Source organism: Streptomyces sp. NPDC001787, assembly GCF_040297465.1.
Taxonomy (GTDB): Bacteria; Actinomycetota; Actinomycetes; order Streptomycetales; family Streptomycetaceae; genus Streptomyces.
Map to the genome: position 1 here is coordinate 57,672 of NZ_JBEOZE010000014.1, position 114,668 is coordinate 172,339.

Genomic DNA, 114,668 nt, shown 5'->3' on the forward strand with positions numbered 1-114,668 from the left:
CCGGTTCACCACGCGGATGAACGCGTTGCGGACCTGGCCGAAGCTCTGGCCGCGGCTCTGGGCGTCATGGATCGACACCGGGAACACGATCTTCGCGACCTCGGCCGGCACCCCCGCCAGGTCGACATCGATGGACTCGTCGTCGCCCTCGCCCTCGCCCGTCAGATTGTCGCCGGTGTGACGGACCGAACCGTCCGGGCTGTTGAGGTTGTTGTAGAAGACGAAGTGCGCGTCGGAGAGGACCTTTCCGGCCTCGGAGCAGAGCAGGGCACTGGCGTCGAGGTCGTGATCGGCGCCAGTGGTGGTCCGTACGTCCCAGCCCAGTCCGACCGTCACGGCGGTCAGGCCGGGCGCCTCCTTCGACAGGGAGACGTTGCCGCCCTTCGCCAGGGTCACACCCATGGAATTCCTCCAGTGTCACGTCGATCCGCACGGCTCCGCCGTGCTGTACAGCCGTCGTTCCTGCGAACGTGCGGTGCGGTCCTCATGGTTCCCTGATTGCGCAAGTCATGAAGTGAAGATGGTGGACGAGAGCGCCGGGGGCTCACCGGGCCTCCTCCTCCTTCATGGCCCTGGTCTCGCTCCTGAGGATGCGCATCGACTTCCCCAGGGCGCGCGCCGTGTCCGGGAGCTTCTTCGATCCGAAAAGCACGATGAGCACGATGGCCACGATCAGCAGATGCCAGGGCTCCAGGCCGTTGCGCAACATTCTGGTCCCGCCCTTCTCTCCGTCCGCACGGCAACAGTTGCCGCATTGCGCAACTGTACAACCGTGGTGGTGGGTGGGGACGGCCGCCCCCTCACCCCGGCCGGCCGTCGGAGTCCGTGCTCCCGGATCGTCCGCGCTCGCTGCCGTCCGGCCGGCGGTCGTCCCGGTGGCGGTCGTCACGTCTGCGCGCCGCCGACAACCCTGCCGCGTACAGCCCCAGCACCGTGCCGAGCAGCAGGTAGTAGAGGGGCGGGAGGGCGGACATGCCCAGCAGCGGGCCCACCGGGGTCAGGGGCAGCAGCACTCCGACGGCGGCCAGTCCTGCCGCCGCCGTACGCAACGGTCCACCGGCGCGGCGCTCGGCGGTGGTCCGCCCGGTACGCAGCAGCACCATCACCAGGGCCTGGGTGAGCAGATTCTCGGTGAACCACCCGGCATGGAACGCGCTCTCGTCGTCCGGCGCCGACGGGTCGCCCAGGGCCAGCGCGAGCACGCCGAACGTCGCGAGGTCGGCGGCGGCGTTGAGCAGCCCGAAGCCCGTGATGAAGCGCAGGAAGTCACGGGGACGCAGCACGGTGGGCCGGCGCAGGACCGATGCCGCGGGCCGGTCGAACGCGAACGCCAGCTGCGCCGCGTCGAAGCAGAGGTTCTGTACGAGCACCTGCGCCGGGAGCATGGGGAGGAAGGGCAGCAGCAGCCCCGCGGTCAGCATGGCGATGACGTTGCCGAGGTTCGAGGAGAGCGTGACGCGCAGATAGGTGGCGATGTTCCCGCTGCTGCGGCGGCCCGCGACCACGGCCCGGTCGATGGCCGTGAGGTCCTTCTCGGCCAGGACGACGTCCGCCGCTTCCCGTGTCACGTCGACCGCGTTGCGGGGGCAGATGCCGACGTCCGCGGCGTGCAGTGCGGGGAGGTCGTTGACGCCGTCACCGAGGAATCCGGTGGTGTGCCCGCCCGCGCGCAGGGCCGCAACGATGCGGGCCTTGTGCTCAGGCGTGCACCGGGCGAACACGGTGGTACGGCCCGCCAGCCGCGCCAGTTCCTCGCCCGACAGCCCATCGATCCGGTCGGCCGTCACGACGTCGCCCGGTCGCAGACCCAGGTCGTGGCAGACGCGGGACGCGGTACCGGGATGGTCGCCGGTGAGTACCTTCACGGCCACGCCGCGCGCTGCCAGGACACCGAGTGCGCCGGCGGCGCTGGGAGCCGGGAGGTCCCTGAGGGTGACCAGGCCGAGGAACGTCAGCCCCCGCTCGTCGGCCGGTGTGCAGGCGCCGGTCCGGGCCGGACGGTCGGCCCGCGCCACGGCGAGCAGCCGCAGCCCGCGCTCCGCTTCCCGGGCGGCGAGGGCGAGCAGCCGTTCCCGTTCCCGTCCCTCCAGTGCGCAGCGGTCGAGTACGGCCTCGACCGCCCCCTTCGTGACCAGCGTGTGGATCCCGGGGCGGCCGGGCCGACGGACCACGGCGGTGGCGAGACGGCGTACCGGATCGAACGGCAACGCCGCCACTCCCTCGTACTCGGACAGCGGTGAACTGTCCTCACCCGCCTCCGCGTCGTCCTGCGCCGCGTCGAGAACCGCCTCGTCCAGTGCGTCGGGAGCCGGCAGTTCGGCGAGTTCCAGAGTCCACCGCGCGCCGACCGCGGCCCAGCGCAGCGCCTCGGGATCCGGCCGCCCCGTCCCGTCCACCGAACCCTCGACGACCGGCCGGTCCTCGGTCAGGGTGCCCGTCTTGTCCAGGCACAGGACATCGACCGCTCCGAGATCGTGCAGTGCGGGCAGTCGCTTCACGATGACGCCGCTCGTGCGGGCGAGCCGGGCGGCGCCCCGGGCCAGCGTCGTCGTGACGATGACGGGCAGCATCTCGGGGGTCAGGCCCACGGCCACGGCGACGGCGAACGGCAGGGTCTCCAAACCCCGGCCGCGCAGCGCCGCGTTGGCCATGAGCACCAGGGGCGGTGTCAGCAGCATGAAGCGGATCAGGGTCCAGGAGATCCCCTGCACCGACCGGTCGAAGGCACTGGTGGCCCGACGGCGGGCGCGACCGTCATGGGCGGCGGCGAACCGGGTGTCCCCGCCGGTCGCGACGACGACCGCCGTACCGCTGCCGGAGGTCACACTGCTGCCCTGGAAACAGAGGTGCGGCTGTGCGAACGGGCCGGAGGGGGACACGGGTGGTTCCGGGGCCTCGACCGGGTGCTTCGGCACCGGCGCGGACTCTCCGGTGAGCGCGGACTGATGCACGGTGAGGCCACTCGCGCGCAACAGCCGGACATCGGCGGGCACGAGATCTCCCGGACCGAGCCGGATCACGTCGCCCGGCACCAGATCGGCCACCGGAACCTCACGGGCACGGGGCACGGCATCGGCCGACGTACGGCGCAACACGGTCGCGGTGGTCGCGACCAGCTCCCTCAGCGCGGCCGTCGAGCGGTCGGCGCGGTGTTCCTCGCCGGAGCGCAGCAGACAGCTGACGAGGACGAGGACGAGGATGACGCAGGCCGTTCCCCACGCCGTCACGAGAGCCGACACCAGCCCCAGACAGAGCAGCACCGAGGTGAACGGGTCCCGGAGGCTGCCCAGGAAGCGCCGGGGCCAGGAGATCGGACGCCAGGCGGGAAGGACGTTCTCACCGAGCCGTGCCAGGCGCTCCTCGGCCCGGGTCTCCAGCAGCCCGCGCGGTCCGCTGTCCAGCGAGCGCAGCACCTGGAGCGGGGTGAGCACGTCTCCGGCAGCGCCGGTGCCGTCGTCCGTGACATCGAGGGGCCCGCCCCTCACGGGACCGCGGTAGCCGGTAGCGGAGCCCGCACCGTGGCGGTGGGCCGTCGTCAGGGGAATCACCGTGGCCGAGGCCTCGTTCAGGCCCGCGTGGCCCGATCCAGCGGCTGAGGTGCTGTCAGGCACCGAGCTCACGCAGGCGGACAGGCCGCGCTGCCGGGTGTCCGGCCTTTTCCGCCAGCTGGCCGACCATCAGCAGTACCACGCTCACGACCCCGGGGTCGTCGACCAGGTAGACCTGGCGGCGCCCCTCGCGGCGCGAGCGTACGAGTCCGGCCAATTTCAACTTCGTCAGATGCTGGCTCACCGAGGGCAGTGTGCCGCCCACCCGCTCGGCGAGCCCGGTCACATCGCTCTCGCCCTGGGACAGTGCCCACACGATGTGCAGCCGGGCGGGCGACGCCAGGAGCCCGAACGCGGCAGCCGCCTCGGCCAGCACTTCCGCGGGCGGGTCATCGAAACCGCCGCCGGAACCTGTCGACACGCTTGACCTCTCCGTCCACGGGCCGCCCGCGCGTGTCCATCCCGCACGCGTTCCCTGTACTGACAGGGTCAGTCACCCGAAACGGCCAGTGTAGAGGGCGCGGCCTGCCTGCTCATTGGCCGATCCGGCACTCTTCCGAAGCAAAAGAGGACCCGATATAGGCAAGGAATGCTCATCGCTCGATCGCATCAAGGCAAACATGGCCCAAAAGTGATCACTCTGAACTCGGCCATGACCATCGCCGTCCACTCGGGCCGCGTCGGCATCCCGGGGAAGCAGGCCCCGGTGAGCTGCGGCTCGCCGGCCCCGGCGAGCGCACTCAGTCCGCCACTGCGGCCATGGCGAGCACCTTGTCCACACGGACACGCACGATCAGCTCACCGGGCACGCCATTGCGCCTCCCGAATTCCTCGGCCTTCTCCTCGCCCATGTACCGGGCCGCGATGCGCGTCGCCCAGTGCCTGAGCCGATCGGGGTCCTCGCTCAGTTCGGCGCGCCCATGAAGCACGGCGAAAGCGAAGGGAGGCCGGTCGTCGTCGACGCACACGGCCACGCGGGCGTCACGCGCGAGATTGCGGCCCTTCACGGTCTCCTTGCCGGTGCTGAACACCAGCTCGTCGCCGTCGAGCAGGAACCAGACGGGGGCGATGTGCGGACTGCCGTCTGCCCGGACGGTCGACACCTTGGCGGTACGGGTGCCCTCGGAGAGGAAGGCCCGCCGCTCTTCATCGGTCATGTGGTGTGCCATGGCCCCATCCTCGGACGAACTCGCGCGTGGCGCGAAGCGACGCCCCGGGGAAGGGGACGCTTGCCCGTACGGGAGCGGTACGCAAGGCTTACGCGCGAGCGGGGAACGGGGAACGTATGAGCGGGGAGGACGAGCACATGGCGCTGGACCGGGGACTTGACTGGCTCCTTGACGATCTCACCAGCAGGGTGGAACACATACGGCACGCACTGGTGCTGTCGAACGACGGTCTGGTGACCGGGGCGAGCACCGGACTGGCGCGCGAGGACGCGGAGCATCTGGCGGCGGTCTCCTCCGGCCTGCACAGCCTGGCCCGCGGATCGGGACGGCACTTCAGGGCCGGCCGGGCCCGGCAGACGATGGTCGAATTCGATGAGGCGCTGCTCTTCGTGACGGCCGCGGGGGACGGCAGCTGTCTGTGCGTGCTCACCGCGGCCGAGGCGGATGTCGGCCAGGTCGCCTACGAGATGACGTTGCTCGTCAATCGCGTCGGCGAACACCTCGGTGTCGCGGTCCGTCAGGGCGGCGACACCGATAACAACCACCCCTGACCTGCCTTTTCCACCGCGTCTCGGGAGTTGTCCACAGGCCTCGCGGCAGCAGCCTCCTCCGGGCTACCGTGATTACGGAGAGTATTCGAACCTCACGGGGGAGGACTGGGCATGACCGTTACGGACGTCACCCGCACGCACGAAGAGGAAGCGCGCGACCAGGAGCGCGATGACCCCGCGGTCACGGTGGCCGCGGGCCGGGCCGCCCAGGAACTGGGCGTGAAGCGCGGGGAGTTCGAGCTCGCGGTGCATCTGGGGCTGATCGTCATGACCACCGGACGGGGTGGCGGGCGCCCACGGGTCGGCAAGGACGAGATCGAGCGGCTGCGGGCGCAGCCGGGATTCCCCGACGCCCTCGGGGAGCGCGTACGCACGGTGGGCACCGCGGAAGGGGCGGCGCTGCTCGCCATCGGCCCGGCCCGGTTCACCAGGCTGGCACGGGCGGGCTGTTTCGCCCCGGTCACGTTCTATCTGAACCGCTACCGGGCGGTGGTCTGGCTCTACCTGGCCGACGAACTCGCCGAGTTCGCCACCCGCGAGCCCGCGCTGCTCGCCGGCACGAGCCCGGCGGGAATGCGGACGATGCTGGAGGCCGGAGCCGACTGGCGCGCCCGGAACTGGCGATCGCAGCGGATCGACAGGCTGCTCGACCGCACGGAGGACGCATGGGCGAGGGCCGCCGTGCAGGCGTCCGCGTTGGATCCCGTCCAGCTCGCCGAGGTGGTGGACGATCCCTACGAGCGGGCCTACCTGGCCAGGGTCCGGCCGGAGCCCGTGTTCGGGCGGCCGGGATCGGTGTCCGCCAGGGAGGCCATGGGGGAGCTGATGCTGGCGGACGATCCCGACGAGATCCTGTGGCGGCGGATCGGGCTCGGCCTGGAGCTGGACCGGGCCCGCGAGTACCGGGCCGCGCCGCGCCCCGGTGAGGAGCGGGGTCTGCGGGCGGCCCTGCCGGACGGGCCGTCGTCCGGGCGGGGCGGGCATGCGACTCCCGAGGGGGCCGTGGTCCTGCCGTGGCGGCCCGTGGGGGATGCCGGTCGGTCCACGTCGGCCCCCCGGTTCGGGCCGGTAACCCGCCCCGCGCCCGAACCGGTGTCTCCCTCCGGGGCCGATTCCTGTTCCGCGCCCGCACCGGGCTTCGTGCGTCCGGCCGCCGCCGAGGACTCCTTGCGACGGTGCGAGGGCGCGGCCGAAGATCCGCCCGGGGGCTCCTTCGGCGTATCCGGTGGTGATCTCCCCGGAGCCGTATCCGTTGCCGCGCATCCCTCCCTCACCCGACGCGCCCCCGCGCGGGGGCTCCTCGCCCGGCTGGGATGGCGACGGCGGGGGCCCGATAAGCGGTGGCGGGCGGCAGCCCCGCACAGGCATCCTGTGCCGCATGTTGATCAGGGAAGCAACCGCTGAGGACTGGCCCGCCATCTGGCCCTTCTTCCACACCATCGTCGCCGCCGGTGAGACGCTCACCTACCCGCTCCAGCTCGGCGAGGACGACGCGAAGGACTGGTGGTTCCTCGCAGCGCCCAACCGCACGGTCGTGGCGGTCGACGGCACCGGGACGGTGCTGGGCACGGCGAAGATGAACCGGAACCACATGGGCAACGGTTCACATATCGCCAGTGGCACCTACATGGTCGACCCCGCGCACTCCGGCCGGGGTGTGGGACGGGCTCTGTGCGAGTACTCGGTGCAGTGGGCCCGCGCCTCGGGCTTCCGGGCCATGCAGTTCAACGCGGTGGTCGAGACGAACACACATGCCGTCAAGCTGTACCGATCGCTCGGCTTCGAGGTGCTGGGAACGCTGCCGGAGGGCTTCAACCATCCGACCGAGGGGTACGTCGGGCTGCACATCATGCACAAGGCGCTCTGACAGCGTTCGCGCGTACGGATCAGCGTCGACGCGTGCAGGGCGGCGGCCCGACGAGTACCGCCCACTCTCCCATCGCGCCACCGCGGCCTGGTGTTCTTCCGAGGTTCATGTCCGCCATATGGCAAGTAGCGGAGGTTTGAGGTCAGTTGATCCATCCCGTGATACGCGGGGTGGGCGCGTCGCCCGGTGCCCATGGCAGTACTGTGCGCCCCACCGCCATTCGGGCGATGAGAAGTTCATCTGGAGGAAGAATCCATGACCATACCCAGGAGATCGTGGCGTGGCGCGGGAGTACTCGTGGCCGCTGCGGTCGTCGGTCTGACCGGCGGGGTCATCTCCGCAGGTCCGGCCGCAGCTCACACCCCCACCTGGGTCGTGACCTGTTCCGACGTGAGCGTCGACCTCACCAACTACACGAGCGGTGTCGCCAATACGGTGACGGTGACGGTGGACGACAAGGAACTGCTCCCGACGGAGACGTTCGGGCGGGAGTTCCACAAGAAGCTCACGCTGCCCGCGCACGACAAGGAGGTGACCGTCCGGCTGATCGTCAAGGACGGTGGCGAGGGCGGTACGTACTCGCGCGACCTCACCGAGACGGCCCCGGTGTGCGAGGACGAGACGCCGAAGCCCACACCCAGTGAGACGAAGCCGGCCAAGCCCCCGGTCACGTCGACTCCCGAGCCGAGCTCCACGCCGAGCGAGAAGCCCTCGGAGTCCGCGCCCGCCGTGCCCGCACCGAGCCCCAGCTCGCCGGACCTGGCCGAGACCGGCTCGTCGTCCGCCACACCGGTCATCGGTGGCGCCGCGGTCGCGGTTCTGCTCGCCGGCGGCGGCATCCTGTGGGCCGTCCGCAAGCGCCGCACCCCCCAGAACTGACGCTGTCCGTCCGGCACGCGGGGCCCACGGGCCGCACCCCGTGATCTGTGGGACCGAGCCGTTGAGCGTGTGAGGACGGTCTGCCGGGGGCGTGTCGCACCACTTCCGGTGGTGCGACACGCTCCTCACCCGCCTACCGGTGCCGGCGAGGCAGCTCTCAGCGCGTTCCGGAGCGCGCCTCGCCCGTGGACGGGGGCGCTGCGGCGGGCCCGGGATCCGGGCCGATCTCGCACCAGACGGCCTTTCCCTCGCCGCGGGGTTCGATACCCCAGCGGGTCGCGACCGCGTCGAGCAGGAGCAGTCCGCGGCCCGATGTCGATGTTTCCCCCGGGGTCCGCCGCCGGGGCCACACGCTCGACCGGTCCTGGACCGACAGCCGTACGCGCCGTACCGGCTCGGGCAGCACCTCCAGGGTGAGTACGGCTCCGCCCTCCGTGTGGAGGAGCACGTTCACCAGCAGTTCACCGGTGACCAGTTCGGCATCGTCCGCCAGCTCGGCCATGCCCCAGTCGGCCAGCGCCTGGCGGACGATGGCACGGGCGTCCGAGAGCCCCTCCGGGTCCGCCTGGTGGATGTACTGATGCAGCCGGGGCGCGAGCGACGACCCCACATCGGGGCTTCGGCGCAGCACCAGCAACGCCACATCGTCCCCCGAACCCCACCGTTCCCACAGCCTGTCCGAGAGATGGTCCGCCAGTGCCTCGGCGCCCGCCGGTCCGGCGCTGAGTTCGTGCGAGAGCGTCGACACACCCGCGTCGATGTCGTTCCCGGGCTCCTCCACCAGCCCATCGGTGAAAAGGACCAGGGCTTCACCGGGCAGCAGATCGAGCCGGGTCTCGGGGAACTCCTCGTCCTGGAACTCCGTGGAGATTCCCAGGGGCAGGCCACCGCGTACCTGGGGACTGCCGACCCGGCCGTCCGTGTGCCGGATCAGCGGGCCGAAGTGCCCGGCGCGGACCACCCGCACCGACCCCGAGGCCAGATCGACCTGGGCGTAGGTGCAGGTGGCGAAGCGGTCGGTGTCCAGCTCGGCGAGAAAGCGGGAGGCGCGTGCCAGCACGGTCGCCGGCGCGTGCCCCTCGCCCGCGTACGCGCGCAGGGCGATGCGCAACTGCCCCATGATGGCGGCCGCGTGCGTGTCGTGGCCCTGGACGTCGCCCACGACGATGCCGAAGCGGTTGTTGGGCAGGGCGATCACGTCGTACCAGTCGCCGCCGACCTGCCGTCCGCTCCACGCCGCGTGGTAGCGCACCGCGATCTCCCCGCCCTCGATGTCCTGGATGCGCCGCGGGAGCATGGCCGCCTGCAGGTCGGTGGCGAACTCGCGTTCCTCGTCGAACAGGATCGCCCGCTGGAGCGACTGGGCCACGATCGCGGCGAGCCCCAGGCACAGGATCCGTTCGTCCTGGTTGAAGACCGTGCGCTCCCGGTAGAACAGTGCGAGCCCGCCGATCGGGCGGGCCTGGGCCACCAGCGGCAGATAGGCGGCGGCACGAAACCTCAGTCTTCCGATGCGCGGCTCCAGCACGGGATACCGCCTGGCCAGGGAGGCCAGGGAGGTGATGAAGCGGGGCTGACCGCTGAGAACGGTGTCCGCCAGCGGCAGCTCACGGCTGAGATCGCCGGAGCCGAGATCGTCGAGTACCTCCAAGGACTCACCGGTCAGCGCGATGATGTTGAGCGAGGAATTCTCCACCAGCCCGAGCGCCAGTCCGTCGGCGCCGACCCTGGCCAGGCCGCCCGGTCCGGTCAGCGCGGCTGTCACATCGTCCACGGTCACGGCACGCGACATGGCACTCGTTGTGCGTTCAACGATATTGGTCTGGCGCTGGCGCTGCTTTTCCAGGTCGAGTACGAAGGCCGAATGGGCGACCTCGGCCGTCGCGTCCCGCACGATCCCCACGAGCCGGTGTGCCTTTCTGTCCGACGACCGCAGGATCCGGGCCTGGAAATGGGTCCACTGACTGCTGCCGTCGTCGAGCGGGACCCGGAAATGGATACTGCAGGAGTTGCCCTTACCGCTGATCGCCTCGTCGATCGCGTCGTTCAGACGGTCCCGTTCCGCCGGTTCGAGCCGGTCCATCACCATGCGCGCGTCCGCGTCGAACGTGGCGGGATCGATGCCGAAGACCATCAGCCCCGCATCGTCGATGTCCAGCGTGCGGGCGTCCAGATCCCATTCGAAGCTGCCGGTCCGGTTCAGGGCCAGGCGTTCCGCCGGCCCGAGCTCGCCGTTGTGCCGCCGGTCGATCCGGCTGAGCGGCCGGGTGCCGGCGTCTTGTCGCTGCTCGTGGTCGGTCATACCCCCTCCGGAGGTCGTCCGGCCGGGGCTGCTGGACGGCGCGGCCCTCAGGACTCAATTGTCGAGCCGGTCCGGCAGGACTGCCACAGCGGATCACCCGGCCGGGCCCCGGCCCCGCCTCCACCGTGTTCCGTCCAAGCCCCGGAGACCTGCCGACCCCCTCTCCCGTCTCGTCACCGGCCCGTCGCACAATGGGCAGGGGAATGATCGTCCATGAACGACGGGCGGTCCGCCCACAGGCCCACATTGCCCACAGGCCCACCGACCGGGAGCGCACACATGAACGATGACGGCCCCGTCCTGCTGCACACCCAGGGCCACGCCCTGTACATCACGCTGAACCGGCCACGGGCGCTCAACGCGCTGAACCACACCATGGTCCGGTCCATCGATGCGGCGCTCGCCGGTGCCGAGTGTGCGGACGAGATCACCTCGGTGGTGATCGGCGGGGCGGGGGAGCGCGGTCTGTGCGCGGGCGGTGACATCCGCACCCTTCATGACGACGCACGCGCCGGGGGCCGGTCCTCCTTGGAGTTCTGGCGCGACGAGTACCGGCTCAACGCCCGCATCGCCCGATTCCGCAAGCCGTACGTCGCGCTCATGGACGGCATCGTGATGGGCGGCGGCGTGGGCGTATCGGCTCATGGCAGCATCCGCGTCGTCACGGAACGCTCACGGGTCGCCATGCCGGAGACCGGCATCGGATTCATGCCCGACGTCGGGGGTACGCACCTCCTGGCCGCCGCTCCCGGGGAACTGGGCACACATCTGGCGCTGACCGGCCGGAGTGTCGGCGCCGCCGACGCACTGCTCTGCGGCCTCGCCGACCACTTCGTACGGTCGGAGCACCTGCCGGAACTCACCGCGGCCCTCGCCACGAGCGCCACGCCCGGCGAGGTCGCACGGACGGTGCTCCGGCACACGTCCGAAGCGCCCGGCGGCGAGCTCGCGTCCGCGCGTCATTGGATCGATGCCTGCTACGCCGCGGAAACGGTCGAGGACATCCTCGAACGGCTGCACGGCAGCGGCCTGCCGGAGGCGCGGGAGACCGCCGCGACGCTCCTCACGAAGTCGCCCACCGCACTCAAGGTCACCCTCGCAGCCGTACGCCGGGCACGTGCGCTCGACAGCCTGGAGGCGGCTCTCGACCAGGAGTTCCGGGTCTCCAGCCGGGCTTTCGAGCAGCCCGACTTCGTGGAGGGGGTACGCGCCCAGATCATCGACAAGGACCGGAATCCGCAGTGGAAACCGGCCGGCCTCGCCGAGGTCTCCGACCGCGACGTCGCACGCTTCTTCGCGCCGCTCGGCCCGGACGAGCAGGAACTCGGACTCGCCGTGGACACGGGTACGGACGGCGCCTGACGCGCCGGCCGGCGGTCCCTGACGTGCGCGCCGTCCGGGCCCCGGCGCGAGGCCGACGCGCCGGTCAGCGACCGTCGCCGGACAGGTTCGGCCGCAGGGCCTGTACGAGAGCGAAGAGCCTGTCCTCGTTGCCGGACAGCCCCGCGCCGCTCAGCGCCCGGTCCGCCTCCTCCATCGGAGACGTGAGCAACGGCAGGTAGACAGGCATGTCGTCCGGGTCCGAGAGAGCGGCCCGGGTGGCTTCCAGTAACCTGACATACGCCTGGGCGGCGGCGATTTCGTCTTTGTCCATCACAGCATCTCCTGGTCAGAGGTGTCGTCCGGGCAAGCATCCCCCATGGGTCTGACAACGCCCCGCGGACCGCCCCCGCTCCCGGCCGGCCGGTGTCAGGCGCCTCTCGTGCGCAAAGCGTCGGCGGGCGGCTCCACTTCCAGGAACCTGCGTCGCCGGGGCCCCCGGTAGAGCAGCACCGTCCAGCCGAGGCGTCGCAGTGCGGCGGCGCACCGGGGCAGCGCGTCCTCCTCCTCGTGAGCGGCCCCGCTTCCGGGGGGACCGGCCCACTCCACCCGTACCGTGCCCGGGGATTCGCCCTCCAGCACGCGATACCCGGCCGCCGTGCGCCGGCCGGAGGCGTCCAGGGCGGAGGGGGCCGCTCCGGAGGCCTCCAGGGCCAGTGCGACGGCCCGAACCGGCCGATGGAGCTCCCATGGCGCGGGCACTCCCTCCGGGTCGGCCCGCCCGGTGTTGGTCAGCCTCCGGATCTGGAGCAGCCCCTCGAAGGCGGTCCGCACCGAAGCGGCCCGCACCTCCACCGCCCGCCGGGAACCGCCGGCCCCGTCGTCCGCCCCGGTGAGCGGCGGACCGTCCCCGGTGGCCGGTTCGAACCCGGTCTCCTCCTCGGCGCTCATCCAATTCCCCTTCTCCGGTACCGCACTGCGCTCCAGTGTGCGCCGGACCACTGACAACGCCGAAGCCGTGACCGGGGGAGCGGGCCGGCCGCTGTCACGCGCGACGGGCCGTCACGCCGGGCGGAACTCCCGTGTCACACCGGGGTGAAGCCCCGCAGATAGTGCTCACGCAGGACGCCGCGGTGCCGGGCGTCGGAGAGCTGCTCGGTCACCCACAGGAAGAAGTCGTCCGCCAGGGTGTCCGTCCAGTCGTACGCCGGGTCGAACGGCCCCCGGTCCGGGGCGGGCACCTCCGCCTCCCACGGTGCCGCGCCGGGGCCGGTGACCGTGAGCAGCCGGGTTCCGCCCGGTCGCGGATCGCATCGGACGCGGACCTCGTCGCCGTTCCACCGGTGGCTGCCGTACTGGAGCCAGAGCGCCGAGGACTCGGCGTACAGGGCGGCACAGCCGCCGGTGCCGTGCGACAGGACATGGACGAAGCCGTGACACAGCCGCTCACCGGCAGGTTGCGCGAAGGCGTCGGCAGGGCCGGGGGAGAGACGCCCGGAAGGGGGGTCCAGGACCCAGAGCCCGCCGTGACGGTCGTAGTCCTGAAGCACGGCGGGAGACATCAGTGCCGCGGCTCCAGCCCCAGCTCCTGGTCGACAGCGGCGTTGCTGCGGGTCGCCGCGTCGATGACCTTGGCCCAGCTGCCGTACCTGGCGAACTGCTGATCAGCCGTCGGGCCCAGCGGATTGCCGTACTTGGCGATGTTGCGCGCCTCCAGCATGGCGACCGCCTCGGGCGACATCCCGGCCCGCGTGATGTCCTTGGCCTCATTGCGCATGTCGACCAGGACCCGGGCGATCTCCTCGTCGGAACGGCCCTCGGCGCGCATCTGCCGCTCCACCGCCTCCATCCGGTCCAGCAGTTGGTGGTACCGCACACGGACCTCGCGGGCCTGCGCCTTCTCCTGAGGCGTCATCTCCCGGATCGCACAGACGACCGGATCGCCGCTGGTGCACGGGGCCTCCGGAACGGCCGCGCGGGAGGCGGCGAACGACGGACCGGCCGCACGGGCCGGATCGAGCGACGGGCCCGCGGCACGCGAGAGCGAGGGACCCGCCGCGGGGGCCGCGACCGCGCCGCCGGGTGCGACCAGGGCGCTGCCCATGACGGTCAGCAGGGGGAGCAGCAGGGATACGACCAGCCTGCGCGCGAGCGGACGGCGGATCCCACCGCGATCGGCGGCCGGGCCGGCGGACTCCGGGGCAGTCAGAAGACGTACATGCATGAAGGAAGGCTCTTTCGCCTGGGAAACAGGGCGAGACGGGACGTTACGACGGGCCGCGCGGCGGCAACCGATCATGGGCGCGGCGCGTCCGGGTGATATCTCGCTAAACTCGGCCCCCTCGCACTTCAGAACAGAGGAACCGCACCCCGTGTCCGACAACGATCCGAGCGCCGCACCCGATAGCGAACGGGCCGCTCTGCGCGCGGACTGCGCGAACTGTTTCGGGCTGTGCTGCGTCGCGCTGACCCTGACCGCATCGTCGGACTTCGCGATCAGCAAGGACGCCGGAGAGCCCTGTCCCAATCTTCAGGATGACTTCCGCTGCGGCATCCACACCGCGCTGCGGCCCAAGGGCTTCTCCGGCTGCACGGTGTACGACTGTTTCGGCGCGGGCCAGAAGGTCTCCCAGGAGACGTACGGCGGCCAGGACTGGCGGTCGGCCCCGGACACCGCTCAGCAGATGTTCCAGGTGTTCCCGGTGGTGCGCCAGTTGCAGGAACTGCTCTGGTACCTCACCGAGGCGCTCGCCCTGCCCGCCGCCGGGCCCCTGCGCGCCGAGATCGCGCGTGCCCTGGAAACGACGGAACGTCATACCCGCCGGCCCGCCGCGGAGCTGGCCGTACTGGACGTGGCGGCCCACCGGGACGGCGTCGCCGACCTGCTCCGGCGTGTCAGCACACGCGTGCGGGCCACCGCGCCCCGCCGCAAGAAGCGCAGCCACCGGGGAGCCGACCTCATGGGCGCCCGGCTCAAGGGCGCCGACCTCCGGGGCGCCGACCTGCGCGGGGCCTACCTCATCGCGGCCGATCTCACCGGCGCGGACCTGCGCCTCGCCGATGTCATCGGCGCCGATTTCCGGGACGCCGACCTCTCCGGTGCCGATCTCACCGGCAGCCTGTTCCTCACCCAGACCCAGCTCAACGCGGCCAGGGGCAACGCGGCGACCGGCCTTCCGGGCCATCTGACCCGCCCCGCGCACTGGGGGTGACCCGAGGGTGGGGCCCGCCGTCAGACAGCCCCGCCCGACTCCAGCGCCGACTTGAGGCGTGCCAGCGTGGTACGGATGTTGCGGCGCTGGAACTCCGCGAACGTGTGCCCCCGTGTCGCGATCCGGTCGAAGCCGTTGGCCAGGAAGTCGGGCCACGCGCGCCGGTCGTCGGTCCAGGTCTCGGTGACCCGGGTGGACCCGCCCACCGCTTCGAAGCGGTACTCCCAGGTGGCGATCGAGCCCGGGAGCAGCGGCCGGCGGGCACCTATCGCATGGACCCGGAAGGCGAAGCGCTCACCCGGGTCCGCGGCCGTCACCGTGCACCGCGTCGTCCAGCGCACCGCACCGCGTTTGTTCCGGCCGTCGAAGACCATGCCGACATACGCCCCACGCCGGTCCCCGCGCACCGTGGCCCCCTGGTTCTCCGGGCTCCAGCGCCCCATCGCGGTGGGATCGCTGAGCTGCTCGTACACCACCGCGGGCGGGGCGGCGACGACGATGCTGTCCGACACGGACATGGTGCGGGGCATACGGCGACTCCTCGTCCACGGCCGTCCCGGTCCACCGCCGGGAGCCGGACGGACCGTGGTGCCGGAGTCCCGGGGCGCCACACCTTACCCGCGGGTAGTTCCGTCCGGTCCACGGGCGGCGCCGCGCGATGGCGCACGAGCGGGGTGCGAACGGTTGGCGGCCCCGGTTCGTTGGAGAGTGTGGCGTACACGCAACAGCGTCCAGTGGACCGCACCCGAGGAGCCCCGCACATGCCCAGCCCTACCGAAACCGGCGGCACCGATACGACCCGTACCGGCCCCACCGGCTCCGGCCGTACGCGTCTGGTGGAACAGCTCATGGAACGGTTCCCCCACGTGCCGCGGGAAGCGGTGATCAAGGAGGATCTGCTCCGCGGCGGCGTCGCCTTCGACGAGTCCGCGCTCAGCGACAACGAGCATGGCGACGTCAAGCCGAAGTCGTACTTCATCTTCTCCTTCGACCACGGCACACTGCCCGAGCTCGGCGCCGCCGCGCTGCGCCGTCCCCCCGAGGAGATCGTGCTCACCGGCGGTCCGTACGGGCTGCGGCGCACCGTGGTGTCCGTACGGGTCAACCCGGCTTCCCCGTACCGGGTGGCGGCCGGCCGGGACGGAGTGCTGGGGCTCTACCTGGACGGCAGGCGCATCTCCGATGTCGGTCTGCCCCCGATGCCCGACTACTACCGCCACACCCTGGAGAACGGCAAGTCCGTGATGGAGGTGGCGCCCACCATCCAGTGGGGCTACCTGATCTACCTCACCGTCTTCCGGGTCTGCCAGTACTTCGGCGCCAAGGAGGAGTGCCAGTACTGCGACATCAACCACAACTGGCGCCAGCACAAGGCGGCGGGACGCCCCTATACCGGGGTGAAGGACGTCGAGGAGGTCCTGGAGGCCCTCGCCATCATCGACCGGTACGACACGGCGAAGACCTCCACCGCCTACACGCTCACCGGCGGCGCGATCACCTCGCACCTCGGCGGACGCGACGAGGCCGACTTCTACGGGCAGTACGCCAAGGCCATCGAGGAGCGCTTCCCCGGCCGGTGGATCGGCAAGGTCGTCGCCCAGGCCCTGCCCAAGGCCGATGTGCAGCGCTTCCACGACTACGGAGTACGGATCTACCACCCCAACTACGAGGTGTGGGACCGCCGCCTGTTCGAGCTGTACTGCCCCGGAAAGGAGCGTTACGTCGGGCGCGACGAATGGCACCGCCGCATCCTCGACTCCGCCGAGATCTTCGGCCCGCGCAACGTCATCCCGAACTTCGTCGCCGGTGTGGAGATGGCCGCGCCCTCCGGCTTCACGACGGTCGACGAGGCCATCGGCTCCACGACCGAGGGTCTGCGCTTCTTCATGTCGCACGGCATCACACCGCGCTTCACCACCTGGTGCCCCGAGCCCACCACTCCGCTCGGCAGAACCAACCCGGACGGGGCGCCGCTCGAATACCACATCAGGCTGCTGGACGCCTACCGGTCGACCATGGAGGAGTACGGCCTGTCCTCACCGCCCGGATACGGCCCCGCCGGGGCCGGCCGCGCGGTGTTCTCGGTGAGTTCCTTCATGGACAGCCTGGCCCCGGACCAGGCGGCTCCGGAGGACGGTGCGGCCGGCTGACCCCCGGCACCGTGCCCGCTCCGGTCCCGCCCGTGTCCCGGGGCCGGGCGCCGCCGGGGCGCGGCACGGCTCCCCGCAGTGACGGGGTCAGGCACGCCACTGCGAGGTGCGCTCCGGGGAAGCCTCGGCCAGTTCCTTCACGATGACGTCGGCATCGCCGCGGCTCCCGTAGACGGGGGTTCCGGGCTGCTGCCGCCACGACTCGTCCAGGCCGCCCGCGTCCACGGTGTCGAAGCCGAGCTCGTCGATGAGGTCGCGTACGGCCTGCTTCGCCGCGGCGTCGTCGCCGGCGACCGGCAGTGCCTGACGGCCTGCGGCGCCCTGCGGGCGGCCCCGGTCCAGGATGTCCTGGGCGTACGTCCCGTTGAAGGCCTTGATCACCGGGTGCCCGATCTGCTGCTCGGTCCAGCGGCTCTCGGGCAGACCGTCCTCGATGGCCGCGATCCTGCCGTCGCGCTCCTGCGGGTAGTAGTTGCCGGTGTCGATGACCACGGCGCCCGGCGCAGCGCCGTCGAGGACACCGGAGGGCAGGGCGGGCACCGCCTTGAGAGGAATGGTCACCACGACGATCCGGGCGTCCTTCGCCGCCTCGGTCACGTCGACCGGGGTGGCGCCGGTCTCCTCGGCGAGCGCCGTGAGCGTCTGCGGGCCACGGGAATTGGCGACGGACACCTCATGTCCGAGCGCGGTGAGCCGCCGGGTCAGGTTGCCGCCGATGTTGCCCGCCCCGATGATGCCGATCTTCATGGTCCGACCTTCCGCTGCCGACTGCCTGATGAGAAGTGGTCTCGTCGCATCACCAACTGCACACCGGCGTGCGCTATTCCGTCTCCGGCCGAACGGATTCCCCGTCGGTGCCGAGGGTGGAACAGGATCGCGGCGGGCACATACCAGGACAAGAACCGGAACCATGGAGCCCCACTTGGAGGCAGTGCCCATGCTGCACGGCGTCGACATCAGCGCGTATCAGCCGTCCTTCGACACCGACGGCCTCGACTTCGTGTTCATCAAGGCCACCGAGGGCCGTTCGTATGTCAATCCGGCTCTGGGCGCACAGGTCAAGCGGGCGCGGGACGCCGAATGCGTCGTCGGCTTCTACCACTTCCTGTGGCCGGGGAACGTGGCGGACCAGGCGGCGTACTTCCTGAGCAAGGCACCGGAGAAGGCCGGTGATCTGCTGGCTGTCGACTGGGAGGAAACCGGGGAGGGCACCCGGGCGAGCAATGCGGAGAAGGACCGCTTCATTCGTGAGGTGAAGCGCCTGCGGCCCGGTCACCGCGTCCTTCTGTACTGCAACCGCTCCTTCTGGCTGAATCACGACACGACCTCGTACGCCGGCGACGGACTGTGGATCGCCGACTACGTCACGGCAGGCAAGCCCCGTATCGAGGCGTCGTGGCGGATCCACCAGTACACCGACCACCCGCTGGACAAGGACGTGGCCGACTTCTCCTCCCTGCGGGCGATGCGCGACTGGGCTGCCGGATAGCCGGAAGACCGCCGCGCCGGGCACGTACGTTCACCCATGGGAAGACAGGCCCCCGGGCACTCGGGAAGCGAACCCCTGGCGATCGAAATAGTCTGGCCTGAGGCCTTTGTTCACCCTGCCTCAGGATGCCCGCGTCCCCGACGCGTCTCCCGTGCCTGAGCGAAGCGGAGGAGTGTCCCCATGAAAGCCGCCGTTGTCCGCAGTTTCGCCGAACCGCTCGTGATCGAGGACCGGCCGGTTCCCACCCCGGCCGGCCACCAGGTCCTGGTGCGGATGGAGACATCCGGGCTCTGCCACACCGACATCCACGCGGCCCGGGGGGACTGGCCCGTCAAGCCGAGCCCGCCGTTCGTACCGGGTCATGAGGGCATCGGGATCGTGGAGGCGGCCGGGGACCAGGTGGGCCATCTCGCGGTGGGGGACCGGGTGGCGATTCCCTGGCTCGGTGAGGCGTGCGGGCACTGCGACCACTGTGTCTCCGGCTGGGAGACGCTCTGCCTCCAGCAGCGGAACAGCGGCTACTCGGTCGACGGCAGCCATACCGAGTACGCCCTCGCACACGGCACTTATGCGGTTCCCGTCCCCGACGGCATCGATCCGCTCGACGCCGCGCCCCTGACCTGTGCCGGTGTCACCACCTACAAGGCGGTGAAGCTGTCCGGAGCCCGCCCCGGCACGCGCGCCCTGGTCTCCGGGATCGGCGGGCTCGGGCACCTGGCCCTCCAGTACGCGCGGATCTTCGGTGCCGAGACCATCGCGGTCGATGTCACCGACGAGAAGCTGGCGCTCGCCCGGGAACTGGGCGCCGACCATGTCATCGACGCCCGCGTCCAGGACGTGGCCGAGGAGACCCGCAGGCTCGGCGGCGCGGACGCGGCGATCTCGCTGGCCGTGAGCAATGAATCCTTCGGGGCGGCGTACGGTGCGCTGCGCCGCGGCGGCACCCTGGTGCTGGTGGCGCTTCCGGCCGAGGGAAAACTCGAACTCCCCGTGTTCGACACGGTGCTGAACGGCACGAAGGTCGTCGGCTCCATCGTCGGCACCCGCGAGGACCTCGCCGAGGTGTTCCAGCTCCATCGCCTCGGCCGTACGAGAGTTGTCCGGGAAACCCGCGCCCTCGGCGACATCAACACCTCGATCGACGAGGTCCTGAGCGGCAAGGTCTCCGGACGGCTCGTCTTCGACCTGCGCTGAGGATTCACCGGGCGGGCCGGCCCCGAGCGGGCGTCCCTGCCCGATGGGCCATTTGAGTGTCCTTGGCGGGCGCTCGCGCAGCGCCCGGAGAGATGTCCCACCGAGCCGATCTCCGCGGGTCCATTCTGGTCGCCGAGTCCGCAACGGGCCGTCGACCGAAGGAGCGTCGCAGTGACGACGAGGGACACCTCACAACCGGTGGAAGCCGATGCCGCCTACCAGAATGAATTGCCGGTACGGCGCGAGGAACCGGGAAACGTCGTCATCAAGTGGCTGACCACCACCGACCACAAGACGATCGGCACGCTCTACCTGGTCACGTCGTTCGCCTTCTTCTGTATCGGCGGAGTGATGGCGCTCTTCATGCGCGCCGAACTGGCCCGCCCCGGCACGCAGATCATTTCCAATGAGCAGTTCAACCAGGCGTTCACGATGCACGGCACCGTCATGCTGCTGATGTTCGCGACGCCGCTGTTCGCCGGATTCGCGAACTGGATCATGCCGCTCCAGATCGGTGCGCCCGACGTGGCGTTCCCGCGGCTGAACATGTTCGCGTACTGGTTGTACCTCTTCGGCTCGGCCATCGCGGTGGCCGGCTTCCTCACCCCGCAGGGTGCCGCGGACTTCGGCTGGTTCGCCTACTCCCCGCTCACCGACGAGGTCCGCTCGCCGGGCATCGGCGCCGACATGTGGATCATGGGTCTGGCCTTCTCCGGCTTCGGCACGATCCTCGGTTCGGTCAACTTCATCACCACGATCATCTGCATGCGCGCACCCGGCATGACGATGTTCCGCATGCCGATCTTCGTCTGGAACGTCCTGCTGACCGGTGTGCTCGTCCTGCTGGCCTTCCCGGTCCTGGCCGCCGCGCTGCTGGCACTGGAGGCGGACCGCAAGTTCGGTGCGCACGTCTTCGACGCGGCCAATGGCGGCGCACTGCTCTGGCAGCACCTCTTCTGGTTCTTCGGCCATCCGGAGGTGTACATCATCGCCCTGCCGTTCTTCGGGATCGTCAGCGAGATCATTCCGGTGTTCAGCCGTAAACCGATCTTCGGATACATCGGTCTGATTTCCGCGACGATCGCCATCGCGGGGCTTTCCGCGACCGTGTGGGCACACCACATGTTCGTCACCGGCGCTGTGCTGCTGCCGTTCTTCTCCTTCATGACCTTCCTGATCGCGGTGCCGACCGGGGTGAAGTTCTTCAACTGGATCGGCACCATGTGGAAGGGTTCGCTGTCTCTTGAGACACCGATGCTCTGGTCCATCGGGTTTCTCGTGACGTTCCTCTTCGGCGGTCTGACCGGCGTCATCCTGGCCTCGCCGCCGATGGACTTCCATGTCTCCGACTCGTATTTCGTCGTCGCGCACTTCCACTACGTGGTGTTCGGCACCGTGGTCTTCGCGATGTTCGCCGGATTCCACTTCTGGTGGCCGAAGTTCACGGGCAAGATGCTGGACGAACAGCTCGGCAGGATCACGTTCTGGACGCTGTTCGTGGGCTTCCACGGCACGTTCCTGGTGCAGCACTGGCTGGGTGCCGAGGGCATGCCGCGTCGTTACGCGGACTACCTCGCCGCCGACGGCTTCACCGCGCTGAACACCATCTCGACGATCTCCTCGTTCCTGCTCGGCCTGTCGATGCTGCCGTTCTTCTACAACGTGTGGAAGACCGCCAAGTACGGCAGGAGGATCGAGGTCGACGACCCGTGGGGCTACGGCCGCTCGCTGGAGTGGGCGACCTCCTGCCCGCCGCCGCGGCACAACTTCCTCACCCTGCCGCGGATCCGTTCCGAATCCCCGGCGTTCGACCTGCACCACCCCGTCGTACGCGCCCTGGACGAGGCCGCCAACAGCCCCGCCGACTCCGCGACGGTGGCTCCGGGGGACAAGCAGGTGTGAGGGCGACAGCCCTGGACCAGGACGGCCCGACGACAGGAGGACTGGTGAAACCACACGAGGACAGTGCCCGAGGCCTGGCCCAGTTGGAGGGCTATCTGCTGTGGAACGCCGAGATCGAGGAGGCCCGCAGACAGGCCCGCCGCCTGACCGGACAACTGCCCTGGCTCACCACGGCGCAGCGCGAGGACGTGGAGCGCGTCTACCTGATGGAGCGGATGGCCGGCTGCCGGGAGTCGCTCACCCGGATCACCGGCCGGGCCGCCGAGCTGCGCGGTGAGTACACCGAGCGCTATGTGCAGCTCCGGGCGCGCTGTGTGGCGGCTTCCGTGGTGGCGGTGAGCGCCATGGGCGGCGCCTGCACCGCGCTCACCGTTCTCACCCGGTGAACCGGCGCGCGCCTGTCACCATCCTGTCCACGGCTCGGGGAGCGGTCGTCCATGTGAACGGCCGGCCGGGGCGGCTCATCCGGCGGCGCCGAAGTTCTGGGTCCACACCGGCCCGCTCCCGGTGCTCCGCATCCCCACACCGATCTCCTTGAACGAACAGTTGAGGATGTTGGCCCGGTGCCCGGGGCTGTTCATCCACGAACTCATCACATCCGCCGGGGTACGCTGGCCCTTCGCGATGTTCTCCCCGTACGTGCTCCAGCGATAGCCGGCCGCGGTGAGGCGATCGCCGGGATCGGTGCCGTCGGGCGAGGTGTGCGCGAAGTAGTCCCGGGACGCCATGTCGGCGGAATGCCGCTGCGCCGCCGTGGACATCAGGCCGTTTCCGCGTACCGGACCGCATCCTTGCTTCGCACGCTCGGCGTTGACGAGATCGGTGACCTGCTGCGACACGGAGGGCGGGGCGGGCGGCGCCGGAGTGGCGGGCCGGGGAGAGGGCGCCGGGGTGCCCGGTGCGGGCCGTGCGCTCCTGCTCGCGGTGGCCCCGGCGGTGGGAGAAGGCGTCCGCGACGGTGAGGCGGTGGGCGAGGACGGCGCCGGCGACGCCGGCCGCGGCGGGGTCGCCGCGGGCGCCGAGGACCGGGCGGTGGCATCGGGCGCGCTTGCCGTGACCGCCGCCTCGTCCCGGTCGGAGTCCGAGTCGTCCGTGTAGAGATGTACGGCGCCGCCACCGGTGCCGAGCGCCGCGACGGCGACCAGGGCGGCCACGACCGTATTGCGCCGTCGCCGCCGGAGGTCACGCCGGCGCTCCGCGCGTCCGGGTCGGGACGGACGGACGGCGGTGGTGGCGGACCCGGCCGCGTGACGGGCGGCGGGACCTCCGGCGGCCGTGGTGAGCAGGTCCGGGACGGCTCCCGGGAGGGACGGCGCCAGCGGTACCAGGGCCAGTCCGACGAGCAGGCCCTCCGCGGGGACGAGTTGCGAGCCGAGACCCGAGCAGACGGTGCAGCCACGGGCATGACGGGCCAGACGCTTGCGCCAGAGGGCCGACGGCACCCCGTCCCATTCGGCGACGATCTCCGCCAGCAGGACGCAGCGGGGGATGGACCCCAGCGCGCCCACCACCACCCTGGCCGCCTCCAGCTGGGCCTTCATCCGCTGGACCCGGACCGCCGTGTGCTGCGGGGTGAGTTCCAGAGCGTCGGCGACCTCGGCCCGGGAGACCTGTCCGGCGGTCTCCAGCCACCACAGCGACAGCAGGGCCCGGTCGTCCTCGTCCAGCCACCGCGTCGCCTCCGCCACCTGGCGGCGCTGCCCCGTCAGACCGAGCCGGAGGATGGTCGCGTCGACGAAATCGGCACCCGGGTCGGGCCTGTCGTGAGCGTCGTCCAGACGGTCGGCGGGCATGGCCCCGGACCGTTGCTCCCGCCAGTGCTCGCGTATCTCGTTCATGGCTATGGCCACCAGCCAGGAGCGGAAGCGCCCGGGATCACGCAGCCCGGGAAGACCCCGCAGCATGCGCAGCACGGTCTCCTGCACGACGTCATCGACGTCCGCGTGCCCGTTCAGCGCGCGGCCCACGATGTTGTAGAGCAGCGGCAGATACGACGCGACGAGCCGGTCCTGCGCCTGCTGGTCACCGCTCCGCGCCGCGGTGATCAACGCCGTGCCGTGTTCCTCGCCCATGCTGTGCTCACTCTTCCGGGGTCCTGTTCTGTCTCTTCCCACACCCGGGAGACGCGGTGCGGGCGGGACAATAACAAGAATCCGCCGGACCACCCGAAGTTTCTGCCCTCGGGGGCGGTGGCCGCGCCGGCCGGCGCGGTGAAGCCGTTCGCGAGCACGACCGGTGGCGCACGGTCAGCGCCGGGGCGGCCCGTCCTGGTCGCGGTCGGTGCCGAGCTGCTGCTTGAGCTTGTCCTGCGCGGTGTCGACGTGGCCGCTGTACTTGCCCTTCGTCCGGTCGTCGACCATGTCACCGGCCTTGTCGACGGCCTTGCCCGCCTGGGCCTCGTGCCCCTTGAGCATCCTCTTGAGCTTGTCCAGTGCGGACATGGCTGAGCCTCCTTGCCTCTGCCCCCCACCCATCCAGGGTCACCGCACGGCGCCCGGCCCGCATCCGGGGGCGTATGCCGGGCTGTGGCGCCGTCGTGGCGCCGGAAGGTTGAAGACCGGCTGCGTGGGCAGATACCGGTTGACCAGCAGGAGGTGGTGGCAATGGGCCGCATCAGGATCGTCCGTCGTCCGCCGCCGCCGTCCGGGCCGCCCCCGCTCGATCTGCGGACCCCGTCCGGGCGGCCGCTGCCGTACTGAGCGGATCCGCTGCGACCGGCGGGATCTCACGCGGTGAAGGGCGGTCCCCTGTCCGGGCCGTGGCCCCCGCCGCCGTCGTCGCGCCGCTGAGGCGGAGCTCCCGACAGCGGCGCGAACTGCTCCACCAGCGTCCGCAGCTCCTCGACGGCGTGCTCCGTCCTGAGGCGGATGTTGGTGTGTTCGGCCACGATCGCGGCCAGCAACAGCGCGGTGAGCGCCACACAGCCGTTGAGCAGGGACAGGTTCACCATGATCTCCACCAGGCTGTGGTTCTCGAACGGTCCCACGCCGTCGGTTCCGGCGACGATCGCCAGCACGGACACCAGCAGGGCGCAGGGCGCGCTCCCCGGCAGCTGAAAGCGCAGCGCCGCCCAGATGAGCACCGGAAACACCAGATAGATCATCGACAGCGAGCTTCTCGTCGCCAGCAGGCCGACCGACACAGTCACGACTGCCAGCGCCGAAGCCTCCACCCAGCGATCGGTCATCCGCGGCAGCCTCGCCCTCCGCAGGACCAGCACGAGCGGGGTGACCACCAGCACCCCCATGGCATCGCCCGCCCACCAGGACGACCAGACCAGCCAGAAGCTGCTCGCCGGAAGTTTGCCGCTGAGCAGCAGTTGCACGCTGCCCACCGTCGCACTGATGAGCATTCCCACGAACGCGCCGAGGAGGACGAGCATGATGCCGTCCCGCAGACGCGCCAGATCGACCCGGAAGTCCGCTCTGCGCAGTATGAGATACGCGCACAGCGGTGCCACCGTATTGCCCGCAACGATGCCGAGACCGGAGAAGGTGACGGAGCCTCCGGTCGCGGTGATCGTCAGGAGCGCCCCGAGGGCGATGCCCGGCCAGATCCTCGTTCCCAGAATCAGCAACGCGCCCAGAGCGACCCCCGTGGGCGGCCAGAGCGGAGTGACGATGGACCCGTGGACCACCACTTCCCTGAGCAGGCCGAGCCGTCCCGACCCGTAGTAGACGGCGGCGACGCCCAGCATCTGCGCGACGGCCACGGCCCGATGTCTGGCTTCCTTGCTGCGGATCACACCTGTCATCAGACACCGACCTCATGGGGAGGCGGCTGTGACACGCTCGGCGGGCGCGGTCCGCGCGGTGTCACCGCGGCCGGCGGGCGGCCTCGTGCCGCAGGACGAGCACCGCAGCGTCGTCCTCGTGGCCGGTGAACTCCGCGGCCTCCAGTACCTCGTCGGCCAGTTCCTCGGCGCTCGCCCCGGAATGGGCACCGACCAGCCGGCGCACCCGGTCCAGGCCGTCCTCGATCAGCAACGACGGGCCCTCGACCACGCCGTCGGTGAGGAGCACGAGGGTTCCGGCGGTGTCGAGCGTGCGCCGGGTGACGGGATAGTGCTCCCCGGCCACGATGCCCAGAGGCAGGCCGCCGGGGTCCTCGGTGATGCCGGACAGCCCGTCCACGGTCCCCCATACGCACGCCACATGACCGGCCCGGGCACTGTGCAGCTCCCAGGTGCGCGGGTCGAGCCGGAGGAACGTACAGGTCGCGAACAGCGCGGAGTCCACGGACAGCAGCAGATCGTTCGTACGCGCCATGACGTCGCCGGGATCGGAGGCCGTGGCCGCGATCGCGCGCATGGCGATGCGTATCTGCCCCATGAAGGCCGCCGCCTCCACGTCGTGGCCCTGCACATCTCCGATCGCGAAGCCGAGCGCCCCGTCGGGCAGCGGAAAACCGTCGTACCAGTCGCCCCCGATGTCCAGCCCGTGGCGGGCGGGGGCGTAGCGGGCGGCGCTCTGCAGTCCCGGCAGCGCCGGCAGCGACGCGGGCAGCATCTCGCGCTGGAGGGCCTGCGCCAGCTCGACGCGCGCCTGGTGCAGTTCCACTTCCTGCCGAGCGCGGGCGGTGAGACTCTGCAGTGTGTCGAGCAGTTCCTCGGCGCTTCCTGAGCGGGGAGTCCGACGCGGGTTCATGGGCCGCTCCGCGGTGCGTTAGTTCCTGCATCATATTTCGGGCGTCTGTGCGGGGCGACTTCGGACGGCGGCCGGGCAGGACGGGCGCCGCAGCGGCGGTCCGCCACCGGCTCGCGGAAGCCGGACACCGCCGGATGCCGGATGGCCCGACGCGACGCGCCGTTGTCAGTGCCCGGTGGGATGCTGCCCGCATGGACGAGCTCATGAGGCAGCGCCGGGTGTACGGCACCGACCACGACGACCCGCACCCCGGACCGAAGGCCGGCCACGAGTACCGCGAGCTGGTGGGCGGTCCGCTGGACGGACTGCTCCTGGACGTCACGGGCTGGAGCGACGCGGCGCTGCGCGACGGTGCGGGGCTGATCACGGAGATAGGGGCCTACGGTCCGGGCGGGCGGGCGGAGTACGGGCCGCGTGCCGGTGATGTGGACCGGTGGGACTGGCGGGGCGACGTGCGGTAGACGCGCAGACCGTGCGGACGGCGGCGGGACACCTCCGTGCCGGGGCGTGCTCGTCTCACCGGGGGAGCCGTAGCCACCCGGGCGCCCGTAGATCCAGATGCGGGCGCCCTGTTCCGGCGCGAGGATCGGATTACGGGCGGTGGTCCGGCCGCGCCCTGGCCCTCTCGGGTCAGTTCTCCCTTCCGGGTGCTTCCGGTCCGCCTCCCGGCCGCGTCGTGAGCCGTGTACCGGTCCTGCGTACCGGGCCGCCGAACCTGTCGGTGCGAACCCTGCCCTGTTGAGCTGGAGTGTTTCGCCGCGCGCCTGTTCGATAGGTTGGCGCGTCATGAGGGCATTGAGCGCTGTTGGGTACCGTCGGCTGGGCGCAATCGGATCCGTGGCGGTCGCCGTGGGGGGCTGGGGAGCGGGATCGCTCCCCGCCCGTGACCCGTGGGGGATCTGGCCGGCCTACGGTCCCGGAGTGACCGCGGCGGCAGCCGTGCTCGCCTATGCCGGGCTGACGCTGCTCGTCGTGGCGTGGTGGCAGTACGGCAGGGCCGGGGCCGGTGTGCGCGACACACTCGTCACCCTCGTCTGGTGGGCGGCCCCGCTCGTGCTGACACCGCCCCTGTACAGCGCCGACGTGTACAGCTACATCGCCCAGGGCGCGATGGTCATCGAGGGGCACGACGTCTACAGCGCCGGACCGTCGGTCCTCGACCCCGCCGGGCTCGGCGGTGACGCCGCCGCGAGCGTCGGGAGGAACTGGACCGACACGCCCGCACCGTACGGCCCGTTCTTCCTGATCCTCGCGCGACTGGTGACCTGGGCGACGGGCGGGACGATCGTTCCCGCCGTGCTGGGCATGCGGCTCATCGCCCTGGGCGCACTGGTCCTGATCGTGTGGGCGCTGAGGCGTCTCGCGCGCGAATACGGCAGGAGCGAGAGCGGCGCCCTGTGGCTCGGCGCGCTCAATCCGCTGCTCCTCATCCACGTGGTCGGCGGGATACACAACGACGGGCTGATGATCGGGCTCATGCTCGCGGGCACGGTGCTCGCCACCCGCGGTCGGTGGGTGGCGGGGAGCGCGCTCGTCGGGCTCGCCATGATGGTCAAGTCCCCGGCGGCGCTGGCGCTGCTGTTCATCGGCGTACTCGTGGGCAGGGCGGCGACCGGGCCCCTGGTGCGACGCGTGGCCAAGGGGCTGCTGGCGCCCGGTCTGGTCGCGGGGGCGGTCGCCGTGGCGGCGGCCCTGCTCGGCGGAACGGGCTTCGGCTGGCTCCGCAGCCAGGGCGTCGCGGGTTCCATACACACGGCACTGTCGGTCACCAGCGACCTCGGCCTCGTACTCGGCGAACTGCTGCACCTGCTCATCGGATCCGACGTCGAGCCGGTCAAGAGCGCGGTGCAGACCCTGGGCCTGGCGGCGGCGTTCGGCCTCATCCTGCACTTCGCCTGGCGGGCGGCGAACGGGCGCCTCACGGCGGTGCACGCCCTGGGACTGTCCCTGGTGGTCCTGGTCGTCCTCTCGCCGATGGTGCAGCCCTGGTACCTCCTGTGGGGCGTGACCGTGATCGCCGCCACCGAATGGCGAGGGCGCACGGGGCGGGTACTGGCCGTGCTGTCGGCGGCGCTCGTGTACGAGACCCATCCCTCGGGGAGCACACCGGCGTACGGATTCGTCCTGGTGGGCGTGGTCTGCGTCGTCGGCGCACGTCTCGTGCGCCGCGAGCGGGCCGTACCGGACGGGCCCCGGATACCGGAGCGCCGTACCGAGGGCGACCTCCACGCACGCCTTCACCACTGAGCCGGCCCCGCGTCGGAGTCAGGGGCTTGCCACCGGCGCGGGCCGTGGAGGTATGCTGTCGGGGTCCCATTGTCTCCGATAGAGGTGGACGTTGCGCATCTGAGGTTCGCGATCATCACGCGGTACGGCACCGTCCGTACACCTGTCACGCCGTCGGCACTCCAGCCGCCCGTGACCCCGCGTGGATGCGACCTCGGTGCATGAGCCGTCCCTGACTTCTCGGAAGGCCGCACTCCCTCTTTTCCCGGCCTGGTCGCCGTGTGGTGCTCGCATACGAAGCCCCTGTACACCGCGCTTGCGACTGCGAGGATCTCCATGGCCAACCCCACCCTGCCCAGCGCCTCCGTGACCTGTTCGGGCCTGTCCTTCAGCTGGCCGGACGGCACTCCCCTCTTCGACGGGTTCTCCATCAGCATCGGCCGGGGACGCACCGGCCTCGTCGGTGCCAACGGCACGGGGAAGTCCACTCTGCTGCGCCTCCTGGCGGGCCTGCTCCGTCCCTCCCGGGGGTCGGTGACGGTCGGCGGAACACTCGCCCACCTGCCGCAGGACATCACCCTCGACACGACACTCCGTGTCGATCAGGCCCTGGGTATCGCCGAGCGGCGGGCCGCGCTGAGCGCCATCGAGGGGGGAGACGTGGACGAGGCGCACTTCGCGGTCATCGGCGACGACTGGGACGTGGAGGAGCGGGCACGGGCGACCCTGGACTCACTCGGCCTCGACGGTGTCGACCTGGACCGGACCGTGGGCGAGATGTCCGGCGGCGAGACCGTACTCCTGCGCCTGGCCGCGCTGTTGCTGGAGCGCCCCGACGTTCTGCTGCTCGACGAACCGACCAACAACCTCGACCTGTTCGCACGGCGCCGGCTGTACGAGGCGGTCGACTCCTGGCGCTCCGGTGTGCTGGTCGTCGTCAGCCACGACCGCGAGCTGCTGGAGCGCGTGGACCGCATCGCCGAACTGCGATCGGGATCCGTGAACTGGTACGGGGGCGGCTGGTCCGCGTACGAACAGGCCCTGGCCACCCAGCAGGAGGCCGCCGAACGCGTGCTGAGGGCCGCCGACGCGGACGTACGGCGGCAGAAACGCGAACTGGAGGAGTCCCACATCAAACTGGCCCGCCGTGAGCGACAGGGCCGGAAGGTGGAGGCCGAGCGGCGGCTGCCGAAGATCCTCGCCGGTGCGCGCAAGCGGGCCGCGCAGGAGTCGGCGGGCAAGCTCCGCGGCCTGCACGAGGACCGCCTCCACGAGGCACGCGAGCGGAGGGAGGAGGCCGCGGACGCGATCCACGACGACGCGGAGATCAGGGTGAGCCTGCCCCGTACGGCCGTGCCCGCCGGACGCACCGTTCTGACCCTGGAAGGGCTCCGACCGCGGTACGGCAGACTGCTGGACGGCAACCTCCATGTGCACGGTCCCGAACGCATCGCCCTGGTCGGGCGCAACGGGGCCGGGAAGACGACACTGCTGCGCACCCTCACCGGGGAGCTGACGCCCCTGGCCGGCGAGGCCAGGACGTTCGTGCCGCTGCGATTCCTCCCGCAGCGCCTGGACGTGCTGGACGAGGAGCTGAGCGTCGCGGCGAACGTGGCGCGGATGGCGCCCGGTGTCGACGACAACCACATCCGCTCCCAGCTCGCACGGTTCCTGTTCAGGGGAGCGCGAGCCGAGCAGCCGGCGGGCACCCTCTCGGGCGGGGAGCGTTTCCGGGCCGCGCTCGCGGCGACGATGCTCGCCGCACCCGCCCCCCAACTCGTAGTGATGGATGAGCCGACCAACAACCTCGACCTGGCCAGCGTGCGGCAGCTGACGAGCGCGCTCGACCACTACGAGGGCGCACTCCTGGTCGCGGGCCACGATCTGCCCTTCCTCGAATCCCTCGGCATCACCCGCTGGCTGCTGGTCGAGGAGGAGCTGCGGGAGACCAGCGCCGAAGAGGTCCGCGGCCTGCTCGGAGCGCCGGACGCGGAATGACGGCGCCCGACGCGCCGTCACCTCACGCGTTCACCACCGACAGCTCCGGCCTGTTCGCGGCCACGGACTTCGGCACTCCGGCCGGCCGGCTGTCCGTGGGTCAGTTGCGCGAAGCGGTGGAGCGGTTCACCGGCCCTGCCGTCAGGGGCCCCATGACGGCACCCCGCGCGAACGCCGTCGGGACAGGGTGCTGGAACCGGTGGACGGGCGGCCGGTCCGCCCGGTGCGGCACGACGGACGGAGCGTACGCCGGGGTACGTGAGGTCCGTGCGGGGCAGCCCCGGGACAACCGGGGGCAACCGCTGCTCCCGCCGGACTCTGGCCCCGGCCCCCGGGTCGCTGCCACCATGACCGTATGACCCAACTCCAGCTGGCGGTAACTGCTTTGGCGAGCGCGACGGGTGTCTACACCGTCCTGGCCGTCCTCTGGGCGCTGCGCGCCAGGGCCGACCGGGCAGCCGCCGCCCAGCTGGGCGATGTGGACATCGATCCCTGTCACGCGGCGGCCACCGCGGGCGAGACACATGACGCCGTCGAGCACGCGGCCGCGGCGCTGCTGCTCCAGGGCCGGCTGCGGATCGACGGCGACGGGCGGATGGACGCGGCCGGTGACGGCGATACGGGCCATCCGATCTGCGACGCCCTGCTGGACGCGGTACGCAGCCGCGCCCCCGTCACCCTGCGCCGGCTTCGCCGGGACACCGGACTGCGCGTGCGGTGCGAGGCGTTCCTCCGTGAACAGGATGCCGCGGTGCCCCGCTGGGCAGGCCGCCGGAAGGACGGCCTGGGCGTCATCGCGTGCGCCACCGCGTTCGCGCTGTCCTTCTTCTACGCCGTCCAGCTGGCGTTCTGGCGCGAGCCGGTGGCCTCCGACCCGGCCGACGTGCTCTTCGCCCTGTTCCTCACCGTGACCACCGGCCTGATGATCGCCGTCCCCCTCGTCTGGCTCGCGCTGAGCGCCTGGCCGCAGCGTCATGACCCCTTCCGCGCCCATTGCGCCGCGCTCCCGCAACCGGTGATGACCGCCCTCGACGAGGAACACCGCAGGCGGCTGGGCGAGAGCCGCGTACACGTCGAGCCGTGGGAACGCGAGGACATCACATGGGTGGACAGCGGGGGAGCGTTCTGAGGGCTGCCCCGCAGATCCCGCGCCCGCCGGGGACCACGGCAGAGCCTTGGACGGGTCCCCAAAGCTCCGGAAGCGGAATCGGCCGGGGGCAGGCACGGTGGAAGGGCCGGTGACCGCGAGATTCGGAGGCACCATGGACCAGCAGGACACCGCGACGGGACTTCGCTGCCTGGTGACCGGTGCGACCGGCTACATCGGAGGGCGGCTCGTCCCCGAGCTGCTCGACGCCGGACATCGCGTACGGTGCCTGGCGCGGACTCCCGGGAAGCTGCGCGACCACCCCTGGACGGGCCGGACCGATGTCGTCCGCGGTGACGTCCTCGACCCGGAATCGCTCCGTATCGCCATGCGGGGGGTGGACGTCGCCTACTACCTGGTGCACGCGCTCGGCAGCGGCCGGGACTTCGAGGCCACGGACCGGGAAGCGGCCCGGAACTTCGCCGAACAGGCACGTGCCGCCGGGGTGTCCCGCCTCGTCTATCTGGGCGGCCTCACCCCCGTCGGCGTACCGCGGGACGAGCTGTCGCCGCACCTGCGCTCGCGTGCGGAGGTCGGCGACATCCTGCTGGGGTCCGGAGTGCCGACCACGGTGCTGCGCGCGGCCGTGATCATCGGCTCGGGCTCGGCCTCCTTCGAGATGCTGCGCTACCTCACCGAACGCCTGCCCGTCATGGTCACGCCGAGCTGGGTGTCGACCAGGATCCAGCCGATCGCCGTCCGCGACGTACTGAGGTACCTGGTGGGCAGCGCCGCCATGCCAGCCGAGGTGAACCGCACCTTCGACATCGGCGGCCCCGACATCGTGACGTACCGGGAGATGATGGAGGAGTACGCCGCCGTCGCCCGGCTGCGGCCCCGGCTGATCCTGCCCGTCCCGATGCTGACACCACGCCTGTCCAGCCACTGGATCGGACTCGTCACCCCGGTGCCCCGATCGATCGCCCGGCCGCTGGCGGAGTCGCTGAAGTACGAGGTCGTATGCGCCGAGGACGACATCCGGCGGTATGTGCCCGACGCCCCGGGGCAGCCCTTCACCTTCCGGCGGGCGCTCACCCTCGCACTGCAACGGGTGCGCGAGGCGAACGTGACCACGCGGTGGTCCTCGGCCTCGGTGCCCGGAGCACCCAGCGACCCGCTGCCCACCGACCCGGACTGGGCCGGTGGCAGCCTGTACACCGATGAGCGGGACACGGGCATCGACGCGTCCCGCGAGGCGCTGTGGCGTGTCATCGAAGGCATCGGAGGCGACAACGGCTGGTACTCCTTCCCGCTGGCCTGGGCCGTCCGCGGGTGGCTCGACCGGGTCGTGGGCGGTGTCGGCCTGCGGCGCGGACGCAGGGACGCCGGACGTCTCAGAGTGGGCGACGCACTGGACTTCTGGCGCGTCGAGGAGATCGAGCCGGGGCATCTGCTCCGGTTGCGCGCCGAGATGCGGCTGCCCGGCCTGGCCTGGCTGGAGCTGTACGCGGAGGAGGACGGGGAGGGCGGTGCCCGGTACAGACAGCGCGCGCTGTTCCATCCCCGGGGGCTGCTGGGCCACGCCTACTGGTGGAGCGTCTTCCCCTTCCACTCCGTCGTGTTCGGTGGCATGGCGCGGAACATCACGCGAGCCGCACTGAAGCCGACACGGTCGCAACAGGCCGAGGCGGCCGCGGCCCTCTGAAGCGGTGCGACCTCGGGGCAGGGGCCCCCGGCCTGTTGGCTGACTCATACACATACCGCACGGTCACGCCCTTGCTACGTTCTCCGGTGGAGAGTCGGCGGTATGCGAGCCCGAGGAGAACGTGCTGTGCGGATCTACATCAGCGTGGACATGGAAGGCATCACCGGACTGGTCGATGTCGAGGACGTCCAGCCCGGAGGCCGGGACTACGAGCGCGGGCGGCTGATGATGGCGGAGGACGTCAACGCCGCTGTCCGGGGTGCCGTCGCGGCCGGAGCCACCGACATCACCGTCAACGACGCGCACGGCCCCATGCGGAACTTGCTGCCGGAGACGCTCCACCCCGCGGTCCGCCTGATCCGGGGGAAGCCCAAGAACATGGGCATGCTCGAAGGGCTCGGCCCCGAGCACGACGCGGTGATCTGTGTCGGTTACCACGCGCGGGCCGGAGCGCTCGGAGTGCTCAGCCACAGCTTCCTGGGACACGAGATCGAGGACATGTGGCTGGACGGGTCGCCCGTGGGCGAGATCGGCCTGGCCCAGGCCGCGGCGGCGGCCATCGGCGTTCCCGTACTCGTCCTCACCGGGGACGACAGCGCCTGCGAGGAGATGGCGAAGTGGGACGGCTCCGTGACCACCGTGGCCGTGAAGTACGCGAAGGACCGCTTTGCCGCGGAGCTGCGCCGGGCGGACGAGGCGCGGGCGGCCATCGAGGAAGCGGTCGCCGCCCGTCTCGCCACGCCGCCGACCCGTCCGGCGGCATCGGACAGCCGGGCGACCCTCACCGTCCGCTGGCAGTCGGCCTCGATCGCCTCCATGCTCCAGGGCATCCCCGGGGTGACGGCGACGGACTCGCGGACCGTCCAGGCGCAGGGGTCGCTGCCCGTCCTGTACCGGCTCTTCGGGGTGTGGGCCCACCTCGCGTCCTCGCTGACCGGCCAGGCGCCCTACTGCTGACCGGCCGGGCGGCACGCCGCTCCTCGTCGAGGGGCGCGGCGTGTCTACGCCCGGCGCCGGAGACGTGCCGACAGATGGTGCTGCAGCGACTGGCCGACCGCCGCGAGGTCATGGGCGAACGTCAGCGTGCCGTCGTCGGCCAGCACATAGCGCCGACGGGTGGCGTTCACCTCCTTGGCCGTGGGGGTCAGGGCCACCTCGTGGGTGGTGAGGTCCACCGAGCCGTCGGCCGCGTGGCCGGCCGAGATCTCCGCGATGCCGGTGGGCTGAGTGATCAGTGCCTCCACCCGGCCGTCGGGCTGGAGTCGCCACCAGCCGCTCTCCCGGGCCGACGGGCGCAGGGGCGCGTCGTCGGCGTCGAGCAGCCACGCACGGGCCTCGTAGTGCAGGAAGGGCCGGCCGTCGTGGCTGAAGGTGACCTCCTGCGCGTAGGTGAAGTCCCCGGCGAGCGTGGGGTACTCGCCCTGCCCCCGGCCGTGCCAGCTGCCCAGGAGACCGAGCACGGGCGCGAGCAGTGCGTGTGGCGTGGGGGCTTCGTCCGGTCGGCGGCTGTCGGGGAACGGGTACTCCGGTACGGGGTCGAACACGGTGGTGCGCTCCTGAGGTCGGGGCCGGTGTCTGGCGGAAGCCTAAGGGGTGCGCGCCCGCCCTCGGCCCTCACCGCCCGGCGGCGGTGAGGGCACGGCTCAGCGCAGTGCCGCCGGGGACGACGCGCCGGCCACGGCGACCCGGGGCTTGCCGGTGCCGTCCGCCGGAACGGCCCAGACGTCACTCGACCGGGCGGACGCGCCCGGCAGCGCGTAGGCCACCGTGTCGTCGTCCAGCCAGGCCGCCTGGTCATCGACGCTGCGGGACTCGGCGAGCGGTGTCTCGCGCATGGTCCGCAGGTCGAGGACGTACAGCCGCCAGGGTGCTGCCGGGTCGTCGGACACCTTCTTCTTGAACGCGACCCGGGTGTTGTCGGGCGACAGGGAGGGGCACTCGGCGTTCTGCCGCAGCGCCTTCGCCGACCAGTCCTTCATGTTGCCCTCGACGAGATAGGTGCGGCCCTTGGTGGAGACGGTCGCGTAGAAGCGGTTGTCGTCGCGGGCGAACGTCACTCCCCAGTAGTTGACGTCGGGGGAGTGGTAGCGGGTCCCGTCGATCGTGAGGGGGATCTCCTCGATGGACTTGATGAGATAACCGGTACGCAGGTCGAGGACGGCCGTCCGGGTGGAGAAGGCGGTGGTGGCGTACGAGTCACCGGTGGCGAACACCGTCCAGGAGAGCATCGCCCCGGAGGCCGAGACACGCGCCCGGGTGGGAACACCCGGCACGGTGACGCGCCGCGTCTCGCGCAGTCGCCGGTCGAGGACGACGGCGTACGTCTTGGGCAGCACCCCGGGTTTGGCGCGCAGACAGAGCGCGTTGTCCCCGGCGGCGTAGAACCGGTCGCAGGCGGGGCCGCCGGTGGTGCGGGCCCCGGTGGTGCTGCGGACCCGGGTGGTGGTGCGGGTATCGGGGGCCGCGGCGAGCGGCTGGTGCGCCACGCGTCCCGTGGCCGAGTCCCGGAAGTACAGCGCGGGCCCTTCGAGCGTGAACGAGGCGTCGGCCTGCGCCTGTTGACCCTCCGTCCGGTTCTCGGCGTGCAGCGCGTACCCGAGGGAGCCACCCCCCAGGAGCAGCACCGCGGCCGCCACGACCGCGACACGGGAACGGGGGCCGAGCGGCCCGGCGGGTGTCGGGAACCTGAGTCTCATGCGGTCCGCCTCTCGGGGATCTGGGCTTCCGGCCCCTCGGGGGCCGGGGAACCGGACGGGTTGCGCGGCAGCAGGGCCCAGCCGCCCGCGAGCGCGGCGACCAGGACCGAGAGCGCCGCCCACAGCGCGGGGCGCGGCCCCCACAGGGTCCACGCGGCGCCGAAGCCGGCCGCGGCGACCATCCGGGCGAGCGCCTGGCCGGTCTGGAGCAGGGCGAGTCCGCCCGCCCTGCCGTCCGCGGGCAGCGAGGGCCCGGCGAGGGCCATCAGCACCCCGTCGGTGGTGGCGTAGAAGACACCGAGCAGGACCAGGACCGGGACGAGAAGGAGCGGCGCCGGGCCACCGGCCGGGGCGAGGAGTGTGGCGTACACGCCGAGCAGGGCGAGATGGCCGAACAGGAACGGCAGACGTCGGCCGACCCGGTCCGCGATACGGCCCGCCGGCACCGCGAGCAGCAGGTAGCACGCCGCCGCGCCCAGCGGCAGCAACGGGAACCAGCCGATGGGAAGGTCCAGGCCGCGCTGGAGCAGGAGATAGACGAAGGCGTCGCCCACTGTGGCGGCGCCGAGCAGGGCGGCTGCTGCGAGGATCCGGCGGAACGCGGCGTCGCGCAGCGCGGCGAACGCGTTCCGCTTGCGGGGGGCCGCCTTCGGAGCCGCCTTCGGTGCCGGTTCGAAGGACGGTGCCGCGGGCTGCCCCGGAACGTACAGCACGAGCAGCAGCACCCCGAGCAGGCCGACGCAGAAGCTGACGACGAACACCGCGTCGTAGGCGCCGGCGGTCGCCCAGAGCAGGGCGAACGCGGCGAGCGGACCGAGCAGGGCCCCGGTGGTGTCCATCGCCCGGTGCACGCCGAAGGACCGGCCGAGCGTCTCGGGCCTGCTGCTCAGGGTGATGAGCGCGTCGCGGGGTGCCGTACGGATCGCTTTGCCGACCCGGTCGGTGGCAAGGGCGGCGGCGATTCCGGCGGTCGCGCCCCCGGCGAGCAGCAGGCCGAGCCGTGAGCAGGCGGAGAGGGCGTAGCCGAGCCCCGCGACGCGCTTGTGCCGGTGGCCGCGGTCGGCGGCATGCCCGCCGAGCAGCCGGACGATGGAGGCGGCGCCGTTGAACAAGCCGTCCAGGAAGCCGAATTGGAGAGGTGAGAGACCAAGTCCGAGGACGAGGTAGAGCGGCAGCACCGCGGTGACCATCTCGGAGGAGATGTCCGTGACGAGGCTGACCGTGCCGAGTGCCAGGACGGTGCCGGGGACGCGCCGGCCCGCCCCGCCGGAGCGGGACGGTGCCGGTGTGTCCCGGCGGCCTGTGGTCGCCAGGTACATCAGTGGCAGGTGTACTTCGGGCTGGTGTCCTTGTTCTTCCCGTCGGTGCCGACGTAGTTCCAGCTGTAGCCGGAGTCGGTGAAGTCCAGCTTCAGGACACCGTATTCACCGCTGATCCGCTTCTGGCTGTTGGGCTGGACGTTCTCGATGGGGTAGGGCTCGGCGCCGCCCATCCCGCCGATGATCTCGGTGAGTCCGTCGGCCGTCGCCTTCCCGTCGGGGTTCTGGGGGGCGAACCGCTCGTAGTGGTGGTCGTGCCCGTTGAGCACGAGGTCGGCCTTCGCCCCGTACAGGATCTTCCACACCGGCCTGCTCACCGGGTCGTTGCCGTGACCGCCGGAGGAGTAGAGCGGGTGGTGGAAGAAGGTGGCGATGCACGCCTTGCTGTTCTTGGCGAGGTCGGCCTTGAGCCAGTCGATCTGGGCGCTCTGGTCGAAGGAGTTGGAGTCGAGGGCGATGAAGTGCCAGTTGCCCTCGTCGAAGCTGTAGTAGCTCTTGCCCTGGGGGTACGCGATCGCCCCGAAGTACGACTTGTAGCCGGCCAGGGGTCCGGCCGGGTCATAGGTCTCGTGGTTGCCCGGTACCGGTCGTGTCTTGTTCTTGAAGGCGCCCCAGGTCTTGTCGTAGTAGGCGCGGTAGTCGGAGATCCGGGCGTCGTCGTACTGGTTGTCGCCCATCGTCAGATAGAACTTCGGATTGATCTGCTGTGCCAGCGCGGCCGTTCTGGGGTGGGCGCAGTCGCTGTCGGAGGCGGTGCACTGGGCGGCGATGTCACCGGCGGCGACCACGGTGAACGCACCGGTTTCCGGGGGCGTTCCCTCGGAGGTGCCGTACACCTCGACCTCGTACAGCGAGTAGCCGTAGGCGGTGCCGCGTGCCGTGCCCTGGACGCGCACGTAGCGGCCCTTGCCGGACACACCGGGCCAGTCGTCGGTGCCGCCGTTCCCGGCCGTTTCCTCGGCCAGCCGGGTCCAGGTGGTGCCGTCGCCGGAGACCTCGATCCGGTACGCCTTGGCGTAGGCGTCCTCCCAGGTCAGGGCCACCCGCGTGATGTCGGCGGCCGCACCGAGATCGACACTGATCCATTGCGGATCCTTGCCCTCGGCGCTTGCCCAGCGGGTGGCGGGGTCGCCGTCGAACGCGTTCTGCGGGCCGAGCGCGGAGTCCTCGCTGGAGGACGCGCTGGCCGGCTTTCCGCGGGAGAGGAGGGGATCCGCGGCGGCGCCGGCCCGGTCGGGGTAGGCGAGCAACAGGCTGATGACGAGGAGCAGTACGGCGGCGATGACCATGCCCACCGTATGGCGTCGTGTCGGATGGGGCAGGACTGAGCGGTTCGGGTACATCCCTGGACTCCTGGCCTTGGGGGTGGCGAGAGCTGGGCGTTGGTACGTGACGTCGCGTCCCGGCCCGTGCGCGCGGGCGGGCAGCCGCGTCATGGCGGCCGGGCCAGAGCTCTCACTGAGCGCGTCATGCCCATGTGGCCGGGCACCGCGCCGAGCCGCCGCCCGGAATGCTAGCTGACAGTAAACTTTCCTACCAGTAGTCCAACTCTCTTTGCTGAGGCCTTCGTTCGGCACGCCGGAGCATTCCGGTGCGGCCTGCGCGCCCCACGCAACCGCCGGGCGCACCCCCGACAGACCGAGGGCGCCGTTGAGCTGCCCGCGCGGCACGCCGTCCGCCGGCGCACCGTCTGCCGCGCGGAGTGCTCCGGGGTGCGATGCCGCCTGCGTGAGCACCGGTGACCGGGCAGACGTGTTCGGCCTGGGGCCGAGGTGCGCAAGCAGCGATGCCGTGGTCGGTGCGGGTGTCCCGCTCTCCTATGATCGGACGGAAGTTGCCGGTGGAGGCGAGGGCGGTCGGTGGGATGGGACAAGGTCCTGACTGGTTCTGGGACGTCCTGGACGCGACCAGGCCACGCCTGTCCGCCCTGGAGGCATGGCTGCAGGCACAGCCACGACGGATTCTTGAGGAGTTCGCGCTGGCCTACCTGGATGCGGCGGAGTCACTGACCGACTTCTCGGAAGGCGTACGCGTCGACGGAGCGGACTGGTCCGAGGACAGCACCGAGGATCTGTGCCTGTGGGTGGTCGGCCAGGGCCACAGGTTCTGGTACGCGGTGATCACCGGTGAGTGGGAACTGGCAGAGGCCGCGCAGGTATACCTGGGACGCCCATCGCCGCTCAGCGGCGAGGTGATCCGGTGGGATCAAGTGGTCTCGGACCCGGAACACCGGGGTTATCAGTCCCCGGACGCCATCGTCCACGGCGTCTGCCGGACACGTTTTGCCGAGGACCTGCACGAACGGCTCTCGGGCGGATGACCTGGCGTCCATTCGCTCTCCGGACGACGCGGCGAAGCTCCTGGTGGATCAGTGGTCGCCGAGCCCAGCCGCCCACCGGGAGCCCACGCGCGGGATGCGGGAAAGAGGGGTGAGCGGCCGCGAGCGCCCCGCCCGCGAATCCACGCCCTACGGGCGCGACTCCCGAGCACACCAGATCAGCAGGCAGAGCCCCGAGCAGGGCGGCGTCCCGGACCATGTCCGGCACGCCGCCCGCGTCCTGTCCGATGTCCGTGACGCCCGCGGTCCCTTCGCCGCTGCCCGCGGCCCCGCGCCGATGGCCGGCTCAGCCGGGACATCCGCTCTCGAAGGCGTGGTGCCCGTCGGACAGACGCGTGACGGAGAGCGGTTCGAGGCCGGCGGCGGTGTGCAGCCGCCAGACGTCGTCGGCGGTCCGGAACCCGCGGACCTCCTTTCCGCCGAGCACCATCTGGTAGAGGGCATGGGCTCCGTCCGACTCCCGGTCGAGCAGGGGCTCCAGCACGATCAGCCTGGGCGGCGGTCCTGTGCGGGCCATGGTGCGCGCGGTGCGGGTCATGGCCCGCCGTACCGCGGTGAGGATGCGTGTTCCCTGCTCGGGAGACCAGTCGTGCAGCACGTTCTTGAGCAGGTAGAGCCCGCCGCCCTCGGGTACTTCCTCGAAGATGTCCGCCGGCTGGAAGCGGATCCGGTCGGCGAGCGCACGGTCCGTGGCCTTCGCCATGCGGGCCGCCGCCCGGGCGCAGACGCCCGGCCGGTCGACACAGGTCCCTTCGAGGCCCGGGTCGCGGGCCAGGAGCGACAGGAGCAGTGTGCCGTTCCCGCCGCCGACGTCGATCAGCCGTCCCGGTGAGGAGAAGGAGAAATGCTCGGCGAACGCCGCGGCCGTCGGCTGCGCCAGCTCCGCCATCGCGGCGTCGAAGACCTGCTCCCTCTCCGGTGTCCTGCCCAGGTACGGGTACAGCGGCATGCCGAAGACCTCCTCGAACCCGGAGCGCCCGGTCATGACCGTGCCGAGCAGCCCGGCGAAGGCGTCGTCGTAGGTCTCGGCCAGCAGGATGCAGTGGTGACGCAGGGACCGGGGATGGTCGCCGCGCAGAGCCGCGTGGCTCTCCGCGAGCCGGAACCGCCCGTCCCCCTCGCGCACGAAGACTCCGCGCATGGCCAGGGCCTGAAGGAGACGAAGCATCACCTCCGGGTCACTGCCGGTCCGTCCCGCGATGTCGTCGGACGTCATGGCGGCGCCGTCGAGGATGTCCGCGATCCGCAGCCTGGCCGCCACGGCCAGTGCGCGCGAGAAACACCCTCCTGCGGCGATTTCCAGGAGCCCCCCGACTCCCTCCGGGGCGCCTCCCTCTGCGGCTTCCCCCTGACGGCGTGCGTCCGTGTCCACGGCCGGCCCTCCTTCCGCTCTTCCTCCCGCCCGGCGGCCTCGGCCGTGCGGTACCCGGAACAACGACGCGGCGGGACGACCAGAACGGCTCCGGCCCCCGCATGTCCGGCGCACACAGGAGCGCCGTGTACCCCGTATGCGTGAACCTGCGCGGTCGGGGTCGGTACGGGCCCCCCGGCGCGGCAGGCTGGCAGTCAGGTTCTGCTCAGGCCGTCGGCACGTCGGCCGGGCACGCCGCGCCCGCACGAGGCGGCGCCGAGCGCCGGCCCGTACGCGACCACCTCGCCGCGCACGGGCCGAAGAGGTGAGGAACAACGTGACAGCCACCGCCGGATCGTCCCCCACGGCCTTCCCGACCCCGAGCTACCCGATGGAACGCACCTGCCCCTACGCCATGCCCGCCGGATACGGGCCGCTGCGCGAGCACCGTCCGCTGTCCCGTGTGTCCCTGTACGACGGACGAAGTGTCTGGCTCGTCTCCGGAAGCGACGTGGGACGGGAGCTGATCCGCGACCCGCGGATCTCCTGCGACACGGCGCATCCCTCGTTCCCCAGCCTGACCGAGAGCATGGCCTCCCGGCAGATGCCCGGCCTCCCGCTGATCGGCGTGGACGACCCCCTCCACGCCCGCCAGCGCAGGTGGGTCTCGTCCGCCTTCGGCATCCGCCGGATCGCCGCCCTGCGCCCGGCCATCGAGCGGAGCGCCGAACGGCTGGTCGACGCCATGCTCGCCGCGGGCGACCGGGCGGATCTGGTCCGCGCCTACGCGATGCCCCTGGCCTCCGACACGACGTTCGCCCTGCTGGGGATGCCGCACCGGGACCGCCCGCGCGTCGACACGCTGATCACACGACTCCTCGCGCCGTCCGACGAGGAGGACGGCTGCACCCCGGAGGAGTTGCTCGCCCAGCTCCTGGACTACCTCAAGGGCCTGCTCACGGACCGGCAACGGGCCCCCGGCGGCGACCTGATCGACGACCTCGTCGCCGCCCACCGCCCCATGACCCGGCAGGACCTGGACACACTGGCGATGACCTGCGTCGTTCTGATGTCCGGAGGGAACGAAACCACCTCCACCACCCTCTCCACCGCCGTCCTCGCCCTGCTCGACCACCCCGCCCAGCTCGACCGGCTGCGCCGGGACCCCTCGCTGATGCCCGGCGCCGTCGAGGAACTGCTGCGGATCAGCTCCGTCACGGACGCGCTCCCCCGTGTGGCGGTCGAGGACATCGACATCGCCGGGCACACCATCGGGGCGGGCGACGGCGTCCTCTTCTCGACCATGCTGATGAACCGGGACCCGGACATCTGGGACAGCCCCGACGCGTTCGACATCGACCGCAGGGTCGGCCGTCATGTCGCCTTCGGCTACGGCATCCACCAATGCGTCGGCCAGAACCTGGCCCGTGCCGAAATGGACATCGCCCTCACCACCCTCCTGCGCCGCATCCCGACGATCCGCCTGGACGTCCCCTCGCAGGAGGTCCGCAGCGTCACGGTCCACGTCCAGCTCGGCGGCGTGGCCGAACTGCCGGTCACCTGGTGACCGGGACGGCATGAGCGCCGGTACCGGCGCCGGCCGTCCAAGCCCCTTCGGGGGCACGACCACTGACGGTTCATCATGTGCCGGCCGCTCCGGGCGGGCGGATCGGTCGGGTGAATGACGGGCAGCCGTGTGCCCACCGGGGGCGGAGGGGGGACGCATGGAGCGACCGGTTCCCGAGAGGAAAGGCCGTGGCATGAGCCGTGCGCTGATTGTGGTGGATGTGCAGAAGGACTTCTGTGAGGGCGGGAGTGTGCCGGTGAGGGGCGGCGCGGAGAGGGCCGGGGCCATCGCTGAACTCGTCCGGCGTACGGCGGGCAGCCAGTACGCGAGTGTGGTCGCGACCCGCGATCACCACGTCGACCCGGGCGGCCACTTCTCCGACCATCCGGATTTCCGGGACTCGTTCCCCGAGCACTGTGTGGCCGGCAGTGAGGGGAGCGAATTCCATCCCGGGTTCGCCCCCGCCTCCGAGGCCGTCGACGAGGTCTTCTACAAGGGGGCCCACTCCGCCTCGAAGAGCGGCTTCGAAGGTTCGGCCGAAGACGGCACCTCGCTGGCCGACTGGCTCAAGGCCCGGGACATCACCGCTGTCGACATCGTCGGCATCGCCACCGACCACTGCGTCAAGGCCACCGCGCTGGACGCCGTACGGGCCGGATTCGCCGCACACGTCCTGCTCGACTACACGGCGGGCGTCGCCGCAGACACCACGCACCGCGCCCTCGGCGAACTGCGCGAGGCAGGTGTCTCGCTGACCGGCGAGCCGGTCGTCCTCGCCTGACGAATCCGCGGACGGACGCGGTGGCGGACCGCGTTGATCCTCCGGTCGGGCAGTGCCTGACGGTCGTCCCGGGCCCGGGGAGGGTGGAGCATCAGGTCCCCTCGGCGGTCCGTACTGCGACCTGTGGCGCAGCCGTACCCGGACATCCGGACATGCGCGGGAACACCTTCCGGGCAGGGCCGGGGCTTACGTTCCGAGAGGCGTGGTCGTCACCGAAATCAAGAGCCGGCTCCCCTTCCTCTTACGGCGGCCGCCGGGATACCTCTTGGTCGCAGGACCCGTACACACCGCGAGGAGTGAAGGAAGCCATGGATCACGCCCACATTGCCCACCCAGCAGCAGCCGGAGCGGCGGAGGAGACCGGAGGCTGGTACGTGGACGATCGCTGCACGAACTGCGATGTCGCCCGGCAGTACGCACCGGACCTGATCCGTGAGGTCGACGGACGGTCCGAGATCTACCGTCAGCCACGGAGCGAGGAGGAGACCGGCCGCTTACTCGCCGCCGCGTTCGCCTGCCACACCCGTTCCATCCGGCACACCTCCCAGCGGCTCGACCCCGCGCTGGACCCCTTCCCGTTGCCGCTCGACGACACGGTCCTCCTGTGCGGGCAGAACTCGACGCACACCGCGGGGGCCAACTCCTACCTCGTCCGGCGCCCTTCCGGTACGGCGATGCTCGTGGACACACCTCGCTGGAGCCCGTCGCTGGCCGCCCGGTACGACACCATCGCCGAGGTGACCGACGTCCTGCTGACCCATCGGGACCACGCCGCGCACGGCCGCCGGTACGCGGACCACTTCGGCGCCCGGCTGTGGATCCACGAGGGCGACCTCGACGCCGCGCCGGACGCCGACCGGATCATCCGGGGCACCGGCACCGTCGAGATCGCCGAGGGAATGCTCGCGCACCCGCTGCCCGGTCACACCGAGGGCAGCGTGCTCTACGTCGCGGACGAGACGTACTGCTTCAGCGGCGACAGCTTCTACTGGTCCCGTACGACAGGTGACATCGAAGTGGCGGAGAGCGTCACCTGGTACTCCATCCGGGAGCTGGCCGCCTCGCTGGCGCGAACCGCGGACGGCCTCCGCTTCGAGTGGCTGCTGCCGGGGCACGGAGACCGCAAGAGGCTCCCGGCCGCGGACATGGCGGAGCGCATGCGCCGGCTGACGGCACGTACCCAGGAACTGACCCCCCGGCCCGTGGACTTCACCGCGCTGCGCTGGTGACCGACAGCGGCCGGGCAGCGTGTGCACCCCCGGAGGGCGCGCCGCGGTCCGCCACGCATGTCACGGACGGCCCCACGAGCGTCCCGGGCGCATCGGTCTCCACCCGCCTCACCTCCCTCGCACTGCCGCGGGGGACCGGGCCGTCCCCACGGGCCCGGTGACAGGAGCTCCGCTTCGCTCCGCCGGATCGCGCCGGGGCACCCCGCATCCGCCGGGGGACGCCGCTGCATAGGGTGGAGGGTGTGACGTGGAGCGAGGAGGAGTACGCCGCGTACCTGCACGATGAACGGAGACGCTATGCCTGGGTGATGAGGCGGTACGGGAACATGTCCCCGGACGGGTCCCGGGCGGCGGCCGAGGAGCGGTACGCGTACGAGCCGGCCGACGCCCCGTTCCGGGGGCTGGTCTTCCATGACGAGGCGTGGCACTGGGCGATGCTGGCCCTCCACGGGGAGCGGTACTGGACGGACCGGCCCGAGCTCGCCGACGCTCCGCCGGAGTACGACGCCCTCGGCTGAGCACGAGCGGGTACGCCGACGGCGGCGCTGCCCCGTGCCGTGCCGGCCGATCCGGAGGTGCTGCACGTCGGCGCGGGCGGCGGCGGGGCGCAGATGCGGCCGCCGCCCGCCCGGCGGTCAGAACGGCCTGGTCGGCAGGTACTTGCCGTCCAGAGTGATCACCGCGCGCTCGCCGCCTTCGGGGTCGGCGACCTTCTTCACGTCCAGCTTGAAGTTGATCGCGCTGATGATGCCGTCGCCGAACTGTTCATGGACGAGGGCCTTGAGAGTGGTGCCGTAGACCTGGAGCATCTCGTAGAAGCGGTAGATGGTCGGGTCGGTGGGAATGCCGCCGGGGAGGGAACCGCGGGTCGGGATGGTCTGCAGCAGCGTCACCGCGTCCGCGTCCAGGTCCAGCAGCTCCCCGACCGCCTGCGCGGACCGCTCCGGCAGGGCGTGCTGCCCCAGTACGGCGGCGGTGGTGAACGCCGGTGACAGACCGGCGGCGTCCGCGATCTGCTGCCAGGTGAGGTCCTTGCGGGTCTTGGCGGCGACCGCGGCGGCGGCCAGAGCCTGGCGGGCGGCCGGGTCGAACTGGGCGTGCGTCATGGGGAATTCCTTCTGTGTGAGCCGGTCGCCGGGATGGCGGCCGGTGGCGGTTCCCGCGGAACGGGTCAGGCCGCGACCATCGTGTCGTCGACCGTTTCGACGGTGCCGGTGGCGATGTCGAAGACCCAGCCGCGCAGGGTGATGGTGCCCTCGGCCAGGGCCCGGGTCACCGAGGGGTGGGTGGCCAGATTCCGCAGCTGGGTGGCGACGTTCGCCCGTACCAGCGCGGCGACTGCGGCCCGGTCCGGCGCGCCGGACGCGGGGACCGCGGCGGCACGGGCCAGCGCGGCGTCCGCGTGGCGCAGCCAGCCGGCGATGGCCGGGGCGCCACTCAGATCGTGGCCCTCGGCCAGGGCGGTCATCGCCCCGCAGGCGGAATGCCCGCACACGACGATGTCGCTCACGCCCAGAACGGCGACGGCGTATTCGATGCTCGCGGTGACGCCGTCCGCTCCCGGGCCGTACGCGGGGACCAGGTTGCCGGCGGTGCGGATCACGAACAGTTCACCCGGCTCGCTCTGCGTGATCATCTCCGGGACGACCCGGGCATCGGAACAGCCGATGAACAGCGTCTTCGGCCGGTGCGTGGTGGCGAGACGCGAGAAGAGCCTCTTCCTGGCCGGATAGACGTCCCTGCGGAACCGGGTATGGCCGTCACGAAGATCGTGCATGGACACTCCCTCTCATGAGTTTCTGCCCTGCGGGCTGACAGGGACAACCGTGCACGACCAGCGTCTATAGCGTCCAATATCCGCTATGCATGAGATCTATCGACTGCATCTATAGTGAGATTCATGGGCCCTGAACTACGCCATGTCCGCTATCTGCTCGCCGTGGCCGAGCACGGCACGTTCACACGCGCCGCAGAGGCACTGCACATCTCCCAGCCGACCCTGTCCCAGCAGATCAAGCAGCTGGAACGAGCCGTCGGCGCCTTGCTGCTCGACCGCGGCGGACGCGGCGTCCGGCTGACGGACGCCGGTGAGGCGTACGTGTACTACGCCCGGCGCGCCCTCACGGAGCTGGCCGCCGCAGACCGCGCCGTACTCGATGTGGCGGACCTGTCCCGGGGCCATCTGCGGCTGGCGATGACGCCCACCTTCACGGCCTACCTCGTCGGACCCCTCACACGGGAACTCCACAGCCGGCATCCCGGGGTCACCCTGCAGGTGCACGAGATGCCCCAGGACCGGATCGAGACCAGTCTGCTGGCCGACGAGACCGACCTCGGCATCGCCTTCGCGGCGGCCCACCTTCCCGGAGTCACCGCGACGGCGCTGTTCACCGAGACACTCAGCCTCGTCACCACGGCGGCCGGGCCCGGCCCCGGGGAGCGGCAGCCCATGCCGGTGGCCGATCTGGCACAGCAGAGCCTCGCCCTGCTCAGCCCGGACTTCGCCACCCGCCGTCACATCGACCGCTACTTCGCCGAGCATCACCTCAGCCCGCCCGTGACCGTCGAGGCCAACACCATCCAGGCCCTCACCGAGATCGTCCGACGCACGCCGGACCTGGCCACGGTGCTGCCCGAGGCCATCACCCACGACCATCCGCACCTGAGGCCCGTCCGCCTCGATCCGCCGCTGCCCACCCGTACCGTCACCCTGCTGCACAGGGAGAGCGCCTACCGGAGCGCCGTCGCACGCGCCTTCGTCCGGCTGGCGCGCGAGGTCGTCCGTGAACGCGGGTACGCCCCCGTCTGAGGGCTCCGGCCGTAGTCGCGGTGGTCCGCCGACCGCGTCCGGCCCCCTCCGTGCGGGGTGGCCGCCGGGCCCCGTCACTGATCGGATGCGGGAGGCGTGCGCAGCACGACGGGCGGGATGGGGCGGCTGCCGGGGATGTTGATGCGGATACGGGTGGTGAGCCGGGTCCCGGTGGGAGCCGGCGCGGGCGGCGGCGTCCGGTCCGGCGTCCGGTCCGGGCTCTGGCAGGCGGGACACGGACAGTACTGGTACGGGCGGCCCGGACCCGCGGGCGGGCGGAACCAGTCCGGCGGTCGGGGCGGGCCCGCCTGTGGCGGGTCGTCGAGCGTTGTCATCGCGTCCGCGTTCTGCGGCGGAGCGGGCTCCGGATCGGCCGGACGGGGCCAGGCCTGCTGAGGCACCCGGCGCGGAAGCGGCTCACGGGGAGACGCGGCGGGGATCCGCAGGACCAGTGTCGGGGTGTCCGGGGCGTGGGGCGCGGAGGGTTCGGGGGCCCGCGCGGGCGCGCAGTCGGCACAGAGCGCGGCGGTCCACCCGCGCGCGTCGTTGTAGCCGAAGGACGGCCGGCGGCACCGGGGACAGGCGAGCTCTCCCCGGCGCTGCGCCTGGTCGACGAGGAGTTCACGGGTCATCCGGGCCGACTTCTGTCCGGCGCCGTTGCTCTGGTGGGGGATGTTCACCAGAAGCTTGAGGCCGGGCTTCCTGCGTGCCGAGGACTCCAGGTCGCTCATGAGCAGTTGGAGGTCCCGCGGTGTGATGCGGTCGTGCGTGACGAGACGGTCCTTGCGCCGGTGGCGGGCACGTGTGCTGCTGCGGTCCGCGTCCGCACGGTCCCAGGCCTTCCCCCACTCCGCGAGGTCGGCCCTGCGGACCCCGCACGCCTCGGCGAACGCGAGGACGAAGTCACGGCCGGGCGTCGAACGGCCCTTGAGGACCCGGCCGGCCGTACTGCGCGGCAGCCGTCCCACACTGCCCAGGCGGGGGTCCAGACTCCGCAGCGGAGGGCTTCCGTCGTCCTGGTAGAGGTCGACGATGGCGGAGTGCAGGTCGGCGAAGTCCTTGACCACGCTGATGTGCGCCCCGCCGCGGTGTCCGGTGAGGACGCCCTGGGCGCGGACCTCGTCGCGGCGGGCGTGCTTCCACAGGCGCTCGGCCTCCTTCGTGCTGCGGCCGCAGGCCCGGGCGTAGGAGGTGACCACGTCCGGGTTCTGCGGCACGCTGCATCCGGAGGCGGCGCGCGCGAGGGTGTCGGCGCTGAAGTCCGTACGAGCGGCGAGCTGGTGATAGGTCAGCCCGGCCTCGTCACGGCCGGCGCGCAGCCAGGTCGCCAGTGCGAACAGGGACTTGCCGCACTGGGCGATCGGGTTCTCACGGCGCCCCATGGACGGTCAGGCCTCCGCCGGTCCCGGATCGGTCGCCCCGATCCGCAGCCGGCGCAGCAGCCGGACGCCCAGGGCCGCCGCCTCGACGATCAGCACGGTCGCGCTGATGGCCGGGAGCCCGGCGGCGGCCAGAACGGTGGCGGCGACGACGATGACGATCAGGACGACGACCTCGGGGACGGTGAGAGGGCGGGGCGGCACGGCGTCGGACGTGCCGCAGAGAAGGGCGCTGTTCATGGTGGTTCTCCAGACGAATGTGTACTGCGGGCGAACAGAGGGGTTGCGCAAGGCGGTTGCCGCCGCCTGTGTACGTAGTGATGTTGCAGCATTCCCGGCGGCCGGACTAACCCCTTCGGCGCCGATTCCGCGTCCGTGTCCCTGCTCCGGTCCGGCCCGGCCACCGGCATTCACGGGACTTCCTGCCTGGTCGGGGCGGTGATGATGAACGCGATTCCGCAGATCCGTCCCACCTTTGCGCAGCTCCTTTCGGGGAGGTACGCGGATAGCCGCGGCGGTGTCCCGCCCGCTGTCGCCCCTTCCGGCCATGGCCGGAAGCGTTCCGCCCCAGCTCATGGGCCCGTCAGGGTCCCGATTCCCGCGGTCCTGTCCCCGTGTTGACCTGGCGGCGCGGATACCCGATCTTTGACGGTGCGCCCGCGGTGGGCAGGTTTCCGCCGCGGGGCTCTCCGATGTACTGCGGGCAATCCAGTTCCGGAGACGGGGCGGACTCGTTGCCGCGAGTCCCTCCACAAGTCCCGGCACCGCGATGGCGGTGCCGGGACGAGGGAGAACGCAGAAGGACCCCTGCCCGGTGACGGCGCTGCGCGGACCCCGGTGCGCCCGGGGGACGGCCAAGGAGGCTTTCCGCCTCAGCCGTCGAGGAACTCCCCGCATCGGAAGGGGCCCAGCGCGGCGCCTTCGGACGGCCGCAGGGTGACTTCCACGTCATCGGCCCTGACCTTCGGTTCCAGCACGGACTGGGCGCGCGCCAGCGTGCACACCAACTGCCCCGTGCCCTGGTCGTGCCCCGTCGCCGCATAGGGCTCCTCCAGGCGCACCGTGACGCGGGTGCCCGATCCCCGCACCGAATAGCCGCCGAGGTCCTGGACGAGAGAGGTGAGTCCGTCACGCTGTTCGGAGGGCGACGGCCCAGCCGAGAGCAGTTTCATCACCGTGTCGAGGTTCTCGATCTCCCTGTCGAGCAGCGGAACTCCGCGCAGCCCGCCGTCGGACGCGAAATAGAGCCGCGCCCCGCGCGTCGGACCGGACGCCGGCTCGCCCGCGTCGATCACTCCGGTCGGCTGGACGCCGCAGCCCAGCAGGGCGAGCCCCAGCGCGACGACCACGGCACCCTGCCGCACCTTCACTCCGTTTCCTCTCCGGTACGCCGCAGAGGCAGCCGCAGTGTGAACACCGCGCCGCCCCGCGGTCCGTCGGCCACATCGATCGTGCCGCCGTGCAGCCGCGCGTTCTCCAGCGCGATCGCCGTACCGAGGCCGCTGCCCTGTCCGCCGTCGTCGTCGCACGCGCCTCGCGTACGGGCCGTGTCCGCCTTGTAGAAACGGTCGAAGACCTGCTCCCGGGCCGCCGACGGCAGCCCGGGGCCGTGGTCCGCGACCTCCAGCGTCACCCACTCCCCGTCCGGCTCGCGGGCTGTCCCCAGGGTCACGGTGACCGGCGGAGCGCCGTGCCGCAACGCGTTGCCCACCAGATTGGCCACGATCACGTCGATACGGCGCCGGTCGACGACCGCGCGGAGGTCCTCGTCGAGGTGCGTGCGCACCCGGTCCGTCCAGCCGCGCAGCGCCAGCGACGCCCGTACGGTGTCGGCGAGGCCGGTCTCGGCCGCGTTCAGCCGGACCGCCTTGGCGTCGAAGCGGGAGATCTCCATCAGATCGTCGACCAGCCGGGACAGCCGTGCCGTCTCCGCGCCGACGGTACGGGCGGCCCGCGCCGCGTCCGGCGGCAGCTGGTCGGCGTCCTCCTCCAGGACGGTCGCCACCATCGTCATCGCGGCGAGGGGCGTGCGCAGTTCGTGCGACACGTCCGCCACGAAGCGGCGTGCCTTCGCCTCCTGCGCGCGCAGCTCCGCGTCGGAGGCCTGGAGCGCGTCGGCGGTCTCGTTGAACGTCGTCGCCAGGTCGGCGAGTTCGTCGTGTCCGGTGACCGCGACCCGGCTGCCGAGATCCCCGGCCGCGAGTTCGCGGGTGGCCCGGCCCAGCTTCCGTACCGGACGCAGGACCGTCCGCGCGGCCAGCAGCGCGAGGACGGCGGCCAGCAGCACCACCGGCACGATGCCCGCCCGCACGGAGTCGAGCAGGGCCGCGGTGTCGTCGCGCTCGGCCCGCAGATCGGCGATCATGAAGACCTCCAGGCCGGAGGCGCGGCGGTCCCCGTCGGCGTACATCACGGGCGTGCCGACGGCCAGATAGGGCTCGCCCCGCCACATCACCCGCTGGAACCGTGCCCCGTTCCCGCTGCGCACGGTGTCGCGCAGCCCGGTGGTGATCCGGTCCTCCGTCTCGGCGAGAGTGTCGGAGACCCCGGTGAGTCCCCGGTAGCGGGCGACCACGATGTTCCCGCCGACCCCCTCCGACACCTTCGCCGCGAACCGGGACAGCGACTGCTGGTCGGGGGGTATGTCGAACTGGGCGGCCACCGTGCCGACCCGCTCCCGGAAGTCGTTCACCGCCGTGTTCTGGGCGCGCTGGAGGACGGCGGTGCGGGCGTCCCGGTAGGCGAGGGCGGTCGCGGTCACCGCGCTGATCAGGGCGACGACGACGAAGGCGATGACGAGCCGGACGCGCAGCCCGCCGACGAGCCGGCGCGAGCGCCTCCGCGGGGCGCCGCCCCCGCCGCTTCCCGGACGGTTCACAGCGGTCCGAAGCGGTAGCCGAAGCCCCGCACGGTCTGGACGTACCGCGGCTTCGCCGGCACGTCCTCCAGCTTGGCCCGCAGCCGGCCGACCGCCGCGTCCACCAGCCGGGAGTCGCCCAGGAAGTTGTGGTCCCAGACGGATTCGAGGAGCTGCTCGCGGCTGAGCACCCGGCCGGGGGAGGCCGACAGCTCCAGCAGCAGCCGCAGCTCGGTGGGCGGCAGCGGAACCGGTGCGCCGTTCTTGGTGACGGTCAGCCCGGCGCGGTCGATGTGCAGGCCCCCGAGGACGGGACCGCCGTCCGCCCGCCCCGAGGCGGACGTGGGGCCGGACGCCGCAGGGGACGGCGACGGCTCCGCGCGGCGCAGGGCGGCCCGGATGCGCGCCTCCAGGACGGGCGCGGTGACCGGCTTGACGACATAGTCGTCGGCGCCCGCCTCCAGGCCGGTCACGATGTCGGAGTCGTCGCCGCGCGCGGTCAGCATGATGACCGGCAGGGTCGCCGAGCGGGCGCGGATGCGGCGGCACACCTCGAAGCCGTCCATACCGGGCAGCATCAGGTCCAGTACGGCCAGCTCGACCCGTGCGCCCCCCTCCCCGGCCAGCAGGGCGAGGGCCTGCTCACCGGTGGCGGCGGTGTCCACGCCGTACCCGTGCCGGCGCAGCACGAGTTCCATTCCGTCCCTCACGGACGCGTCGTCCTCGATCAGAAGCACATGCGGCATGGGGCCGATTATGGGCGCGGCGGAACCGTTCCGCCTACTCCGTACAGGGGTGGAAGCGCAGGTCGGAGGCATTGTTACGTTCCCATCACCTCGTCATGCACGGGCCATCATCTGCGGCCGTGAACGTGAGGTCCATGAGTTTCCCCATGACGAACCCCCGGACCACCACCCGGCTCCGCCTGGCCGCCCTCGTGGCCCTGCCCGTACTCGCCTTCTCCGTCGCCTGCGGCGGCGGTGACGACAGCGCCGGCGGTACGAAGAAGGACGAAGCGATCGCGGACGTACCGGACGCGCCGGCGGCGGGCGCCGCGGAGGGCGACAAGAAGCCGAGCACCCCGCCCGCGGGCAAGAGCGCGTTCTACGACGCCCAGATGAAGTACGTCCAGTGCATGCGCGCCAAGGGCGGTTACCCCGACTTCCCCGACCCCAGGCTCAGCGGCCACCTCGACTGGGCGAAGGTCAACGAGATCGGCTCCCAGCCCGGCCGCAACGAGGGCATCAAGGGCGGCAAGAACGGCGTCTGCGTCCCCGAACTGCAGGTCGCCATGACAGCGACGCCCGAGGTCGACCAGCAGAAGGCGTACGAGTCGATGCTCGCGCACGCCAAATGCATGCGGGACAACGGCATCTCCAAGTTCACCAACCCGACGATGAGCGCCGGGAACGCCCAGCCGGGCGGTCAGCCGAACCCGATGTCCCGGGCCTACGACGAGAACTCGCCCGCGTACAAGCAGGCCCGCAAGGCGTGCGAGTCGAAGCTGCTCGAAGGCCTGGACGGCATGCAGTGAGGCGCCGCACCGCATTCCTCACCCTCGGCGCGGCGGCCGTCGCGGCGGCCGTCACCGGGGGAGTCCTGCTCCCCGGTGACGACGGCGGCGCGGGCGCCTCCGGGCGCGACGGTGGCCTGCCGCCCGCCACCGCCACCGTCGTACGCACCGACCTCGTGCTGTCCAAGACGGTCGACGGCGAACTCGACTTCGCCCAGCGCCGCCCCGTCAGATCCGCCGTGGAGGGCACCGTCACGGTGGCCGCCTCCGAAGGGCGGACGGTGACCATGGGGCAGACGCTCTACGAGCTGAACGACAAGCCCGTCACCCTTCTCTACGGGCCGGTCCCGATGTTCCGCGAGATGAAGAAGGGCGACCGGGGCAGCGACGTGCTCCAGCTGGAACGCAATCTGCGCGACCTGGGGTTCGGAGCGAAGCTGTACGTCGACCCGTGGTACGACAAGGACACCGAGGCCGCCGTGAAGGAGTGGCAGAAGACCCTGAACCGCGACACCACCGGCAGGGTCGGCATGGGCGACGTCGTGTTCCAGCCCGACCGGGTCAAGGTCGCCGACGCGGACGCCGCGCTCGCCGACCGGGTCGGGCCGAGCGACACCGTCCTGACGGTCGCCTCCACCAAGCCCGTCGTACGGGCACAACTGGATCAGACCGACGGCGCGCTCGCCTCCGGCGGCACCAAGGTCGAGGTCACCCTGCCGAGCGGGAGGACCGTGGCCGGCAAGGTCGTCGGGACGGTGCGCCCCGAGGACGCCGCCGGCGGGGGCGAGGCCGCGGCGGAGGGCATCACCGTCGAGGTCGTCCTCGACGGCGGGGCGGGAGCCGTCTCCGGCGAGGACGCCGAGGCGCCGGCGAGCGTGAAGTTCGTCAGCGAGGCACGCCGGGGAGTCCTCGCGGTCCCCGTCGAGGCGGTCGTCGCCCTGCGCGGCGAGAAGGGCGGCTACGGCCTCCAGATCGTCCGGGGCACCACCTCGAAGACGGTACGGGTGGAAGCGGGCATGACCGCCGACGGGCAGATCGAGGTCAGCGGTCCGGACGTCCGCGAGGGACTCAAGGTCGGAGTGGCGAAGTCATGACGCCCGCCCCCGTGATCGAACTGCGGGACGCCACCAAGTCCTACCCCGGTGGCGTCCACGCCCTGCGCCGGGTGAACCTCACGGTCGAGGAGGGCGAACTCGTCGCCGTCGTCGGCCCGTCGGGCTCCGGCAAGTCCACGATGCTCAACGTCATGGGCACCCTCGACAAACCCACCACGGGCACCGTCCGGGTCGCCGGGTACGACGTGTCCGAACTCTCCGACTCCCGGCTCTCCGCACTGCGCGCCCGCCACATCGGCTTCGTGTTCCAGCACTTCCACCTGGCGGCGGGGCGCGACGCGGTGGACAACGTCGCGGACGGACTGCTGTACGCGGGGGTACCGCTCAAGGAGCGGCGTACGCGGGCGCGGGAGGCACTCGCCCAGGTACGGCTCGACCACCGCTACGCGCACACGCCCAACGAGCTGTCCGGCGGCGAGAAGCAGCGTGTGGCCATCGCCCGCGCCCTGGTGGGCGACCCCCGGCTGCTGCTGGCGGACGAACCGACCGGGGCGCTGGACACCGCGTCCGGTGAGATCGTCATGGAGCTTCTGCACGAGCTGAACGCGTCCGGCACGACCATCTGTGTGATCACCCACGACAACGAGATCGCGGACTCGCTTCCGCGCCGGGTCCGCTTCAAGGACGGCGAGATCGTCTCGGACTCGTGTCCCGCCCCCCGCGCCGGAACGGAAGAGGCGGTTTCATGAAGCACGCCCTGAGGCCCTCCCGCCTCTCCCCGCGCGACATCCTCCGCGTCGGTGCGGTCGGCCTGCGCGCCCGCCGCGCCCGTGTGGTGCTCTCGGCGCTCGGCATCGCCATCGGCATCGCGACCATGGTCGCGGTCGTCGGCCTGTCCGAGTCGAGCCGTTCGGACCTGATGGCCCGGCTCGACCGCCTCGGCACCAACCTCCTCACCGCCGAGGCGGGCGAGGACGCCCTGGGGGGAGAGGTCGAACTCCCCAGGAACGCGGTGGCGATGGTCGAGCGCATCGGCCCGGTGCGGCACGCCACGGCCACCGCCGAGGTCGACGCGCGCATCCGCCGCAGCGACCTCGTCCCCGAGGAACGCACCGCCGGAGTCACCACCCAGGCGGCCCGCACCGACCTGCTGTCCACGCTCGGCGGAGAGGTCGGCAAGGGCACCTGGCTGGATACCGTCGGCGAACGCCTCCCGATGACGGTCCTCGGGGCGGTGGCCGCGGAGCGCCTGGGTATCACCCGCACCGGCGAGACGATCATGATGAACGACATCCGGGTGGTCGTCGTCGGCATCCTCGAACCGATCGAACTGGTCCCCACCCTGGACCGGGTGGCCCTGGTCGGATTCCCCGCGGCCGAGCGCTACTTCGGCTTCGACGGACTCCCCACGACCATCTTCGAACGCTCCACGGACGCCTCGGTGGAGGACGTACGGGCGGTCCTGGCCCGCACCATCAGTCCCGGCAACGAGTCGGCCATCAGGGTCTCCCGGCCTTCGGACGCGCTGGCCGCCAAGGCAGCCACGGACGAGGGCCTGACCAACCTGATGCTCGGCCTCGGCGCGGTGGCCCTGCTGGTCGGTGGTGTGGGCGTGGCCAACACCATGGTCATCTCCGTTCTGGAGCGCCGTCAGGAGATCGGCCTGAGACGTTCGCTGGGAGCGACACGCAACGCGATCCGGCTCCAGTTCCTGACGGAGTCGCTGCTGCTGTCGGCACTGGGCGGGGCGGCCGGCGCGCTGCTGGGAGCGGCGGCGACGTACGGCTTCGCGAGGGTCCAGGGGTGGACCGCGGTGGTCCCGCCCTGGTCCCTGGCGGGCGGGCTGGCCGCCACGCTCCTGATCGGTGTGGTCGCGGGCCTCTATCCGGCGATCCGCGCCTCCCGTCTGCACCCGACGGTGGCTCTGAACGCGGCCTGATCGAGGACGGCCGACGCCGCCCGGCCGATGCCACCCGGCCGATACCGGACGGTGGACGCGGACGGCGGGGGCCGGGCGGCGCCGGCCGGACATCCCGGGCCGCCCCGGGTCCGGGTCAGGGCTTGCGGGCGAGACCGCCGTGCTCGCCGATGGGTTCCGGGGCGGCGGAAGCGGGCTCCGGACGCCAGAGGGGAACGGAGACGACGCCGGGCTCCAGCAGTTCCAGACCGTCGAAGAACGCCGCGATCCTGTCGACGGGACGCAGGAAGTACGGCACGGCACCGGTCTCGTTGTAGGCGTCCTGGGCCGCCTCGTAGGCGGCGTCGGTGCCCCGTGAACCGTCATTGACGGAGAGATAACTGCCCGGCGGCAGTCCGTTCATCAAGCGGGTGACGATGGAGCGGGCCTGCTCGTAGTCCGCGACGTGGCCGAGGATGTTGCTGAGGATCAGGGCGGTGGGCCGGCCGAGGTCCAGGGTCCGGGCGGCGGCCGCGAGGATGCGATCGGGGTCGGCCAGGTCGGCGTCGACGTACGCCGTCGCCCCCTCGGGGGTGGAGGTGAGCAGGGCGCGGGCGTGCGCGAGGACCATGGGATCGTGGTCGACGTAGACGATCCGGCTCTCGGGGGCGAGCCGCTGGGCGACCTCGTGGGTGTTGTCCACCGTCGGCAGGCCGGTCCCGACGTCCAGGAACTGCCGGATGCCCGCCTCCTGAACCAGGTACGTGATGTTGCGGCGCAGGAAGGCACGGCTGCTGCGGGCGACGGTGACGATGCCGGGGAAGGCGGAGCTGTACGCGTCGCCGGCCTCCTCGTCGACGGGGTAGTGGTCCTTTCCGCCCAGCCAGTAGTTCCAGATGCGGGCCGAGTGCGGCACCGATGTGTCGATCTTCTGATGCACCGCCGGTCCGGGTGTCATCTCATGGTCAGTCATGGGTACTGTCCGGCCTTCCACCACTGCGGGAGTGTTCCACGTCCCGCCCACGTTCCGTCAGTCGCGGCCCGTACAACGGCCCGACCCGCCCCGGGCCGTGCGGATCGCGTCCTCGGATGGCCCGTTCGGCCGGTCGGTACCCTGCCCGAGGTACGCGGCCGGCCTCGCCGTCCTTCTTCCTTCGCGGCGAGTCTCCGAAACCGGCACCGCGACGCGGAGGGACGCCATCTGTCCGTACTCCGGTGCTCGATCCTGCTGGCGATCAACTGTCCGGAATTGATTTGCTGTCGCGCGGGAACGGCGAGATTGCGGTGTGCCCGACGCCGGTCCGCGTGTACGCCGGGAACGCCCGTGAATAGCCGGTGTTCCCGATCCGGCGGGACCGCCGCGCACCGGCCGAAGGGGTCCTGATACCGCCGGCGAAGTTTATCCTTTTGCTGCGGATGTCACAGATGCGCAGTGGAGTGAAGATCCCGTCCCCATAGGTCACCCGGAAGCCACGACCGGTTCCGTGAATCATCGGCCCTGGGTTGTCCTTCCCGCATACTGCCCTATGCTTTCCTCGCCGGTGGACGGGTGAGGATAGAGATACCTGCCGCTGATGGCGCGGCCTCTCGACCGGCACGTGTGCCTGCGCTCCCGCAAATCAAAAGGGTAAATCCGCACTCATTCGGGAATCGAGTGACTGAAATGCAGCAATTGACGTATGAGCAGGTGTCCGGTGCCGGAAGCGAATCCAGTGGCATGCCTGGGGAGTGGGTGGTCAAAACGTCGAACGGCGAAGAGTTCCGTTGGCAGGGGTTCTACACCGGGCCGCTCGAACTGACGCCCAAACAGTCCGCCGATATGGCAAGAGATCTTCTCGGGATGGAGCCCGATGCCATCGGAGCCGCCGCTGCCGAGGAACTGGAACCGTACGTCTCCGACGGGACCGCCGTACAGGCGGTGATCCTGCACTCCGCCACCCCGATCCTGCGGAGCCTCCAGGCCGACCTGGCGGACGCGAGGTCGGGACAGCCGGCGGACGACGTCGCGACCTATGTGGAGGCGCGTTCGGTCAGCCTGGCCTCGCCCGGGGACGTGGTGGTCGGACGGTCCCGCCCCTGGCGCACGGCCGCGACGCTGGCAGGGGTCGAGGCCGTCGAGGTACCCGGCATCGAGTACTACTACCTCTCGCAGGCGCTGCTGCTCCTGGCGCACCGGACCGATGGCCGGGCCCCCGCCTGGCAGCGGCTCATCGAGGTCGTGCGCCGCAATCCCCGTATCCTCATCCGGCTCTACGCACTGGACCGCGACACCCAGGCACTGCTGCTCTACCTCAAGCGGAAGGCCGGCGTCGGGAAGCTCCTCGTCGATGCCAACAGCCCCGAAGTGGCCGACTACTGGAACACCAAGGCCCCCCTGCACCCCTCGGTCGACGACGCACTGACGGTGTCGGGATCCTTCCGGGACCCGGCCGACCTGCTCGCGGCGGAGACGGCGCTGTCCCCGATGGCCGTACGCCTCGGAGTGCGGTTCCCCGTGGTGCCGGGCTACTCGGTGTACCCCGACGCCTCGGACGAGACGGTGGTGGTCCAGCGGTTCTCCGAGGCCGCGGCCCTGCTCCATGACCGCTACGGCTTCACCCAGGGCTGTCTGAAACCCTCCGAGGGCGGCGCGGGCGCCAGGATCTCCCCGGCCATCGGCATCGACAGCCCCGAAGAGGTGGCCCGCGTCGCCGAGCAGCTCCGGCACACCAAGGAACCCTGGGTGCTCGAAGCGTTCATGCACTACACCCAGGTCCCGATCGGCGGCTGGACCGTACCTCTGGCCCCGTCCGCGCATGTGCGCAACGGACACGTCGCCGAGGGGGTGACCCTCCAGCTGACCGGCGGGACGTCCTGGCAGGGCAATGTGCTCATGGACGCCGAGAGCTGGGCCGAGGCGGGTCTGTCGGCGGACACCTACCCCGCCATGCTCGGCATGGTGGAGGAACTGCGCTCGGCCTTCGCGCAACGCGGGCTGAGAATGGTCACGGCCGGCATCGATTTCGCCATCGGCCATCTGGGCGGCGCGTTCGGCGACCGCGAGATCCTCGCGTTCCAGGACCCCAACCTCTCCTCCCACGGTGCCGAGTATCTGAGGCTCTTCCTGGACGCCGCCCGCGAGCGGGGACACGGACGGTACGCGGCGACCAAGGTGGTGCGCCCCGAACCCTCCAGTGACCTCGCGCTGCTGCGCGACCTGCCGGAGCCCGCCATGGCACCGGGCTGCCACGCCGAGGTGATCAGCGCCGTGCCCGGCCGGTGGGGCATGCTGGCGGCCTCCGCGCCGTCGCCCGTGAAGGCCCTGGAAACCGTCCTGTCGTACGAGGCCTCGCTCTCCGCCACCGGCCGCATCCGCCCGGCGGCGGCCCGCCGCTGACAGCCGCGCCGCACCCGCCCGGACGCACTGTCGCGCCATGAGCCGGCAGTCCGGCGGCAGAACGGGGCCGGGCAGGTGCGGCGTGTCCGCGGAGCAGCGGGAGACGGCGGCGCCCACCGCCGGTTGACCGGCCGCACCCGGAGGGGCGAGGCGCGGGACGGCCGGACACCGGCGGTCCGGCGCTCCCCCTCGGGGGCGGGAACGGGGCCGGGCCCCGGGGTCACACCGGTGACGAGGTGTGCGGCGGGGAGCCGTCCGGGGCACGCAGTGTGCCGGGGGTCCGGTGACGTCCGGTCGAACGCCGGATCCAGAGGACGAACTCGGGCCACGGCTTGCGGTCCCGGTGCCGGTAGGTCGTACCGCGGTCCTCCTGCGGCACCGCGCTGATGGCCTCCCCCCGCTCCAGGCCGCGCGCGAGTTCGGTCAGACGGAGCGCGGCCGCGTGCACCGATCGCGCGTACAGCTGCTCGTCGCTGTCGCCCGGGTGCGGCGCGGGGGTGACCCGGTCGAGGATCGGCCCGGCGTCCAGCGTGGGGGTGACCAGGTGCAGCGTGGCGCCGATGTGCTGCCAGTCCTGGTGCAGATAGGCGAAGTAGACCCCGTGGTTCCCCTTGTACTCCGGGAGCCATCCGCCGTGGATGTTCACCATGAGCCCGGGGGTCCGCTCGATGATCTGCTTGCCGAGGATGCCGGTGCCGCAGACCACCGTGAGATCCGGTTCGAGCCGTGCGCTGAGCTCCTTGGCCTCCGCGCTGTTCACCGAGTCCACCACATGAACGGGGGACGGGCTGTGGGGAAGTCCGCGCGACAGCTCCTGGAAGTAGGCGCGGCGCTGCCGGGCACGGCCGGTGATCCGCTGACGCCAGCCCTGGTAGAGGCGATAGGCGAGGTCACGGTGACGGCGGTTGCGCTTCAGCCTCCGCTTCTGCGCGGCGCCGGGCTCCACGATCGTCGCCACGAGATCGAGCTCGGAGGCCAGGAGCAGGCGGAGGTAGGAGTGCTGGGGGTCGTCGGACGTGAGCAGCAGGACCCGCAGACGGCTGCCGTCCGGCGTGGCGCGGATGGTCCAGTCCTCGTTGGTGATCTCCATCTGGGTCTCCCTCTCAGGTCGTGACCGTGTCGGCGGCGACGTCTGCACCGAGAGCGCGGCGTGTACGCAACGGGTGGTAGAGCGTGTGCATGGGGTGATGCCGTCCGCGCAGCGCGTCGAGCACCGCCTCCGCGATGACCGGTGCCTGGGCGAATCCGCCGGTGTTGTGGCCGCCGGTGACGACGAAGCTGCCGTTGGCGGCCGGAGCCGTACCGAACAGCCCCAGGTTGGAGGCCGTCCACGGCCGGACGCAGTACGTCTGTGTCCTGCGCAGGCCCGCCCTGCCGCCGATGCTCTCGTAGGCGCGGGGGAAGAGCCGGCGCACGGTGTCCGCCACCGCGGTGTGCAGACTTCTCAGCTTGCGCTCGTCGATGTTGCCGGGATCCGCGCCGGTCCAGCCGTAGCCGGAGCCGATCATGAGTACCGGTTCACCCGAGGCGTTCCGTCCGACGGTGACATTGGCGTCCTCGGTGATGTGGCCCCGCCGGGCGACCTTGAGGGAGTTGGCGAGGGCGGGCTCCAGGTTCGGGATGGTCGCCCAGCAGCCGAGGACGCCGTGGATCTGGCCCGCGAAAGGGGTGTCCAGCAGAAGGGAACCGCCGTCGACCCCGGGGGAGACCACGTAGTGGTCGCAGGAGAGGACCCCGTCGGCCGCGCTGACTCCCGCGACACGGTCACTCGCGTCCCGCAGGAGACGTTCGGCGCGCAGGCCGAAGCGCAGGTCGGCTCCGCCGGATGCGAGGGAGTCGAGCAACCGGTCCATGAAGTCGTGCACGTTGACCGTGAAGCCCCGGACGAGAATGCCGCCGGCGAACGCGTCGGGTGCGGCGTCCCGAAGGGCGGGAAACTCCTCGCGGACCTGCGGTGAGCCATAGCGGCCGAGGGTCGCTCCCACGGCGTCCTGCCGCAGCGCGGCGGCGTCGAGGTGCTGGGGGCTCTCGTACAGACGGAGGATGTCGTGGCGCAGTTGGACATCGTCCAGGAGGTGGGGCCTGGCTTTCGGCCAGGACCGCCACAGCTCGCCGCTGCGTCGGTTGAGGCCGAGGATGTCCCGGCTGTAGCCGTGGGCGAGCCATGGCGGAACACTCTTGAACTCCCGGATCCACCGCTGGTCGGCCGCGGACGCAGCGGTGTCCGGACGGACGTCCCAGCCGAGCCGCGCGGGCGGACGGTCGAAGACGAGATTGCTCTCCGTGTCGGTGGTGCTCTTGGCGTGGTACTCGTCCATCTCGGTGAGGGTGAACATACGGGCGTTGCCGCCGCCCCGGGAGGCTCCGTACCTGTGCCAGGGCTTCTTGTCGCGCGGATCCGGGCAGGCGTCGACGACGGTGACCTGGAATCCGTTCTCCATCAGGTGGTGGGCGGTCACCAGGTTGGTGACACCGGCACCGACGAGCAGGACCGTCTCCTTTATGCCCTGGTGGCCGACGGCGGGGGCGGGCAGGTGGCTGCGGGAGGCGCGGTCGGCCGCGACGAGCTGCTCCTGCACGAACCGTTCGGCGAGCGCGATCGCCGAGAAGAGCGCGCTCTCGTCGCCGTGGCTCCGGGGGTGGGAGCACACGAGGACGGGGATGCCGAAAGGAAGCTCCCGCCGGGGTTTCGCCGGATGCATGGAGGGCAGCCGAGGAGTCGTACCCGCCCGTGGGGAGGACTCCAGACGTACTAAGAGCACACGATCACCGGGCATCGCGTTGCGCCAATGGCGCAGGGCTTTCACTCCGAGCTCACGCTCCGAGACGATCACGCCGGGGCGTGTCCCGGTGATCGCCGCCGCGAGTGCTCCCTCGTCGGCGGTGAGAAGATCCGGCCGGAACTGGATTCCGTTGCTCGATACATTCTGCGCCAACGAGCCCGGCACCTCAGCTATGACAAGAACGCGCATTTCCCCTCCACGGTCGGCCTTCGACGTCGTGCTGTCTGGGACTACAGAGAGCGTCCCCTGACCAGGCGAGTCGCAGTCGGGCTATGCGGGTTTCTTTGAGCGCCGATGGCCCGGTGCCCCGGCCGTCGGTGACGACGGCCGGGGCGGGGCCGGGCGGCCGTCGTCACCTCGCCGTCGGCCGGTGCCCGCGGGCCGCGGTGCTGGTCAGCGGGGTGGAGGCGCCGCGCGGCGGGGCCGGCGGGGTCAGAGTTCTCTCGTCATGAATATGCGGCTGGATCCTGCGGGTGCGCAGGGCACTTCACCCAGACGCCGCCACCCGTGCCGCTCGTAGAAGAGAGGGGCCTGGAAGCTGATGGTGTACAGCGCCCCGGTGACGCAACCGCGTGCCCGCCCCTCGTCCTCGGCACGGCGCAGCACGGTGCTGCCCAGCCCGGTGCCCCGCAGTGCCGGCGGGAGGTACAGCAGGTCGACGAAGAGCAGGCCGAGAGAGGTCCGCCCGGTCAGACCGCCGACGACCCGGCCGGTATCGCGCTCGCGGACCAGGACGGCGAGGGAGCGTCGGTCGGCGATGCCCGTGACATCGGTGTTGAAGCGGTCCAGTGCGTCCGAGACGACCGCCACGTCGTCGGGGCGGGGGGTGTCGGTGAGGTGCAGTTCCAGGGAGCTGTGCGCGGTGTTCATGGGAGCGGAGCGTAGGGTCCGTACCGTTCGGCGGTCGTCGAACGGTACGGAGGAGACCATGGCGGGTGCTGGAGCGGACCGGGGCGATCCGGATGTCGGCGTCGGCCTGGCCGCAGTGGCCAAACTGCTCTCGGACGGCACACGCGCCGGCATGTGCGTGGCCCTCCTGGACGGCCGGGCGTGGACCGCGCGGGAGCTGGCCAGGCATGCGGGCATCGCCCCCTCCACGGCCACCGAGCACCTGAACCTGCTGGTGGACGGTGGCCTGGTGGCCGATGAGCGCAGCGGCCGGCACCGCTATCTGCGGCTGGCGGGACCGCACGTGACGGCACTGCTCGACAGCCTGGCCGAGATCGCCCCGTACAGCCCGCCGAGTCCCCGCTCACTCGGTGCGACGGGACGCGCGCGGGCCCTGGCCCGCGCCCGGCTGTGCTACGACCACCTCGCGGGAACCCTCGGTACGGCCGTCACCGACGCACTCCTCGGCGGCGGCCTGATCACCTGGGACCCGCAGCCGGCACTCTCCGCGGCAGGAGCGTCCCGGTTCGGCGAACTCGGCATCACCTGGTCCACCACGTCCCGTCGCCCCCCGGTCCGGGCCTGCCTCGACTGGACCGAACGCCGCCCGCACCTGGGCGGAGCCGCGGGAGCCGCGCTCTGTTCGCACGCGCTGGCGGCCGGCTGGGTCATCAGGATCGGCACCGGCCGGGCCCTCGCCCTCACGGAAGCCGGGCGCCGGGCCTTCGTCGAACAGCTCCATGTTCCGGCGGACCGCCTTCCCGCCGGCGACAACGACGACGGGCCCCTGCCCCCGCAGTGACAGGGCCGCCCGGCCGCTCCTTCTCCGTCGCACGCCCCCGTCGGACGAGTGCGGTTCGGTTACTGGGTAGACTGACCTACCTAGTATCCGAAGGGGAGTGCGATGAGCGAAACCGGCACCGCGGCGACGCCACCGAAGAGGCGGCGGGGAGCCGCGCGGGAGCGGCTGCTCGCCGCCGCGTCACGCCGCTTCTACGCGGACGGGGTGGCCGCCACGGGGATCGACACGATCACCGCGGAGGCGGGCGTGGCGAAGATGAGCCTCTACAACAACTTCTCCTCCAAGTCGGACCTGGTGATGGCCTACCTCGACGCCCGGCACGAGGAGTGGCTGGCCCTCTACCGGCGGCGGCTGGAGGGCGCCCGGGGCGGGCGTGAGGGGGTTCTCGCCGTCTTCGACGCGTACGCGGATCACGCGGCCCACGCCTATGAGCACGGATTCCGGGGGTGCGGACTGCTGAACGCGGCAGCCGAACTGCCCGCGGGGGACGAGGGCCGGACCGTGGTGCGCCGGCACAAGGAGGAGGTCGAGTCCCTGCTCGCCGGGCACCTCGACGAGCTGCTGCCCGAGCGGCCCGAGGACGCGCGCGCGATGGCGGAACATCTGGCGTACCTGCTGGAGGGCGCGACGGCACGCGCCGGACTGGACGGTGGGGGCGAGCGTCTGCAGCGTGCCCGGACGATGGCGGCGGACCTGGTGGACCGGCTGTGACGCGCCGCGCCGTACATCCGGCCGGTTCGGTGGGCGCCGGGTCCCTGTGCGTGCTCGTGGCGTCGGTGCTGTGGGGGACGACGGGCACCGCCGCGACCTTCGCCCCGGCGGTGGGTCCCCTCGCGATCGGTGCAGTGGCCATGGGGCTGGGCGGGCTGCTCCAGACCCTGGTGGCGGGCCGCCGTATCGCGACCGAGGCACCCCGGCTGCGCGAGGGGCGCAGTGCGGTGCTGCTCGGCGGGCTCGGGGTGGCGGTCTACCCTCTGGCGTTCTACAGCTCGATGCGTCTGGCCGGGGTCGCCGTCGGGACGGTGGTCTCGATCGGCTCGGCCCCGCTCGCCTCGGCCCTGATCGAACGGGTCGTGGACAGACGCCGTCTGACGCGGCGCTGGACGCTCGGCGCCGGCCTGGGCCTGTCCGGGACGGTGCTGCTGTGCCTGGGCGAAGCGGCTCGCGCCCACTCCGTCCCGGAGGGAGGTTCCGCGCGGGAGACCCTGCTCGGCGTGGGCCTGGGCCTGCTGGCCGCGTTCAGCTACGCGCTGTACGCCTGGGCCGCACACCGGCTCATCAGCCGCGGTGTCTCCTCCGCCGCGGCGATGGGCAGCGTCTTCGGGCTGGGCGGGGTGCTGCTGGTGCCCGTGCTGCTGGCCACCGGCGCCCCCCTTCTCGACTCCTGGCCGAACGCCGCCGTGGGCCTCTACATGGCCCTGGTGCCCATGTTCATCGGCTACGTACTGTTCGGCTGGGGCCTGAGGCACATCACCGCGAGCACCGCGACCACGCTCACCCTGCTGGAACCCGCGGTCGCCGCCGTCCTGGCCGTGCTCGTCGTGGGTGAACGCCTGCCCCCGCTGGGCTGGGCGGGTATCGCCCTGGTCGTCGCCTGTCTCGCCGTGCTGACCATGCCGTCGCGACAGGTTCCGCGGACACCGGTGGCCGGCCCCGATACCGGGGCCGGGGCCGAAGCCGGGATACGGGGCGCGGCCCGGCCCCCGGCCCGCAGCGGCACACCGGGCACGACCGGAGCGCGCTGACGGGACGGGGCAGGGTGCGACGGGACGGACAGGACGGGGCGGGGCAGCCGTCAGGGGTTCCGCAGCCCCACGCGGTCGATCGCACAAGTCCCGGGATTCCTGGTGCTGTCCGGATTCTGGCCCACGTGGGTCAGCTGGATCCGGTTGACTCCCGCCCGCAGGGAGACCTGGGCGAACTCCGGCTCGGCGTAGGTCATGACCGGGCTGTACAGATCCAGCGGTGCGCCGACCGCCGTGCCGTTGACCGACAGCCGGTAGATGCCCCGTGAGTCATGGCGCTTCACCCGGAGCCTCAGCGTCCGCGTACCGGCCTGCGGAGGCCGGAACTCGCACGTCAGCGCGCCGCCGGGCGTGGCGGGTGTGAACAGCACCCCGTGACCGGCGCCGCACTGGGGATCGGCGAAGGTCTCGGCGTGGCCGCCCGCGGCGGTGACCACCAGGTCCTCCGCCTCCGCCTGCCATTCCAGGGGGCGCGGCGCCCAGTCGCCGCGCGAGTCGCACAGCACCACACGGGTGCGGTCGGTGGCGGCCTCCGTGTCGGTGTAGGCGACCATCCGGCCGTCGGGCGAGAAGGCCGGATGGGGATGGCCGGGATGGGCGGAGCCCCAGCCGGCCGGGCCGAGGGTGCGCGGGGGGTGTACGCCGGTCAGATCCACCAGGGCCACCGCACCGGCCTGGCCGAGCGCCGAGCCGTTGCGGCCGTTGGTGTCGGTCACGGCCCAGCGGCCGTCGGCGGTGAGATCGCAGTGGTTGTACGCGCCGTTCGGCCCGGAGGGACCCGGTGCCAGCAGCCGGTCCGGCCGATCGTCCGGGTGGACCATCCACAGCCCCGACGCCCTGCCGCCGATCGCCACGGCGAGGCAGCCGGTAGCGGCCCGGGAGTTCCATACGGGATGGGTCCCGACCGGGACGCCCGCCGCCGCTTGGTCCCAGATCATCCTGCCCTTCGGCGCGTGGACCGGATGCACGGCCCAGGCGAGGATGTTGCCGCCGAGCGCGTAGCCGATCCATTCGGGATCGTGGGCGCTGTACTGGAAGTGGGTGGCCATCACGTCCCCCGAGAACACCTCCTTGACGCTCCCGTCCGTGAGCCCGATCTCCACGGCCTTGGTCGGTCCGGCGGTGATGGGTGCCGGGTAGTGGCTGCACAGCACCCTGTCGCCCGCCGGATGCAGATTCACGACCACGCTGAGCGCTCGGCCCGGCGGTGGTGAATAGAGCTTCACGGGGGCGGGGTCGGCCAGGTCGATCAGCCAGATCGCGTTCTCGGCGCAGGTGACGAGGCGTCCGGAGTGGATGTTCCACCAGACGAACGGGTTCCGGTCGCTCGCAGGGGTCGCGAACCGCGCCAGGAACCGTTGCTCACCGGTCCGCAGATGCACCTCCCACAGGCTCGTTCCTCCGGTCTCACGCTGTCCGAGCACGATGCGGTCGGCGTCGGCGAAGCCGTTGTGGGTGGGGTAGGTGAAATAGCGTCGCTGGTCGAAGGAGCTGAGGTGGCGCAGGGCGAACGGCTCCCCGGCCGCGGTGCCGGCGGCGATCGCGGATCCCGTACCGGCGGAGGCACGCACCGGTCCCGGTCCTGCGGCAGCGCTCACCGATCCCGTTCCCGCGGAAACTCCCGCTGCCAGCACGGTCAGCCCGGCCAGACGGCCGAATCCTCTTCGGGTGATCTCACTCATGGCGTCCTCACGGTGGGTGGGGCGCTCAGCTTCGAACCCGCCGAAGGGCGACGTCAAGGTGCTAATACGTATTAGTTCAGGACGCCGGTCGATCCGTGGCCGTGCACCGGCCGGCCCGGCGAAGGTCCACGCCGTGCGTCCGCCGTCGCGGGCGTGACTGTCGAACAACTTCCGGAGAATTTGCGTCCGACCCCTTGACGGGCTGCTCGGGGCACGCTCAAAGTACTCGTCAACGCCCAGTACTAATACGCATTAACGAAGGATCGGGACCGGAGATGGCACAGCGGGAAGCTCAGGATCGGGGTGGGCGGACCTCCCGTCCGAGGCAGGCCGAGGTCGCCCGGCTGGCGGGGGTGTCGCAGGCCACCGTCTCGCTGGTCCTCGGGGGCAACAAGCAGGGCATCTCCATCTCCGAGGAGACCCGGCACAAGGTCCTCGCCGCGGCGGACAGCCTCGGGTACGTCCCCGACCCGGTCGCCCGCCGGCTCGCGGCAGCCCGCAACAACCTGCTCGGCGTGTTCTCCTTCACCGCCGCCTTCCCGACCGATGTGCGGCACTCCTACTACCCCTTCCTCGTCGGCGTCGAGCAGGAGGCCGCCTCCCGCGGCTACGATCTCGTCCTCTTCACGGGATCGAGCGGCGCCGGTGCCACCCGGCCGGAGGCGCTGAGCCGGGTCAGGCTCGCCGACGGCTGTCTCTTCCTCGGCCGGCACACACCCACCGCCGAACTGCGCCGCCTGGTGGACGACGGCTTCCCCGTGGTCCACATCGGCCGCCGCGACGAACTGGAGGGGCTCGCCTGTGTCGGTGCCGACTATGTGAGCGCGAGCGCCGAAGTCGTGACCCGGCTCGCCGCGGCCGGGCACGAACGGATCGTGCTCGTTCGCGAGGACGACGACGCCCACGCCTCGACCGACCGTGAACACGGCTTCCTCAAGGGGCTGGAGGAAGCCGGTCTGCCGGCCGGACCGGCCGCCGTCCTGCGGTGCGCCGACCCGGAGGCGGAGCTGACGGCGGCCTGGCTGCACGCGCGTCTCGCCGAGGGCGTCACCGCGTTCGTCGCCGAGGAGACCGACACGGGCGCCGCCTGGCGGGCGCTGCGCGGAGCCGTCCATGACGCGGGCCTGTCCTGCCCCCGGGATCTCTCGCTGGCCCTGCTCGGCAGCCCGCCGGCCGACCTGGCCCATGAGCCCGAGCCCGCCGGATTCGACATCCCCCGGCCGCAGTTGGGCGCCGCCGCCATTCGGCTGCTGGCCGCGCTGGTGGCCGGTGAACAGGCTGCGGAGCCCCTCGTGGCCTGCCCCTTCCGCCCCGGCGCGACGGCCGGGCCGCCGCCGGTACGGGCCTGACGTCACCCCTGCCCGGACCCCCGGGCGGTGGATCCGGCGACGGATCCACGATCCGAACACCCGACCACGTGTGGCATTCCCTTGCGTGCCGCACGAGTTCCCCGCACCACAAGGAGTGAAGTGAACGCGCAGCAACCCGACATCCTCGTCGTCGGCGGAGGCCTCGGCGGCGTCGCGGCAGCACTGGCCGCCTGCCGGGCCGGACGCAGTGTCGTCCTCACGGAGGAGACCGACTGGATCGGAGGTCAGCTCACCTCGCAGGCCGTGCCTCCGGACGAGCACCCCTGGGTCGAACAGTTCGGCACCACGGCCTCGTACCGCGGTCTGCGCGAGGGCATCCGTCAGTACTACCGGCAGTGGTACCCACTGCGCTCCGAGGCGCTCTCCCTGACCGAACTCAACCCCGGTGCGGGGCGCGTCAGCAAGCTCTGTCACGAGCCCCGTGTCGCCCTCGCCGTCCTGGAATCCATGCTCGCCCCCCACCGGGCCGCGGGGCGGCTCACCGTTCTGACCGGGCACCGTCCGGTCGCCGCGGAGTCCGACAACGATGTCATCCGTGCCGTGACCGTCGAGTCCCTGCCGGACGGCAACCGCCTGACCCTCACGGCCCGCTACGTCGTCGATGCCACCGAGACCGGCGAGCTCCTGCCGCTCGCCGGAGTCGAGCACGCCAACGGCGCGGAGGCGCGAGGGGAGTTCGACGAGCCCCACGCGCCGGACGAGGCGCAGCCGCTCAACCAGCAGGGCATCACCGTCTGCTTCGCACTCTCCCACCACGCCGGCCAGGACCACACCGTCGACCGGCCCGAGGACTACGCGTTCTGGCGCTCCTACCGACCCGACTTCTGGCCCGGACCGCTCCTCGGCTTCGAGGCACCCGACCCCCGCACGCTCGAATCCGTGCCCCGCACCTTCGTCCCCAACCCCTCGCTCGACCCCCTGGACGTCACGGCCGACCAGAGCGCCGACGCGGGCGACAAGGAACTCTGGGGCTTCCGCCGCATCCTCGCCCGCACGATGCACCGCCCCGGTTCCTTCGACTCCGACATCACCCTCGTCAACTGGCCCCTCAACGACTACTGGCTCAAGCCCTACATCGGCGAGGAGACCCAGGCCCTGCGCGAGGCACGGCAGCTGTCCCTCTCGCTGCTGTACTGGCTCCAGACCGAGGCTCCCCGGCAGGACGGCGGCACCGGCTTCCCCGGCCTGCGCATCCGCCCCGATGTCACCGGCACCGCCGACGGGCTGGCCAAGGCCCCGTACATCCGCGAGTCCCGCCGTATCAAGGCCGTCACCACCGTCACCGAACACGATGTCGCCATCGACCTCGTCGGCCCGCGCGGCGGCACCCGCTACCGCGACTCGGTCGGCGTCGGCGGGTACCGCATCGACCTCCACCCCTCCACCGGTGGCGACAACTACATCGACATCGGGTCCGTGCCCTTCGAGATCCCGCTCGGCGCTCTTGTCCCGCGCCGGCTGCGCAACCTGCTGCCGGCGGGCAAGAACATCGGCACGACCCACATCACCAACGGCTGCTACCGCCTGCATCCGGTGGAGTGGAACATCGGCGAGGCGGCCGGTGCCCTGGCCGCACACTGCCTCGCGGAGGACGTCGAACCGCACCAGGTGCAGGCGGACGACCAGCACTTCGACGAATTCGCCCGGGTCCTGGACCGCGCGGGGATCCAGCGCCACTGGCCCGACGTCCGCGGCTACTGAGGCTCGGCCGTCATTCCTGGCGGGCGCGCGACGGCTGCTCCGGCTCCCCGCCCTGGGAGCGCACCGGACGCCGTGAGCCCCGCCCTTCGGGCGGACGGCGCCACTCTCGGCACACGCCCCGGGCCCATCAAAATCCGTTCCCCCGCACCGCAGCACAAGGAGGTGCTTCCCACCATGACCACCCACCGCATCCGAGTCGGCATCGACGTCGGCGGGACCTTCACCGACGCCGTGGCCGTCGACGCCACGACACTCGAACTGCTGGGACAGGTGAAGGTCCCCACCAGCCACCACCACGAGGACGGCGTGGCCCACGGCATCGTCACCGCCCTCGACAGGCTGCTGGACCGGACCGGCCGCGCCCCCGAGGATGTCGCCTTCCTCGCCCACGGCACGACGCAGGCCACCAACGCCCTGCTGGAAGGCGACGTCGCCACGGTCGGCCTGGTCGGCATCGGCTCCGGCGCCGGAGCCGTCCTCACCCGCCGCCTCGCCGCGCTCGCCCGGCTCGAACTCACCCCGGGCAAGCGCCTTCCGCTCACCTACGCCCATGTCGAGGACCCCGAGGACACCGCCGCCGTCCGCCGCGCCGTCGACGCCGTCGCCCAGGAGGGCGCGGAGGTCCTGGTCGCCAGCGAGCCGTTCGGAGTCGACCGTCCGGAAGGGGAGGAAGCCGTCACCGCCGCCGCACGGGCGGCCGGGCTCCCCGCGACAGCCGCCCACCGGATCACCTCGCTCTACGGCCTGCACAAACGGACCCGTACCGCCGTGATCAACGCGGCCATCCTGCCCCGCATGCTGGCCACCGCCGACCTCGTCGACGCCTCCATCGTCAAGGCGGGCGTCACCGCGCCCCTGATGGTGATGCGCTGCGACGGCGGGGTGATGTCCCTGGACGAGATGCGGCGCAGACCACTGCTGACCGTCCTGTCCGGCCCGGCGGCCGGCGTCGCGGGCGCGCTCATGCAGGAGAGGATCAGCGAAGGCCTGTTCCTGGAGACCGGCGGCACGTCCACCGACATCAGTGTCGTGCGGCGCGGCAAGGTAGCCGTCCGGCACGCCGTCATCCTCGGCCGCACGTCCTACCTCAACGCCCTGGACGTACGCACCGTCGGCGTCGGCGGCGGCTCCATGGCACGCGTCGACGGCGGCAGGATCGTCGGTGTCGGACCGCGCAGCGCGCACATCGCCGGGCTGCCGTACGCCTGCTTCGCCTCGCCCGACGACCTGCGCGACGCCACCGTCACCACCATCCGGCCGATGGACGACGACCCGGCCGACTACGCCGTCATCGAGGCGGCGGGCGGCCGTTACGCCCTCACCATGACCTGCGCCGCCAACGCGCTCGGCCGCGTCCCCGAGGGCGACTTCGCCCGCTGCGACCCGGCCGCGGCCCGTGCCGCGATCTCCCCGCTCGCCGCACACCTCGGCGTCGACGTACCGACGGCGGCGTCCAGGATCCTGGACGCCGGCACCGCACAGGTGAGGACCGTCGTCGATGCCATGATCAAGGACTACCGGCTCGACAAGGACGCCGCCGTGCTCGTCGGAGGGGGAGGCGGCGCCGCCTCCGTCACCCCTCACCTCGCCGCCACCAGCGGCATGGAGGGCCGGATCGCCCGCCACAGCGAGGTCATCAGCCCGATCGGTGTCGCCCTGGCCCTCGTCCGCGAACAGATCGAGCGGATCATCCCCGGCGCGGGAGAGGAACAGATACTGGCCGTCCGCGCCGAGGCCGAGGCCGCCGTCGTCGCCCAGGGCGCCGCGCCCGACGGCGTCGAGGTCGAAGTGACCGTCGACCCGCAGACCAGCACGGTACGGGCCGTGGCCACCGGCGCCACCGAACTGCGCACCCAGGACCGGGCCCACCGGGCCGGCGCGGATGAACGCCTGTGCACCGCCGCCGCCAGCCTCAGAACCGTACCGGCAGATGTCCGGGTACTGGCGGGCACCTCGGCGCACACCGTGTACGGGACCGAGATACGCCGGCGCCTCCGCGCCGTCCGCCGCCCGGTCCGGGTCATCGACAGCGACGGCGTGATCCGGCTCCACGCGGCGGACGCCCAGGTGGAGACGACCACGGTGGGCAGTGCGCCCGAAGTGCTCGCCGCACTCGTACGGGACACCACCTCGTACGGGGACGGCGGCGTCCGCGCCCCCGCCGTACGGCTGCTCATCGGCTCCCGGATCGCCGACCTCTCCGGCGTGCTCGACCCCGAGCCGCTGCTCGCCCTCGCCCGCAGCGAACTCAAGGCGCGAGCCGCCGACGAGCAGGTCGTGGCGGTACTGGAGGTACGGACATGAACAGCGCGACGGGCAAGGGGCGAAGGACGTCCCCGCACACCGCCGACGACCTCGAACTCGCGGTCGATCTGCTCGCCGGCACCCCCACCCACGAAGGCCGCGACCGGGCGTTGCTGCGCCAATGGGCCCGGACAGCCGAGGAGTTCGGGACCCGGCTGCCCGCAGTGCGGCACCGGGCACGCGTCGTGGAGTCCGACGGCGGGCTGGACCTCGGTCTCCTCGCCCGCTACACCACCCGGCCCGAACCCACGATCGAGGTCTTCGCCGATTCCTTCGCCCGCGCGGAGGAGATCGTCGAGGCGCGCGGCTGGCGTCACTGGTTCCCCGCCGGCTCCCTCCGCGCCGCCGCCCTCGCCCACGAGGCCGTCCACGAACAGCTCCACCACGGACCGGCACGGGCCGCCCTCAAGCGGGCGCTCGGCCACACCGTCCTGCGGCTGGGCCGCCACCGGCTGCTCGGCCATGTCGTGGGCGCCGAGGAGATCGCCGCCCACGCCCACGCCCGGACCGTCTGCGGACTCGGCCGCAGCCCCCTCCTGATCACCGCCGCGCTCGCCGAGGCCGGTACCGCGCCCGCCCCGCACGGAAGAGAGAACTGACCGTCATGGGTCTCGTCATCCTGCTCGTCATGGCGGCCGGAGTCGCCGCGATGCTCACCCGCAGACTCCCCACCGCCTTCGCCCTGGTGCTGCTCGCCGTCGCCATCGCCCTCGTCTCCGGCGCCCCGCTCACCGGCAAGAAGAGCGTGCTGCAGACCGTCCTCCAGGACGGTGCCCCGGCCCTCGCAGCCACCATGATCGCCGTACTGCTCGGCTCCTGGCTCGGCAAGCTCCTCGACGAGACCGGCATCGCCGGAACCCTCGTCCGGAAGATCATCGAATTCGGCGGCGACCGCCCCACCGCGGTCGCACTCGGAGTGCTCGCGGTCTCCGCCCTCGTCGGCACGGTCACCGGCTCCGCACCCGCCGCGATGCTCGCCGGAATCATCGGCATCCCCGCCATGGTCGCGGTCGGCATCCCCAGGACCACCGCGGCCGGCACCATCCTGATGGGCATCGCGGTCGGCATCCCCTTCGAACTCCCCGTGTGGCAGTTCTTCTCCACCGCCCTGGAACTGCCAATCCCGACCGTCCGCGGTTTCATGATCAAGCTGTTCCCCCTCGCGCTCGTCGCCGCGGTCCTCTTCGTCCTCGTGGAATCCCGCCGCCGCGGCGTCGAACACGCCTGGGCCTTCAGGCCCGCGACGGCCAAGCCCGCCTCGCGGCGGGCGAAGCTCGGCGACGCCCCCTGGTACGCCCTGCTCACCCCGGTCGTCCCGCTGGTCCTGGCCCTCGGCCTCGATGTGCCGATCATCCCCTCGCTCCTGGCGGGCGTGCTCTACGCGCTGGTCACCACCACCCGCCCCGGCGGGATGAACAAGCGGCTGCTGCGCACGCTCTACGGAGCCTTCGAGGTCGCCGCCCCGCCGATCGCCCTCTTCGTCGCCATCGGCATCCTGCTCGCCGCGGTGAAGCTGCCGGGCGCCGTCGAGGCACTCCAGCCCCTGGTCGAGGCGGTCAGCCCGCAGAACGCCGTGCTGTTCGTCCTTGTGTTCACGCTGCTCGTCCCGCTCTGCCTCTACCGGGGGCCGCTCAACGTCTTCGGTCTCGGCGCGGGCATCGCGGGCGTCCTCATCGCTGCCGGGATCTACCCCGCAACCGCCGTCCTGGGCCTCGCCACCTCGTACAACCAGGTCTTCGGCGTCGCCGACCCCACCAGCACCCAGACCGTGTGGAGCGCCCAGTACGCGGGGGTCACCCCGCAACAGGTCATGCTGCGCACCCTCCCGTACGTCTGGGCCGTCGCCCTCGGCGGTTTCTGCGTCACCGCCGCCACGTACCTCTGAGCGCTCCGGGACGCGGCAGCGCGCGGGCCGGGCCCCGGAACCGCGCACTGGGCGCGAACGGATCGGGAGACAGGCGAAAGGAGCAACAGGCGCGTACGGATGGGGCATTGGTCTACGCCAAGAGCATCCGTCCCTGTATTCTCATCGGTGGCCAACAGCACAGCATCCCCCCACCCAGGTTGCGTGCCGGCACGGGCAACACCCGCAGAACTCTGCCCCCAGCAGCCGGGTCCCCCCATTCGCCGCCTCCAGGAGGTCACGGTGAACGTTCGTACCAGAAGCTCGGCCATCATCGGCACCATCTGCCTCATCGCCTCCCTCGCCCTGGCCACAGCGTCCGCCGACGATTCCGCCCCGGCGGATCGGGCGGCGAAGGTCGCGCTCAAGAAAGTGGCCACGGCTCAGACCCCGACCGCCGGTACCGCCGGACCGGGCGACACGGTCTGGATCGCCGAACGCGCAGGCACCGTAAGGGTCCTGGACGGTCAGAACCTCGGCGAGCCGGTCCTGGACATCTCCGACGAGACCACCACCGACGGCGAACGCGGCCTCCTGGGCATCGCGTTCGACAAGGAGTTCGCGCACTTCTACATCTCCTTCACGGACCGTGAGGGCACCAGCACCGTGGACGAGTTCGGTGTGCGGGACGGTGAGCTCCAGCCGGAGACCCGGCGAACCGTCCTCACGCAGACACAGCCGTACTCCAACCACAACGGCGGCGACATCAGGTTCGGCCCCGACGGCTATCTCTACATCGCCTTCGGCGACGGCGGCGGGGGCGGCGACCCGGAGGGCAACGGGCAGAACCTCGGCACGCTGCTCGGCAAACTGCTCCGGATCGATCCCTCCGGCGGCGAGCCGTACGCGATCCCGGAGGACAACCCGTTCGTCGACGTACCGAACGCGAAGGCCGAGATCTGGGCGTACGGGCTGCGCAACCCGTGGCGGTTCTCCTTCGACAAGGGCACGGGCGACCTGCTCATCGGCGATGTGGGCCAGAGCGCCTGGGAAGAGATCGACTGGGCCCCGGCGGACAGCGAGGGCGGGGAGAACTACGGCTGGTCCGAGATGGAGGGCACCCACGCCTTCCGGGGCGGCACCGAGCCCGCGAACCACGTGCCGCCGGTCCACGAGTACGACCGCAACGGACTGGGCTGCTCGGTGACCGGCGGATACGTCTACCGCGGCGACACCATCCCGGACCTTGAGGGACAGTACGTGTTCAGCGACTACTGCGACGGCACCATCCGCGCCCTGCGGATCGAGAACGGCGAGGTGACGGGCGAGAGCGACCTCGGAGTCAACGGCGGCGAGGTCATCTCGTTCGTGGAGGGCGGCGACGGCGCGCTGTACGTGCTCGCCATCGGCGGCAGCGTCTCCCGCATCGATCCGGCGTGACCGACAGGGGATGAAGACCGTACGGAGCGTCGGGCCGGGCCCGGTGGGCAGATCCCTCGGCCCACCGGGCCCGGCCTGCTCCTTGGCGGTCGAGGTACGGGCGGGAGGAACGCGGCGCCCAGCGGGGTGGCCCCCCGGCATCGCCGCCCCGGGGCTGCCAGCAGGATGGCCTGATGACGCATATCGATGATGAGGCGACTGCCTACGCCTGGAACGCTCTCGGCGGGCGGGCCGAACTGGTCGGGGGAGTGTCGTACACGGGGGCGAGCGGGGTCCTGCCCGCCCGGCTGCCGGTGCGCGAACTGGCGCGGGCCACCGTGGGCGTGTGCTCGCTGGCAGCCGCGGAACTGCTCGCGCGGCGCAGCGCGGGGGCCGTGCCGGCGGTACGGGTGCACGAGGCCGCGGTGGCGACGTCGTTCGTCAGCGAGCGACACCTGCGCATCGACGGGCGGGCACCGGCATCGTTCGCGCCGCTGTCCGGCTTCTGGCGTGCGGCGGACGGCTGGGTACGCACCCATGCCAACTACCCGCACCACCGATCCCGCCTGCTGGGCGCACTGGGCCTGCCCGACTCCGGCGATGACCGGACGCTGGCCGGGCTGCTGTCGGACGAACTGGCCGCGCGCCCGGCGCGGTCCGTGCAGGAGACCGTCCACGCGGCGGGCGGCCTTGCCGTGGCGGTGGCCCGGACCCCGATCCGGGCCGGAATCCCGCTGGCCGAGACGCGGCTCCTCGCGGAGAGCGGCCCGCGGACACTCCCGCAGGCCTCGCTCCCGGCCGGTGGTGTGCGGGTCCTCGACCTGACGCGGGTCATCGCCGGCCCGGTCGCGGCGCGCACACTCGCCCTGCTGGGGGCGGACGTACTACGTGTGGACCCGCCGCAGCTCATGGAGGACGGGGACGCCCACGCCGACACCGGATTCGGGAAGCGATCGACCCTGCTGAACCTCTCCGCCCCCGAGGACCGGCGGGTCTTCGAGGAGCTTCTCGGCTCCGCCGATGTCGTCCTCACCGGCTACCGGCCCGGCGCACTGGACCGGTACGGTCTGGCCCCGGACGCACTCCTCGCCAGGCGCCCCCACCTGATCGTCGCCCAGCTGTGTGCCTGGGGATGGTCGGGACCCTGGGCATCGCGGCGCGGTTTCGACAGCCTGGTCCAAGCGGCGAGCGGTATCGCCTCGGTCGAGGCGTCGGCCGACGGCTCCCCGGGAGTGCTCCCCGCGCAGGCGCTGGACCATGGCACCGGGTACCTTCTCGCGGCCGCGGTGCTGCGCGCCCTGACCGACCGGCAGACGTCCGGCGGCGGGAGGCACCTGCGGCTGTCCCTCGCCGGTACCGCGTCCTGGCTGCTGCACGGCATCGTTCCGGCACCGCTCGACGGCGAAGCCCACGCCCCTCAGCCCTGGCTGTCCAGGACGGTATCGCCCTACGGCATGCTCGACCACGCCCTTCCGCCCGTGCACTACGACGGGGCACCTCGCAACTGGGACCGTCCGCCCACCGAATGGGGCAGCGATCTGCCCGCCTGGGTATCCCCGCCGGGCCGGACAAGGGCGTGATCGCTCCACCGGTTCCCCCTGTTCAGGCGACCAGGGGGAACCGGGCCCATACGGCTTTGCCGGACTCGCCGGCGGGCTTCCAGCCCCAGTCCTCACTGAGCGCGTCGACGATGGGGAGTCCGCGGTGGTGTTCGGCCAGGAGGGCCGGCCGGGTGAGGCATGGGCGCCGGTCGCTGGGGTCGTAGACGACGCAGAGCAGGCTGTGGGGGCGCCGGGTGAGGGCGAGCCAGACGACATGGGCGTCCCTCGCGTACGGGGGAGTGCGGCGGCCGTGGCGCACCGCGTTGGCGACGAGTTCGGAGGCGACCTGTACGGCGTCCTCGCGTACGGCTTCCAGGCCCCATCGGCGCAGGACGTCCGAGGCGAACCTTCTCGCCTCGTGGAGACAGGACGTCGTCTCCCCGATCCGGTACGCGGCGAACGGGGGCGCGCCGAGGCTGAGATGGGCGGTCAGGTCCTGGGGGCCGGGGGTCCGGGCGCGGGGGGCGCGGACCGGGGCGGTGCGCTGCTGGTGGTGGGTCTCCGGCATATGGGTCTCCCCCGTCGTGAGCGGGTGCGGCACGCTCACCGCATTTTGTCCCGCTACCTGGCGCCGCGATGCTCGTTTGGAAAGTGCGGCTGAAATTTCAGGACGCCCCTGGTCGCACATTCTTTCCCTTTCGGGGGTGGGGAGAAGGTGCGGCGGGGTGGATACAGGAACAGGAGTGAGCGTGATGACGCAGGTCAACGGTGTGAGTGCCGAAGCGATCCCGGGTGCGGTGTGGCACAAGAGCGTCCGCAGCAATGCCGGGGGGAACTGCGTGGAAGTAGCCCGTCTGGAGGGGGGAGAAATCGCGATGAGGAACTCCCGTTTCCCGGCGGGGCCCGCCCTGGTCTACACACCGGCGGAGATGCAGGAGTTCCTTCTCGGCGTGAAGGACGGTGATTTCGACTTCGCCCTGTAAGGGCTGCCAGATTTATGACCAATGGGTGATTCCCAGGACCGGCGCTGCCATACTGACTCCCCAGTGACCGGCTCCCAGGGGAGGTATCGCCATGACCGGCAAGCACGTGGAGACCCTCTCCATACGCGGGTTCGCACCCCGCCCTCACCTGGGCGCGGCGGCCCACCGCCGGGCTCTGGGCGAACACCTCCGCCAGTGCCGCATCAGCGCGAACCTCACCGGCAAGTACGCGGCCCGGAGGATCGGCACATCGGCACCGACGGTGAGCCGGCTGGAGAAGGGCGAGCGCACGGAACACGCGGGACGTCATGCCACGGCTCTGCTCGGGCTGTGCGGGATCACCGATCGACGGGAGCTCTCCCACGCGCTGTCCATCGCCGCGCAGGGAGAGCGCCCTGATGTCTGGGAGCCGTTCGGCGGCTCCGTGGCCCGCTGGGTACAGCCGCTGCTCGCCCTGGAGCCGGCGGCGCAGCGCATCATGTCCTACGAGCCGCAGTTGGTTCCCGGCTGGCTGCAGACGACCGAGTACGCCCAGCTGGTGATGCGTGCGGGCTTTCCCGACGCGTCGCAGAAGGAGATCGAGGACCGGGCCGCGGCCCGGGTCAGCCGGCTGAAGATGTTCCTGCGCGCTCAGGACCCACCCGCGCTCGTGGCCGTCATGGACGAGGACGTGCTGCGGCGCCCGGCCGGCAGCCCCGGAGTGATGTACCGGCAGATCGAGCACCTGATCGCCCTCCTCAAGAGCGACCTGCGGCACCGCATCAGCCTGCACATCGCCCCGCTGTCGATGGGGATGACCGGAGCCGTGGGACATCCGATCGTGCACCTGCGGTTCGCGGACGAGCTGCTGTCCGACTTCGTCTACCTGGAGCAGAGCGAGAGTGCCCGGTGCGTCGAGGGCGAGGGGGAGGCCGAGCGCTACCAGTCGCGGATCTTCAGCCTCTCCTGCATGTCCCACCCGGCCGATCAGACCCTCACCCAGCTGGAGGACCGGCTCGACGAGCTGGCCGTCACCCTGTCCTGAACACCGTGCGCCGGGCCGTCAGCGGACGACTCCGGCGCCGCCGAACTCCTCCCACTCGAAACTGCTCTGCGCGGGGGCGTCCGCGGTCGCCAGGGGCCGCCACCGGGACACCTCGACGAGCCCCGGTTCCAGGATGCCGAGGTCGTTCTCCCGGAAGTAGGCATCGACGTCGGCACGCGTCCTCACGCGGCCCCAGTGCCCGTGGGTCTCGCGGTCCATGAAGTCGGAGACGCCGTCACGGACCTCCGCGCTCTCGCTGACCAGTTGGCAGATGACCATGATGCTGCCGCTCGCCAGCCGGCTCCTCACCCTGCGGATGAGCTCCTGCGGACGGTCCGCGTCGGGGATGCAGTGCAGAACCGAGACGAAGAGCGCGGCGACGGGCTCACGCAGGTCGATCAGGCGCGCGACCTGTTCGCTCTCGAAGATCGCCTCGGTGTCCCGCATGTCCGCCTGCAGCACCGCGGTCCGCTCATCGGTCTCCAGGAGCGCGCCGCCGACGGTCCGGACGATCGGATCGGTGTCGACGTACACGACCCGCGAGGCGGGCCTGACACGCTGGGCGATCTGGTGCACGTTGTCCTGGGTGGGAAGACCGGACCCGTGGTCGATGAACTGACGGATGCCGTAGTCCTGGGCGAGGGAATGCACCACGCGCCGCAGGAACGCCCTGTTGTTCAGTGCGAGCAGTTTCATGCTGGGCACCTGGCGTAAGAGGTCGTCGCACGCGGCACGGTCCGCGGCGAAGTTGTCCTTCCCGTCCAGCAGATGGTCGTACATCCGAGCGACGCTCGGTGTCCGCACATCCACCCCGTACGGAAGCCGGTCATCAGCCTGCATCGCATCCCCCGGATGACTGTACGGCGCGCCCAGGTCGGCGCGCCCGGAGGGGAAGCGTAGTGAAATTTCAGCGGTGGCACGAGACCACGAACGGCTGACCAAGGTGCTCCCCGGACGAGGGGGAGCACGGGGGAGTGGTGAGAGGCGCGTGTTTCAGACTCCGGTCCGCTGTCGCGGCGGCCTGCAGGAACAGGGGACCGGGCCGTCGGCACCCGCGGTGTGCAGGGCGACGAGGAACTCCCCGTGGGGCAGTCCCATGAGCTCGGCCGCCCTGGTGGTCTCCATCCGCAGGTCGGCACCCAGCACGAGCGCGTCGCTCACGCAGCGCCGGCGGCAGGAACACGCGCGACCGGTCCCGTCGACGTGGTCCACGCTCTCCGAGAGCATCCGCCAGGCGACCGCCGCCGGGTGCGAGCAGCCCAGGGTGGTGGACCAGCGCACCGCGAGCGCGGTGAGCGTGTCCTCGACCGCCTGCTCGGCGGGGCCGTCCGCACCGAGTCTCGCCGTGGCGTAGGCGAGGTAACCCTCCCGGTAGAGGGCACGGAAGGCGTGGAAGGCGATCAGAGCGGTCCTGCCGTCCGTGACGCGCACCGGCATGCGGCCGGGCTGCGCGGAGTGGGGCATCCACGTGGTCGTCATGTCGTCCGCACCGCCCTCAAGTTGTCGGATCAGTGACCAGGCCGGAAACACGGGAGTCGTCCGCCATGAGGACGCTGTAGTGGATCGCCTCCCACAGCGGCTTGAAATCGGCCGCCTGACCGCCCAGCGCGGTGACGGTCGCACCGAGGATCTCCCACTCGGGCACCGCGTCCCCGTTCAGCACCTGGGCGACGAGCCACGCCGGTACCCGCCCGTTGCTGCGCCGGTGGACCTGCTCGGGCGAAGGACGCGCGGCGGCCAGATGCAGCCCGCGCAGTGCCGCTTTCAGCGAGGCGATGTACTCGGTGACCGTCTGCCGGGCCGGCTGGGTGATGCCGTGGGCGACCTCGCACAGCAGGCGCAACTCCCGGGGCTCCTGGCCCACGATGGTGCACAGATGGCACACCAGGTCCCACGAAGGCAGCCGCTCTCCCGAGAGGACCCGGGAGATGAAGGAAGGGGAGAGCATGGTGAGGTCGGCGATCCTGCGGATGCTGAACCCGCTCTCCCGCTGTGCCTGGGACAGGGCGGCGGCGAGCCGCTGACGGGCGGTCACCGGGGCGCCCGGAGCCGGTCCGTCCGCTGGAACCGCGGTCTTGCCCGGCTGTATGGAGGCCAAGGTCCGAGGGGCCGGCAGCGGCGCGGCCCGCTGCGAGAGCGCCCGGTGGTCCAACTGCCGCCGGACACGGTCCGCCTGCCATTTCGACCGGGCCGTCTCAGCCGTCACGTTCACCGCCCTGCCGATGTCGTCCCACCGGGCTCCCCGTGCCCGGCCGGCCAGTACCTCCGCGGCGAGGAAGCAGTCGATCTCGTTCTGTACAGCCCGCGCGCGCTGTACGAGTTCGGCCAGGTCCTCGCCCGCGTACGTGGCCTCCAGCAACGCACCGGCCAGTCTGTGCAGTTCCGCGGCGATCTCCTGCCCGAGCGACCGCCTGCCCTCGCCCGCGGACGGCCGTTCACGTTCCCTGCGGCGCTGGGCCTGGCGCCGGTGGCCGGCGTCGCAGTAGACGCGCCGGCGCCCGGGACCCTTCGGTTCCGGCAGCTCGGCGCCGCAGAAGCCACAGGTCCGCTTCGCGTCGTCTCGCGGCATGTCGTTCCTCCTCGCACTGCCCGGCCGTCCCGCACCGGTGCGGGGGAGACGGCTGTGCGGAGCCGATTACTCCACTTCGGGCGGGGGTACATTCCGGTGCGCGAAACGGGTGTCACGCACCCCTGATGGCCGGGCGGGAGCCCACCGGTCCACGGAGCATCCGGCCGACCCGGGCCCGCGGCCGGGAGTGGCGCGGGCCACGGGACGTCCACGCGGGCACCTCCGAACCGCCCGGCCCGCACATCCCCGCCCGCACGCCGTCCGCGGGACCCGTGGAAGGACCGCACAGCGCGCATGCGCCGCCGGGGTGAAGCGTGACAGTGCAGGCACGCGGCCGTGCGAAACCAGCTTTCGCGCCGCTACCGTCATCAGCGCTCCGAGACGTTGCGGCGCCTCGGAGCGCATATCGAGAAGGCATGGGCTCCCCCAGGGAATCCTGTGATGGTCGGAATGCTGAAGAAAGGAGGGCGTGGTTCCCGGTTCGCGGGCTCGGTCCAGGCCCCCTCTCGGACGGGACACTAGCCGGGACGGCCTCGCCTTGGCCACGTACTCATGCCGTAATCCGATATGTGTACCCGGAACGGGACACGAAAAGCCGACGAGGGCGGAATTCCGAACGTGTGGCCGACTCGCCGGGTGTGAGGAGCGACCAAGATGCAAAATTCTTGATCGCTTTCTTTCCTTTTCTGAAGGAAATCGCACTGATCTTGACGGCAGGTCAGGCAGTGACCACCTTCTGGAATTTCGCCTCACCGATACCGGTCCGCTTACCCTTCCCAGTTCGACCAGGTCAGGAAGTCCGCCCAGAAAGCTGTGGTGACGGCAACGGCCCCCTGCCCTTCTTCGGTACTGTCCTGCGGGCCGCCGAACTCCCGGCGCACGTAGTCGATGAGGTCGTATCCGTAGGGGATGATGTCGGGGCCCCGGATCGACAGCACCGGGTGAGCGATTGCTCCCCGGACGGCGGGCAGGTAGCGATGGGAACGGACGGGGACCAGCTGCGGCACTGACGCCAGGTGCGCCCTCGCGCCGGATACCGCGTCCGTCCGTCCGGCGGGACGCGTGCCCCAGGCCGGATGCCAGAAGGCCGCCTCCGCCACGGCGAACAGCACGCCCTCGGCCGGCTTGTCGAGCCAGGACCGGAGCTGGACGGCACTGCCGTGGCGCCAGTCGGGCCACCCCGGTCCGGTGGGCAGTCCCACCGAGAGGAAGGCTCGGTGGTCCTCGGCGAACGCGAACCCGAACCGCGTTTCGATACCGGTCAGTTCCCGCTCCGTGAGACCCGGCAGGATGTCGGTACGTCCGAGCCTGGCCAGCAGACGTGCAGCCTTGGCACCGAGCTTCACCCCGAACGAGTCGACCATTCTCGCAGGCTACAGCCCGATGGCCTGACACCGAGGAACAAGTGTTCGGGAGCGGTGCATGGGTCAGCGGTCGATGGTCCATGCCGCGTCCGGGGGCGGGGTGCCGTGGGAGATGATGTGGCGGACGATGCGGAACGCGTCGTCGAGGGGCACGGTGTCCTCGTCGGGGTACTCGTCGTTCTGCCCGTTCTCCAGGACGAAGCCGTCGCTCCAGTCCTCCGCTCCTGGGTCCGAGGCGTGCGCGCCGGGGTCGCCTTCGCGGTCGAGCAGCATCACCATCGCCCGCTCGGTGTTCGTCACGACGGCGAGAAGTCGCCCTGTCGAGCTGATCAGCCACGAATCGAGCTTTCCTTCGGCGATCCGTCCGCCGAGTTCTTCCACCGCGTCCTCGGCTGTCACAGCCGAAGGAGCATCGCCACGGTCGACGGTCCGCTTGGTGAAGGTCCATGTCTCGATCACGGGCGGGATCTTTTCATGCGGGCCGTCGACAGTGGCATGCGCCCCGGGGCATGCCCGCACGGCATCAGCGGTGGCCGGTCCCGGTGGCCGGTGTACGCGGGGTCAGGAGGAGGTCCTCGTAGGTGTGGTGGTGGCGGGTGGTGGTGCGGTGGTGGAGCAGGGCGGCCGCGCGGGTGTGCTGGCCGGCGTCGATGAGGGCTCGGGCGAGGGTGTCCTGGATGATCTCGCGCTCGACCCGGACTCCGCCGATGCGTTCGGCTTTCTCGCCCAGACCGGCCAGCAGGTCCACCGCCGCTCGGGGGCGGCCCGCGGTGACTTCCGCCAGTGCCCGCACCACGGGTGCCAGAACCTCCCGGAAGTCGGGGCGTTCGTCGGCTGCTGCCCTGCGGGCCAGGATGTGCAGGTCCTCGGCCGCGGACTCCACGGCCAGGGCCAGGGCGAGGTTGAAGGTGTGGAAGACCTCCGCCATCCCGCCCGGCGCGGCGAGGAGTTCCCGGACGTGATCCGGATCGCTGCGCCCCGCCGGTGACTGCCCGACCAGGAGCAGGCGCCAGTTCGTCGCGGCCCGCATGCCGACATCCGTACGCGCCAGTGCCGCATCCGCCCGCCGACGCGCGTCCGCGAAGTCTCCGCAGGCGATGGACTGCAGGGCGGCATGCCAGTTCAGATGCCGTGACTGCACCGCCCGCGGGTCCGCCAGAAGCCACTGGTCCAGGAAATCGACGCAGTGACGCCCGGCCCCGAGTTCATGCTCGGCGTGCGCGAGGGCGTGAGCGGCCACCCCCGAGCGGGGGTACAGGCCCAGCGCGTGCCCGGCCAGTCCGTGCGCCTCCCGTACGCGTCCCTGCTCGGCCCTGGCCGAGGCGAGCCAGCTCATCCACGGCCAGCTCTCCGGGCCCGCCACCGCGGCCTGCTCCTCCATCAGAGCGTCGCCGTGCTCCCGGTAGGCGGCGTCCCCGCAGGCGGAGAACGCGCCCATCATCAGGCCGGCCAGCACATCGGCCGGCCACCGCTCGAAATGCCCCACCAGATGGTCGGCCGTCAGCCGGTACTGCCGGTGCGTATGAAGGAACACCCCGTAGACCAGACTCGCCTCCCGCTCACCGGCCGCCATCGCGTCCCGGTGCGCGGTCACCAGCTGCTCCCTCAGCACCGTGTCGTCCCAGCGGTCACCGGTCACGAGCGACAACAGGGCCCGCGCCACACCGCAGCCCGGATCCGAACCGACCCACCCGCGAAGCAGGGGCAGCGTCCGCCCGCTCAGGGACAGCAGCGCCTCCACCGCCCGCTCCTCCACCGGCACGTCCGGCACGTGCGGGCCCGCCGCCAACTGTCCCGTCACAGCCTGCTCACCCGCCCGTTCAGTACGCGGCGGGGATCAGGGCCGTGCAGATGATGCCGCTGTTGCCGCAGTGGTTGCGCGGCAGGCTCAGCGGCAAACCGGCCCGATTGCCGCTGCCCACGCCGCTGCCGGCCACCGTGGCACCCTCGGCCCGAGCACCGCCCTGGCTGACACACGTGTTGCCGAACACCGCGTTCCCGATCCCGATCACATTCGCGTGAGCGGCACCCGCCGGAAGCAACGCCGCCCCCGCCACCGCACCCAGCACCGCGGCCCGCACACCCACACGCCCCGCGCCGCCGGCCGTGCCCCACGTCTCCGTACCCATCGCGCTCCTCCTCCACCCGGGCGACCGCCCCGGTGCTCGCAAGATCCGACCCGGTCCGGACGGACCAGGACCGCATCCCGTCAACGAGGCACACCCCGTTTCCGACACGCGGATATCGGGAGACCACTCCAGGGCAGGGCAGGGCAGGGCAGGGCAGGCTCGGTGGGAGCCCCGCGCGTGGGGTGGCGTCCGGCGGGGTATCCGTCCCCGGGCCGGCCGTCGGGTGCGTGAACCCGCGCAACCTCATCGCGTGGCGCGGTGTCGGGCGCGTCATGACCCCTCTGCGTACTCCGCGGAACTGCCCGAGAGGATCGAACTGTTGACGGCCGGTGGCGCTTCGTCGGGCCGTTCGGTCACCACCACGCACGGGAGGACCCACGTCATGAGCATTCCGCACCGTCTGATCGGTTCCGGCGACCACAAGGTCCTGGTGCTCCACGACTGGTTCGGCACGAGCGCCGGGTGGGGGCCCGTCCTGGACTGCCTGGACGGCGACACCTTCAGCTACGCCTTCCTGGACTACCGCGGTTACGGCGACCGCAAGGACGTCACCGGCGAGTACACACTCGCCGAGATCGCGGACGACGTCCTGGCCCTGGCCGACGAACTCGGATGGGAGCGTTTCTCCCTCCTCGGCCATTCCATGGGCGGCAAGGCCATGCAGTACGTGCTGGCACAGGCTCCGCGACGCGTGCGCAAGCTGGTCGGTCTGGCCCCGGTCCCCGCCGGTCCCTACCCGCTGGACGCCGACGGCGAGGCGCTCTTCTACGGCGCCGCGCAGGACCGCGACCGGCGGCGGGCGATCGTGGACCTGGTCACCGGGCACCGGGCGAGCCGGGTGTGGGTCGACCTGATGGTCGACCGCTCCCTGGAGCTCTCGACCCGTGAGGCGTTCGGCGGCTACGTCCAGGACTGGGTCACCGCAGATCTGACGCAGCGGATCGTCGGCAACCCCGTTCCGGTCAAGGTCATCGTCGGTGAGCACGATCTCGCCCTCACGGCCGACGTGATGCGCGCCACCTGGCTCAGCTTCTACCCGAACGCGGAACTGGAGGAGATCGCCAACAGCGGCCACTACCCGATGTATGAGACACCGGTGGTGCTGGCGACGGCGATCGAGACGTTCCTGCGCGACTGAGCCGGCGGACGGCGACGGCGACGCCCCGCCTGATGGGGCGTCGCCGTCGGTGAACGTAATGAGGGTCAGTCTGCCTGGAGGGTGTAGTGGGCCTCGATGACGCCGTTGGCGAAGGTGTGGCTGGCAGCCGGCGCCAGGGGAATCCTCTCGCCGCCGGCGAGGGTACGTCCGGTGCCGACGACGACGGGGTTGACCTGGAGGTGGAGCTCGTCGAGCAGACCGTTGCGCATGAGCCACTGGACCAGGGTGATGCTGCCGCCGGCATTGATGGAGTCGCCGGGCTGCGACTTCAGGTCCCGGATCGGGCCGACGATGTCGTTACCGGTGATCAGGTGGCTGTTCTTCCACTCGTCGACGCCGGTGAGCGTGGAGGAGACGATGTACTTGGGGGAGGCGTTCATCCAGTCGGCGGTGGGTACCTGCTCGTTGGTGGCGTGGGGAAGAAGGTGCTCCACCGCTGATAGGTGCTGCGGCCCAGCAGAGCCGTGTCCGCGTTCTCGAAAAGCCGCTGGAGGGCCGCCCCGGACTCAGCGCTGTTGTACGGCATGTTCCACGTTTCGGGGGCTTCCACCACACCGTCCAGAGACGAGAACAGACCGGCGATGATCTTCCGCATGAGGTGCTCCTGCAAGCTCGGTTCAGTCGCTGTCATGGAGTAGGACCGAGCGGTCCGGCAGAACTCGTCGCTCCCGGCGCACAGTTCCCGGAGAACCTTCGCGGGCCCGGCCTCGTCGGGCCGCCGCCGCGGGAGCGCGCATCGGTGGGATGACCGATGTGCGGGCGGCGGGGGCGCGGTCATAGTCCTGGGGAGATCGTTCGTGGGCGGCGGTGATGCGCCCAGTTTGTTGAAAGGACCCTTCTGTGGACACGTATGCGGATCTGGTGTTTCTCGGCGGTCGGGTGGTCACGGTCGACGCGGAGTTCTCCGTCGCCTCGGCTCTGGCGGTGACCGGTGGGGTCATCAGCGCCGTCGGAGGCCGGGAGGACGTCGCGCCGCTCATCGGACCCGGCACCCGTGTCGTCGAGCTGCGGGGAGCGACACTGCTTCCCGGAATCAACGATTCCCATCTGCATGGATGCGCCTTCGGCATGGCGACGCCGCCGCTCTCCCTCGAACTCGGCCATCCCGCCGTGTCCTCCCTCGCGGACGTGGCCGAGGTGGTACGGGAGGCCGTGGGACGGCTTCCGCAGGGACAGTGGATCACCGGACACGGCTGGGACACCGGCTTCCTCGACGAGTGCGTCCGCGACCCCTCGCGGCAGCCGTCGCGGCACGACCTGGACGCCGTGAGCCCGGACCATCCGGTCGTTCTGTACTCCTTCTCCGGGCACGCCACCTGGGTCAACTCCAAGGCGCTGGAGCTCATCGGGATCGACCGGCACACCGTCGCGCCGCCCGGCGGAGCCATCGTCGTGGACGGAACGGGGGAGCCGACCGGGCTGCTCCACGAGGGGGCCCAGGCCCTCATCCAGAACGCGCTGCCGCCGCTCAGCCGGCAGGAACGGACCGACGCGATCAGGTCGGCACTCGCCACGTTCGCCAGGCTCGGCGTGACCAGCTACACCGAGCCCGGACTCGGTCCCGGCGGCGACGGCATCATGCGGGGCGCGCTCGGCGCGGAGACCCTCGACGTCTACCGCCGGCTGCTGGCCGACGGCGAACTGACCGCCCGTCTCGGCGTCCTCCTCCTGCCCACCGGAATGGCCGGCACCGCCGAGGAGTTCGCCCGCACCCTCACCGCCCTCGGCAAGCCCGACGAGACCGATCCCCGCCGCCTCGCGATCCTCGGGGTCAAGATCTTCGCGGACGGCATCGTCCCCAACAAGACGTCCTGGATGCATGAGCCGTACGTCGGCGGCGGCTGCGGCTCCCTGTGTGTCGGCGGTGAGACCGACAGCGAGCGCACCGCCGAGATCGACGCCATGATCCGGCACGCCCACACCGCCGGGCACCAGCTGGGCGTCCATGTCACCGGCGACCGGGCCTGCGACGCCGTCGCGGACGCGTTCGCCGCGGCCATGGCCGAGCATCCGCGGCCCGACGCCCGCCACTACGTCATCCACGGCGACTTCCTCACCGCGCACAGCATGAAGGTGCTGGCCGCGCACGACTTCGGCGTCAACATGAACCCCACCATCAAGTGGACCGTCGCCGACATGGAGGAGGAGTTCGTCGGCGCCGAGCGGGCCGCCTACGCATGGCCCTACCGCGATGCCATCGACGCCGGCGTACGGGTCGCGAGCGGGTCCGACGCCCCCGTCACCTACCCGGACTGGCGCCAGGGCATCGCCACCATGGTGCTGCGCGAGTCGAAGGCTGCTGGCCGGGTCAGCGGCCCCGAGCAGCGCATCGGCCTGGCCGAGGCCATCCGTACGTACACGATCGAGGCGGCCTGGCAGGACTTCGCCGACGACTGGAAGGGCTCCCTGGAACCGGGCAAGGTCGCCGACCTGTGTGTGCTCGACGGGGACCTGCTCACCGCCGACCCGCACGACATCCCCGAGATGCCCGTCGTGCTCACCGTCATGGACGGGCAGATCGTGCACGAAACCCTTCGAGATTGACGTATTCCGGGCGCATGACCATCCTTGAGGGATGGCAGCGGAGCGGAGCAGTGGCGACATCCTGGACGCGGCCGTCCACGTACGTGAGGCCGCCAGGAGCGCCACGGCCGGCGCGGCGGGCGTCGACACGGTCCTGGCGGCGCTGTCGGACGTGGTGGAGTACGACCATGCCTCCCTGGCCCGGTGGGATCCACTGCGCCGACGCCACACCACGCTGGCCGGGAGCTACCCGCAGGACGCCACGTCCTACATCGAGACCCGTCTCCACCGGGACCCGGTGTTCCCGGTGCTGCGCAGCCCGGACCGGGGCGGGCTCTGGCTCGGGGACGTCCCCCGGCAGCTGCTGGCGGCATCGCCGGGCTTCCAGGACGTGCTGTCCCCCCTCGGCATCGAGGACGGCGTGGCCCAGTGCCTCTTCGCCGCCGACGGCCGGTACGTCGGCATGCTGAACGTCAGCACCCGCAGACCACGGCGCGCGCCGGATCCGGCGCGCGCCGTGGTCACACTGCTCACCGAGGCCCTCGCCGCCGCCGTCGCCACCGGCGTGGGCCCATCGCCCGGGGAGACCGCGGCAGCCGAGCCCGCACCGCGTACGCGGCCCCCGGAAGCGCGGCGGTTCGGCGGGCTCTCGCCCCGGGAGCTCCAGGTGCTGGCCGAACTGACGGCCGGCCGTACCAACCGGGAGATCGCCGAGCGGCTCTACATCACGCCGCGCACCGTGGGGACCCACATCGAGCACATCCTCGCCAAGCTCGACCTCCCCAACCGCTCGGCAGCCGCCGCCCGGGCCGTCGCCTGGGGCATCGGGCCCTCCCGCTGACGCGGTCCCCGAGGCGTGGGGCGGACGCGGACCGCGGGGCTCAGACCGCCATCGCTTCCTGGGTCCACCGGCTCACACGGTAGGGGACCCACCAGGCCAGGGGGCCGAGATGGAGGACGAGCCTCTCCTCGGTGAAGTCGTCCAGGGCGTCCCTGGCCACGGTGTCCTGCGGGGCCCCGTAGGAGAGCTCCCCGACAGCGTGACGGTAGTGCGGTTCGTCCGCCGTGAAGCGCTGGAGGTTGCCCCAGCGGCGGTCGCGGATCTGGAGGAAGCCGGGGCCGTTGCGCCACAGGCACTTGCCCAGGTAGTGGCCGTTGCGCCAGGTGGAGAGCGCGGAGTCGGGCTCGGAGGCTCCGCGCAGGGTCCGGGGCGGCTGGAGATGGCTGAGGGCCTGCCAGTCATCCGGACGCGCCGGGTCCAGCCGGAGGTCCCATTCGACCAGTACGGCGCGGGCGGTGAGGTCGCGGACCAGGCTGAGCGCCCGCGCGGTGCGGCGCGCTCCGGCGAGGTCCCCCGCCGCGGCGAGGTCCACGACGGCCGGCAGGGCCACCCGGCGGGCGCCGAGTTCCCAGAGCCGGTCGCTCTCGGACGCCTCGGGGCCGGTCAGATCGAGACTGCCCAGAGACATCCCGGTCAGGGCGCAGGCGGCTTCGTCGTAGTCGCGCCAGGCCGTGACGCGCAGGATGTCCGCGGTGGTGTCGAGGGCTGATTCCATGGCAGGGAGTCTCCGGCTCGTGGGGTTCGCTGGCATCGGGCTGGGCTGGGCTGGACTGGAGGGATGCGCCGCCGGGCGGGACCTCAGGCGAGTACGGCGTCACGGTCCGGCTGAGCGCCGGTGTCCGCTCCGGGCGCGGGCGGGTTCGGGGACGCGGGCCCGGGTGCCGCGTGCGCATGACGCATGAAGTCCAGACGCAGCAGGTTCTCGTTCACGGCGGACGGCGCGAGATGCACGTACTGGCCGCCGTCGGTGAAGAGGAGCCCGAGTTCCAGCCAGTGGGACAGCAACGCGTCGACGTCCGCCTCGGTACGGCCGTGGCCGGGTATCCGCACCGTCGCCTTGCGGAGGATCGAGGCCGGTGCGTGCGGCTGGTCCAGGAGACGGAAGACCGCGGTCTCGAAGGGGTCGGTGAGCTCCATCACCCGCCAGTCGAAGGAGCGCCGGACACTGACGAGGACGATCCGGTCACCGAGGTCGGTGTGTGTGAGACGGGCGTCGGTGTGGTGCTCCTTCCAGAGCGCCAGGGCATCGTTGAGAGCCGATACGGTGACCTCCCCGATGCCCCGCTCGGGGGCCTCGAAGACGTAGGCGAGGTCGTACAGCTCCTCCTCCGGCAGGTCGTAGGTGAAGCGGTAGTGCGCCTCCGGCCGCAGCCCGTCGAACCCCAGCGACGGCTGGTTGAAGTACGGGCTGAAACGTTCGATGGCGATCCGGGCGGAGAGATCGACCGGTGGGTCGAGATGTTCCAGCGCCGGGATCTGGCCGATGACCCCTTCGTAGTCCTTCGCGCTCTCGCCGGGAAAACCGTGGAGGTAGTTCCACGAGACGGACAGTCCCGTCTCCGCCCCGTCCCGGAGCATCCGCACGTTCTGGCAGCCGCTGACGCCCTTGTCCATCAGGTCCAGGACCCGTTTGTTGAGGCTCTCGATGCCCGGCTGCACATAGATGAGACCGGCGTCGGCCAGGGTACGCAGCTGGTTGCGCCGCATATTGGCCTTGATCTCGATGTGCAGCCGCAGGTCGTACCCGCTGTCGATGATGCGGGGCAGCACGGTGGAGAGATAGCCCATGTCGAGGATGTTGTCGACGACGTACATGTCGAGCACCCGGTGCTTGCGCGCCAGGTCCATGATCTCCTCGTAGAAGACATCGGGGCTCTTGCTGCGGAACTGCATGAAGGAGCCGTTGAGTCCGCAGAAGGTGCAGTGGTGCTTCTCGCCCCACCAGCACCCGCGCGCTCCCTCGACGACGAGTTTGGGCTCGACCCAGTTGCGGGCGACGGAAGCGGCCAGGCGCTCGAAGTACCCGCTGTAGTCGGGCGCCAGGATCGTCGCGGGCGGCAGCGGACTCGATGCCATGGGATTCGCGGTGCTGGATCCGTCCTCGCCCCGGTGGCAGAGCCCGGGAACCCCGGAAAGGCTCTCCTCGGCGGCGAGCGCGCTGAGCAGCTGAGGGAAGGCGGCCTCTCCCTCGCCCCGTACGACGTAGTCGAGGAAGGGGAAGTTGCGGTGCAGCGCCGCGCCCTGTTCGGCGTCGCAGTTGGCGCCGCCGATGACCGTCCTGATGTGCGGAGCGAGCCGCTTCACCTGCCTGGCCGCGGCCAGTGCGGCGGTGTTCTGCTGGAAGGTGGACGTGAAACCGACGACGTCGGGTGCCTCGTCGACGATCCGCCGAGCGATCTCCGCGACGAAGTCGGGTGCCATCCGGTGCAGTTCGTGGGACATCCTCATCCGGGACTTGCTCAGCTTGGTGCGCATCGCCTCGGTGAACTCCGCCTCGCGCCATGACGGATCGTCGTAGAGGGCCGAGGAGAAGACCCAGTCGCCGCACCCCATGAAGTACGAGGACAGGGAGTAGTACTCGTAGTCGGTCGGCGCGAACTCGGTGCGTGCCGTGACCCAGTCGGTGAACTCCAGGTTGGCGTGGAGCACCGTCGCCGTGGCACCGGGAACGCGCTCGTCCACGCCGCGCTTGAGGATTCCCAGGGCGAGTGACGGAAGGTCGATGGGTGACCAGGGCATATTGACCAGCAGAACACGCACGGGGGCTCCTTGGCAGTGGTGCGGCGGGCAGGGGCGCACAAGGCACCGGAGGAATGGGGAGGTCCGGGAGAAGGAGAAGGGCCGGCCCGGTGCGCGGGCACGGGACCGGCCCCGGGTGGGACTAGTTCTCGACGTCCGCTTCCTCGGCGTTGCGGATGGGCACCGTGATGGTGATGCTGATGCCCGGCTTGCGGTTCTCCTCGTCGCCCGCGAGCGGGTCGTTGTTGATGATGTCCTTCTGCATGATGTGTCTACCTTTCCGTGAGGCGTTGAGCCGTTCCGTTCGCGGCCGGTTCGGGATCGCCCGCCGGCCGGACGGACTCCCCCCGCCTGGTGGAGGGGGGCGCTTCGGGGGTGGCGCGTGGACGGCCGCGGAGTTCGCGGTCGAGGAAGACGAGGGCGCCGCGCAGGACACTCAGGTGGTCCCGGCCGTCGTATCCGTCGTGGCCGGTGTCCAGCCACAGCGCCTCGTGGCGCTTGCGGTGGGTGACCAGCTCGTCCAGGTAGTCCCGGATCTGACCGGGTGGACACTTCGCGTCGTGCGTCGCCGCGACGACCAGCAACGGCGCGTCGAGGCCCGGGACATAGGTGTGCGGTGAGCTGCGCGCGTAGCGCTCGGGGAACTCCCGCGGAGTCCCCCCGAAGAGCCGCTCGTCCAGGGCGCGCAGGGCGGGTGTGGTGGTCGCGTGCGCGTGGGCGAGATGGGCGACCGGTTTCACGGCGACGCCCGCCTGCCACAGGCCGGGGCGGGCCCCCAGCGCCAGCAGGGTGAGGTAGGCGCCCCAGGAGGTGCCCCAGAGCGCGAGTGCCCGCGGGTCCGCCCAGCCGCGCGCGACCAGGTCCGCTCGGACCGACGCGAGGTCGGCGACCTGGGTGAGCCCGACTCCCTCCGTCATCGCGCTCCGCCAGGCCGGCCCGTACCCGGTGGAGCCGCGGTAGTTGACCCGGGCGACGGCGAAGCCGGAAGCCACCAGGGAGTGCAGGGCACCGTCGTAGGCGTCGCGGTCGTGGTCGGCGGGACCGCCGTGGACGAGGAACACCGTGGGCGCCGGCGTGGACACCCCCTCGGGCAGGGTGACGAGGGTGTGCACCGGCCCGTCGGGGCCCGGTGTCCACAGATCGCGCGGTACGCCGGGTACACGTGGGGGGAGGTGCGGAGGGGAGGGCAGTGCGGTACCGGCGGTGGAGAGGGCGCGCGGCGGGGTGGCGGTACTGGTCCAGAGCGTGTGTATGTCGCCGTTCACCTGCTCGGAGGCGTCCAGCAGGGTGCCCGGGGCCGTGGGCACTGCGGTCAGCCGGCGGGCGTCGAGGTCGGCCCGGTGCAGGACGCTGCGGCCGTGCCGGTCCTGGCGGATCAGTACGGCACGGCCGTCGGGACACCAGCGGCCGGTGATCTCCGTGTCGAACGCGCACCACCGGTGGGTGATGAGCGGCTGCCCCGGGGACCAGGTGGCAAGGAGGTAGCTGCCCTGCCACTCCCGTACGAGCAGCAGGTCACGCCGAGCGGGGAGGGGCCCGAACCCGAGGGACCACAGGGCTCCTTCGGGTTCGTCCAGCACGGCGTGCCGGGTGCCGTCGGTGCCGAACACGGTGACCGCGCTCGCGGAACGGGCCTGCGCGCCGACGGCCAGCAGGTCACCGGCGGCGGTGATCCCGGTCAGATTCGCGTGATGGGGGAGACGGGCCACCACGTGGGCACCGCCACCGCGCGGGCCGCTGTACACGGTGGTGCCTTCCGGGTCGCCCAGGGCGACCGCGACGGTGCCGTCGCGGCTCACGCCGAGTCCGCGTGCCAGACCCGCAGGCACGCCGTGGAGACCGTCGCGGACCGGTCCGCCGTCGAAGGGCCGGAACTTCCAGAGGCCCACGCCGTGGGCGTCCTCCTCGAACCACCACACATGGGCCCGGGCGTCGATGGAACCGTGGAAGGTGCCCAGCGGGTGGTCGGTCACCTGTCTGGCGGAGGCGGTCGTGGCGTCCCAGGTGAAGACCTCGCAACGGCCCCCCGCGTCGGCGGTGAAGACCATCCGGTGAGGATCCGTCGCGCACACCTCGGGCAGCGCGTCGCGGGAGACCAGATAGGCGGGGGGCGCTTCGCCCACCGCGCGGGCGTTCCCGGAACCGGCGGCGGAAGGGCGCGTCACGAGGTGCTCCCGGTGTCCTTGAGCGTACGGGGATGGGCCAGGCCGGTGTACGCGGCGAGAGCGATGAGGGCCGCCGTGCAGCCGAGGGCGGGTCCGGCCGGTCCCGCCCGTGCCGCGAGCAGCCCGGCCGCGGCGGGCCCCACCGCCGCGGCGCCGCCCGCAGCGGCGGCCAGGACTGCCCCGGCCCGGGCCTGGAGGTGCGGGGGAGTGGTCGCGATGGTCCTGGACTGGAGCACGACGGTGGCGCAGGGCAGGATCAGGCAGACCCCGCCGAACAGTACGGCGAAGGCCCACGGCGAACGGGCCGCGGCCAGGCCCGCGGCGAGCGGCACGAGCAGCCAGGTCACCGTGAGGAACGTGCGCGCGGCACCGAGCCGGACCGTCAGGGCGGGAGCCGCGAGTGCCCCCGCGATTCCGGCCGCCCCGGACACGGCCAGGACCAGCCCGGTCGCGGATCCGCTGTGGCCGTCGCGCTCCAGGGAGAACAGCACCCCGAAGTAGAGGGCGGACAGCGCCCCGTTCACGACCGCGGTCCACAGCGTGACCAGGCGCAGCAGCGGAGTGGTACCCACCAGACGCAGGCCGGCGCCCGCTTCGGTGAGCAGGGCCTCGCGGCGAAGCCGGCGCTCGCGACGGTCCGGGCCCTCGCGGGAGGGGCCCGTACGGGCCGTGCCGCGCTCCCCGTCCGAGGGCCGGTCCGTGGGAGCGGTCGCGGGGGCGGTGCCGTTGCCCGCCGCACGCAGGTCCGCACGCATGAACCCCACGCACACGGCGGTCACCGCGTAGGACAGGGCATCGACGACGAAGGGCCAGGCGCGGCCCAACTGGTAGAGGGCGCCCCCGAGCAGGGGGCCCAGGACCAGGGCGACGTTGTCCCCCACCTCCAGCCGGGCCACGAGGCGGGGGTAGCCCTCCGGCGGGCAGATCATGGCGACCGTCCCCCGGGCCGCGGCGTCGTAGGCGGCGGTGCAGAGACGTTCCACCAGCACGGCGCACAGCAGCAGGACCAGGGGCGGCCGGCCCATGGTCACCATGACGGAGACGGTCGCCATGGCCAGGGCGGCCAGACCCGCGGACCAGAGCATCACCGTCTTTCGGGCGCCCCGGTCGGCGGGGACCGCCGCCAGCGGTCCCAGTAACAGCCCGAAGGCCGCGGACGCACCCGCGATCAGACCGACCGCGGCAGGGGAGTACCCCAGCGTGAGCAGCAGCAGCGGGAGCACGATGCCCGAGGTCTGGGTCCCGAGAGCGTCCGAGGTGCTCGCCCACCAGAACAGGCGTACATCACGGGGCGAGGCGAGGGGATCGGCCGCGGTCGGAACGGCCGGGCCGTCGCTCGCCCTGGGGGCCGGCGTCGTTGCCATTCATCTCCCCCTCTCCGCCGTGACGATGAAGGAATCCCTTCACCAATCAGTTACAACTTGCTGAAAATGAAAAGGAATTGAAACGAGCCGGAGCCTAGCCAGCGGCTGCCGGGTGCCACAAGGGCATCGCGAGGTCCGGAATTGCCGGCCGCACGGCGAAATCCGGCCGCGGTCCGGAACGGTGTAGGAGCCTTCGGGATGCTGCGCCGCTTACCTGTCCGCGATGGCGTGAAAGGCCGGAGAGCGTGTGGGCCGGCGTGTGGGCCGGTGCCCGAGAATTCGCTCCGGCACATGGCCGCTGGATCACGACCCGGCATTCCGGACCGGTGGTACGGCCCTTCGCTGTGAACGGGCGTGAGACGCCCGCGCCTTCCGACCTCAGGCTTCAGCGTCCCAACGAGTTGACCGAAAAGCCGAGTTCATGATTCACGTGTCCGTGGAACAACACGGCGCCCTGTGTGGAGCCGTGCTCCGCCGCATTCTCTGGGGCGAAGCACCCGGCTCCGTATCCGGAGGAGCCCCCCGGCGGATGCGCTGCTGCAACCAGAAGGTCCTGGCGGGTCCCGGTCGGCCTCTATGGTCCGCGGCGCGGGCCCCCGGCACCGCGATTGGCCGAAAGAGAAGGACTCAGGGGTACCTGCCACCATGTGGCCGGTACCCCTGAGTCCGTCGGGCTTGTTCGTACTACTTCGAGTAGCAGGGCTTTTCGCCCCGGCATGGCTTCGGCTTCTGCGCGCAATGTGTGCCGTACGTGTCGTGGCACGGCGCCGGTTCGCAGTGTGTGCCGTACGCGTCGTGGCACGGCTTCTTCCGGACTTCGATGCGGACCTGGTCGTTGTTCGACCGGACGGCACCGTCCTCGGCCGTGGCCACCGCGAGGTTGGTGACCGTCCCACGCACGGCATCGGCCCGGGTGACCGTATAGGTACCGGTGCACGTGGTGGTGGCACCCGGGGCCAGTGTCGTGGCCTCGCAGACCACGTCCGCGACGAGATCGTCGGTGACCCCGACATCGGCCAGCGCCGTGTTGCCGGTGTTGGTGACGGTGTAGGTGTATGTGACTTCGTCGCCGGCCTCGTACACCCGGGTGTCGTCGGCGGTCTTCTCCAGCCGGAGGCCCGGCCCCGCCTGGACCGGGACCGTCACGTCGTCGGGCGGCGACTCGACCGGGGTTCCGCCGGAATCACCGTGGGCGGTGGCGGTGTTGGTGACCGAACCGGCCGTACCGTCCGCGGCGGTGACGGTGTAGGTGCCGGTGCAGGTCATCGTCTCGCCGACCGCGAGCGTGGTCTTCGGGCACGTGATGCCGGTGACCTTGTCGTCGGTCACGGCGACGTCCGTCAGCGGGACGTTGCCGCTGTTGGTCACCACGTACTCGTAGGGAACCTGTGTGCCCGGGGTCACCGGGGCCGGCAGCGGCGGGTCCTGGGGGATCTGCTTGACCAGATTGAGCTGGGGCAGTTCGGCCGCCGGGTGGACGGTGAGGTTCCGGATGAGGTGGACATCGGTGAACAGTCCGGTCGACGCGGCGAAGCCGAACTTGTAGGTCGCGGGAACGGGCTGGGGCGCGGGGGTCGACAGCACTTCCTGGGTACCGTTGCCGTCGTGGAAGTCGACCGAGACCGTGACCACCGGGTCGGGTGCCGGGGAGATCTCGACGGTCACTGTGCGGCGCGACGGCTCCAGCAGTGCCTCGGCCTCCTGCGGTGTGGAGCCCGGCGGCACCGAAGTGGTCGGCCCGTGCAGCTGTCCCGGGAGCGTGGAGGGCCACGGCCCGGTGGTCGAGAAGTTGCTCGTGGTCGCGTCGAGGAAGCAGTAGCCCTCGGTGCCGTCGCCCGGCCCGCGCAACGTCACCATGTTCGCGCCCGGTGCCGGAACGCGGAAGCCCGTACCGGCCGGTGAGCGGGTGGCGCACCCGTTGCCGCGGTGCTCCCAGTCGCCGAAGTAGTTGCCGAGCACGTCCAGCCCGACTCCCAGGTAGCCGCTGTTCACACCCGGCAGGAACGTGGCGTCCGGGTCGTCGTCGGGAAGTTTCTGTGCGTAGCCGAGGCTGCCGCCGAATGCGCCGGGCGCGGTGAGCGAGGCGGCGCCGTCGATGAGGAAGAACGAGATGCCGTCGGCCGGAGGGTTGGTCGTCCCTCCGTACTGCCACTGGTCGAAAGTCGTGACCAGGCCCTGGTTCGCCGGGAGTGCGTGGTTGTAGAGGACGGCCGAGGACTGGTCGTTGGCGGCGTCGGTCAGCCGCAGGTAGCCGTTGGGCGCGGCGTTGTCCGGTGGTACCGGGCCGACAGCGCCGGCGGGGCAGCCGGTGAGCGGGTGGGTGCCGGGGCCGGGGGCGGGGGCCTGCGGAGCCCCGGTCAGACAGGCTGGCCCGAACGCCTCGAAGCCCGCCATCGCGGTGGCCCCGGTGAACGTCTCGTCCACCAGCGGCACACCCACGGGCTGCGCCGCGGCCGTCTGACCGGGCATCCCCAGCCCGGCGGCCACCACGGCGAGGACACCGAGCCCGCCCCCGGCCCACCGGCCCAGCCGTTTCCGTCCCTGTCTGCCGTTCCGGGTGCGCGAGTGTTTGAGTTTCATGGCGGAAACGTAAGGACGCGTCCTGCGCGTGGGCCGTGACGCGCTGCACCGGGGCGGTCCTCGCACCTTCCGGCGTAGGCATCCGGATGACCGGCGGGGCAGCGGAGTGACACCGTCCGGCGCCCCTGAGACCCGTGCCGCCGGCGGCCCCGAACGCCGTCCGCCTCAGGCCCCCGTGTCGTGCGGGTCTTCTCGGACGCCCTGATTTCCGTGCAGTTCCTCGACGGCCTCACGAGCCACCTCGCCGATGACCGCGTCGGCGCGCGGCAGCCTGGCGTCGGCGCGGGCGGCCTGGGTGAAGACCACGGCGGTGTACGCGCTGCCGTCGGGGAACTCGACCACCCCGGCCTCGTGCCGCATCGCGCCGAACGTGCCGGTCTTGCCGTACACGGCGACATCGTCGTAGGGGAATCCGGACGCGAGCCGGTGGGTCCACGGCTGTCTGCTCATGATCTCGCGCATCACGGAGCAGTGTTCCCCGGAGGCTGCCCGGTCGGTCCAGATCGCCCGGAGGAGCCGTGCCATGTCCTCGGGCGTGGTGGACGCCTGCGTGACCGGGTCGTAGACCCCCGAGGGGGCGATGTCGTCGTTGTCCGAGATCCGTGCCATCGCGGCGCTCAGGGATTCGCTGCCGGTCTCCGCGACCAGCCGGGCGAACGTGCTGACCACCCCGCCGTGGATGTGTGTGTCGGGCATGCCGAGGCCGGCGCACATCTCGTCGACCACCCCGGGACCGACCGCGCGCAGTACCGCGTGGGCCGCCGTGTTGTCCGAGATGCTCATCATGAGCACGACCATGTCGCGCAGGGACAGGGTGACGGGATCACTCAGGACGGAGATTCCCGTGGGACCGGCGACCCGGTCCGCAGGGTGCAGGGTCATCTGCGCGGCAGGGTCGATCGCACCGGTCTCCACCAGCCGCCAGAAGGCGACCATCAGGGGCAGCTTGTAGACGGAGCCCATGGGTACGGGCTCTTCGGAGTCGACGGCGACGTGACTCGAAGGGTGACGCAGTTCCGCCACGTGCAGCCAGCCGCGCACCCCCGCGTCGTCGAACATCTTGCGGATCCTGTGTTCCACACGGCTTCCGCGCGGTGTTCCCCTCATCCGGCCACCGCCGGGCCGCCGGAAAGGGTGTCCGCCAGCAGCCGGGCCGTCTCCGCACAGTCCGCGGAACCCCGGCGCCGAGGGTCCCATGCCACGCGCAGCCGCAGGGGGAGCGGCGGGTCCGTCGTCTCCCTCCGCACGACGCCGGTGGCGGCCAGGCTGTCGTCCGCCGTCACCAGTACGGCCTGGCCCGCCGCCACGAGAGCGAGTCCGGCCCGCTCGTCGGAGACCACGACCGTCTTCACACGCCGCCCGCGGCTCGCCAGCGTGTCGACGAAGAGGTCGTGGGCCGCGGGCGCCTCGCCACGGGCGCGCACCGCGACGGGGAGTTCCCGGAGCACCGCCGCGAGAGTGTCTTCCGCGTAGTCCGCCGGGGTGAGGGTCCAGGTCGGCAGACGTACCACCTGACCCGCGGCCAGGCCGTGCAGCACGGCCGGATGCCGGACGACCGCGAGGTCGAGGCGCCCGGCCGCGATGTCGGAGAGCAGCGTTGTGGTCGGTGCCATCGCCACGCCGATCCGGACCGGTGCTCCCGCCCGGACCGGTGCTCCCGCCCGGACCGGCGCGGCCGCCACGTCGGCGGCCAGCCACGCGGGTACCTCGGGTGTCAGCCCGATCCTGAGTCTGCGCCCGTCGGCTTGTTCACGGGCACCGGACTCCCGGAGCTCGGTGATCGCGGCGAGCGCCCGGCGTGCGTGGGGCAGCAGCAACTCCCCCTCCTCTGTGAGGGACACCCCCCGCTCGCGCTCGAACAGGCGCACCCCGAGCAGCGTTTCCAGCCTGCGCAGACCCTGCGAGAGGGGTGGCTGGGTGATGCCCACGCGTTGGGCGGCGGTCCCGAAGTGTTCCTCCTCCGCCAGCGCTATGAAGATTTCCAGATGCCGTTCCGTCAGCACTCTGCCCCCTGGCATGCGGTGATATGGCTTCCGTATCGGAGCGATGCCGAGAGCGTATTCGACATGGCGCGGAACCGCGGGTTTGACTCGTCCGACTCGTCCGATGCCACGGGCCGCCCGCCGGCCCGCCCGCCCCTCGCCGGCCGGAGAGGCACCGCACCTGCTCGCCCCTCGGAAGGGAAGCCTTTGCCCACCACCGGATCATCCCCGTCCCGTCGTACGGCGCTCGCCATCGGCACCGGCGCGGTACTCGCCGCCACGCTGTCCTCGGGCGGCACCGCCCACGCCGCCGCCCGCGGCGAGAACGTCACCGCACGGCTGAGGGCGCTCGAACGGCAGCGTGCCACCCGCCTGGGAGTGTTCGCGCGCAACACACGCACCGGCCGGACGGTGGCCTACCGTGCGGACGAACGCTTCCCCATGGCCTCACTGTTCAAGACGATCGCCGCAGCGGGCGTGCTGCGTGATCTCGACCGCGACGGAGAGTTCCTGGGCCGTCGGATCCGGTACACCGAGGACGACGTCCGGCTGTCGGGCTACTCGCCGGTCACGGAGAAGTCCGGGAACCTCGCGCGCGGAATGACGGTCGCACAGCTGTGTGACGCGGCCATCCGCCACAGCGACAACACCGCGGGGAACCTGCTGCTCCGCGAGCTGGGCGGCCCGACCGCCATCACCCGATTCTGCCGCTCCATCGGGGACGGCCAGACCCGGCTGGACCGCTGGGAACCCGAACTCAACTCCGCCGAACCCTGGCGCCCGACCGACACCACCACCCCGCGTGCCATCGGCCGGACCTACGAGAACCTCATCCTCGGCGACGCACTCGCCCGCCGCGACCGAAGCCGCCTCACCGGCTGGCTGCTCGCCAATACCACCAGCGGTGAGGAGTTCCGCAAGGGACTCCCCGCGGACTGGATCCTCGCCGACAAGACCGGTGGGGGGAGATACGGCGGCAGCAACGACGTCGGCGTCACCTGGCCGCCCGACGGCGTACCCATCGTGATGGCCGTCCTGACGACCCGGGCCGAGGAGGACGCCCCCGCCGACTCCCCGCTGGTGGCCGAGACCGCCAGGTTGCTGGCATCGGCCCTCGCGTAGAAACCTCAAACCTCATTCGGCTCCCGTAGCTCCGCGTACGCAAGGGCCCATGCGGTACGAGGGGCGCTCCTGAGGTTTCCGGGGCGCCGAAGAACCACCGACGAGACAAGACGCCATCGTGAGACAGGTCCCACGCGCGTCCGGGGAAGCGGTGTCGTACGGCGAGGAGTGATCGCCGTACGACACCGCGGTGTCAGCCGGTGAACTCGACCAGTTGCACGCCGCTGTACGCCCGAACCCCGTCGCGGGTGACGACGGCGCGTACCGTCACCCATCCGGCACCTCCACCGGAGTCCGGCGCGAGCCACACGCTGTCGTCGTCGGTTTCCAGACGCGCGATCGAGCGGCCGTCGAGTTCCCAGGTGATCTCGGCACCGGTCAGGTCGACCGGAGTGCCGTCCCAGGCCGCGAGGGACAGCGCCGCCCGGCCGGTGCCCCCCGCGGGGAGTTCGGCGGGCGTGGCGGTGAGCCGGAGGTCGGCGTGCACCGTGTCCGAGCGGTACCCGGACAGATCCGCCGGATACCAGGCGAGTTCGGGCACGAACCGGCCGTCAGCCCATCGTGCGAGGTGGCCCGGCCGGTGATGCGCGTCGTCGATCAGCGCGTATGTCGGTCTTCCGTTCTCGCAGGCGACGAAGCCGTGCGGCGCCACCGTCACCGTGCCGAGCGTGCCGGGCAGCGGCAGCGCACGGGGCTGGAGGTCGTGGCTGGCGAAGATCTCGACGCCCCCCTCGAACGCGGTACGCGAGACCTTCAGGTCCTCGGTGAGGTACCGGAACGCCGTCATCGCGCGCCCGAAGTACCGGGCGGCGACGCGCTTCTGGACCAGCGACAGCCCCTTGAGCATCTCGAATCCGCGCCCCGCCCTGAAGTCCCTCTCCATGTGCTGCGCCTGGTAATGCATGTTGAGGCCGAACGCCAGCGACCAGCTCAGGTTCTCGGTGGTGTCGATGCCGCGGTCGAGGTTGTGCGGGTAGAACGCGATCTTGTCGTGCATGACGGCCGTGCCCAGCGGCCACTGCTGGATCACGACGCCGTTGCGGTTGGGCCCGTCATAGGTGTTGGCACGGTCACCCTGCATGGTGTTGAGGTAGAAGCCGAGGCTCGACGTCAGGTGCTGGAAGAGCCGGTCACCGCCCACCCCCTCGGTGCCGATCGGCAGGATCGCGGCCGACTGCGCGGTCTGCTCCACGATCTCCTCGCAGTACGCGTACGGCGGTGCGCCGAAGTCCGCCGAGTAGTCGTACTCCCGGCGCGCGATCTCGTCCTGGAACATCATGTCCATGCCGTACCTGTCGCGGAATGTACGGAGCTGGTCGAGGATCAGGGCCCGGGGTGCCTTCCGCCAGCCGCCGATGAGGTACCCGAGGTTGTCGGTGTGCGTCTTGGTGACCAGCCTGCCGCGCCCGTCCCGGATCCCGATCCGTTCGACGCCGCCGAGCAGGGCGACCGCCCGGCTGTCGGGGTGCCACCAGGTCGGATTGGTGTACGCGCTCGCATAGTGCCCGCGGTCGTGGATGGTGTCGATGAGCCGCTGGAACTCAGAGGGCCCGCCGAGGTAGTCGAACGAGAGGAAGTCCGGGTAGTGGTGGTCGTGCTGACCGTCGGAGTAGTAGCTGGCGAGCTCGACGCTGTACGGTCCGCCGGGTACCGCCCGCAGGTACTCGAAGGCCGCCTCCGGCCGTCCGGTCGCCCAGGTTCCGCCGGTCGGCTGCCAGAGGTCCATCTTGAGGTGCACCGATTCGGCGAGCCCCGCGCGCAGTCGCGGGGCGAGCTTGTCCGGGAGCCCGCGCCAGGCGTTCATCCTGTTATCCGCCCGGTACGCCGCGAACAGGTCGAAGGCGGTGCTGCCCGTCGCGAGCCGGGTCGCGGGAAGCCTGTGGGACTCGCCAGGCGCGATCCAGGCGTCCAGGCGGTGCATCAGCCCGGTCAGGGATTCGGCGCGGGCACGGCCGCCCACGAAGCCGAACTGGGTCGGGCGGTAGGGCTTCACGTTCGCGGGCTGCACGGAGTACACCCCGAGCGCGGACTCCTCCTCCTCGAACAGGATCAGGTCGTGGGTCGCGGTCGGCATACCGTAGTTGGCGTAGAAGCCGCCGGCGAGCACCGACCGGGTATGGGCGAGCCCGCCCCACTTCGGCGCGATGCCGAGCATGGTGCCTTCGGAGGGGATGACCCGGTAGGCCACTTCGGGGCAGGCGACGCGCAGGATCGGCCGGGACCAGAGGTTCCGGATGGCGGTCGGGCGCAGTTCGAGATGTCCTGAGCGGAGTCGCACCGCCACGTCGGCGGCATAGAATCCGGGCACCGTGAGCCTGACGGTGGCCTCGTCGGCGGCGACCCGGACGACCTCGGCCGTGGCCTCGTCGGAGAAGACGCCGGTGCCGTTGTCGTAGTACACGGCGAGCGGCAGCACACCGGGGGACTGGACCCGGCCGCCGGCCGTCCAGTCGAGCAGCCGGCCGCGGCCGTCGATGAGGACCCGGTCCGTGCCGCTGGTCAGTTCCAGCGCACCGGCCCTGCTCCAGGTGTTCACCGGCCCGCCGTCGCCGGCCACCTCTATGGAGTCGATGTCGACCACGAACGGCTCCGGCGACTGCTTGTCGTCGGGGAAGAACACGAGCACGAGCCGGCGCAGAGGATAGGTGAGCTGTCCGTCGCCCTTCCCGCTCCATGCCATCCGGGACAACCGCTGAGGCTCGAACGTGACCCTGGTCCGCCCGTTGAATCCGGCCGGGTCGATCCGGCTCGTGAGCGTGCCCCACTCCTCGTTCTCGTGGTCGAAGAGCTTCAGCCAGAGGTTGCCCTTCTTCGGCGTCACCCCGGTGAGCCACACGGACACCCGGCTCAGGCGCGGCGTGTACGGGGTCGGGAACGCGACGGAGAACTCGCTGTAGGCGTCGGTCATGGTGACCCGCGCCTGTCCGGCCGTGCCGGTGGCCGTGAGGGTCGTCCGGTGCAGCGTGGTCGGCGGCAGATCGTGCGGTACGCCGTCGAGGACGAGGCGCACGGTCGCGGCGGTGCCGGCGGCGGGCGGCGCGGCAGAGGCGGCGGGGGGTGCGACGGCGGTGGTGACGGGCACGGACACGGCGGCGGTTCCGGCGAGGAAGGTGCGGCGCTTCATGGGTACGCTCCGACGGCGGCTCGATGAGGGGGGCGGCGTCTGCACCGTATGGTCCAGCCCTTAACGCGTCAACACTCTTGACGCTGCGCGTACTTGAAGTCCTGGTTAGTGCGTCAAGCGAGGGCGCGGTGATCGTTCGGCCGAAGGATTGATGCGTCAAGGCCGGTGTGCGGGGCGCTTCGGGCCTGCGCGGAGGACGGGCCGAACGCCGCCGCCGTTCCGGCCGGAGTGGGTGGCCGTACCCGGGGTATCCGGGAGACATGACTGTCGAGAAGACGAGCGTTCTGGTTCTGGACTGCGCGGAACCCCTTGAACTGGCCGAGTTCTATTGCCATTTGCTCAACGCCGAGAGCCGGATCGGGAGCGATCCGGACTTCGTGGAGGTGGTCGGGGGCCGGGGAGTGCATCTGGCCGTCCGCCGCGACCACGGCTACGCGCCGCCGAGCTGGCCGCGCCCGGAGGACGCGCAGCAGGCACATCTGCGCATCCTGGTGGGTGCGGGCGACATGGACGAAGCGGAGCGCGAGGTGATCGGCCTGGGTGCCAGGCCGGTCGACACCAAGGACAACAGCGGTCCGCGCGATGTCAGGGTCTACACGGATCCCGCCGGGCACTCCTTCTCCCTGGCCGTGTACCCCTCCTCCCCGGCCTCGCACGGCTGAGGAACGCGCCTCGGCGCCGTCGTGAACGGGGCCCGCGTACAGCCCCATTACCCTGCCGCCATAAAGGTGACAAGTCGCCCACCCCGCACCTCGTCGGCCGTCTACTGTACGGGCACACGCGCTGCCCTTCGCAGCCACCCGAGGAGGAGTCCTGTGTCTTCGCCCTGCGCCCCCAAGTACGCTTCCGCCGGTGATGTCGGCGCGGCGCTCATGATGATCGACTCCCGGCTCAAGGGCATCCACGCCGGCAAGACCGGGACCGACCCCGAACAGCAGGTGATGATCGAACAGTTCACCGCGTCTATGGGCCCCAACGGCGCCGACGACCTGCTGGACGGCGCGTGCACACTCATCTTCATGTTCACGACGTGGCTGCGGCAGGCCCACGAGGAGCACGACAAGGACGTCATCGAGTACGTGGTGCCCAACCTCGTGGGCACGATGCGCATGATGCCCAGGAGCGTGCCATCCGAGGCCATCCCCACCATGGCCGGCCTGGTCATCGCCGCGGGCACCGGACTGAGCCCCAACCTGTGGCGCCGGCAGTACGGCGACTGGACGCAGGAGGAGATGACCCCCCTCGAAGCCACGGCCTTCCTGCTCGCGGAGCACATCAACCGCATCACCGACGATCCCGACTTCGCCACCCGCATGATCACCGAAGCGCTGTCCGGGGCGGACGAGGACTGATCCGCCGCATCCTGCGCGCGGGCCCTTCCGGTCCCCGGACCCACCCCCACGGATACGCCGCCCCGGCGCCCCGGACCCGTTCGGACGGGAACCGTTTCGAACCGGCGTGCACGGCGCACTGTTCCGCCCCATCAGTACCCGCCCGGTCTCCGCGCGCTCTTCCGGCGGTCATGGGCCGCGGGAATGATGAGCAGGCCGCCAGGAGGTCCGGGCGGCTGCGAACACCTGCCTCCCGGCCGGGTGGACATGCGGTGGAAGGGATACACATTGTTGCTTCTCATCTCCCCGGACGGTGTCGAGGAGGCCCTCGACTGCGCGAAGGCGGCGGAGCATCTCGACATCGTCGATGTCAAGAAGCCCGACGAGGGCTCGCTCGGCGCGAACTACCCCTGGGTCATCAGAGAGATCCGTGACGCGGTCCCGGCGGACAAGCCGGTGTCCGCCACCGTGGGAGACGTGCCGTACAAGCCCGGCACGGTGGCCCAGGCGGCGCTCGGCGCGGCCGTCTCCGGAGCCACGTACATCAAGGTCGGCCTCTACGGATGCACCACACCCGAACAGGCCATCGAGGTCATGCGCGGGGTCGTCCGGGCCGTGAAGGACTACCGGCCGGACGCGTTCGTCGTCGCTTCGGGCTATGCCGACGCCCATCGGATCGGCTGCGTCAGCCCGCTCGCACTGCCCGACATCGCCCTGCGCTCCGGCTCCGACGCGGCCATGCTCGACACCGCGGTCAAGGACGGGACACGGCTGTTCGACCACGTTCCGCCCGATGTCTGCGCGGAGTTCGTCCGGCGGGCCCACGAGGCCGGTCTGCTCGCGGCCCTGGCCGGCAGCGTGAAGGTGGCGGACCTCGGCGCGCTGACCCGGATCGGCACGGACATCGTGGGGGTGCGCGGAGCGGTCTGCGAGGGCGGCGACCGCGACGCCGGAAGGATCCAGCCGCAGCTGGTGGCCGCCTTCCGGGCGGAGATGGACCGGCACGCCCGGGAACACGCGGCTGCCGTCACGACCGCGGGCTGACCCCCGGCATGGCGACACAGCCGTCCCGCCGCGGTCCCGCAATCCCCGGCAGGAGCCTCCCCGTCATCGACCCGGCCACGGGCGAGGCCTTCGACGAGGCCCCCGACCAGCACCCGGACGAGCTGGACGCCATCATCGGCCGGGCCCACCAGGCATGGCGCGGATGGCGGGCAGACCCTCTCGCCCGGACCACCGCGCTGCTCGCGGCGGCCGACGCCGTGGAGGCGGCCGGAGCCGGCCTCGCCCCCCTGCTCACCCGTGAACAGGGCAAACCCCTGGCCGAGTCGTACGCGGAGGTCGCCCGTACGGCGGCCCGCCTGCGCTACTTCGCCGTACTCGACCCCGGGCGCCGGCTCATCACCGACGGCCGTCCGGTACGCAGCGAGATCCGCTGGCGACCGCTCGGGCCCGTCGCCGCGATCGTCCCGTGGAACTTTCCCCTCCAGCTCGCGTCGGCGAAGTTCGCGCCCGCGCTCGCCGCGGGCAACACGATGGTGCTCAAGCCCTCCCCCTTCACTCCTCTGTCCACACGACTGCTGGGGTCGGTCCTCTCCGCCGCCCTTCCCGCGGATGTCCTGACCATCGTCACCGGCCACGAACCGCTCGGCGCGCGCCTGGCCTCCCATCCCGGCATCCGCCATGTGACCTTCACCGGTTCGGCCGCCACCGGACGGGCCGTCGCGGAGGGTGCGGCGGCCTCGCTCGGCCGCGTCACCCTGGAGCTGGGCGGCAATGACGCCGCCATCCTCCTGGAGGACGTGGATGTGGAGCGGATCGCGGACCGCCTGTTCTGGGCGGCGTTCCGCAACTGCGGGCAGGTCTGCATGGCGGTCAAGCGCGTCTACGCCCCGGCCCGGCTCCACTCCGGCGTGGTCGAGGCGCTCGCACAGCGTGCGAGGACCGCCGTCGTCGGATCGGGTCTCGACCCGGGCACGCAACTGGGCCCGGTCAACAACGCCGCCCAGCTGACCAGGGTCGAGCACTACACGGCCCAAGCCCTGGCAGACGGTGCCCGAGCCGCCGCCGGCGGCCACCGGCTGGAGCGGCCCGGCTACTTCTACGCCCCGACCGTCCTCACCGAAGTCCCGCCCGCCAGCCCGGTGGTGACGGAGGAACAGTTCGGGCCGGTGCTGCCGGTGCTGCCCTACGGGAGCCTCGACGAAGCCGTGGCGGCGGCCAACGACACCGGTTTCGGGCTGGGCGGCTCGGTCTGGGGGACCGATCTCGACCGGGCCGAGGAGGTGGCCGGACGGCTGGAGTGCGGGACCGCGTGGATCAACCACCACGCCGAACTCTCCCTCGCCCAGCCCTTCGCGGGCGTCAAGGACAGCGGCGTCGGCGTCGCGGGCGGGATGTGGGGGCTGTACGGGAACCTCCGGCCGTTCGTCGTGCACCGTCCGGAGGCGGCGTGACCATGAGGTTCGGCGCGGCGGTGCTGCGCTCGTACGAGAGCCCGTTCGCCGTCGAGGAGGTGACCCTGAACGGGGGACCGGCCGACGGCGAGATCCTGGTCAGGATCGCGGGCTGCGGAATGTGCCGTACCGATCTCGCCGTCCGGCACTCGGCGGGCCGCTCACCGCTGCCCGCGGTGCTCGGACACGAGGGAGCCGGGGTCGTGGTGGAGACGGGGGGCGCGCACACCGGACTGAGCTGCGGCGACCATGTCGTGCTGAGCTTCGACTCCTGCGGTCACTGCCGGAACTGCCTTGACGCCGCCCCTGCCCACTGCGACTCCTTCGCCTCGCTCAACCTCTTCGGAGGGCGCGAGGAGAACGCCGCGCGCTTCGTCGACTCGGCCGGCCGCGCACTGGCTCCCCGGTGGTTCGGCCAGTCCTCGTTCGCCGAGTACGCGGTGGTTGCGGCCCGCAACGCCGTCAGGGCCGACCCCTCACTGCCCATCGAACTTCTCGGTCCGCTCGGCTGCGGCTTCCTCACCGGCGCCGGAGCGGTCCTCAACTCCTTCGGCACCGGCCCCGGCGACACCCTCGCGGTCTTCGGCGCCGGAGCGGTGGGCCTGTCCGCGGTGATGGCGGCCACCGCCTCCGGAGCGGTGACCGTGGCCGTCGACCGGCACCCCGGACGGCTGGCCCTCGCCGAACGGTTCGGTGCGATCCCGCTGCACGCCGCATCGGCCGGACTGCCCGGCCGGATCCGGCAGCTGACCGACGGTGGCACGCAGTACGCGCTGGATACCACCGCCTCCCCCCGGCTGATCAACGAAGCGCTGCGGGCCCTGCGCCCCACCGGCCATCTGGGTCTGGTGGCGAGAGTCCGCACCCCGCTCCCGCTGGAGCCGGGAGCCTTGGACCGGGGCAGGAGAATCTCCCACATCTGCGAGGGCGACGCGGTGCCGGGCCTGCTGATTCCGCGGCTGACCGGCCTGTGGAAGGCCGGGCGGTTCCCCTTCGACGAGCTGATCCGTACCTACCCACTCGCCGATATCAACGAGGCCGAACGCGACTGCGAGGCGGGCCGCGTGGTCAAACCCGTCCTGCTCCCGTAGTCCGTGGCCCCCCCCGCACGAGGCGTTCAACGCCGCTTCTCCCATGGGCACTTCCCCAGCAACGGCGTGCCTGTTCGCAGTCCCAACCCTTCCTGAGGAGTACGCGTGGTCGACACAACGCCCTGGAACACCGCTGTGGAAGACGGGGAGGGCAGGACAGGCCGGGCAGGCGGCGAAGGCGTGGACGGAGGCGTCGGCCTGACAGCTCTTCTGGTCGCCGCGGCGCGGGCGATCGAGACCCACCGCCACGACAGCCTGGTACAGGACGTCTACGCGGAGCATTTCGTGCTGGCCGCACCGGCGTGCGCCGGCTGGCCGGTCCGCGTGCAAGAGGCTCCGGACGGGGACGCGAACCCGCTGTGGGGGCGGTTCGCGCGCTACTTCGGCCTGCGGACGCGGGTGCTCGACGACTTCCTCCTCCGCTCGGTACACACCGGCGGCGCGCGCCAAGTGGTGCTGCTCGGGGCGGGGCTGGATTCGCGGGCGTTCCGGCTCGACTGGCCTCCCGGCTGTGTGATCTTCGAGATCGACAGGAAGGAGGTGCTGGCGTTCAAGCACACGGTGCTCGACGGGCTGCCGGCCACCCCGACGGCGGCGCGCGTTCCCGTACCGGTCGATCTGCGCGCCGACTGGGCCGGAGCGCTGACCGACGCGGGCTTCGACGCCGCCGCGCCGAGCGTCTGGCTGGCCGAAGGGCTGCTGTTCTACCTGACCGCCGCCGCTGAGACGTACCTCATCGACACGGTGGACCGGTTGAGCGCGCCGGGAAGCGCTCTGGCGTTCGAGGTCAAGCTCGACAAGGACTTGCTGGAGTACCGCGACAGCCCGCTCTACACCTCGACGGCACAGCAGATCGGCATCGACCTGCTCAGCCTGTTCGACAGGGGGACGCGGCCGGATTCCGCCGGTCACCTGGCGGGCAAGGGCTGGTCCACCTCGGTCCGTACCCCCTTCGACTTCACCCGCCACCACGGACGAGGCCCGTCGCCCGAGCAGAACGACGCGCTGGCGGGCAACCGGTGGGTGTTCGCGGACAGCCCCCGGCCCTGACGCCGCCGCGACCGTGAGGCCTGCCCGGTGACCACCGCCGCACGAGCGGCGGCGGTCACCGGGCAGACCGAGGCCCCGCCGGGAACGGCCTCGCGTCGACCACGGGTCGTTGGCCCCGGCGGTCGCCGCGCGCTGTCAGCCGGCGAACCGGGCCATCCACGCCTCGACGTCGTCGGCCGACCTGGGCAGGCCCGCCGACAGGTTCTCGTTGCCGTCGTCGGTGACGACGAGGTCGTCCTCGATCCGGACGCCGATGCCGCGCCACTCCTCGGGAACGGTGAGGTCGTCCGGCTGGAAGTACAGGCCGGGCTCCACGGTGAGCACCATGCCCGGCTCCAGCACGCCCTCGACGTACTCCTCGTTCCTGGCCTGCGCGCAGTCGTGGACGTCCAGACCGAGCATGTGACCGGTGCCCGCCATGGTGAACCGGCGCTGGAGGCCGAGTTCGTACGCACGGTCGGCCGGCCCCTCGATGAAGCCCCACTCGACCAGCCGGGCCGCCAGATGACGCTGGGACGCCTCGTGGAAGTCGCGGTACGCCGCACCCGGCTTGACCGCGGCGATACCGGCCTCCTGCGACTCGTACACCGCGTCGTAGACCTTGCGCTGCAGGGGAGTGAAGGTGCCGTTGATCGGAAGCGTGCGCGTGACATCGGCGGTGTAGAGGGTGCGTGTCTCCACGCCCGCGTCGAGCAGGAGCAGGTCCCCCGGGCGCACCGGGCCGTCATTGTCGGTCCAGTGCATGATCGTGGCGTGCTCGCCCGCGGCGCAGATCGAGCCGTAGCCCAGGGCGTTGCCCTCCAGGCGTGCGCGGCGGAAGAACGTGCCCTCGATCCACCGCTCGGACGAGGCGACCGCGCGGGAGAGCTCACCGATCACATCGGTGAATCCGCGCACCGTGGAGTCCACGGCCTTGCGGAGCTCGGCGATCTCCCAGTCGTCCTTGACGAGGCGGAGATCGCTGAGCGCCTCTTCGAGTTCGAGGTCACGCTCCTCCTCGGTGGTGACGGCGGCCTCCAGGGACGGGTCGATCCCGCGCACGATCCGCGTCGGCGCCGCGGAGGCGGCGGCCAGGTCATCGGCCGCCGTACGGACGTCCCGGCAGGGCAGACCGAGCACGGTCTGCGACTCGGCGAGGGAGCGGCGCCGGCCCATCCACAGTTCCGCGGTGGCGCCGGTCCAGAAATCGTTGTTGTCCCGGCTGTCCCGCGGCAGCTGGTAGCAGAAGGCGTCATGGCCGCCGTCCGCGCGGGGTTCGAGGACGAGAGCGCCGTCCCGGGCCTGGTCGCCGGTCATGTGCACATAGCCCGTGTACGCCCGGAACGGGTAGGTGTCGTCGTTGGAACGGACCTTGAGGTTCCCCGAGGGGATGACGAGGCGCTCGCCGGGGAAGCGCGCGGAGAGCGCGGCGCGGCGGCGGTCCGCGTACGGGGCCTGCTCGTCGGGCCGCAGGTCGTGCCGCTCGGTGTCCGCCCACCCCGTCCGCATCAGCGCGGACAGTTCCTCGGAGATCTCCGAGTAGAGACCGTTCTTGCGGCGGCCTTTCGCCACGGCGTACACCTTCTTCCGGGTGGATTTCCAGAACAGCGAGGGGCGGCGGGAGACGTAGGGGCGGGACTGCTCCCGGGTACGGCTCCGGCTTGCTCGCTGCCGCCGTTCATCAGCGGCTCCCGGACGGTACCCCCTGCGCCGCGTGCGTGGTTCCCGGGAGTGCCACTGGCACGGATCGGACACGGAGCTGTACGACACCATCGATAATCGTGCCCATGACGAACGTGAAACTCGGCGAGGCCCTGCGGCTTCTGGGCATCGACCACGCGGCGGTCCGGGTCTATCTGGCGCTGCTCGAACTGGCGCCCGCTCCGCTGAGTGCGATCGAGGCCGCTTCCGGTCTGGGCGGCGCGGACCTGGCCAGGGCCTACGGTGCGCTCGCCGACGCCGGTCTGGCCAGTGCCGCCGAGGAGAGCGGGGACGTGGTGGCCCCGGTTCCGCCGACCGCGGGGCTGGAGATCCTCGCCCGGCACCGGGCGGCCGAGATCGAGGAGTCGCGCATCGCCGTCGGGGGCGCGTTCGAGTCGTTCCGGCGGCAGCGGCTCGCCGCGTACAACGACAACCTCGTCGAGGTCGTCACGGGCGAGGCCATCGGCCCCAGGATTCGGCACGCCTGGGAGAGCGCCCGGAACCAGATCCGGCAGTTCGAGTCACCGCCGTACTTCCCCCTGCCCGGAGCCACGGACGACGCGCTGGCCACGCTCGCCCGCGGTGTGACGCAGCGCGTCGTGTACTCGCGCGAGTCACTGGAGTTTCCCGGCCACCTGAAGGACGGCATCGAACCGTGCATCAAAGCGGGCGAACAGGCCCGGGTCCTGCCGTCGGTACCCGTCAAGCTCGTGATCATCGACGAGGTGTACGCCCTCGTGTCGTTGTCGATCAAAGAGGCCGACGTGCACAACACCATGCTGGTCGTGCAGCCGTGCGGCCTGTTCTCCGCACTCGTGGCGCTCTTCGAGCAGTCCTGGCAGAACGCCCTGCCGTTCCACGGCCGCACCGCACGACCGGGCGGCCTGCCACCCGCCGACCGCCGGCTGCTGTGGCTCCTGGCGGGCGGCGCGAGCGACGACGTCATCGCCCGCGAGCTGGGAATCAGCCGCCGCACGCTGTTTCGTCGCCTGCAGGTCCTGATGGCCCGGCTGGGCGCCGCCAACCGATTCCAGATGGCCCTGCAGGCACAGCGCTCCGGGTGGCTGTGACCGGCACACCGCCCCGCGCAGGCTCCGCAGCGGCACGAGGACGCTCCCCGCACCCGCACCAGCACCAGCACCCGCGCCGGTGTCCGTGCCTTTCCCCGGACCGCCTCAGTCCCGGTCTCCGAGCCACCGGTGGATGGCGAGTGCGGTGGTGCGAGCGTGTTCCTCCAGCATGGTGAAGTGGTCCCCGGGCACGGTGACCTCGGCGTGCGGCAGGCTCCAGTCCGGGGCGGGTCCGGCGCCGGGCAGCAGGTCCCGGGCCCGTACGTACAGGGTGGGGCAGGCGAGCGGGGCGGGCTCCCAGTCGCTGAAGAGCTCGAAGTATCCGGCCATCGCGGTGAGCCGCTCGGGCTCGGCGTCGGCGAACTCGGCCGCCCGGCGCAGCATGTCCGAGGTCATCGCGGAGAGCGCCCGCCCCCGGTCGCCGTGACCGGGCGGATAGGTGTCCAGCAGGACGACGGCTGCCGGGGCGGCACCCTCGGACTCCAGACGCTCGGCCACGGCATGGGCCACCCAGCCGCCGGCCGAGCGCCCCAGCAGTACCGGGGGAGCGCCGGCAGCGGCTGCGCGGACGGCGGCGGCCTGGGCGGTGACGAGGGCGTCCAGCGTGCCGGGCAGAGCCTCACGGGGCTCGAACCCCGGGTGCCGCACCGCGGATACCGGCCGCAGCCCGCGCAGTCCGGCGCCGAGCCGCGCGTACTCCTGCGGACCGGACAGCGCGCTGAGCGCGGGCGAGCAGACCAGCCGGGCCCCCGTGCCACCCGCCGCGAGGACGACGGGTGCGTGCGCCGCCCCGGGCGCCCGCGTCCTGTCGAAGACCGGACGCAGGCGCCCG

General features: G+C 71.5%; 104 protein-coding genes (2 of these 104 cut by a window edge). 51 read left to right on the forward strand and 53 right to left on the reverse strand.

All coding sequences use genetic code 11. The annotated features are described in order from the left end of the window. From ABT170_RS20205 to ABT170_RS20225, 5 genes are all read right to left on the reverse strand, one after another. Nucleotides 1-402 carry the 5' portion of a TerD family protein gene (locus ABT170_RS20205; protein WP_329941484.1) on the reverse strand. Its footprint begins 174 nt before the window's first position, so 402 of the gene's 576 nt are visible here — the first part of the coding sequence; the start codon lies at nt 400-402; the stop codon falls past the left edge of the window. A 142-nt stretch (nt 403-544) separates the two neighbouring features. Beyond that, a complete protein-coding gene (gene tatA, locus ABT170_RS20210; RefSeq protein WP_351869142.1) occupies nt 545-709 on the reverse strand; it encodes a Sec-independent protein translocase subunit TatA in 165 nt (54 codons plus the stop codon). A gap of 91 nt (nt 710-800) precedes the next feature. Continuing rightward, nucleotides 801-3,485: a magnesium-translocating P-type ATPase gene (mgtA, locus tag ABT170_RS20215; protein ID WP_351869145.1), complete on the reverse strand. Its 2,685-nt coding sequence runs from the start codon at nt 3,483-3,485 to the stop codon at nt 801-803. Between the two features lie 118 nt (nt 3,486-3,603). After that, nucleotides 3,604-3,969 (reverse strand): ArsR/SmtB family transcription factor, encoded by a 366-nt coding sequence (locus ABT170_RS20220; RefSeq protein ID WP_351869148.1) that lies wholly within the window; start codon nt 3,967-3,969, stop codon nt 3,604-3,606. Between the two features lie 319 nt (nt 3,970-4,288). Then, complete coding sequence (locus ABT170_RS20225) at nt 4,289-4,717, reverse strand: PPOX class F420-dependent oxidoreductase (protein ID WP_351869151.1); 429 nt, start codon at nt 4,715-4,717, stop codon at nt 4,289-4,291. A 137-nt stretch (nt 4,718-4,854) separates the two neighbouring features. Between ABT170_RS20225 and ABT170_RS20230 the strand changes: the two genes are divergently transcribed. From ABT170_RS20230 to ABT170_RS20245, 4 genes are all read left to right on the forward strand, one after another. Then, a complete protein-coding gene (locus ABT170_RS20230) occupies nt 4,855-5,268 on the forward strand; it encodes a roadblock/LC7 domain-containing protein (protein ID WP_329941504.1) in 414 nt (137 codons plus the stop codon). A 111-nt stretch (nt 5,269-5,379) separates the two neighbouring features. After that, nucleotides 5,380-6,672, forward strand: coding sequence for a DUF6397 family protein (locus ABT170_RS40615; protein WP_502970545.1), 1,293 nt, complete (start codon nt 5,380-5,382; stop codon nt 6,670-6,672). Beyond that, nucleotides 6,647-7,135, forward strand: coding sequence for a GNAT family N-acetyltransferase (locus ABT170_RS20240; RefSeq protein ID WP_329941489.1), 489 nt, complete (start codon nt 6,647-6,649; stop codon nt 7,133-7,135). The genes ABT170_RS40615 and ABT170_RS20240 overlap by 26 nt, the downstream gene beginning before the upstream one ends. A 255-nt stretch (nt 7,136-7,390) precedes the next feature. Beyond that, nucleotides 7,391-8,014 carry an LAETG motif-containing sortase-dependent surface protein gene (locus ABT170_RS20245; protein WP_351869154.1) on the forward strand — a complete coding sequence of 208 codons (624 nt, stop codon included), beginning with the start codon at nt 7,391-7,393 and terminating at the stop codon, nt 8,012-8,014. Nucleotides 8,015-8,171: 157 nt separating this feature from the next. Here ABT170_RS20245 and ABT170_RS20250 read toward each other — a convergent pair whose 3' ends face one another. After that, entirely contained in the window at nt 8,172-10,316 is a 2,145-nt protein-coding gene (locus ABT170_RS20250; RefSeq protein ID WP_329941491.1) for a SpoIIE family protein phosphatase, read from the reverse strand. Between the two features lie 279 nt (nt 10,317-10,595). Here ABT170_RS20250 and ABT170_RS20255 point away from each other — a divergent pair, with 279 nt between their 5' ends. After that, on the forward strand, nt 10,596-11,678 hold the full coding sequence (locus ABT170_RS20255; RefSeq protein WP_351869157.1) for an enoyl-CoA hydratase/isomerase family protein: 1,083 nt from the start codon (nt 10,596-10,598) through the stop codon (nt 11,676-11,678). A gap of 64 nt (nt 11,679-11,742) precedes the next feature. Here ABT170_RS20255 and ABT170_RS20260 read toward each other — a convergent pair whose 3' ends face one another. From ABT170_RS20260 to ABT170_RS20275, 4 genes are all read right to left on the reverse strand, one after another. After that, the gene (locus tag ABT170_RS20260; RefSeq protein WP_351869160.1) at nt 11,743-11,970 is read right to left on the reverse strand and encodes a hypothetical protein; all 228 of its coding nucleotides are present in this window, start codon (nt 11,968-11,970) and stop codon (nt 11,743-11,745) included. Nucleotides 11,971-12,065: 95 nt separating this feature from the next. Next, complete coding sequence (locus ABT170_RS20265) at nt 12,066-12,587, reverse strand: hypothetical protein (RefSeq protein ID WP_329941494.1); 522 nt, start codon at nt 12,585-12,587, stop codon at nt 12,066-12,068. A gap of 134 nt (nt 12,588-12,721) precedes the next feature. Then, a complete protein-coding gene (locus ABT170_RS20270) occupies nt 12,722-13,198 on the reverse strand; it encodes a hypothetical protein (protein ID WP_351869163.1) in 477 nt (158 codons plus the stop codon). Next, a complete protein-coding gene (locus tag ABT170_RS20275; RefSeq protein ID WP_329941496.1) occupies nt 13,198-13,860 on the reverse strand; it encodes a hypothetical protein in 663 nt (220 codons plus the stop codon). The genes ABT170_RS20270 and ABT170_RS20275 overlap by 1 nt, the downstream gene beginning before the upstream one ends. A gap of 148 nt (nt 13,861-14,008) precedes the next feature. On the opposite strand from ABT170_RS20275, the gene ABT170_RS20280 reads away from it, so the two are divergent. Next, entirely contained in the window at nt 14,009-14,848 is an 840-nt protein-coding gene (locus ABT170_RS20280) for a pentapeptide repeat-containing protein (protein ID WP_329941497.1), read from the forward strand. Between the two features lie 20 nt (nt 14,849-14,868). Here the strand turns inward: ABT170_RS20280 and ABT170_RS20285 are convergent, their stop codons facing one another. Beyond that, the gene (locus ABT170_RS20285; protein ID WP_329941498.1) at nt 14,869-15,378 is read right to left on the reverse strand and encodes an SRPBCC family protein; all 510 of its coding nucleotides are present in this window, start codon (nt 15,376-15,378) and stop codon (nt 14,869-14,871) included. A 318-nt stretch (nt 15,379-15,696) separates the two neighbouring features. Between ABT170_RS20285 and ABT170_RS20290 the strand changes: the two genes are divergently transcribed. Next, nucleotides 15,697-16,998, forward strand: a complete 1,302-nt coding sequence (locus tag ABT170_RS20290; RefSeq protein WP_443034238.1) for a radical SAM protein — start codon at nt 15,697-15,699, stop codon at nt 16,996-16,998. An 87-nt stretch (nt 16,999-17,085) separates the two neighbouring features. On the opposite strand, the gene ABT170_RS20295 is transcribed toward ABT170_RS20290, so the two are convergent. Continuing rightward, on the reverse strand, nt 17,086-17,745 hold the full coding sequence (locus ABT170_RS20295) for an NADPH-dependent F420 reductase (protein WP_329941500.1): 660 nt from the start codon (nt 17,743-17,745) through the stop codon (nt 17,086-17,088). Between the two features lie 190 nt (nt 17,746-17,935). On the opposite strand from ABT170_RS20295, the gene ABT170_RS20300 reads away from it, so the two are divergent. From ABT170_RS20300 to ABT170_RS20315, 4 genes are all read left to right on the forward strand, one after another. Then, complete coding sequence (locus ABT170_RS20300) at nt 17,936-18,487, forward strand: glycoside hydrolase family 25 protein (RefSeq protein ID WP_329941505.1); 552 nt, start codon at nt 17,936-17,938, stop codon at nt 18,485-18,487. 180 nt (nt 18,488-18,667) lie between these two features. Continuing rightward, nucleotides 18,668-19,681: an alcohol dehydrogenase AdhP gene (gene adhP, locus ABT170_RS20305; RefSeq protein WP_329941501.1), complete on the forward strand. Its 1,014-nt coding sequence runs from the start codon at nt 18,668-18,670 to the stop codon at nt 19,679-19,681. Between the two features lie 171 nt (nt 19,682-19,852). Further along, nucleotides 19,853-21,583: an aa3-type cytochrome oxidase subunit I gene (ctaD, locus tag ABT170_RS20310; protein WP_351869168.1), complete on the forward strand. Its 1,731-nt coding sequence runs from the start codon at nt 19,853-19,855 to the stop codon at nt 21,581-21,583. Nucleotides 21,584-21,627: 44 nt separating this feature from the next. After that, the gene (locus ABT170_RS20315; RefSeq protein WP_329941506.1) at nt 21,628-21,969 is read left to right on the forward strand and encodes a hypothetical protein; all 342 of its coding nucleotides are present in this window, start codon (nt 21,628-21,630) and stop codon (nt 21,967-21,969) included. Nucleotides 21,970-22,044: 75 nt separating this feature from the next. On the opposite strand, the gene ABT170_RS20320 is transcribed toward ABT170_RS20315, so the two are convergent. The 4 genes from ABT170_RS20320 to ABT170_RS20335 all read right to left on the reverse strand — a co-directional run bounded on the left by ABT170_RS20320 (nt 22,045) and on the right by ABT170_RS20335 (nt 26,229). Next, nucleotides 22,045-23,655 (reverse strand): sigma-70 family RNA polymerase sigma factor, encoded by a 1,611-nt coding sequence (locus tag ABT170_RS20320; RefSeq protein ID WP_351869170.1) that lies wholly within the window; start codon nt 23,653-23,655, stop codon nt 22,045-22,047. A 174-nt stretch (nt 23,656-23,829) separates the two neighbouring features. After that, complete coding sequence (locus tag ABT170_RS20325) at nt 23,830-24,024, reverse strand: antitoxin (protein ID WP_329941508.1); 195 nt, start codon at nt 24,022-24,024, stop codon at nt 23,830-23,832. 284 nt (nt 24,025-24,308) lie between these two features. After that, entirely contained in the window at nt 24,309-25,328 is a 1,020-nt protein-coding gene (locus ABT170_RS20330) for an MASE1 domain-containing protein (protein WP_329941608.1), read from the reverse strand. 70 nt (nt 25,329-25,398) lie between these two features. Next, nucleotides 25,399-26,229, reverse strand: a complete 831-nt coding sequence (locus ABT170_RS20335; RefSeq protein ID WP_351869173.1) for a PP2C family protein-serine/threonine phosphatase — start codon at nt 26,227-26,229, stop codon at nt 25,399-25,401. A 191-nt stretch (nt 26,230-26,420) separates the two neighbouring features. Here ABT170_RS20335 and ABT170_RS20340 point away from each other — a divergent pair, with 191 nt between their 5' ends. The 6 genes from ABT170_RS20340 (at nt 26,421) to ABT170_RS20365 (ending at nt 34,202) form a co-directional block, all read left to right on the forward strand. Beyond that, nucleotides 26,421-26,690: a hypothetical protein gene (locus ABT170_RS20340; protein ID WP_329941510.1), complete on the forward strand. Its 270-nt coding sequence runs from the start codon at nt 26,421-26,423 to the stop codon at nt 26,688-26,690. A 325-nt stretch (nt 26,691-27,015) separates the two neighbouring features. Next, nucleotides 27,016-28,476 carry a polyprenol phosphomannose-dependent alpha 1,6 mannosyltransferase MptB gene (mptB, locus tag ABT170_RS20345; protein ID WP_351869176.1) on the forward strand — a complete coding sequence of 487 codons (1,461 nt, stop codon included), beginning with the start codon at nt 27,016-27,018 and terminating at the stop codon, nt 28,474-28,476. Nucleotides 28,477-28,791: 315 nt separating this feature from the next. Then, nucleotides 28,792-30,453 (forward strand): ABC-F family ATP-binding cassette domain-containing protein, encoded by a 1,662-nt coding sequence (locus tag ABT170_RS20350; RefSeq protein ID WP_351869179.1) that lies wholly within the window; start codon nt 28,792-28,794, stop codon nt 30,451-30,453. A 355-nt stretch (nt 30,454-30,808) separates the two neighbouring features. Next, the gene (locus ABT170_RS20355) at nt 30,809-31,582 is read left to right on the forward strand and encodes a DUF2207 domain-containing protein (protein ID WP_329941513.1); all 774 of its coding nucleotides are present in this window, start codon (nt 30,809-30,811) and stop codon (nt 31,580-31,582) included. 133 nt (nt 31,583-31,715) lie between these two features. Continuing rightward, nucleotides 31,716-33,245 carry an SDR family oxidoreductase gene (locus ABT170_RS20360; RefSeq protein ID WP_329941514.1) on the forward strand — a complete coding sequence of 510 codons (1,530 nt, stop codon included), beginning with the start codon at nt 31,716-31,718 and terminating at the stop codon, nt 33,243-33,245. Between the two features lie 126 nt (nt 33,246-33,371). Then, complete coding sequence (locus ABT170_RS20365) at nt 33,372-34,202, forward strand: M55 family metallopeptidase (RefSeq protein WP_329941515.1); 831 nt, start codon at nt 33,372-33,374, stop codon at nt 34,200-34,202. 44 nt (nt 34,203-34,246) lie between these two features. Here ABT170_RS20365 and ABT170_RS20370 read toward each other — a convergent pair whose 3' ends face one another. The 4 genes from ABT170_RS20370 to ABT170_RS20385 form a co-directional block, all read right to left on the reverse strand. Next, the gene (locus ABT170_RS20370; protein WP_351869182.1) at nt 34,247-34,789 is read right to left on the reverse strand and encodes a nitrobindin family protein; all 543 of its coding nucleotides are present in this window, start codon (nt 34,787-34,789) and stop codon (nt 34,247-34,249) included. A 99-nt stretch (nt 34,790-34,888) separates the two neighbouring features. After that, the gene (locus ABT170_RS20375) at nt 34,889-35,941 is read right to left on the reverse strand and encodes a TolB-like translocation protein (RefSeq protein WP_351869185.1); all 1,053 of its coding nucleotides are present in this window, start codon (nt 35,939-35,941) and stop codon (nt 34,889-34,891) included. After that, nucleotides 35,938-37,260, reverse strand: coding sequence for an MFS transporter (locus ABT170_RS20380; protein ID WP_351869188.1), 1,323 nt, complete (start codon nt 37,258-37,260; stop codon nt 35,938-35,940). Before ABT170_RS20380 ends, ABT170_RS20375 begins: the two co-directional genes overlap by 4 nt. Further along, nucleotides 37,260-38,603 (reverse strand): discoidin domain-containing protein, encoded by a 1,344-nt coding sequence (locus ABT170_RS20385; protein WP_351869190.1) that lies wholly within the window; start codon nt 38,601-38,603, stop codon nt 37,260-37,262. Before ABT170_RS20385 ends, ABT170_RS20380 begins: the two co-directional genes overlap by 1 nt. Before the next feature lie 521 nt (nt 38,604-39,124). On the opposite strand from ABT170_RS20385, the gene ABT170_RS20390 reads away from it, so the two are divergent. Beyond that, nucleotides 39,125-39,580 carry a hypothetical protein gene (locus ABT170_RS20390; protein WP_351869193.1) on the forward strand — a complete coding sequence of 152 codons (456 nt, stop codon included), beginning with the start codon at nt 39,125-39,127 and terminating at the stop codon, nt 39,578-39,580. A gap of 304 nt (nt 39,581-39,884) precedes the next feature. On the opposite strand, the gene ABT170_RS20395 is transcribed toward ABT170_RS20390, so the two are convergent. Next, nucleotides 39,885-40,970, reverse strand: coding sequence for a methyltransferase (locus ABT170_RS20395; protein ID WP_329941521.1), 1,086 nt, complete (start codon nt 40,968-40,970; stop codon nt 39,885-39,887). A gap of 316 nt (nt 40,971-41,286) precedes the next feature. On the opposite strand from ABT170_RS20395, the gene ABT170_RS20400 reads away from it, so the two are divergent. The 4 genes from ABT170_RS20400 to ABT170_RS20415 all read left to right on the forward strand — a co-directional run bounded on the left by ABT170_RS20400 (nt 41,287) and on the right by ABT170_RS20415 (nt 45,044). Beyond that, on the forward strand, nt 41,287-42,516 hold the full coding sequence (locus ABT170_RS20400; RefSeq protein ID WP_329941522.1) for a cytochrome P450: 1,230 nt from the start codon (nt 41,287-41,289) through the stop codon (nt 42,514-42,516). Between the two features lie 193 nt (nt 42,517-42,709). Then, nucleotides 42,710-43,297, forward strand: a complete 588-nt coding sequence (locus ABT170_RS20405; RefSeq protein WP_329941523.1) for an isochorismatase family protein — start codon at nt 42,710-42,712, stop codon at nt 43,295-43,297. 308 nt (nt 43,298-43,605) lie between these two features. After that, nucleotides 43,606-44,526, forward strand: coding sequence for a 4Fe-4S domain-containing protein (locus ABT170_RS20410; RefSeq protein ID WP_329941524.1), 921 nt, complete (start codon nt 43,606-43,608; stop codon nt 44,524-44,526). Between the two features lie 242 nt (nt 44,527-44,768). Further along, nucleotides 44,769-45,044, forward strand: a complete 276-nt coding sequence (locus ABT170_RS20415; protein ID WP_329941525.1) for a hypothetical protein — start codon at nt 44,769-44,771, stop codon at nt 45,042-45,044. A 117-nt stretch (nt 45,045-45,161) separates the two neighbouring features. Here ABT170_RS20415 and cynS read toward each other — a convergent pair whose 3' ends face one another. Both cynS and ABT170_RS20425 read right to left on the reverse strand, forming a co-directional pair. Continuing rightward, complete coding sequence (gene cynS / locus ABT170_RS20420) at nt 45,162-45,632, reverse strand: cyanase (protein ID WP_351869199.1); 471 nt, start codon at nt 45,630-45,632, stop codon at nt 45,162-45,164. Nucleotides 45,633-45,697: 65 nt separating this feature from the next. Continuing rightward, a complete protein-coding gene (locus ABT170_RS20425) occupies nt 45,698-46,303 on the reverse strand; it encodes a carbonic anhydrase (protein ID WP_329941527.1) in 606 nt (201 codons plus the stop codon). Nucleotides 46,304-46,426: 123 nt separating this feature from the next. Between ABT170_RS20425 and cynR the strand changes: the two genes are divergently transcribed. Further along, complete coding sequence (gene cynR / locus ABT170_RS20430) at nt 46,427-47,335, forward strand: transcriptional regulator CynR (RefSeq protein WP_351869202.1); 909 nt, start codon at nt 46,427-46,429, stop codon at nt 47,333-47,335. A 74-nt stretch (nt 47,336-47,409) separates the two neighbouring features. Here cynR and ABT170_RS20435 read toward each other — a convergent pair whose 3' ends face one another. From ABT170_RS20435 to ABT170_RS20455, 5 genes are all read right to left on the reverse strand, one after another. Continuing rightward, entirely contained in the window at nt 47,410-48,717 is a 1,308-nt protein-coding gene (locus tag ABT170_RS20435; RefSeq protein ID WP_351869204.1) for a helix-turn-helix domain-containing protein, read from the reverse strand. 6 nt (nt 48,718-48,723) lie between these two features. Continuing rightward, a complete protein-coding gene (locus tag ABT170_RS20440; protein WP_329941530.1) occupies nt 48,724-48,954 on the reverse strand; it encodes a hypothetical protein in 231 nt (76 codons plus the stop codon). Nucleotides 48,955-49,586: 632 nt separating this feature from the next. Continuing rightward, the gene (locus ABT170_RS20445) at nt 49,587-50,084 is read right to left on the reverse strand and encodes a hypothetical protein (RefSeq protein WP_351869207.1); all 498 of its coding nucleotides are present in this window, start codon (nt 50,082-50,084) and stop codon (nt 49,587-49,589) included. Further along, nucleotides 50,081-51,592 carry an ATP-binding protein gene (locus ABT170_RS20450; RefSeq protein ID WP_351869210.1) on the reverse strand — a complete coding sequence of 504 codons (1,512 nt, stop codon included), beginning with the start codon at nt 51,590-51,592 and terminating at the stop codon, nt 50,081-50,083. Before ABT170_RS20450 ends, ABT170_RS20445 begins: the two co-directional genes overlap by 4 nt. Continuing rightward, nucleotides 51,589-52,317, reverse strand: coding sequence for a response regulator transcription factor (locus ABT170_RS20455; RefSeq protein WP_329941533.1), 729 nt, complete (start codon nt 52,315-52,317; stop codon nt 51,589-51,591). The genes ABT170_RS20450 and ABT170_RS20455 overlap by 4 nt, the downstream gene beginning before the upstream one ends. A 146-nt stretch (nt 52,318-52,463) precedes the next feature. Between ABT170_RS20455 and ABT170_RS20460 the strand changes: the two genes are divergently transcribed. From ABT170_RS20460 to ABT170_RS20475, 4 genes are read left to right on the forward strand one after another with little or no spacing between them, the layout of a single operon-like run. Then, nucleotides 52,464-53,105: a hypothetical protein gene (locus ABT170_RS20460; RefSeq protein ID WP_329941534.1), complete on the forward strand. Its 642-nt coding sequence runs from the start codon at nt 52,464-52,466 to the stop codon at nt 53,103-53,105. Beyond that, complete coding sequence (locus ABT170_RS20465; protein WP_351869213.1) at nt 53,102-54,178, forward strand: peptidoglycan-binding protein; 1,077 nt, start codon at nt 53,102-53,104, stop codon at nt 54,176-54,178. Before ABT170_RS20460 ends, ABT170_RS20465 begins: the two co-directional genes overlap by 4 nt. Continuing rightward, nucleotides 54,175-54,888, forward strand: a complete 714-nt coding sequence (locus ABT170_RS20470) for an ABC transporter ATP-binding protein (RefSeq protein ID WP_351869216.1) — start codon at nt 54,175-54,177, stop codon at nt 54,886-54,888. The genes ABT170_RS20465 and ABT170_RS20470 overlap by 4 nt, the downstream gene beginning before the upstream one ends. Beyond that, a complete protein-coding gene (locus ABT170_RS20475; RefSeq protein WP_329941537.1) occupies nt 54,885-56,078 on the forward strand; it encodes an ABC transporter permease in 1,194 nt (397 codons plus the stop codon). The genes ABT170_RS20470 and ABT170_RS20475 overlap by 4 nt, the downstream gene beginning before the upstream one ends. A gap of 115 nt (nt 56,079-56,193) precedes the next feature. On the opposite strand, the gene ABT170_RS20480 is transcribed toward ABT170_RS20475, so the two are convergent. Further along, a complete protein-coding gene (locus ABT170_RS20480) occupies nt 56,194-57,009 on the reverse strand; it encodes an SAM-dependent methyltransferase (RefSeq protein WP_329941538.1) in 816 nt (271 codons plus the stop codon). An 846-nt stretch (nt 57,010-57,855) separates the two neighbouring features. On the opposite strand from ABT170_RS20480, the gene ABT170_RS20485 reads away from it, so the two are divergent. Continuing rightward, a complete protein-coding gene (locus tag ABT170_RS20485; RefSeq protein WP_351869220.1) occupies nt 57,856-59,412 on the forward strand; it encodes a hypothetical protein in 1,557 nt (518 codons plus the stop codon). Between the two features lie 220 nt (nt 59,413-59,632). Here the strand turns inward: ABT170_RS20485 and ABT170_RS20490 are convergent, their stop codons facing one another. The 3 genes from ABT170_RS20490 to ABT170_RS20500 form a co-directional block, all read right to left on the reverse strand. Continuing rightward, nucleotides 59,633-60,502, reverse strand: coding sequence for a formyl transferase (locus tag ABT170_RS20490; protein ID WP_329941540.1), 870 nt, complete (start codon nt 60,500-60,502; stop codon nt 59,633-59,635). 13 nt (nt 60,503-60,515) lie between these two features. Further along, a complete protein-coding gene (locus ABT170_RS20495; RefSeq protein ID WP_351869223.1) occupies nt 60,516-62,348 on the reverse strand; it encodes an NAD(P)/FAD-dependent oxidoreductase in 1,833 nt (610 codons plus the stop codon). Between the two features lie 279 nt (nt 62,349-62,627). Beyond that, the gene (locus ABT170_RS20500) at nt 62,628-63,065 is read right to left on the reverse strand and encodes a GNAT family N-acetyltransferase (protein ID WP_351869226.1); all 438 of its coding nucleotides are present in this window, start codon (nt 63,063-63,065) and stop codon (nt 62,628-62,630) included. A gap of 58 nt (nt 63,066-63,123) precedes the next feature. On the opposite strand from ABT170_RS20500, the gene ABT170_RS20505 reads away from it, so the two are divergent. From ABT170_RS20505 to ABT170_RS20515, 3 genes are all read left to right on the forward strand, one after another. Next, complete coding sequence (locus tag ABT170_RS20505) at nt 63,124-63,885, forward strand: ArsR/SmtB family transcription factor (protein WP_351869229.1); 762 nt, start codon at nt 63,124-63,126, stop codon at nt 63,883-63,885. A 102-nt stretch (nt 63,886-63,987) separates the two neighbouring features. Further along, nucleotides 63,988-64,596: a TetR/AcrR family transcriptional regulator gene (locus tag ABT170_RS20510; protein ID WP_329941544.1), complete on the forward strand. Its 609-nt coding sequence runs from the start codon at nt 63,988-63,990 to the stop codon at nt 64,594-64,596. Beyond that, nucleotides 64,593-65,630: a DMT family transporter gene (locus ABT170_RS20515; RefSeq protein ID WP_351869232.1), complete on the forward strand. Its 1,038-nt coding sequence runs from the start codon at nt 64,593-64,595 to the stop codon at nt 65,628-65,630. The genes ABT170_RS20510 and ABT170_RS20515 overlap by 4 nt, the downstream gene beginning before the upstream one ends. A gap of 50 nt (nt 65,631-65,680) precedes the next feature. Here the strand turns inward: ABT170_RS20515 and ABT170_RS20520 are convergent, their stop codons facing one another. Beyond that, nucleotides 65,681-67,312, reverse strand: coding sequence for a TolB-like translocation protein (locus tag ABT170_RS20520; RefSeq protein ID WP_329941546.1), 1,632 nt, complete (start codon nt 67,310-67,312; stop codon nt 65,681-65,683). A gap of 275 nt (nt 67,313-67,587) precedes the next feature. Here ABT170_RS20520 and ABT170_RS20525 point away from each other — a divergent pair, with 275 nt between their 5' ends. The 7 genes from ABT170_RS20525 (at nt 67,588) to ABT170_RS20555 (ending at nt 77,529) form a co-directional block, all read left to right on the forward strand. Continuing rightward, complete coding sequence (locus ABT170_RS20525) at nt 67,588-68,661, forward strand: LacI family DNA-binding transcriptional regulator (RefSeq protein WP_329941547.1); 1,074 nt, start codon at nt 67,588-67,590, stop codon at nt 68,659-68,661. 120 nt (nt 68,662-68,781) lie between these two features. After that, a complete protein-coding gene (locus tag ABT170_RS20530; RefSeq protein ID WP_351869236.1) occupies nt 68,782-70,383 on the forward strand; it encodes an FAD-dependent oxidoreductase in 1,602 nt (533 codons plus the stop codon). 174 nt (nt 70,384-70,557) lie between these two features. Continuing rightward, nucleotides 70,558-72,687: a hydantoinase/oxoprolinase family protein gene (locus ABT170_RS20535; protein ID WP_351869239.1), complete on the forward strand. Its 2,130-nt coding sequence runs from the start codon at nt 70,558-70,560 to the stop codon at nt 72,685-72,687. Further along, the gene (locus ABT170_RS20540; RefSeq protein WP_351869241.1) at nt 72,684-73,286 is read left to right on the forward strand and encodes a hypothetical protein; all 603 of its coding nucleotides are present in this window, start codon (nt 72,684-72,686) and stop codon (nt 73,284-73,286) included. Before ABT170_RS20535 ends, ABT170_RS20540 begins: the two co-directional genes overlap by 4 nt. Nucleotides 73,287-73,291: 5 nt before the next feature. After that, a complete protein-coding gene (locus tag ABT170_RS20545) occupies nt 73,292-74,572 on the forward strand; it encodes a TRAP transporter large permease subunit (RefSeq protein ID WP_351869244.1) in 1,281 nt (426 codons plus the stop codon). 261 nt (nt 74,573-74,833) lie between these two features. Further along, nucleotides 74,834-75,970: a PQQ-dependent sugar dehydrogenase gene (locus ABT170_RS20550; RefSeq protein WP_351869247.1), complete on the forward strand. Its 1,137-nt coding sequence runs from the start codon at nt 74,834-74,836 to the stop codon at nt 75,968-75,970. Nucleotides 75,971-76,143: 173 nt separating this feature from the next. Then, nucleotides 76,144-77,529, forward strand: coding sequence for a CoA transferase (locus ABT170_RS20555; RefSeq protein ID WP_329941553.1), 1,386 nt, complete (start codon nt 76,144-76,146; stop codon nt 77,527-77,529). A 22-nt stretch (nt 77,530-77,551) separates the two neighbouring features. On the opposite strand, the gene ABT170_RS20560 is transcribed toward ABT170_RS20555, so the two are convergent. Next, a complete protein-coding gene (locus ABT170_RS20560; RefSeq protein ID WP_351869250.1) occupies nt 77,552-78,058 on the reverse strand; it encodes an ATP-binding protein in 507 nt (168 codons plus the stop codon). Between the two features lie 184 nt (nt 78,059-78,242). On the opposite strand from ABT170_RS20560, the gene ABT170_RS20565 reads away from it, so the two are divergent. Both ABT170_RS20565 and ABT170_RS20570 read left to right on the forward strand, forming a co-directional pair. After that, entirely contained in the window at nt 78,243-78,473 is a 231-nt protein-coding gene (locus ABT170_RS20565) for a DUF397 domain-containing protein (RefSeq protein ID WP_351869253.1), read from the forward strand. 91 nt (nt 78,474-78,564) lie between these two features. Continuing rightward, nucleotides 78,565-79,497, forward strand: coding sequence for a helix-turn-helix domain-containing protein (locus ABT170_RS20570; protein ID WP_329941556.1), 933 nt, complete (start codon nt 78,565-78,567; stop codon nt 79,495-79,497). An 18-nt stretch (nt 79,498-79,515) separates the two neighbouring features. Here ABT170_RS20570 and ABT170_RS20575 read toward each other — a convergent pair whose 3' ends face one another. The 7 genes from ABT170_RS20575 to ABT170_RS20605 all read right to left on the reverse strand — a co-directional run bounded on the left by ABT170_RS20575 (nt 79,516) and on the right by ABT170_RS20605 (nt 85,559). Then, complete coding sequence (locus ABT170_RS20575; protein ID WP_329941557.1) at nt 79,516-80,337, reverse strand: SAM-dependent methyltransferase; 822 nt, start codon at nt 80,335-80,337, stop codon at nt 79,516-79,518. Between the two features lie 153 nt (nt 80,338-80,490). Beyond that, entirely contained in the window at nt 80,491-80,976 is a 486-nt protein-coding gene (locus ABT170_RS20580; protein ID WP_351869257.1) for a hypothetical protein, read from the reverse strand. A 16-nt stretch (nt 80,977-80,992) separates the two neighbouring features. Next, nucleotides 80,993-82,066, reverse strand: a complete 1,074-nt coding sequence (locus tag ABT170_RS20585; RefSeq protein WP_351869260.1) for a helix-turn-helix domain-containing protein — start codon at nt 82,064-82,066, stop codon at nt 80,993-80,995. Nucleotides 82,067-82,833: 767 nt separating this feature from the next. Further along, a complete protein-coding gene (locus ABT170_RS20590; protein ID WP_351869263.1) occupies nt 82,834-83,430 on the reverse strand; it encodes a hypothetical protein in 597 nt (198 codons plus the stop codon). Between the two features lie 63 nt (nt 83,431-83,493). Continuing rightward, nucleotides 83,494-83,889 carry a hypothetical protein gene (locus ABT170_RS20595; protein ID WP_329941561.1) on the reverse strand — a complete coding sequence of 132 codons (396 nt, stop codon included), beginning with the start codon at nt 83,887-83,889 and terminating at the stop codon, nt 83,494-83,496. Nucleotides 83,890-83,953: 64 nt separating this feature from the next. Beyond that, nucleotides 83,954-85,231, reverse strand: a complete 1,278-nt coding sequence (locus ABT170_RS20600; RefSeq protein ID WP_351869266.1) for a tetratricopeptide repeat protein — start codon at nt 85,229-85,231, stop codon at nt 83,954-83,956. 19 nt (nt 85,232-85,250) lie between these two features. Next, complete coding sequence (locus ABT170_RS20605) at nt 85,251-85,559, reverse strand: chaplin family protein (protein WP_329941563.1); 309 nt, start codon at nt 85,557-85,559, stop codon at nt 85,251-85,253. Between the two features lie 382 nt (nt 85,560-85,941). Between ABT170_RS20605 and ABT170_RS20610 the strand changes: the two genes are divergently transcribed. After that, complete coding sequence (locus ABT170_RS20610; protein ID WP_329941564.1) at nt 85,942-86,697, forward strand: alpha/beta fold hydrolase; 756 nt, start codon at nt 85,942-85,944, stop codon at nt 86,695-86,697. 65 nt (nt 86,698-86,762) lie between these two features. Here the strand turns inward: ABT170_RS20610 and ABT170_RS20615 are convergent, their stop codons facing one another. Continuing rightward, entirely contained in the window at nt 86,763-87,152 is a 390-nt protein-coding gene (locus tag ABT170_RS20615; RefSeq protein ID WP_351869269.1) for a dihydrofolate reductase family protein, read from the reverse strand. 406 nt (nt 87,153-87,558) lie between these two features. On the opposite strand from ABT170_RS20615, the gene ABT170_RS20620 reads away from it, so the two are divergent. Both ABT170_RS20620 and ABT170_RS20625 read left to right on the forward strand, forming a co-directional pair. After that, complete coding sequence (locus ABT170_RS20620; RefSeq protein ID WP_351869272.1) at nt 87,559-89,262, forward strand: amidohydrolase; 1,704 nt, start codon at nt 87,559-87,561, stop codon at nt 89,260-89,262. Between the two features lie 31 nt (nt 89,263-89,293). Then, nucleotides 89,294-90,082 carry a helix-turn-helix transcriptional regulator gene (locus tag ABT170_RS20625; protein WP_351869274.1) on the forward strand — a complete coding sequence of 263 codons (789 nt, stop codon included), beginning with the start codon at nt 89,294-89,296 and terminating at the stop codon, nt 90,080-90,082. Between the two features lie 40 nt (nt 90,083-90,122). Here ABT170_RS20625 and ABT170_RS20630 read toward each other — a convergent pair whose 3' ends face one another. The 8 genes from ABT170_RS20630 to ABT170_RS20665 form a co-directional block, all read right to left on the reverse strand. Continuing rightward, nucleotides 90,123-90,797 (reverse strand): DUF5825 family protein, encoded by a 675-nt coding sequence (locus tag ABT170_RS20630; protein WP_329941569.1) that lies wholly within the window; start codon nt 90,795-90,797, stop codon nt 90,123-90,125. Nucleotides 90,798-90,880: 83 nt separating this feature from the next. Next, nucleotides 90,881-92,842 carry a RiPP maturation radical SAM C-methyltransferase gene (locus ABT170_RS20635; protein WP_351869276.1) on the reverse strand — a complete coding sequence of 654 codons (1,962 nt, stop codon included), beginning with the start codon at nt 92,840-92,842 and terminating at the stop codon, nt 90,881-90,883. 121 nt (nt 92,843-92,963) lie between these two features. Beyond that, on the reverse strand, nt 92,964-93,086 hold the full coding sequence (locus ABT170_RS20640; protein WP_329941571.1) for a hypothetical protein: 123 nt from the start codon (nt 93,084-93,086) through the stop codon (nt 92,964-92,966). Between the two features lie 7 nt (nt 93,087-93,093). Continuing rightward, entirely contained in the window at nt 93,094-94,986 is a 1,893-nt protein-coding gene (locus ABT170_RS20645; RefSeq protein ID WP_329941572.1) for a prolyl oligopeptidase family serine peptidase, read from the reverse strand. Then, nucleotides 94,983-96,350 carry an MFS transporter gene (locus ABT170_RS20650; RefSeq protein WP_351869279.1) on the reverse strand — a complete coding sequence of 456 codons (1,368 nt, stop codon included), beginning with the start codon at nt 96,348-96,350 and terminating at the stop codon, nt 94,983-94,985. Before ABT170_RS20650 ends, ABT170_RS20645 begins: the two co-directional genes overlap by 4 nt. Before the next feature lie 684 nt (nt 96,351-97,034). After that, nucleotides 97,035-98,930 carry a CLIPPER-2 domain-containing protein gene (locus ABT170_RS20655; RefSeq protein WP_329941574.1) on the reverse strand — a complete coding sequence of 632 codons (1,896 nt, stop codon included), beginning with the start codon at nt 98,928-98,930 and terminating at the stop codon, nt 97,035-97,037. Between the two features lie 165 nt (nt 98,931-99,095). Then, complete coding sequence (locus ABT170_RS20660; protein ID WP_351869282.1) at nt 99,096-100,010, reverse strand: serine hydrolase; 915 nt, start codon at nt 100,008-100,010, stop codon at nt 99,096-99,098. 23 nt (nt 100,011-100,033) lie between these two features. Next, nucleotides 100,034-100,948, reverse strand: a complete 915-nt coding sequence (locus tag ABT170_RS20665; RefSeq protein WP_351869285.1) for a LysR family transcriptional regulator — start codon at nt 100,946-100,948, stop codon at nt 100,034-100,036. 171 nt (nt 100,949-101,119) lie between these two features. On the opposite strand from ABT170_RS20665, the gene bla reads away from it, so the two are divergent. After that, a complete protein-coding gene (gene bla / locus ABT170_RS20670; protein ID WP_329941577.1) occupies nt 101,120-102,034 on the forward strand; it encodes a class A beta-lactamase in 915 nt (304 codons plus the stop codon). 193 nt (nt 102,035-102,227) lie between these two features. Here bla and ABT170_RS20675 read toward each other — a convergent pair whose 3' ends face one another. Continuing rightward, entirely contained in the window at nt 102,228-105,158 is a 2,931-nt protein-coding gene (locus tag ABT170_RS20675; protein ID WP_351869288.1) for a hypothetical protein, read from the reverse strand. A gap of 260 nt (nt 105,159-105,418) precedes the next feature. On the opposite strand from ABT170_RS20675, the gene ABT170_RS20680 reads away from it, so the two are divergent. From ABT170_RS20680 to ABT170_RS20705, 6 genes are all read left to right on the forward strand, one after another. After that, on the forward strand, nt 105,419-105,820 hold the full coding sequence (locus tag ABT170_RS20680) for a VOC family protein (RefSeq protein ID WP_329941579.1): 402 nt from the start codon (nt 105,419-105,421) through the stop codon (nt 105,818-105,820). A 153-nt stretch (nt 105,821-105,973) separates the two neighbouring features. After that, nucleotides 105,974-106,510, forward strand: coding sequence for a hypothetical protein (locus tag ABT170_RS20685; RefSeq protein WP_351869291.1), 537 nt, complete (start codon nt 105,974-105,976; stop codon nt 106,508-106,510). A 246-nt stretch (nt 106,511-106,756) separates the two neighbouring features. Beyond that, on the forward strand, nt 106,757-107,533 hold the full coding sequence (locus ABT170_RS20690) for a (5-formylfuran-3-yl)methyl phosphate synthase (RefSeq protein WP_329941581.1): 777 nt from the start codon (nt 106,757-106,759) through the stop codon (nt 107,531-107,533). Nucleotides 107,534-107,541: 8 nt separating this feature from the next. Then, entirely contained in the window at nt 107,542-108,945 is a 1,404-nt protein-coding gene (locus ABT170_RS20695) for an aldehyde dehydrogenase family protein (RefSeq protein WP_351869294.1), read from the forward strand. A gap of 2 nt (nt 108,946-108,947) precedes the next feature. Further along, the gene (locus tag ABT170_RS20700; protein WP_351869361.1) at nt 108,948-110,036 is read left to right on the forward strand and encodes an NAD(P)-dependent alcohol dehydrogenase; all 1,089 of its coding nucleotides are present in this window, start codon (nt 108,948-108,950) and stop codon (nt 110,034-110,036) included. Between the two features lie 105 nt (nt 110,037-110,141). Beyond that, nucleotides 110,142-111,086 (forward strand): class I SAM-dependent methyltransferase, encoded by a 945-nt coding sequence (locus ABT170_RS20705; protein WP_443034240.1) that lies wholly within the window; start codon nt 110,142-110,144, stop codon nt 111,084-111,086. A gap of 135 nt (nt 111,087-111,221) precedes the next feature. Here the strand turns inward: ABT170_RS20705 and ABT170_RS20710 are convergent, their stop codons facing one another. After that, complete coding sequence (locus ABT170_RS20710) at nt 111,222-112,637, reverse strand: aminopeptidase P family protein (protein ID WP_329941583.1); 1,416 nt, start codon at nt 112,635-112,637, stop codon at nt 111,222-111,224. A gap of 215 nt (nt 112,638-112,852) precedes the next feature. Here ABT170_RS20710 and ABT170_RS20715 point away from each other — a divergent pair, with 215 nt between their 5' ends. After that, nucleotides 112,853-113,836 (forward strand): LuxR family transcriptional regulator, encoded by a 984-nt coding sequence (locus ABT170_RS20715; protein WP_329941584.1) that lies wholly within the window; start codon nt 112,853-112,855, stop codon nt 113,834-113,836. Nucleotides 113,837-113,941: 105 nt separating this feature from the next. On the opposite strand, the gene ABT170_RS20720 is transcribed toward ABT170_RS20715, so the two are convergent. After that, nucleotides 113,942-114,668, reverse strand: partial view of a type I polyketide synthase gene (locus ABT170_RS20720; RefSeq protein ID WP_351869298.1) — the 3' portion only. 7,499 nt of this gene lie beyond the right edge of the window; only the last 727 of its 8,226 coding nucleotides appear in the window; the start codon falls outside the window, past its right edge; it ends in the stop codon at nt 113,942-113,944.

Coding starts and splice junctions, on each gene's coding strand:
- tatA (WP_351869142.1), bottom strand. CDS start 709: ATGTTGCGCAACGGCCTGGAGCCCTGGCATCTGCTGATCGTGGCCATC.
- ABT170_RS20225 (WP_351869151.1), bottom strand. CDS start 4,717: ATGGCACACCACATGACCGATGAAGAGCGGCGGGCCTTCCTCTCCGAG.
- ABT170_RS20230 (WP_329941504.1), top strand. CDS start 4,855: ATGGCGCTGGACCGGGGACTTGACTGGCTCCTTGACGATCTCACCAGC.
- ABT170_RS40615 (WP_502970545.1), top strand. CDS start 5,380: ATGACCGTTACGGACGTCACCCGCACGCACGAAGAGGAAGCGCGCGAC.
- ABT170_RS20240 (WP_329941489.1), top strand. CDS start 6,647: ATGTTGATCAGGGAAGCAACCGCTGAGGACTGGCCCGCCATCTGGCCC.
- ABT170_RS20245 (WP_351869154.1), top strand. CDS start 7,391: ATGACCATACCCAGGAGATCGTGGCGTGGCGCGGGAGTACTCGTGGCC.
- ABT170_RS20250 (WP_329941491.1), bottom strand. CDS start 10,316: ATGACCGACCACGAGCAGCGACAAGACGCCGGCACCCGGCCGCTCAGC.
- ABT170_RS20255 (WP_351869157.1), top strand. CDS start 10,596: ATGAACGATGACGGCCCCGTCCTGCTGCACACCCAGGGCCACGCCCTG.
- ABT170_RS20260 (WP_351869160.1), bottom strand. CDS start 11,970: ATGGACAAAGACGAAATCGCCGCCGCCCAGGCGTATGTCAGGTTACTG.
- ABT170_RS20265 (WP_329941494.1), bottom strand. CDS start 12,587: ATGAGCGCCGAGGAGGAGACCGGGTTCGAACCGGCCACCGGGGACGGT.
- ABT170_RS20270 (WP_351869163.1), bottom strand. CDS start 13,198: ATGTCTCCCGCCGTGCTTCAGGACTACGACCGTCACGGCGGGCTCTGG.
- ABT170_RS20275 (WP_329941496.1), bottom strand. CDS start 13,860: ATGCATGTACGTCTTCTGACTGCCCCGGAGTCCGCCGGCCCGGCCGCC.
- ABT170_RS20285 (WP_329941498.1), bottom strand. CDS start 15,378: ATGCCCCGCACCATGTCCGTGTCGGACAGCATCGTCGTCGCCGCCCCG.
- ABT170_RS20290 (WP_443034238.1), top strand. CDS start 15,697: ATGGAACGGTTCCCCCACGTGCCGCGGGAAGCGGTGATCAAGGAGGAT.
- ABT170_RS20295 (WP_329941500.1), bottom strand. CDS start 17,745: ATGAAGATCGGCATCATCGGGGCGGGCAACATCGGCGGCAACCTGACC.
- ABT170_RS20300 (WP_329941505.1), top strand. CDS start 17,936: ATGCTGCACGGCGTCGACATCAGCGCGTATCAGCCGTCCTTCGACACC.
- adhP (WP_329941501.1), top strand. CDS start 18,668: ATGAAAGCCGCCGTTGTCCGCAGTTTCGCCGAACCGCTCGTGATCGAG.
- ABT170_RS20320 (WP_351869170.1), bottom strand. CDS start 23,655: ATGGGCGAGGAACACGGCACGGCGTTGATCACCGCGGCGCGGAGCGGT.
- ABT170_RS20325 (WP_329941508.1), bottom strand. CDS start 24,024: ATGTCCGCACTGGACAAGCTCAAGAGGATGCTCAAGGGGCACGAGGCC.
- ABT170_RS20335 (WP_351869173.1), bottom strand. CDS start 26,229: ATGAACCCGCGTCGGACTCCCCGCTCAGGAAGCGCCGAGGAACTGCTC.
- ABT170_RS20340 (WP_329941510.1), top strand. CDS start 26,421: ATGGACGAGCTCATGAGGCAGCGCCGGGTGTACGGCACCGACCACGAC.
- mptB (WP_351869176.1), top strand. CDS start 27,016: ATGAGGGCATTGAGCGCTGTTGGGTACCGTCGGCTGGGCGCAATCGGA.
- ABT170_RS20350 (WP_351869179.1), top strand. CDS start 28,792: ATGGCCAACCCCACCCTGCCCAGCGCCTCCGTGACCTGTTCGGGCCTG.
- ABT170_RS20355 (WP_329941513.1), top strand. CDS start 30,809: ATGACCCAACTCCAGCTGGCGGTAACTGCTTTGGCGAGCGCGACGGGT.
- ABT170_RS20360 (WP_329941514.1), top strand. CDS start 31,716: ATGGACCAGCAGGACACCGCGACGGGACTTCGCTGCCTGGTGACCGGT.
- ABT170_RS20375 (WP_351869185.1), bottom strand. CDS start 35,941: ATGAGACTCAGGTTCCCGACACCCGCCGGGCCGCTCGGCCCCCGTTCC.
- ABT170_RS20380 (WP_351869188.1), bottom strand. CDS start 37,260: ATGTACCTGGCGACCACAGGCCGCCGGGACACACCGGCACCGTCCCGC.
- ABT170_RS20385 (WP_351869190.1), bottom strand. CDS start 38,603: ATGTACCCGAACCGCTCAGTCCTGCCCCATCCGACACGACGCCATACG.
- ABT170_RS20390 (WP_351869193.1), top strand. CDS start 39,125: ATGGGACAAGGTCCTGACTGGTTCTGGGACGTCCTGGACGCGACCAGG.
- ABT170_RS20405 (WP_329941523.1), top strand. CDS start 42,710: ATGAGCCGTGCGCTGATTGTGGTGGATGTGCAGAAGGACTTCTGTGAG.
- ABT170_RS20410 (WP_329941524.1), top strand. CDS start 43,606: ATGGATCACGCCCACATTGCCCACCCAGCAGCAGCCGGAGCGGCGGAG.
- cynS (WP_351869199.1), bottom strand. CDS start 45,632: ATGACGCACGCCCAGTTCGACCCGGCCGCCCGCCAGGCTCTGGCCGCC.
- ABT170_RS20425 (WP_329941527.1), bottom strand. CDS start 46,303: ATGCACGATCTTCGTGACGGCCATACCCGGTTCCGCAGGGACGTCTAT.
- cynR (WP_351869202.1), top strand. CDS start 46,427: ATGGGCCCTGAACTACGCCATGTCCGCTATCTGCTCGCCGTGGCCGAG.
- ABT170_RS20435 (WP_351869204.1), bottom strand. CDS start 48,717: ATGGGGCGCCGTGAGAACCCGATCGCCCAGTGCGGCAAGTCCCTGTTC.
- ABT170_RS20440 (WP_329941530.1), bottom strand. CDS start 48,954: ATGAACAGCGCCCTTCTCTGCGGCACGTCCGACGCCGTGCCGCCCCGC.
- ABT170_RS20455 (WP_329941533.1), bottom strand. CDS start 52,317: ATGCCGCATGTGCTTCTGATCGAGGACGACGCGTCCGTGAGGGACGGA.
- ABT170_RS20460 (WP_329941534.1), top strand. CDS start 52,464: ATGACGAACCCCCGGACCACCACCCGGCTCCGCCTGGCCGCCCTCGTG.
- ABT170_RS20470 (WP_351869216.1), top strand. CDS start 54,175: ATGACGCCCGCCCCCGTGATCGAACTGCGGGACGCCACCAAGTCCTAC.
- ABT170_RS20475 (WP_329941537.1), top strand. CDS start 54,885: ATGAAGCACGCCCTGAGGCCCTCCCGCCTCTCCCCGCGCGACATCCTC.
- ABT170_RS20480 (WP_329941538.1), bottom strand. CDS start 57,009: ATGACTGACCATGAGATGACACCCGGACCGGCGGTGCATCAGAAGATC.
- ABT170_RS20485 (WP_351869220.1), top strand. CDS start 57,856: ATGGCAAGAGATCTTCTCGGGATGGAGCCCGATGCCATCGGAGCCGCC.
- ABT170_RS20490 (WP_329941540.1), bottom strand. CDS start 60,502: ATGGAGATCACCAACGAGGACTGGACCATCCGCGCCACGCCGGACGGC.
- ABT170_RS20500 (WP_351869226.1), bottom strand. CDS start 63,065: ATGAACACCGCGCACAGCTCCCTGGAACTGCACCTCACCGACACCCCC.
- ABT170_RS20505 (WP_351869229.1), top strand. CDS start 63,124: ATGGCGGGTGCTGGAGCGGACCGGGGCGATCCGGATGTCGGCGTCGGC.
- ABT170_RS20510 (WP_329941544.1), top strand. CDS start 63,988: ATGAGCGAAACCGGCACCGCGGCGACGCCACCGAAGAGGCGGCGGGGA.
- ABT170_RS20520 (WP_329941546.1), bottom strand. CDS start 67,312: ATGAGTGAGATCACCCGAAGAGGATTCGGCCGTCTGGCCGGGCTGACC.
- ABT170_RS20525 (WP_329941547.1), top strand. CDS start 67,588: ATGGCACAGCGGGAAGCTCAGGATCGGGGTGGGCGGACCTCCCGTCCG.
- ABT170_RS20535 (WP_351869239.1), top strand. CDS start 70,558: ATGACCACCCACCGCATCCGAGTCGGCATCGACGTCGGCGGGACCTTC.
- ABT170_RS20540 (WP_351869241.1), top strand. CDS start 72,684: ATGAACAGCGCGACGGGCAAGGGGCGAAGGACGTCCCCGCACACCGCC.
- ABT170_RS20545 (WP_351869244.1), top strand. CDS start 73,292: ATGGGTCTCGTCATCCTGCTCGTCATGGCGGCCGGAGTCGCCGCGATG.
- ABT170_RS20555 (WP_329941553.1), top strand. CDS start 76,144: ATGACGCATATCGATGATGAGGCGACTGCCTACGCCTGGAACGCTCTC.
- ABT170_RS20560 (WP_351869250.1), bottom strand. CDS start 78,058: ATGCCGGAGACCCACCACCAGCAGCGCACCGCCCCGGTCCGCGCCCCC.
- ABT170_RS20565 (WP_351869253.1), top strand. CDS start 78,243: ATGACGCAGGTCAACGGTGTGAGTGCCGAAGCGATCCCGGGTGCGGTG.
- ABT170_RS20570 (WP_329941556.1), top strand. CDS start 78,565: ATGACCGGCAAGCACGTGGAGACCCTCTCCATACGCGGGTTCGCACCC.
- ABT170_RS20575 (WP_329941557.1), bottom strand. CDS start 80,337: ATGCAGGCTGATGACCGGCTTCCGTACGGGGTGGATGTGCGGACACCG.
- ABT170_RS20580 (WP_351869257.1), bottom strand. CDS start 80,976: ATGACGACCACGTGGATGCCCCACTCCGCGCAGCCCGGCCGCATGCCG.
- ABT170_RS20585 (WP_351869260.1), bottom strand. CDS start 82,066: ATGCCGCGAGACGACGCGAAGCGGACCTGTGGCTTCTGCGGCGCCGAG.
- ABT170_RS20590 (WP_351869263.1), bottom strand. CDS start 83,430: ATGGTCGACTCGTTCGGGGTGAAGCTCGGTGCCAAGGCTGCACGTCTG.
- ABT170_RS20605 (WP_329941563.1), bottom strand. CDS start 85,559: ATGGGTACGGAGACGTGGGGCACGGCCGGCGGCGCGGGGCGTGTGGGT.
- ABT170_RS20610 (WP_329941564.1), top strand. CDS start 85,942: ATGAGCATTCCGCACCGTCTGATCGGTTCCGGCGACCACAAGGTCCTG.
- ABT170_RS20625 (WP_351869274.1), top strand. CDS start 89,294: ATGGCAGCGGAGCGGAGCAGTGGCGACATCCTGGACGCGGCCGTCCAC.
- ABT170_RS20630 (WP_329941569.1), bottom strand. CDS start 90,797: ATGGAATCAGCCCTCGACACCACCGCGGACATCCTGCGCGTCACGGCC.
- ABT170_RS20640 (WP_329941571.1), bottom strand. CDS start 93,086: ATGCAGAAGGACATCATCAACAACGACCCGCTCGCGGGCGACGAGGAG.
- ABT170_RS20650 (WP_351869279.1), bottom strand. CDS start 96,350: ATGGCAACGACGCCGGCCCCCAGGGCGAGCGACGGCCCGGCCGTTCCG.
- ABT170_RS20655 (WP_329941574.1), bottom strand. CDS start 98,930: ATGAAACTCAAACACTCGCGCACCCGGAACGGCAGACAGGGACGGAAA.
- ABT170_RS20665 (WP_351869285.1), bottom strand. CDS start 100,948: ATGCCAGGGGGCAGAGTGCTGACGGAACGGCATCTGGAAATCTTCATA.
- ABT170_RS20675 (WP_351869288.1), bottom strand. CDS start 105,158: ATGAAGCGCCGCACCTTCCTCGCCGGAACCGCCGCCGTGTCCGTGCCC.
- ABT170_RS20680 (WP_329941579.1), top strand. CDS start 105,419: ATGACTGTCGAGAAGACGAGCGTTCTGGTTCTGGACTGCGCGGAACCC.
- ABT170_RS20690 (WP_329941581.1), top strand. CDS start 106,757: ATGCGGTGGAAGGGATACACATTGTTGCTTCTCATCTCCCCGGACGGT.
- ABT170_RS20695 (WP_351869294.1), top strand. CDS start 107,542: ATGGCGACACAGCCGTCCCGCCGCGGTCCCGCAATCCCCGGCAGGAGC.
- ABT170_RS20700 (WP_351869361.1), top strand. CDS start 108,948: ATGAGGTTCGGCGCGGCGGTGCTGCGCTCGTACGAGAGCCCGTTCGCC.
- ABT170_RS20715 (WP_329941584.1), top strand. CDS start 112,853: ATGACGAACGTGAAACTCGGCGAGGCCCTGCGGCTTCTGGGCATCGAC.